This is a genomic window from Gordonia amicalis (genome assembly GCF_022059885.1).
Classification (GTDB): Bacteria; Actinomycetota; Actinomycetes; order Mycobacteriales; family Mycobacteriaceae; genus Gordonia; species Gordonia amicalis.
Genome location: NZ_CP091855.1, coordinates 4,657,979 through 4,773,321, shown reverse-complemented (window position 1 = coordinate 4,773,321; position 115,343 = coordinate 4,657,979). Strand labels below are relative to the sequence as shown.

Annotated in this window: 62 protein-coding genes and 4 pseudogenes (1 of these 66 cut by a window edge); 33 read left to right on the top strand and 33 right to left on the bottom strand. The window is 67.7% G+C overall.

All coding sequences use genetic code 11. From position 1 onward, the window contains the following. The 8 genes and pseudogenes from IHQ52_RS21880 to IHQ52_RS21845 all read left to right on the top strand — a co-directional run. Nucleotides 1–1,296 carry the end of an amino acid adenylation domain-containing protein gene (locus IHQ52_RS21880; RefSeq protein WP_006434664.1) on the top strand. It extends 6,747 nt beyond the left edge of the window, so 1,296 of the gene's 8,043 nt are visible here — the last part of the coding sequence; its start codon lies off the left edge, out of view; it ends in the stop codon at nt 1,294–1,296. Continuing rightward, nucleotides 1,293–11,216 (top strand): non-ribosomal peptide synthetase, encoded by a 9,924-nt coding sequence (locus tag IHQ52_RS21875; protein WP_238063958.1) that lies wholly within the window; start codon nt 1,293–1,295, stop codon nt 11,214–11,216. The genes IHQ52_RS21880 and IHQ52_RS21875 overlap by 4 nt, the downstream gene beginning before the upstream one ends. A gap of 61 nt (nt 11,217–11,277) precedes the next feature. Next, on the top strand, nt 11,278–14,490 hold the full coding sequence (locus tag IHQ52_RS21870) for a non-ribosomal peptide synthetase (protein WP_167325086.1): 3,213 nt from the start codon (nt 11,278–11,280) through the stop codon (nt 14,488–14,490). Further along, a complete protein-coding gene (locus IHQ52_RS21865) occupies nt 14,483–37,612 on the top strand; it encodes a non-ribosomal peptide synthase/polyketide synthase (protein WP_238063950.1) in 23,130 nt (7,709 codons plus the stop codon). Before IHQ52_RS21870 ends, IHQ52_RS21865 begins: the two co-directional genes overlap by 8 nt. A gap of 55 nt (nt 37,613–37,667) precedes the next feature. Then, nucleotides 37,668–37,901 (top strand): MbtH family protein, encoded by a 234-nt coding sequence (locus tag IHQ52_RS21860; protein ID WP_006434660.1) that lies wholly within the window; start codon nt 37,668–37,670, stop codon nt 37,899–37,901. Nucleotides 37,902–37,985: 84 nt separating this feature from the next. Then, nucleotides 37,986–38,848 (top strand): annotated as a pseudogene (locus tag IHQ52_RS21855) (glycosyltransferase family 2 protein). A 146-nt stretch (nt 38,849–38,994) separates the two neighbouring features. After that, nucleotides 38,995–39,222, top strand: coding sequence for an MbtH family protein (locus tag IHQ52_RS21850; RefSeq protein WP_006434658.1), 228 nt, complete (start codon nt 38,995–38,997; stop codon nt 39,220–39,222). Between the two features lie 286 nt (nt 39,223–39,508). Further along, nucleotides 39,509–39,823 carry a hypothetical protein gene (locus IHQ52_RS21845; protein WP_006434657.1) on the top strand — a complete coding sequence of 105 codons (315 nt, stop codon included), beginning with the start codon at nt 39,509–39,511 and terminating at the stop codon, nt 39,821–39,823. Nucleotides 39,824–39,990: 167 nt separating this feature from the next. On the opposite strand, the gene IHQ52_RS21840 is transcribed toward IHQ52_RS21845, so the two are convergent. Together IHQ52_RS21840 and IHQ52_RS21835 are read right to left on the bottom strand one after the other, a co-directional pair. Then, nucleotides 39,991–40,593, bottom strand: coding sequence for a DUF4190 domain-containing protein (locus tag IHQ52_RS21840; RefSeq protein WP_238063941.1), 603 nt, complete (start codon nt 40,591–40,593; stop codon nt 39,991–39,993). 79 nt (nt 40,594–40,672) lie between these two features. Then, nucleotides 40,673–41,191 (bottom strand): MTB12 C-terminal domain-containing protein, encoded by a 519-nt coding sequence (locus IHQ52_RS21835; protein WP_006434655.1) that lies wholly within the window; start codon nt 41,189–41,191, stop codon nt 40,673–40,675. A 156-nt stretch (nt 41,192–41,347) separates the two neighbouring features. Here IHQ52_RS21835 and IHQ52_RS21830 point away from each other — a divergent pair, with 156 nt between their 5' ends. Further along, entirely contained in the window at nt 41,348–42,454 is a 1,107-nt protein-coding gene (locus IHQ52_RS21830) for an LLM class flavin-dependent oxidoreductase (RefSeq protein ID WP_238063939.1), read from the top strand. Next, a complete protein-coding gene (locus IHQ52_RS21825) occupies nt 42,451–43,137 on the top strand; it encodes an FMN reductase (RefSeq protein WP_006434653.1) in 687 nt (228 codons plus the stop codon). The genes IHQ52_RS21830 and IHQ52_RS21825 overlap by 4 nt, the downstream gene beginning before the upstream one ends. Before the next feature lie 42 nt (nt 43,138–43,179). Here the strand turns inward: IHQ52_RS21825 and IHQ52_RS21820 are convergent, their stop codons facing one another. Further along, nucleotides 43,180–44,187, bottom strand: a complete 1,008-nt coding sequence (locus tag IHQ52_RS21820) for a pirin family protein (RefSeq protein WP_006434651.1) — start codon at nt 44,185–44,187, stop codon at nt 43,180–43,182. A 50-nt stretch (nt 44,188–44,237) separates the two neighbouring features. Continuing rightward, complete coding sequence (locus IHQ52_RS21815) at nt 44,238–44,993, bottom strand: acetoacetate decarboxylase family protein (protein WP_238063937.1); 756 nt, start codon at nt 44,991–44,993, stop codon at nt 44,238–44,240. A 370-nt stretch (nt 44,994–45,363) separates the two neighbouring features. Here IHQ52_RS21815 and IHQ52_RS21810 point away from each other — a divergent pair, with 370 nt between their 5' ends. Together IHQ52_RS21810 and IHQ52_RS21805 are read left to right on the top strand one after the other, a co-directional pair. Next, the gene (locus IHQ52_RS21810) at nt 45,364–46,056 is read left to right on the top strand and encodes a DNA-binding response regulator (protein ID WP_040004496.1); all 693 of its coding nucleotides are present in this window, start codon (nt 45,364–45,366) and stop codon (nt 46,054–46,056) included. Between the two features lie 242 nt (nt 46,057–46,298). Beyond that, the gene (locus IHQ52_RS21805; RefSeq protein WP_006434648.1) at nt 46,299–46,676 is read left to right on the top strand and encodes a LuxR C-terminal-related transcriptional regulator; all 378 of its coding nucleotides are present in this window, start codon (nt 46,299–46,301) and stop codon (nt 46,674–46,676) included. Between the two features lie 42 nt (nt 46,677–46,718). Here the strand turns inward: IHQ52_RS21805 and IHQ52_RS21800 are convergent, their stop codons facing one another. From IHQ52_RS21800 to IHQ52_RS21770, 7 genes and pseudogenes are all read right to left on the bottom strand, one after another. Next, the gene (locus IHQ52_RS21800; protein WP_182156176.1) at nt 46,719–47,744 is read right to left on the bottom strand and encodes an alpha/beta hydrolase; all 1,026 of its coding nucleotides are present in this window, start codon (nt 47,742–47,744) and stop codon (nt 46,719–46,721) included. A 102-nt stretch (nt 47,745–47,846) separates the two neighbouring features. Continuing rightward, entirely contained in the window at nt 47,847–48,683 is an 837-nt protein-coding gene (locus IHQ52_RS21795) for an anti-sigma factor (protein WP_006434646.1), read from the bottom strand. Continuing rightward, nucleotides 48,676–49,284 (bottom strand): ECF RNA polymerase sigma factor SigK, encoded by a 609-nt coding sequence (gene sigK, locus IHQ52_RS21790; protein WP_035760248.1) that lies wholly within the window; start codon nt 49,282–49,284, stop codon nt 48,676–48,678. Before sigK ends, IHQ52_RS21795 begins: the two co-directional genes overlap by 8 nt. A 47-nt stretch (nt 49,285–49,331) precedes the next feature. Further along, entirely contained in the window at nt 49,332–50,114 is a 783-nt protein-coding gene (locus tag IHQ52_RS21785; protein WP_238063935.1) for an ABC transporter permease, read from the bottom strand. Then, on the bottom strand, nt 50,104–51,357 hold the full coding sequence (locus IHQ52_RS21780; protein WP_006434643.1) for an ABC transporter ATP-binding protein: 1,254 nt from the start codon (nt 51,355–51,357) through the stop codon (nt 50,104–50,106). The genes IHQ52_RS21785 and IHQ52_RS21780 overlap by 11 nt, the downstream gene beginning before the upstream one ends. Beyond that, a pseudogene (locus IHQ52_RS23635) lies at nt 51,335–51,592 on the bottom strand (MbtH family protein). Before IHQ52_RS23635 ends, IHQ52_RS21780 begins: the two are co-directional and overlap by 23 nt. Continuing rightward, a complete protein-coding gene (locus tag IHQ52_RS21770; protein WP_238063933.1) occupies nt 51,592–65,403 on the bottom strand; it encodes a non-ribosomal peptide synthetase in 13,812 nt (4,603 codons plus the stop codon). Before IHQ52_RS21770 ends, IHQ52_RS23635 begins: the two are co-directional and overlap by 1 nt. 600 nt (nt 65,404–66,003) lie before the next feature. Between IHQ52_RS21770 and rplN the strand changes: the two genes are divergently transcribed. From rplN to IHQ52_RS21750, 4 genes are read left to right on the top strand one after another with little or no spacing between them, the layout of a single operon-like run. Then, nucleotides 66,004–66,372 (top strand): 50S ribosomal protein L14, encoded by a 369-nt coding sequence (gene rplN, locus IHQ52_RS21765; RefSeq protein WP_006434640.1) that lies wholly within the window; start codon nt 66,004–66,006, stop codon nt 66,370–66,372. A gap of 1 nt (nt 66,373) precedes the next feature. Next, nucleotides 66,374–66,691 carry a 50S ribosomal protein L24 gene (gene rplX / locus IHQ52_RS21760; RefSeq protein ID WP_005197643.1) on the top strand — a complete coding sequence of 106 codons (318 nt, stop codon included), beginning with the start codon at nt 66,374–66,376 and terminating at the stop codon, nt 66,689–66,691. A gap of 1 nt (nt 66,692) precedes the next feature. Beyond that, nucleotides 66,693–67,271 carry a 50S ribosomal protein L5 gene (gene rplE, locus IHQ52_RS21755; protein ID WP_096274515.1) on the top strand — a complete coding sequence of 193 codons (579 nt, stop codon included), beginning with the start codon at nt 66,693–66,695 and terminating at the stop codon, nt 67,269–67,271. A 1-nt stretch (nt 67,272) separates the two neighbouring features. Then, nucleotides 67,273–67,458: a type Z 30S ribosomal protein S14 gene (locus tag IHQ52_RS21750; protein ID WP_005197641.1), complete on the top strand. Its 186-nt coding sequence runs from the start codon at nt 67,273–67,275 to the stop codon at nt 67,456–67,458. 320 nt (nt 67,459–67,778) lie between these two features. Here IHQ52_RS21750 and IHQ52_RS21745 read toward each other — a convergent pair whose 3' ends face one another. Beyond that, on the bottom strand, nt 67,779–71,120 hold the full coding sequence (locus IHQ52_RS21745) for a hypothetical protein (RefSeq protein ID WP_096275002.1): 3,342 nt from the start codon (nt 71,118–71,120) through the stop codon (nt 67,779–67,781). Nucleotides 71,121–71,498: 378 nt separating this feature from the next. Continuing rightward, complete coding sequence (locus IHQ52_RS21740) at nt 71,499–71,954, bottom strand: SRPBCC family protein (protein WP_096274513.1); 456 nt, start codon at nt 71,952–71,954, stop codon at nt 71,499–71,501. 205 nt (nt 71,955–72,159) lie between these two features. On the opposite strand from IHQ52_RS21740, the gene IHQ52_RS21735 reads away from it, so the two are divergent. The 5 genes from IHQ52_RS21735 to IHQ52_RS21715 are packed head-to-tail and all read left to right on the top strand — an operon-like array spanning nt 72,160 to nt 79,932. After that, nucleotides 72,160–74,193 carry a hypothetical protein gene (locus IHQ52_RS21735; RefSeq protein ID WP_096275001.1) on the top strand — a complete coding sequence of 678 codons (2,034 nt, stop codon included), beginning with the start codon at nt 72,160–72,162 and terminating at the stop codon, nt 74,191–74,193. After that, the gene (locus IHQ52_RS21730; protein WP_096275000.1) at nt 74,190–75,635 is read left to right on the top strand and encodes an ATP-binding protein; all 1,446 of its coding nucleotides are present in this window, start codon (nt 74,190–74,192) and stop codon (nt 75,633–75,635) included. The genes IHQ52_RS21735 and IHQ52_RS21730 overlap by 4 nt, the downstream gene beginning before the upstream one ends. Beyond that, nucleotides 75,632–78,562 (top strand): Z1 domain-containing protein, encoded by a 2,931-nt coding sequence (locus IHQ52_RS21725; protein ID WP_096274511.1) that lies wholly within the window; start codon nt 75,632–75,634, stop codon nt 78,560–78,562. Before IHQ52_RS21730 ends, IHQ52_RS21725 begins: the two co-directional genes overlap by 4 nt. 24 nt (nt 78,563–78,586) lie before the next feature. Then, nucleotides 78,587–79,444, top strand: a complete 858-nt coding sequence (locus tag IHQ52_RS21720; RefSeq protein WP_096274508.1) for a ParA family protein — start codon at nt 78,587–78,589, stop codon at nt 79,442–79,444. Next, nucleotides 79,441–79,932 (top strand): hypothetical protein, encoded by a 492-nt coding sequence (locus IHQ52_RS21715; RefSeq protein WP_096274506.1) that lies wholly within the window; start codon nt 79,441–79,443, stop codon nt 79,930–79,932. The genes IHQ52_RS21720 and IHQ52_RS21715 overlap by 4 nt, the downstream gene beginning before the upstream one ends. A gap of 15 nt (nt 79,933–79,947) precedes the next feature. On the opposite strand, the gene IHQ52_RS21710 is transcribed toward IHQ52_RS21715, so the two are convergent. Continuing rightward, nucleotides 79,948–81,345, bottom strand: coding sequence for an AIM24 family protein (locus IHQ52_RS21710; protein ID WP_096274504.1), 1,398 nt, complete (start codon nt 81,343–81,345; stop codon nt 79,948–79,950). Nucleotides 81,346–81,469: 124 nt separating this feature from the next. Between IHQ52_RS21710 and IHQ52_RS21705 the strand changes: the two are divergent. Then, nucleotides 81,470–82,301: pseudogene (locus IHQ52_RS21705) on the top strand (HNH endonuclease). 257 nt (nt 82,302–82,558) lie between these two features. After that, entirely contained in the window at nt 82,559–82,699 is a 141-nt protein-coding gene (locus IHQ52_RS21700) for a hypothetical protein (RefSeq protein ID WP_191834497.1), read from the top strand. Between the two features lie 17 nt (nt 82,700–82,716). Here the strand turns inward: IHQ52_RS21700 and IHQ52_RS21695 are convergent, their stop codons facing one another. From IHQ52_RS21695 to IHQ52_RS21605, 19 genes are all read right to left on the bottom strand, one after another. Further along, nucleotides 82,717–84,198 (bottom strand): sugar transferase, encoded by a 1,482-nt coding sequence (locus tag IHQ52_RS21695; RefSeq protein ID WP_024497716.1) that lies wholly within the window; start codon nt 84,196–84,198, stop codon nt 82,717–82,719. A gap of 98 nt (nt 84,199–84,296) precedes the next feature. Next, complete coding sequence (locus tag IHQ52_RS21690) at nt 84,297–84,932, bottom strand: GAF domain-containing protein (protein ID WP_035760271.1); 636 nt, start codon at nt 84,930–84,932, stop codon at nt 84,297–84,299. Between the two features lie 55 nt (nt 84,933–84,987). Continuing rightward, the gene (locus tag IHQ52_RS21685) at nt 84,988–86,181 is read right to left on the bottom strand and encodes a lipase family protein (protein ID WP_232513011.1); all 1,194 of its coding nucleotides are present in this window, start codon (nt 86,179–86,181) and stop codon (nt 84,988–84,990) included. An 83-nt stretch (nt 86,182–86,264) separates the two neighbouring features. Next, nucleotides 86,265–87,518: a hypothetical protein gene (locus IHQ52_RS21680; RefSeq protein ID WP_096274502.1), complete on the bottom strand. Its 1,254-nt coding sequence runs from the start codon at nt 87,516–87,518 to the stop codon at nt 86,265–86,267. Continuing rightward, the gene (locus tag IHQ52_RS21675) at nt 87,505–88,611 is read right to left on the bottom strand and encodes a glycosyltransferase (protein WP_006434627.1); all 1,107 of its coding nucleotides are present in this window, start codon (nt 88,609–88,611) and stop codon (nt 87,505–87,507) included. The genes IHQ52_RS21680 and IHQ52_RS21675 overlap by 14 nt, the downstream gene beginning before the upstream one ends. Continuing rightward, nucleotides 88,601–90,076: a YveK family protein gene (locus IHQ52_RS21670; RefSeq protein WP_024497721.1), complete on the bottom strand. Its 1,476-nt coding sequence runs from the start codon at nt 90,074–90,076 to the stop codon at nt 88,601–88,603. The genes IHQ52_RS21675 and IHQ52_RS21670 overlap by 11 nt, the downstream gene beginning before the upstream one ends. A gap of 114 nt (nt 90,077–90,190) precedes the next feature. Then, nucleotides 90,191–91,288, bottom strand: a complete 1,098-nt coding sequence (locus IHQ52_RS21665; RefSeq protein ID WP_024497722.1) for a cellulase family glycosylhydrolase — start codon at nt 91,286–91,288, stop codon at nt 90,191–90,193. A 50-nt stretch (nt 91,289–91,338) separates the two neighbouring features. Continuing rightward, nucleotides 91,339–92,433: a glycosyltransferase family 4 protein gene (locus IHQ52_RS21660; protein WP_024497723.1), complete on the bottom strand. Its 1,095-nt coding sequence runs from the start codon at nt 92,431–92,433 to the stop codon at nt 91,339–91,341. Further along, nucleotides 92,430–93,950 carry a flippase gene (locus tag IHQ52_RS21655; RefSeq protein ID WP_024497724.1) on the bottom strand — a complete coding sequence of 507 codons (1,521 nt, stop codon included), beginning with the start codon at nt 93,948–93,950 and terminating at the stop codon, nt 92,430–92,432. The genes IHQ52_RS21660 and IHQ52_RS21655 overlap by 4 nt, the downstream gene beginning before the upstream one ends. After that, nucleotides 93,947–94,912 carry a glycosyltransferase family 4 protein gene (locus IHQ52_RS21650; RefSeq protein WP_024497725.1) on the bottom strand — a complete coding sequence of 322 codons (966 nt, stop codon included), beginning with the start codon at nt 94,910–94,912 and terminating at the stop codon, nt 93,947–93,949. Before IHQ52_RS21650 ends, IHQ52_RS21655 begins: the two co-directional genes overlap by 4 nt. A 32-nt stretch (nt 94,913–94,944) precedes the next feature. Beyond that, on the bottom strand, nt 94,945–96,345 hold the full coding sequence (locus IHQ52_RS21645; protein WP_024497726.1) for an O-antigen ligase family protein: 1,401 nt from the start codon (nt 96,343–96,345) through the stop codon (nt 94,945–94,947). Nucleotides 96,346–96,469: 124 nt separating this feature from the next. Further along, nucleotides 96,470–97,069, bottom strand: a complete 600-nt coding sequence (locus IHQ52_RS21640) for a DUF4262 domain-containing protein (protein WP_024497727.1) — start codon at nt 97,067–97,069, stop codon at nt 96,470–96,472. Nucleotides 97,070–97,161: 92 nt separating this feature from the next. Next, complete coding sequence (locus IHQ52_RS21635) at nt 97,162–98,370, bottom strand: MFS transporter (RefSeq protein WP_024497728.1); 1,209 nt, start codon at nt 98,368–98,370, stop codon at nt 97,162–97,164. Then, nucleotides 98,367–99,116, bottom strand: a complete 750-nt coding sequence (narI, locus tag IHQ52_RS21630; protein ID WP_024497729.1) for a respiratory nitrate reductase subunit gamma — start codon at nt 99,114–99,116, stop codon at nt 98,367–98,369. Before narI ends, IHQ52_RS21635 begins: the two co-directional genes overlap by 4 nt. A 3-nt stretch (nt 99,117–99,119) precedes the next feature. After that, complete coding sequence (gene narJ / locus IHQ52_RS21625) at nt 99,120–99,815, bottom strand: nitrate reductase molybdenum cofactor assembly chaperone (RefSeq protein WP_024497730.1); 696 nt, start codon at nt 99,813–99,815, stop codon at nt 99,120–99,122. Then, on the bottom strand, nt 99,812–101,503 hold the full coding sequence (narH, locus tag IHQ52_RS21620; RefSeq protein WP_024497731.1) for a nitrate reductase subunit beta: 1,692 nt from the start codon (nt 101,501–101,503) through the stop codon (nt 99,812–99,814). Before narH ends, narJ begins: the two co-directional genes overlap by 4 nt. Beyond that, complete coding sequence (locus tag IHQ52_RS21615; protein WP_024497732.1) at nt 101,503–105,288, bottom strand: nitrate reductase subunit alpha; 3,786 nt, start codon at nt 105,286–105,288, stop codon at nt 101,503–101,505. Before IHQ52_RS21615 ends, narH begins: the two co-directional genes overlap by 1 nt. Before the next feature lie 183 nt (nt 105,289–105,471). Next, nucleotides 105,472–105,801, bottom strand: coding sequence for a cupin domain-containing protein (locus IHQ52_RS21610; RefSeq protein ID WP_006360202.1), 330 nt, complete (start codon nt 105,799–105,801; stop codon nt 105,472–105,474). Nucleotides 105,802–106,129: 328 nt separating this feature from the next. Beyond that, nucleotides 106,130–107,218 (bottom strand): PQQ-dependent sugar dehydrogenase, encoded by a 1,089-nt coding sequence (locus IHQ52_RS21605; protein WP_024497733.1) that lies wholly within the window; start codon nt 107,216–107,218, stop codon nt 106,130–106,132. A 266-nt stretch (nt 107,219–107,484) separates the two neighbouring features. Here IHQ52_RS21605 and rpsH point away from each other — a divergent pair, with 266 nt between their 5' ends. The 10 genes and pseudogenes from rpsH to IHQ52_RS21555 all read left to right on the top strand — a co-directional run bounded on the left by rpsH (nt 107,485) and on the right by IHQ52_RS21555 (nt 115,196). Further along, nucleotides 107,485–107,883: a 30S ribosomal protein S8 gene (gene rpsH, locus IHQ52_RS21600; RefSeq protein ID WP_005197628.1), complete on the top strand. Its 399-nt coding sequence runs from the start codon at nt 107,485–107,487 to the stop codon at nt 107,881–107,883. A 13-nt stretch (nt 107,884–107,896) separates the two neighbouring features. Then, nucleotides 107,897–108,433 (top strand): 50S ribosomal protein L6, encoded by a 537-nt coding sequence (rplF, locus tag IHQ52_RS21595; RefSeq protein WP_006434616.1) that lies wholly within the window; start codon nt 107,897–107,899, stop codon nt 108,431–108,433. A gap of 3 nt (nt 108,434–108,436) precedes the next feature. Then, on the top strand, nt 108,437–108,841 hold the full coding sequence (rplR, locus tag IHQ52_RS21590; protein WP_024497734.1) for a 50S ribosomal protein L18: 405 nt from the start codon (nt 108,437–108,439) through the stop codon (nt 108,839–108,841). Nucleotides 108,842–108,887: 46 nt separating this feature from the next. Then, a complete protein-coding gene (gene rpsE, locus IHQ52_RS21585) occupies nt 108,888–109,535 on the top strand; it encodes a 30S ribosomal protein S5 (protein WP_006434614.1) in 648 nt (215 codons plus the stop codon). 2 nt (nt 109,536–109,537) lie between these two features. Further along, nucleotides 109,538–109,717, top strand: coding sequence for a 50S ribosomal protein L30 (rpmD, locus tag IHQ52_RS21580; protein WP_005197622.1), 180 nt, complete (start codon nt 109,538–109,540; stop codon nt 109,715–109,717). 3 nt (nt 109,718–109,720) lie between these two features. Then, nucleotides 109,721–110,161 (top strand): 50S ribosomal protein L15, encoded by a 441-nt coding sequence (rplO, locus tag IHQ52_RS21575; RefSeq protein ID WP_004023566.1) that lies wholly within the window; start codon nt 109,721–109,723, stop codon nt 110,159–110,161. Between the two features lie 202 nt (nt 110,162–110,363). Then, complete coding sequence (secY, locus tag IHQ52_RS21570) at nt 110,364–111,692, top strand: preprotein translocase subunit SecY (RefSeq protein ID WP_006434613.1); 1,329 nt, start codon at nt 110,364–110,366, stop codon at nt 111,690–111,692. Further along, on the top strand, nt 111,689–112,243 hold the full coding sequence (locus IHQ52_RS21565) for an adenylate kinase (RefSeq protein WP_006434612.1): 555 nt from the start codon (nt 111,689–111,691) through the stop codon (nt 112,241–112,243). Before secY ends, IHQ52_RS21565 begins: the two co-directional genes overlap by 4 nt. Before the next feature lie 24 nt (nt 112,244–112,267). Beyond that, complete coding sequence (map, locus tag IHQ52_RS21560; protein ID WP_006434611.1) at nt 112,268–113,062, top strand: type I methionyl aminopeptidase; 795 nt, start codon at nt 112,268–112,270, stop codon at nt 113,060–113,062. A 261-nt stretch (nt 113,063–113,323) separates the two neighbouring features. Beyond that, a pseudogene (locus IHQ52_RS21555) lies at nt 113,324–115,196 on the top strand (bifunctional lysylphosphatidylglycerol flippase/synthetase MprF). The last annotated feature ends 147 nt before the right edge of the window (nt 115,197–115,343 follow it).

Below are 115,343 nucleotides of genomic sequence, written 5' to 3'. Positions count from 1 at the left end.
ATCAGTGCCGACGGTGCCTCGATGGCACCGCTCGCCCGCGACCTGATGATGGCCTACGCCGCGCGCCACGACGGTCGGCCGCCGACCTGGGCGCCCCTGCCCGTCCAGTACGCCGACTTCACTCTGTGGCAGGCCGAACGGCTGGCCACCACCGACGAGGCCGGCGTCACCGAGGCGCGGCGTCAGCTCGACTACTGGATCGATCGGTTGTCGGGAGCGCCCGAGACCATCGACCTGCCGACCGATCGGCCGCGACCCAAGACGCCGTCGTACGTCGGTGACCAGGTCGAGTTCGAGATCCCGGAGGATCTGGTGCGGTCCCTGGAGTCGGTCGCCCGTGCGAACAACACCACGCTGTTCATGGTCACCCATGCGGCCTACGCCGTGCTGCTGTCGCGCCTGAGCGGACGTAATGACCTGGTGATCGGAACGCCGTACGCCGGACGGGGTGAACAGGCCCTCGACGATGTGGTCGGCATGTTCGTCAACAGCCTCGCATTGCGGACCGGTGTCGACCACGGGGAGAAGTTCACCGACCTGCTGTCGCGGGTGCGGCGTGACGACCTCGCCGACATGGCCAACACGGATGTGGCTTTCGAAACAATTGTCGCGAATGTCCTGAATGCGCCGATGACGTCGCACAATCCGTTGTTCCAGGTGATGTTCGCTTTCCAGAACATCGATTTCCCATCGCTCGAACTCGGGGACGTGATCGTTTCTCCGGTGGCCGAGGGAATCATTCCGGCAAAGGTGGATCTGCAGCTCAACCTCTACCCGAATGACCCTGCAGCAGCGGGACACAACTCGGGTACCGGTGCGATGAAGGCGCAGCTCGTCTACGCCACCGACCTGTTCGACGATTCGACGGTCGAATCGATGGCCCAGCGTTACCTCGCGATTCTCGAGGCCGTCGCGGCGGACGCCGAGTGTATCGTCGGGGACATCGTCATCTTCACTGCCGATGAGCAGGCCGAAACCGTCGATCCGCTGCCCGCCGACATCCGTCTCGCCGACCTCGTCTCCGTCGCGAGCGACACCGATCCCCGGGCTGTTGCCGTGGACCATGACGGCGTGAGCGTCCAGTTCGGCCAGTTGTCGGAGATGGTGAGAGCGATGGCGGCGGCATTGCCGGGCTCGGACTCCGACGCCACCCTCACGATGGCACTGATGAGTGTGGTGCCCGGCCTGGCGACGGGAGGCCCCGCCGCGCTCGACGAGGTGTTGAGCGACCTGCGCGCCAACGCCGTCGCACTCATCGACCTGTCCACCGCTTCAGAAGGAAACAACAGGACGTGACCGTCGACTCTGACGCCGCTGACATCTCGCGTGGTTGGGGCGCTCGGCCGTCCACCCTGCAACTGATCGCCCACGCCGCCTCGGTGGCTCCTGCGCAGACCGCCTTCGAGGGCAAGGCCGGACCTGTCGCGTTCGCCACCCTGAACGCCACGGTCTCGATGACCGCGGGAGTGCTGGCCGCGCAGGGGATCGACACCGAAGCGGCTGTCGGAGCCGCCGTCACCGGGCAGCTGGCGCTCGTGGGCCTGGCGCCGGACGAGATCGCGACCGCCACACGCCGCGCGGTCGACGACATCCGTACGGCGGCCTGGGCGCTGGCCGGTACCAGCGACTGGGAGTCACTGCCGGGACTGTTCCGGTCCGCCGCGCACAGGTTCGCCGATCGGGTCGCGGTGTCGGCGTCGGGCCGGTCGCTGTCCTATGCCGAGCTCGATGCTCGCTCCGACGCAGTGGCTGCCGGGCTGATCGCTCGTGGTGTGGCCGCAGGCGACCTGGTGGGCATCGCCACGGCGCGGACGGTGGACCTGATGTCCTCGATTCTGGGCGTGGTGAAGGCCGGCGCCGGCTACCTGCCGCTGGATCTCGGAAATCCAGTGGAACGGCTGTCGTTCATCGTGGCCGATGCCGAGGTGTCGGTGGTGATCGGCGATGCGTCCTCGGCCGATCATGCCCTGTGGGATCACCTGCCCGATGGGGCCCTGGTCGTGGACGTTGAGGAGCTCGCGGCGGAACCCGCCGCGCCCGCGGCCCCGGTTCGGGTGCCGGCGAACAGCCGGGCGTACGTCATCTACACCTCGGGCTCGACGGGCCGGCCGAAGGGTGTCGAGATCACCCACAGTGACGTGGTGACCCTGCTCGATGCGGCCGACGACGATTTCGAGTTCTCGGCGTCCGACGTCTGGACGATGTTCCACTCGTATGCCTTCGACTTCTCGGTCTGGGAGATGTGGGGGCCGCTGCTGTCCGGGGCGCGCCTGGTCGTCATCGACCGTGACCTGGCACGGGATCCGCGAGCGTTCCTGGACGTGCTGGTGACCGAACAGGTGACGGTGCTGAGTCAGACGCCGTCGGCGTTCTACCAGCTGATCGACGCGCGTCGGGGCGATCGCCGCGAACTCGCGTTGCGGTACGTGGTGTTCGGTGGCGAGGCGCTCAGTTTCGATCAGGTCCGCCGCTGGTACGACGAGAACCCGTCCGACACCGCGCAACTGGTGAACATGTACGGCATCACCGAGACCACCGTCCATGTGAGTTTCCGTGCGCTGGAACGAGATTCGATCGCCGGGACCGAGGCGTCACTGATCGGCCGCCCGTTGACGTCGCTGGGGATCCACATCCTCGACGAGCGGTTGAACCCGGTGCCTCAGGGCGTGCCGGGCGAGATCTACGTGACCGGTGGGCAGCTGGCATCCGGCTATCTGAGGCGACCGGGTCTGTCGGCGTCGCGGTTCGTCGCGAATCCGTTCGCCGAGGACGGATCCCGGATGTACCGGACCGGTGACCGTGCACGCCGGGTGGGTACGGACATCGAGTATCTGGGCCGTAACGACGCACAGGTCCAGCTGCGCGGCTTCCGTATCGAGTTCGGCGAGATCGAGGCCGCGTTGCTGGCCGCGGTGCCGGCGGCGGCAGCGGCAGCCGCGCGGGTGATCGCGGATCCGGTTCGTGGAGACCAGTTGGTCGGCTACCTGGTGGTCGGCCCCGGCGAGGACGTGGACCCGGCCGCGGTGCGGTCGGCGATGGCCGAGCACGTGCCCGGCTACATGGTGCCCGACGCCGTGGTCGGTGTGGAGCGGCTACCGCTCACCGCCAACGGAAAACTCGACCGAAAAGCGTTGCCCAAGCCGGTATTCGAGTCGAGCGCAGAGTACGAGCCGCCTGCCGACGAGACCGAGCGCGTACTCGTCGAGGTGTTCACCGCCGTACTCGGGCTCGAGGACATCAGCGTCACCGAGTCCGTGTTCGACGTGGGTGGCAACTCGCTGGTCGCAGCCCAGATCGTCGGCCGCGCCTGCGAGGTCCTCGACGTCGACCTCAACATGCGTGATCTCTTCGAGGCGCCCACCGTGCGTGGCCTCGCGGCCCGGGTCAAGGATGCGGCGCCCGGACTCGCACCGATCACCGCCGCCGATCCGCGCCCGGACGTCATCCCGCTGTCGTTCTCCCAGCAGCGGATGTGGTTCATCAACCAGTTCGACCCGACGCTGCCGACGTACAACATCCCGGTACTGCTGCGGGTCACCGGCAACCTCGATGTCGATGCCCTGCGCGCCGCCGTCGTCGACCTGATCGGCCGCCAGGACGTCCTGCGGACCGTGTTCCCGGCAGATGACGGACGGCCGAACCAGGTGGTCATGCCGCTCGCCGAGGCCGAGTCGGTTCTCGACTGGCTGGTCACCGACTCGTCGGAGGTCTTCGAGTCCGCGGTCTCGGCGGGCTTCGACGTCACCAAGCAGACCCCGATCCGGGTTGCCGTGCTGCACAACGGCACCGGCGAAACGATTCTCGGTGTGGTAGTGCACCACATCGCGGCCGACGGCGAGTCGATGCGGCCCCTGGTCGCCGACCTCCTCACCGCCTACACCGCGCGGGTGGAGTCCCGCTCACCCGAATTCGCGCCGCTGGAGGTGCAATTCGCCGACTATGCGCTCTGGCAGCACCGCGTTCTCGGCGACACCGCCGACCCGACCTCGTTGGTGGCCGGGCAACTCCGCTTCTGGACCGACCGGCTGGCCGATCTGCCCGACGTCCTCGACCTGCCCACCGACCGCGAGCGGCCCCGGGTCGCGACGAATCGCGGCGACCGGATCGCCTTCGACGTGCCCTCCGAGGTGGTCGAACGCGTCGAGGAGATCGCCCGGATCAGCGGTGCCACACCGTTCATGGTGGCTCACGCCGCACTCGCCGTGCTGCTGTCGCGCCTGGCGGCCACCGATGACGTGGCCATCGCCACCCCGATCGCGGGTCGCACGCACGCGGTCGTCGAGCCGCTCATCGGTATGTTCGTCAACACGCTGGTGCTCCGCACCGGCGTCGACCCCGCCACGTCCTTCCTCGACTTCCTGGACGAGGTACGTGCTGCCGATCTGGACGCCTTCGCCAACGGCGATGTCCCGTTCGAGACGCTCGTCGAGACCCTCGCCCCGGTACGCAGCGAGGCATTCGCGCCGCTCGCGCAGGTGATGCTGTCCTTCGATCCCGCGCGATCGGCCCACAAGCTCGACGCGACGATCGCCGGGCTGCAGTTCACCGAGATCGAGCCGCCGGTCATCCCGGCCCAGTACGACCTCACGGTCGGACTGAACTCGCTCGACGACGGACGCTGGTCCGGCTTCGTCACCTTCGCCACCGATCTCTTCGATCCGGCCACGGCCGAGCTCATCGCACGACGTTTCGTCCGGGTGCTCGACGGACTCACCTCGGCGCCGCGGATGTCGGTCGGCGACGCACCGCTGTTCGCCGACGACGAGGCGACGGCAGTCGCAGCACTCGAGAACGGCTCGCCGACAACAGGTTCGGCCGGGATCGCCGGCTTGACGTCCCTTGCGGACGGGCTGTCGCGCGCCGTCGCCGAGTACGGCGCGCAACCCGCATTGATCCACAACGGCCGCACTGTCACCTTCGCCGAGTTCGGTGCTCGGGTGTGGGGGTTGGCGCGTGAGTTGATTTCGGTGGGTGTGGGGCCGGATGTTGCGGTGGCTGTGGTGGTTCCGCGGTCGGTGGAGTTGTTGGTCGCGGTTCATGCGGTGGTTGCTGCGGGTGGGTTGTATGTGCCGGTGGATCCGGATGCGCCTGCTGATCGGGTTGGTTACATGCTGGAGACGTCGGGTGCGTCTGTGGTGTTGGTGGCGGCGGGTGTGTCGGTGCCGTCGGTGGTTGCCGGTGTTGATGGTGTGTCGGTGTTGTCGGTGGATGCGTCGGGTTCGTTTGATGCTGGGGTTTCTCCGGTGACCGATGCTGATCGTGTTGGGTCGTTGGGTGCCGATGATGCGGTGTACACGTTGTTCACGTCGGGGTCGACGGGGCGGCCGAAGGGTGTGACGGTGTCGCATCGGTCGGTGCTGAATCGGTTGGCGTGGATGGATGCGTGGTATCCGGTGTCGGGGTCGGATCGGATGTTGCAGAAGACGCCGGTGACGTTTGATGTGTCGGTGTGGGAGTCGTTCTGGCCGTTGATGGTTGGTGTTCCGTTGGTGATTGCGGAGCCGGGGCGTCATGGTGATCCGGAGTATTTGCGTGAGGTGATCGTTCGCGAGTCGGTGTCGGTGGTGCATTTTGTGCCGTCGATGTTGTCGGCGTTTGTGGATGTGTTGGGTGATCGGTTGGCGGAGTTGGCGTCGTTGAGGCATGTGTTTGCTTCGGGTGAGGCGTTGGCGCCGTCGGTGGCTGATGGGTTGTTGTCGCGGTTGCCGGGTGTGGGTCTGCACAATTTGTATGGGCCGACCGAGGCTGCGGTGGATGTGACGGCGTATTCGGTGCGGGCCGGTGATGTGGTGGTGCCGATTGGTTCGCCGGTGCCCAATACGGTGACGCGGGTGTTGGATTCGCGGTTGGCGCGGGTTCCTGTTGGGGTGCCGGGTGAGTTGTATCTGGGTGGTGTGCAGGTGGCGCGGGGGTATGCGGCGCGGCCTGATCTGACGGCGGAGCGTTTTGTTGCTGATCCGTTCGGTGGGTCGGGGGAGCGGTTGTATCGGACTGGTGATCTGGTGCGGTGGAATGCTTCGGGTGAGTTGGAGTATTTGGGTCGTACTGATTTCCAGGTGAAGTTGCGTGGTCAGCGGCTCGAGCTCGGTGAGGTCGAGGCTGCGGTGGCGGCGGCGCCGGGTGTGGTGCATGCGGCGGCGGTGGTGGCCGAGTCGGCGGCGGGGCAGCAGTTGGTGGCGTATGTGGCGCCGGCTGATGTGGATGTGGATGTGGTTGCCGGGTCGGTGGCGTCGGTGTTGCCGGGGTATATGCGTCCGTCGGTGTGGGTGCGGTTGGATGTGATGCCGTTGACCTCGTCGGGCAAGGTGGATCGTAAGGCGTTGCCTGCGCCGGTGTTCGAGGCTGCCGAGTATGTGGCTCCGGCTTCGGATGCTGAGGAGCGGGTTGCGGCGGTGTTTGCGACTTTGCTTGATGTGCAGCGTGTTTCGGTGACCGAGTCGTTCTTCGATTTGGGTGGGAACTCGTTGTCGGCGATGCTTTTGGTGGCGCGGGTGTCGGATGCGTTGGGTGTGCAGGTCGGTATTCGGGATGTGTTCGATGCGCCGTCGGTGCGGGATCTGGTTGCTGCGGTGGCCGATCGTGCTGCGGCGTTGCCGCCGGTGACCCGTGTCGAGTCCAGGCCGGATCGGATTCCGTTGTCGTTCGCCCAGCAGCGCATGTGGTTCATCAACCAGATGGAACCGGAGTTGGCAACATACAACATCCCGGCCGTGTTCACCCTGTCCGGCGAGATCGACGTCGATCTCTTGCGGACGGCGACCGCTGATGTCGTCGCCCGACACGAAATCCTCAGGACGACCTTCCCGGCCGTCGACGGGGAGCCGTACCAGCAGATCGCCGCGCCCGCAGATGCTGCCGAACGCCTGGACTGGCGGGTCGTGGCGAGCGCCGACGAACTCGCGACCGACATGCGTCGCGGGTTCGATGTCGCGCACGAGTGGCCCCTACGTGCCCGTGTACTGCTCAGCGGTGACGGGCAGGCGACCTTCGCTCTCGTCGCCCATCACATTGCTTTCGACGGTCAGTCCTTCGGGCCTCTCGCTACCGATCTCTTCGCCGCTTACGAAGCCCGAAGCCGCGGCGCGGCACCGGATTTCACGCCTCTCGACATCCAGTACGCCGACTACGCCCTCTGGCAGCGCGAGGTGCTCGGCGAGCCCGAGGATTCGGATTCGGTGCTCGGCGGACAACTCGCCTACTGGCGAGACCGACTCGCGGGACTGCCGGATGTCCTCGAACTGCCCGCCGACCGGCCCCGGCCGCTCGTCGCCAGCCACCGGGGCGATGTGCTCCCCTTCGACATCCCCGCTGACATCGGCCGCCGTGTCGATGCCACCGCCACCCGGCACGGCGCGACGCGGTTCATGGTGTTGCATGCGGCGTTCGCGGTCCTGCTCGCCCGTCTGACGGGCACCCACGACATCGCGGTCGGTACGCCGATCGGTGGTCGCGGGCAGAGCGAGCTGGACGCCATGGTCGGCATGTTCGTCAACACCCTCGTGCTGCGCACCGAGATCGACTCCGCCAGTGGGTTCGACGCTGTTCTCGACCGTGTCCGCGCCGACGACCTCGATGCCTTCGCGCACGCCGAGGTGCCGTTCGAGTCTGTGGTCGATGCGGTCAACCCCGTTCGCTCCGAAGCCTTTTCACCTCTGGTTCAGGTCATCCTGTCTGTCGATCCGATCGGCGCCGACGTCACCGGCACCGCCACGGTCAACGGTCTGACGGTCGCCCCGCTGGATATCACCGAGGCCCCTGCGCAGGTCGACCTCAATCTGACCGTCTCCACCGGTTCCGCCGACGAGGACTGGTCGGCAATACTGACCTACGCCACCGATCTGTTCGACCGAGGAACCGTCGAGGAGATGTCGCGATGGTTCCTCCGCCTACTCGACGGGATGCTCGCATCCGAGCACACCGCCGTCGGCGACATCCGGCTCCTCGCAGCCGAACAGGATCGGGCACTCCTCGCCGGATCCGTCGGTCCGGCGGCGTTCGCCGCGGATGAGACGATCGCCGAGCTCGTCGGTGCCCGCGTGGCCGACTCCGCGCAGTCCCTCGCGCTCGTCACGGGGGAGCGCACGCTGACCTACGGCGAGTTCGGACTCCGCGTCGCCACGGTCGCACGGACGTTGATCGCCGAGGGCGTCGGTCCGAACACAGCCGTCGGCGTCGTCATGCGCCGGTCTGCCGGCACCGTCATCGCGGTGCACGCCATCATGGCAGCGGGTGGCCAGTACGTCCCCATCGATCCCGACACCCCGGCCGACCGCGCGCGGTACATGGTCGAGACCGCCGGTATCGGACCGGTCCTCGTGGAGAAGGGACACCGGCCCGTCGAGGTTCTCGATGTGCTCGACGGACGGTCGCCGATCATCGAACTCGACGCCGATGCACCGCTTTCCGCCGACGCGACCCCGCTGTCGGCTTCCGAACGACTCGCCACACTGCATCTCGATGACGCCGCCTACACGCTGTTCACCTCCGGTTCGACCGGCAGGCCGAAGGGCGTCACCGTCTCGCATCGGGCGGTCGCCAACTTCGTCGCCTGGTTCGATTCGCTCATTCCTGCCGGGCCCCATCGTCTGGTGTTCAAGACCCCGCACACATTCGACGCGTCGGTCCTGGAGCTGTTCTGGCCGTTGACGGCTGGGCAGACGATGGTGGTCGCGGATGCCGAGGGCCACCGCGACCCGAACTACCTCGCCGACCTCATGGCCGAAACGGGCGTGACCGTCGCCCAGTTCGTGCCGTCGCTGCTCTCGGTGTTCCTCGACGTGGTCGATCGACCGGATCTGCTGACCGGACTACAGGTGTTGTTCAGCGGCGGCGAGGCGCTTCCTCCGGCGGTGCTCCGACGATTCACCGAGCGCGTGCCCCACGCCCGGGTGGTCAACCTGTTCGGTCCAACCGAGGCCGCCGTCTACACGATGTCCTCGGCACTCGACGAACCCGTCGACGTCGTGCCGATCGGTCGGCCCATGCCGAACACCACCGCCTACGTGCTCGATGATCGGCTGCACCCGGTGCCCGACGGGGTGGCCGGCGAACTGTATCTGGGTGGCGTCCAGTCGGCGCGCGGTTACGCGGCCCGGCCCGACCTGACCGCGGAACGCTTCGTCGCGGATCCCTTCGGGGCCCCCGGAGCGCGGCTCTACCGAACCGGTGATCTGGTCCGGCGGCGCCGTACCGGTGAACTGGACTACCTGGGCCGCACCGACTTCCAGGTGAAGCTGCGCGGTCAGCGACTGGAGCTCGGGGAGGTCGAGTCCGCGATCGCCGACGCGCCCGGTGTCGTCCACGCTGCAGCTCGCGTGGTCGCCGGACCGGGTGGGGACCAGCTCGTCGGCTATGTCGCTCCCGCGACCGTCGATCTCGATGCCGTGCGCGCATCGCTCGCGGACGCACTCGCCGAGTACATGCGACCGACCGCGTGGGTGCTCCTCGAGGAGATGCCGCTGAACTCGGCCGGCAAGGTCGACCGGCGTTCGCTGCCCGAGCCGGAACTGGAAGCCGCCGAATACGTCGCCCCCGCTACGGAAGCCGAGGAGGCGATCGCCGGCGTGTTCGCCGGGCTGCTGGGAGTGGAGCAGGTGAGTGTCACGCAGTCGTTCTTCGACCTGGGCGGCAACTCGCTGTCTGCCATGCGTCTGACGTCTCGCGTGTCGGATGCCCTGGGCGTCGAGGTGACGATCCGCGATGTGTTCGATGCCCCGACAGTGCGGGAGCTCGCCGACGCCGTCCGGGGGCGCCGTGCCTCGCTGGCCCCGGTGGCCCGACCGGAGTCGCGCCCGGAACACGTACCGCTGTCCTTCGCACAGCAGCGGATGTGGTTCATCAACAAGTTCAACCCGTCGAGCGGGATGTACAACGTCCCGCTGGTCCTACGGGTCGGCGGTGACCTCGATGTGGCGGCGTTGCGGGCGGCGATCGACGATGTGGTGGCGCGGCACGAGTCGCTCCGCACGACCTTCCCGGACGTCGACGGTGAGCCCTTCCAGCTGGTGCACGATGTCTCGGAGATCGCCGAGCGGTTGGACTGGCAGGAGGCGCACTCTGCCTCCGACATCGAGGCCGCCGTTGCAGCTGGTTTCCAACTCGGCCGCGAATGGCCTGTGCGGGCGCGTGTCTGGGAGTCCGCGCCGGGCGAGCACGTGGTTGCGGTGGTGATGCATCACATCGCCTCCGACCGGGAGTCGTTCGCACCACTCGTTTCCGATCTGGTCACCGCTTATTCGGCTCGCACGAATGGCCGGTCCCCGGCCTTTGCGCCCCTTGATGTGCAGTACGCCGACTTCGCACTGTGGCAGCGTGACGTTCTGGGATCGCCGGAAGATCCGGACTCGGTGGTCGGCCGCCAGTTGGCTTACTGGGCACGGCAGTTGGCCGGGGTGCCAGATGTCCTGGAGTTGCCCGCCGACCGTCCCCGCCCGACGGTGGCCTCGCACCGGGGCGCGGTGGTCTCGGTGCCGCTGCCCGCAGAGGTGAGTCTCGGCATCGAGGAACTCGCGCGCCGACGTGGCGTGACTCCCTTCATGGTTGTGCATGCGGCCCTGGCGGTGTTGTTGTCACGGTTGTCGGCGACCGACGACATCGCGGTGGCCACCCCGATAGCCGGCCGGGGCCAGCAAGCTCTCGAACCGTTGATCGGCATGTTTGTCAACACCCTGGTGTTGCGGACAAAGGTGACGTCGCGGGGACGTTTCGCCGATCTGCTCGACCAGGTACGTTCGGTCGACCTGGAGGCCTTCGAACACGCCGACGTGCCTTTCGAATCCGTCGTCGAGCGACTGCAGCCCGTGCGCTCCCAGGCGTTCGCGCCCCTGGCGCAGGTCGTGCTCTCGGTCATCGACCGGTCGGTTGACCTCGGTGCCGGAGTCGTCGACGCGGTCCGGAACGACTTGTCGCTCACTCCGGTCGAACCGCCGGTCATCCCGGCCCAGAACGACCTGTCCATATCAGTGGGCATTAATCGCGCCGGAGACGGCGAGGTCCGGGTGACCTATGCGACCGATCTCTTCGACGAGCATTCGGTGGGCCGGTTCGCTGGGCGATTCGTCAGGATTCTCGCAGAGGTGACGACGAATCCCGAGATGACGATCGGTGGGACTCGGTTCCTCACGGACCTCGAACGGAACCAGATACTGGAGTGGTCCCGAGGACGTCGGAGCGTGATCGGGTCCCCTACGCTCGTGCATCTGACGAGCCCTGCATGAGCCCGGTGGTCAACTGATGAGTAAGCGTACTGACAGTGAGGAATCGCGAAAGGTGTCGAAGGTGACTGATCCGGGCAACAGGTCAAGCCGTCCGGCAATCGTCCACGGCAATCGCGAGGTCAGTCGCCGCGAGTTCGAATCGCGAGTGGCGACGTTGGCACGTGAGCTCATCGCGCTCGGTGTCCGTTCGGAGGTCGCCGTCGGGATCCAGATGGAGCGCTCGATCGGGCAGGTCATCGCGATCCATGCAGTGATCACCGCCGGTGGCCACTTCGTTCCGCTGGATGCGCAACTCCCTGTTGACCGTTCCCGGTACATGGTGGCCACGGCAGGGGTCCGGTTGGTCGTCGTGACGGGCAGCGGCCGAGCCGCGGCGATGGAACGGTTCGGCGACCTCGCCGATGTCCACGCCTTCGACGGGACGGGTCCCGCCGGCGACGAACCACCGATCACCGACGCCGATCGTGCCTTGCCGGTGAGGCCGGACAATGCTGCTTTCACTTTGTTCACGTCCGGCTCGACAGGCCGCCCCAAAGCAGTGGTCATCACGCACGAGGGCGTCGCCAATCGACTCGAGGCGGATGCCGAACAGTACGACCTGTGTGACGAGGACGTCTTTCTGTACAAGGCGCCTATCAATTTCGACGTAGCGGTTCGCGAGGTGTTCCTGCCGGTGACGGTCGGGGCGACCATGGTGATCGCTGAACACGGCAGGCACGGCGATCCCGCCCACCTGGCGGATCTGATCCGTCGTCACGGCGTCACGGTCGTGCATTTCGTTCCGGCCATGCTCGCAGCGTTCACCGAGGTCCTCGGGGCTCGAGTCGGGGCGCTTGGCTCTCTGCGGCTGGTCATGACCGGAGGCGAAGCCCTCACGCCACCGGTCGCGCGAGACCTGATGGAGTACCTGCCGCAGACGCGGGTGCAGAATCAGTACGGTCCGGCCGAGGCATCTATCGACGCCACCGTCCACCGAGTGACGCCGGACAGCCGGACGGTGCCGATCGGAACCCCCACGAGGTGGGTGGAAGCCTACGTTCTCGACGACTCGCTGGACATCGCGCCGGCAGGCGTGCCGGGCGAGTTGTATCTGGGTGGAAAACAGCTCGCCCGCGGATATGCCGGCCGAGCCGACCTGACCGCGGAGCGCTTCGTCGCCGATCCGTTCGGGGAGCCGGGAGCCCGCCTCTACCGGACCGGGGACCGGGCGCGTTGGAACACCGAGGGCCAGCTGGAATACCTCGGACGCAACGACTTCCAGGTCAAGCTACGCGGACAGCGCCTCGAACTCGGGGAGGTCGAAGCGGCGCTCGCCGCGGCTCCCGGCGTCATGCACGCGGCCGCGACAGTGGTGGACGCACCCGGCGGGCAGCAACTGGTCGGCTATCTGGCCCCGGCCGATGTCGACGTGGACGCCGTGGCGACCAGCGTGGCCGCACGCCTACCGGAGTACATGCGCCCGACCACCTGGGTGCACTTGGAATCCATGCCTCTGAACACATCTGGCAAGGTGGACCGCCGTTCGTTGCCGGCGCCGGAATTCGGTGCCGTCGAGTTCGTGGCTCCGGAAACATCTGAGGAAGCGGCCGTCGCCGCACTTTTCGCCGACCTGCTCGGCCTCGAACAGGTGAGTGTCACGGAATCTTTCTTCGATCTCGGCGGAAGCTCCCTCTCGGCTGCCCGTATCGCGGCACGCGTCTCGGACGAACTGGGCGTCGAGGTGACGGTCCGGGACGTGTTCGACGCCCCGAGCGTGCGGGAATTGTTGAGCGCCACCAGCGGCCGCGGCGCCGCGCTGGCGCCGGTCACCGCGGTTTATCCGCGTCCGGATCGTGTTCCGTTGTCGTTTGCGCAGCAGCGGATCTGGTTCATCAATGAGTTGGAGCCGGAGGCTCCGACGTACAACATCTCGGTTGGGGTTCGGCTGGCTGGGCGTTTGGACGTGGCTGCTCTCGAGTTGGCGGTGCGTGATGTGGTGGCTCGTCATGAGGTGTTGCGGACGACGTTCCCGGCGGTTGACGGGGAGCCGTTCCAGTTGGTTCATGCTGTGGGTTCGTCTGTGGCTGAGCCGGATTGGGCTGTGGTCTCGGGTGAGGAGGAGTTGGTGGCCGCGGCGGGTTCGGGTTTTGATGTGGCTGCGGCGCCGCCGTTCCGGGTGCGTTTGTTACCGGTGGGTGAGGATGAGTACATCCTGTTGGCGGTGTTGCACCATCTCGTCGGTGACGGTGAGTCGATGCGGCCGTTGATTGGTGACATCGTGACGGCGTATCTGGCTCGGACGGCGGGGGAGGTTCCGGGGTTCGCGCCGCTGGGTGTGCAGTTTGCTGATTTTGCGTTGTGGCAGCGTCGTGTTCTGGGGTCGCCGGATGATCCGTCGTCGGTGGTTGGTCGGCAGTTGGAGTACTGGGCGAAGCAGTTGGCGGGTACGCCGGATGTGTTGGAGTTGCCGGCGGATCGTCCGCGGCCGCGGGTCGCTTCGCACCGTGGTGCAGTCGTGTCGGTGCCGTTGCCCGCCGAAACGGGTGCCCGGGTCGATGAACTCGCCCGTGAGCGTGGGGTGACCTCGTTCATGGTGGTGCATGCGGCGTTGGTGGTGTTGTTGTCGCGGTTGTCGGCAACCGACGACGTTGCGGTTGCCACACCGATCGCCGGTCGGGGGCAGCAGGCGCTCGATCCGTTGGTCGGGATGTTCGTCAACACTCTGGTGTTGCGGACGTCGTTTGTGCCACGGGACAGTTTCGTTGATTTGCTCGACCAGGTGCGCTCGGTTGATCTGGAGGCGTTCGCGCATGCTGATGTGCCTTTCGAGGCCATTGTCGAACGTGTGCAGCCGGTGCGTTCGCAAGCGTTCGCCGCGCTGGCGCAGGTGACGGTCTCTGTTCTCGATCAGAAAGCGGCCGAACAGGAGCGGGCCGAAATCGGGGTGGCTGACCTGGCGATCTCGCCTGTGGCTCCTCCAGTGATTCCGGCACACAACGATCTGTCGATCACAGTCGTGACCGAGCGCGGCGGTGGCGGGGAGGTTCGAATGGTCTATGCGACGGACCTCTTCGACAGTTTCACCGTGCGGACCTTTGCCGATCGATTCGTCAGGATTCTGACCTCCGCCGTCGAAGATCCCTCGATCGCACTTATCGACATCCCGTTGACGACTGATGACGAGCGTGCCCAGCTGCAAGAGTGGGCCCGCGGGCTTGATGACGCGGATGCCCCGGAAACGCTCAGAGACCTGATCGCATACGCACGCGTCGCGACGGAGCGGACCGGTGGGTGAAGTGGTTAACAAGAGGACTGACAGCGAGAGATTACGGACCATGACTGCCCTGGACGCTTCCCTTGACCGTCCGGCCATCATCCATGGTGATCGGACCGTGAGCCGTCCAGAGTTCGACCGCAGAGTGGCGAGGCTGGCCCGGGAGCTCACCGCGCTGGGTGTCGGGGCAGAAGTCGCAGTCGGTATCCAGATCGACCGTTCCGTCGAACAGGTCGTCGCCATCCATGCGGTCGCGATGGCAGGCGGGCACTTCGTACCCCTCGACGAGCAGTTGCCGGTCGACCGTGCTCGTTACATGGTGCGGACTGCCGGAGTTCGGCTCGTCGTGGTGACCAGCGATGGGGAAGCCGAAGCGCGATCGCGTTTCGACGACGTCGTCGATGTGCATGTCCTGGACATCTCGACTCCGGGTTACGCGGGTCTGGACGAGGAAGAGTTCGCGGGTCCGACCAGACCTGCCAACGCCGCCTTCACCCTGTTCACGTCGGGGTCGACGGGGCGTCCGAAAGCAGTTGTCATCGCCCACCGGGGTATCGCCAACCGGCTGGCAGCCGACATCGGACAGTACGACCTGACCGCGCGAGACGTGTTTCTCTACAAGGCGCCAATCACGTTCGATGTGTCGGTCCGAGAGATCTTTCTGCCGATCGCGATCGGTGCCACGCTGGTCATCGCGGAGCCGGGCAGGCACGGCGATCCGGTCCACCTGGCGGATCTGATCCGCCGCCACGGGGTCACGGTCATCCACTTCGTCCCGGCGATGCTGGCTGCGTTCAACGAGGTTCTCGGGGCCGGGGTCGGCGAGTTGACCTCGCTGCGTCTCATCCAGACCGGCGGGGAGGCCCTGACACCACCGGTCGCTCGCGACCTGATGGCGCAGTTGCCCGGGACGCGGCTCCAGAATCAATATGGGCCGGCCGAGGCCTCGATCGTCGTGACGATTCATCGGGTGACACAGGACGACCGGGTGATCCCGATCGGAACCCCGACTCGTCGGGTGTCGGCGCGCGTTCTCGACGCGGCATTGCGCGAAGTCCCCATCGGTGTCCCGGGCGAGTTGTACCTGGGCGGTGTCCAGTTGGCCCGTGGCTATGCCGGGCGGCCGGATCTGACTGCAGAGCGATTCGTCGCAGACCCCTTCGGCGAGCCCGGTGCGCGGTTGTACCGCACCGGCGACCGGGCTCGGTGGAATCGTGACGGGGAAATAGAGTACTTGGGGCGCACCGACTTTCAGGTCAAGTTGCGAGGCCAGCGCCTCGAGTTCGGCGAGGTCGAGGCCGCTCTCGCCGCGGCTCCCGGGGTGCTCCACGCGGCGGCGGCGGTGGTCGACGGGCCCGGCGGCCAGCAATTGGTCGGTTACCTCGCCCCGGCCGACGTGGATGTCGACACCGTCGCTGCAACTACCGCAGAACTGTTGCCCGAGTACATGCGACCCAGCGCCTGGGTACGGCTCGACGCCATGCCGTTGAATCGCTCGGGGAAGGTCGATCGGCGTCTGCTGCCCGAACCGGTGATCGCGCCGACTCTGTACGTGCCGCCAGGTAATGCAGACGAGGAAACCGTCGCCGGTCTGTTCGCCGAGCTTCTCGACGTCGAACGTGTCGGCGTCACCGACTCGTTCTTCGACATCGGCGGCAGTTCGTTGTCGGCTGCGCGCATCGCAGCCCGGGTCTCGAAGGAACTCGGCGTCGACGTGTCGGTTCGTGACGTCTTCGAGTCGCCCAGCGTCCGCGGCCTCGTCCACGCTGTCAGTGGTCGCGGGTCCGCCTTGCCGTCGGTGAAGCGCATCGAGCCGAGGCCCGAACGACTGCCGCTCTCCCGGGCCCAGCGTCGGATGTGGTTCCTCAACCAGTTCGACACCGCGTCCGGCGCATACAACATCCCGGCCGCGCTCACGCTCGCGGGCGATGTCGACGAGACACTGCTCTTCGACTCGCTGTGCGACGTCGTCGAACGTCACGAGGTACTGCGTACCGTTTACCCGTCGGTCGGTGCCGCGCCGGTGCAGGACGTGTTGCCCGTCGCGGTCGCCCGCGAACAGCTCGACTGGCGCGAAGCCGACTCCGTCGAGACACTGGTCCGCTCGACCACGGAGGGCTTCGACGTCAGTACCCAGATGTCACTCCGGGGACGATTCCATCGCGACGGGGCAGGTCTGCACGTCGCCCTGACGATGCACCACATCGCGATGGACGGTCAGTCCATCCCGGTCCTCGCGCGAGATCTGATGTCTGCCTATGCGGCGCGGGCAGAGGGTCGCACCGGCGGCTTGCCGGTTCTGGATGTGCAGTACGCGGACTACGCGTTGTGGCAGCAGAGCGTCCTCGGCGACGCCGACGACGAGACAAGCGTTCTCGGCGAACAGTTGAGCCATTGGCGGCGTGTGCTCGCCGGTCTGCCCGCGGTGACGGATCTGCCGATGGACCGACCGAGACCCGCCGTGCTCGGCACCGCGGGAGCAACGGTGACCGTCGAGTTCGACGACGGTCTCGCCGACCGCGTCGATGTGCTCGCCCGCAGCAACACGATGACCGCGTTCATGGTCACCGAAGCGGCCTTCGCGGCGACCGTCGCCCGACTCTCCTCGAGTACCGACGTGGTGATCGGGACCCCGATCGCGGGCCGGAACGACGCCGCAGTCGAAGACCTCATCGGGATGTTCGTCAACACCCTGCTGCTGCGCACACAGGTCGATCCCGGCCGCAGCGTCGGCGACCTGCTCGGCAGCGTGCGCACCACTGTGCTCGACGCCTTCGCCAACGACCAGGTGCAGTTCGACGATCTGATCGAGACCTTGGCCCCGGAACGGTCGTCGTCGTACCAGCCGCTTGCGCAGATCGCGTTCACCTACACCGAGGCGATCGACGGTGAGGCCGCGGAGCTCGAGGCGGCGGGCATCGAGGCCGCGCCTGTCGCTCCGGGTGCCGTCAACGCCAAGTTCGACCTGACCGTCGCGATCCGCGCACGCAGCGCCGGCGCGCCGATGGCCGCGGACTTCATCTACGCCACCGATCTCTTCGACGAGTCCACCGTGGAGCGGTTCGCCGAGGTGTACCGGCGTGTGTTGACCGCTGTCGTAGAGAACCAGGACATCGCGGTCGGCGACATCGACATCGTCGGTGCAGAACGCGTGGAGTCGGCGCCCGCGGCGGCGGTCGCGGTTCGCACGCCCGGCGCGATGGTCGGCCGCGGCGGCGAGGTCGAGGCCGGGACACTCATCGACGTCCTCGCCCAGCGCGACCTCGACCCCGACCACCCGGCGCTCATCTGCGACGGCACGGAGATCGACTACGACGAGTTCGAGACGCGCACCAACGCAATCGCGCGAGCGTTGCTCGCCCGCGGCGTTTCCCCGGAAGACGTTGTCGCCGTGGGGATGGAGCGGTCGATCGGCTCGGTCCTCGCGACGTGGGGCGTCATCAAGAGCGGTGCCGCCTACGTGCCCGTCGACCCGGCGTATCCCGCAGACCGCATCGCCTACATGCTCGACGACTCGGGTGCGACCGTCGGCATCACCGATGCCGGAACCCGTGCTCGCCTCGGCGAATCCGTCTGTGAATGGGTCGATCTCGCCGATCTCGAGGCCGAAGCCGAATCCGGCGACGACATCACCGACGCCGAGCGCAACGGATCCGTGCGGCTGACCAACCTCGCCTACCTGATCTACACATCCGGTTCGACCGGCCGACCCAAGGCCGTCGGCGTCTCGCACACCGGCATCGTCGACTTCGTCAACTCGCTCGCCAAGATCACCACCGGCACACCGGAAGACGAGCCCGACACCCGGATCCTGCATGTCGCGTCGCCGAGTTTCGACGCCTCGATGTTCGAGATGGCCTGGGCCATCCCCGCGGGCCACACCCTGGTGATCGCACCGCACACCGACTTCGCCGGCGATGCGCTCGCCGAAGTGCTGGACCGCGACGAGGTCACCGACATGATCATCACGCCGTCGGTGCTGGCGACCGTCGACCCGGAACGCGCACAGTATGTGCGGAACCTGGCGACCGGTGGTGAGGCGTGTCCGCCGGAACTCGTCGAGCGATGGTCCGAGCGCGGCCGCCGCATCTTCAACTGCTACGGACCCACCGAGGCCACGGTGTGGGCCACCCGGTCGCGTCTGACGGCCGGCAAGCCGGTGACGATCGGGAAGCCGGTGGACGGCTTCACCGTTCGCGTCCTCGACGGACGGTTGCACGAGGTGCCCCAGGGCGTGGTGGGCGAACTCTATCTGTCCACCGCAGGCCTGGCACGCGGCTACCTCGGCCGTCCCGGCCAGACGTCGACCAGTTTCGTCGCCGATCCGTTCGGCGAGCCGGGCACACGGATGTACGCCACCGGCGACCTCGTGCGGGTGGCCAAGGGCGGCAACCTCGAGTTCGCCGGCCGCGCCGACCACCAGGTCAAGATCAACGGCCAGCGTGTGGAACTCGGTGAGATCGAGGTCGTGCTCGACGCGCAGCCGGGTGTCGCGCAGTCGGTCGTCGTCGGCGTCGAGTCGACCCGCGGGGGACGCAAGCACACCGAGGTCGTGGCCTACCTGGTCGCGAAACCGGGCGCGACCATCGACAGCGCCGCGGTCCTCGACGAGGCGGCCCGACATCTGGCCGCGCACATGGTGCCGGCCCAGGCGATCGTCATCGACGAGATCCCGCTGACGCCCGCGGGCAAACTCGATCGCACCGCGCTGCCCGAACCGCATGCCGCTGAGCCGGCCGAATTCGTCGCGCCGGCCGACCCCGCCGAAGAGAACCTGGCACGTATCGTCGCAGGCCTTCTGGGGGAAGAGCGGGTCAGCGTCACCGAGTCGTTCTTCGCCCTCGGCGGTGACTCGATCATGTCGATCCAGCTGTCGTCGGCGGCGAAGGCGGCGGGCATACACCTGTCTCCGCGAGAGATCTTCGAGCTGAAGACGATTCGCGCCATGGCCGCCGCTGCGGCGGCCTCGGGCGGTCCGGCCGCACTGATCGAGGAGCTGCCGGGCGGCGGCTCCGGCGACATGCCTCTCCCGCCGGTCACGTCCTGGATGATCGAGCACTCCGAACATCCGTCCGACTTCGCCGACTTCTCGCAGTCGCTCGTGTTCAACGTGCCGAGGGCCGCCGCGATCGCCGACCTGCAGACCGTCGTCGAAGCGGTCGCGGCAGCCCATCCGATGCTGACCGCGGTCCTCACGCGGACCGGGGACGCCTGGACCATGACGGCCGGGGCGGGCACGGTTCCGGCCGTCCGCGAGATCGACGCGGCGGGCCCGCTGGACCCGGCCCTCGTCGACGCCCACCGGGAGCTGCTCGGCGCGCTGGACCCGGAAACCGGCTCCCTCTTCGGAACCGCAGTGGTCAACGGCGAGGGCCGCCGCCGCCTCGTGATCGCCATCCACCACCTCGGTGTGGATGCCGTCTCGTGGCCCGTCCTCGTCGAGGACCTCGTCACGGCCTGGGCGCAACTCACGTCCGGGCGGCCGATCGAACTCCGACCCGAGGGGACTTCCGCCCGACGGATCGCACACCTCCTGGCCGATCAGGTCGACGCACGCGCTGCCGAGGTCGACTACTGGCTCGAGCAGCTACCGGTGAGGCCGACATCGTTCGGCGACACCGCAGATCAGGCACTACACCGTTGGCGTGACGAGTCCTCGCTGACGTATGTGGTCGACGATGTCGCCGGGCCGATCCTGACCACGGTTCCCCAGGCGTTCGGAAGCAGCGTCGACGACGTACTCCTCGGCGCACTCGCGCGGGCCGTGCGCGCCTGGCAGCTCGACAACGGCATCGCCGACGACGGGCCGGTCACGGTCTCGACCGAGGGGCACGGCCGGGACGAGAGCATCGCCGGCGACCACGGCGCCATCGATCTGTCCCGCACCGTCGGGTGGTTCACGAGCATCACCCCGCTCGCGGTCACCGCGTCGAGCGACGTCGTGCACGCGGTCAAATCGGCCAAGGACGCGCGACTCTCGCGTCCGGCAGGCGGCGTGGGATTCGGCATCCTCCGCTACAACTCGGACGGCGAGATCGCCGACCGACCGCTCCCGACGATCATGTACAACTTCTTCGGCGGCGGCACGGCACCGTCCGCGGACACCGCGCCCGACGACTTCCTGCCGGTGTCCGACCGCCCGAACATGCCGAGCACCATCACGGGTGCGATGCGGTCACCGAGCGTCTTCGGGATCAACATCAGCACGGCCGGCCGGGACGAGAAACGGCTGGAAGCGAAGGTCACCTACGCCACGGACGTGCTCGACGAGACCGCGGCGTCCGACATCGCCCGCCGCTGGCACGAGGAGCTGCGCGCGGTCGCCGCGCTCGTCGACGGTGGTGCCGACATCGGGCTCAGTCGCGCCGACGTGCCTGGTGTCGAGGTCACCCAGGATGATCTCGACCTCATCGCCGAGCAGTACCCCGGCGCCGACGTCTGGCCGATGACGCCGCTGCAGCAGGGCCTCTTCTTCCAGGCCGACCTGGCGAGCACCGTCGCCGATCACGATGCCATCGACGTCTACGTCACGCAGACCGTCCTGTCGCTGACCGGTGACGTGGACCCCGAGCGTCTGAGGGCCGCGCTGGGCGAACTTCTCGCACGCCAGCGGGTCCTGCGATCGGGCTTCGTCCGGTTGCCGAGCGGTGCGGCGGTCACGGTCGTGCCCGCCGAGGTGACCGTGCCGTGGAGCGTGATCGACCTACGCGCGGAGGACGCCGCCTCTCACGAGAGTCGCGTCGACGCCGTGCTGGCGGCCGAGCGGGCCACGCCGTTCGACATGGCGGAGCCCCCGCTGATCCGCGTGGTGCTCGTCGAGCATCGCGACGGCGCCGAACTCGTGGTCACCAACCATCACCTGCTGATCGACGGATGGTCGAGCCCACTCGTCCTCGCCGACCTCCTGTCGCTCTATGCGACCGGAGAGACCTTCACCGGGTCGCTGCCGGATGCCTCGGGACGTGATTTCGCCGATCATGCGCGCGCGGTCGCGACCACCGACATCGCCGCCGGGCTCACCGCCTGGCGTGAGGTGCTCGCACCGGTGAGCGAGCCGACGCTGGTCGCGCCGGGCCACGAGCCGTCCGCCGACGCGCCGCCCCGAGACCACGAGTTCGCCCTCGACGTAGAGGTCACCGAGCGTCTCGAGGCCCTGGCACGGGACAACTCGACCACGATGTCGACGGTCGTCCAGTTCGCCTGGGCGGTCTTCCTCTCCCGGCTGACCGGCACCAGGACGGTGACCTTCGCGGAGACCGTGTCCGGTCGATCACCCGAGATCGAGGGCATCGAGTCGATGGTCGGCATGTTCATCAACACGATCCCGGCAGTCGTCGACGTCGACCCCGACGCCACTGTCGTCGACGTGCTGACCGCCGTCCAGAACGACAAGGTGAAGGTCCTCGACCATCAGCAGATCGGTCTGCCGATGCTCGCCGCACAGACCGGGCTACCCGCGCTGTTCGACACACTCGCGGTCTACGAGTCGTTCCCGGTGAACGTCGACTCGGTGGCCGGTATCGATGCGTCATCGGCCGGTGGCCTGAAGCTGATCGGCGCCAAGACTTCGGACGCCACGCACTATCCGCTCAATCTGTCGGCGTCCCGTCGCGGTGCCGAACTCGCACTGAAGATCAAGTACCTGCCGACCGCGTTCGCTCCCGAACAGGTGGCGGTCTTCGCCGACGTCCTGTCCGAGCTGCTCGGAGCCATCGCCGACGGTCCTGACGCGACATGTGCCGAGCTCCCGCTTCTCTCCGGCGAAGCAGGTGTCGCGCTCACACCGGTGACCGGCGGTCCCGCCGCGGACCCGGTCACGCTGACCGATCTGTTCCGGGCTGCGGTGCGCCGCGCGCCCGACGACGTGGCCCTCGTCGACGGCTCCGGAGCACGACTGACATACCGGGAACTCGATGAGGCGTCGGATCGACTGGCCCGCTGGCTGATCGGTCGCGGCGTCGGACCCGAACGTGCGGTCGCCCTCGCGATCGGTCGTTCGGCACAACTGCTGACCGCGATCTGGGCGGTCGCGAAGACCGGTGGAGCCTATGTGCCGATCGACCCCGACTACCCGGCCGAGCGCGTCGCGTCCATGATCGAGGATTCCGGGGCGGTACTGGGACTGTCGGTGACGGAGTCCGGTGACCTGCCGGCCCGGGACTTCGAGTGGGTGCGGCTCGACGACGACTCGGCGGCCGCCGAGATCGCCGCGCAGCCGACCGGGCCGATCACCGACGCCGAACGGCTCGGACCGGTCACCGCGGCCAACCTGGCCTACGTCATCTACACGTCCGGATCGACGGGCCGTCCCAAGGGCGTGGCCGTCTCCCATTCGGGCCTCGCGAACTTCGCACGACAGGAAGCCGAACGCCTCGATGCCGGCGAGAAGCCGGTGGTCCTCGGGTTCGCCTCACCGAGCTTCGACGCCTCGGTGCTGGAGTACCTGCTGGCCACGGTCACCTCGGGAACCGTGGCGTATCGGCCGTCGGAGGCGGTCGGCGGGCCTGCGCTGGCCCGTTTCATCGCCGAACACGGTGCGACACATACGTTCCTGACCCCGTCGGTGCTCTCGACGCTGGATCCGGCCGAGGTGCCGAGTCTCCGGGTGATCGCGGCCGGCGGCGAAGCCGTGCCGCAGACGATCGTCGACCGCTGGTCGGGGGCGACCGAGCTGCACAACCTGTACGGCCCCACCGAGACGACGATCGGCATCACGATCTCGCCGGCGATGGAGCCGGGCGCCCCGGTGCGCCTCGGTGGCCCGATCGGCGGAGTGGACCTGCTGGTCCTCGACGAGCGGCTGCGACCGGTGCCCGTCGGGATGCCGGGCGAACTGTACGTGGCCGGAGTCGCGCTCTCCCGCGGCTACCTCGATCGGTCCGGCCTCACCGCCGAACGGTTCACCGCCAACCCGTACGGCCGAGCCGGGCAACGGATGTACCGCACCGGTGACGTGGTCCGGTGGACTCCCGAGCCGGCCACCGGCGGCCTCGCCCTCGAGTACACCGGCCGTTCCGACGATCAGGTGAAGCTGCGCGGTCTGCGCATCGAGCTGGGGGAGATCGAGGCCGTGCTCGCCGAGCACGACGCCGTCGAATCCGCCGTGGTCCTCGGCGTCGGCGGTTCCGTGGCGACGGCGCTGGCCGCGTACATCGTCCCGGTCGACGGCACCGTCGAGGTGTCCGAGCTGAAGGCCTTTGCGGGCCGGCGCCTGCCGGGCTTCATGGTGCCCTCGTCGTTCACCGTGATCGACGAGTTGCCCCTGACGCCGGTCGGCAAGCTCGACAAGCGGGCGCTGCCGGAGCCGGTTCTGGAGGCCGGGGAGTACGTGGCCCCGGCCGCCGGCACCGAGAGCACGATCGCCGACGTGGTCGCCGCGGTCCTGGGCATCGACGCCGGTCTCGTCTCGGCGACGTCGAGCTTCTTCGAGCTCGGCGGCGACTCCCTCTCCGCGGCACGGCTCGCGGCCAGGTTGTCCGATCAACTGGGTGTGGCGGTCTCGGTTCGGGACGTCTTCGAAGCCGGTTCCGTCCGGGCCCTCGCCGAGGCCGTCGGCGGCATGGACGCCGCCGTGTTGCCCCCGGTGGGTCGCGTGGATGCGCGTCCGGGTCGTATTCCGTTGTCGTTTGCGCAGCAGCGGATGTGGTTTATCAACAAGCTCGATCCGTCAAGCGGGATGTACAACATTCCGGCGTTGTTGCGTGTCTCGGGTTCGCTCGATGTGGATGCGTTGCGCGTGGCGTTGGGTGATGTGGTGGCGCGGCATGAGGTGTTGCGGACGACGTTCCCGAGTGCTGATGGGGAGCCGTTCCAGGTCGTCCACGGTGTAGACGAGATTGCTGAACGCCTGGACTGGCGGCAGGTGGGCGCGATTTCCGACGTGGAGGCGGCGCTCTCGGGTGGGTTCGCGCTGGAGCGTGAGTGGCCTGTGCGGGCACGTGTCTTGGAATCCGGACCGGGGGAGCATGTCGTCGCGGTGGTGATGCACCACATCGCATCGGACGGTGAATCGCTGGCGCCGTTGGTGACTGATCTGGTCGCTGCGTACCTCTCGCGATCGAGTGGCGAGTCGCCGGTATTTGGGCCGTTGGATGTACAGTACGCCGATTACGCGATCTGGCAGCGCAACGTGCTCGGGTCGCCGGATGATGCGGAGTCGGTGGTCGGCCGGCAATTGGCGTATTGGACTGAGCAGTTGGCTGGGTTGCCGGATGTGTTGGAGTTGCCAGCGGATCGGGCGCGGCCGCAGGCGGCGTCCGGGCGTGGTGTACGGACGGTTTTCGAGGTTCCGTCGGCGGTCGCTGAGCGTGTGCGAAAGGTCGCTGAGGCACGTGGCATGACACCGTTTATGGTGTTGCATGCCGCTTTGGCGGTGACGTTGTCGCGGTTGAGTGCGACCGATGACATCGCGATCGGTACGCCTATTGCGGGGCGTGGGCAGGAAGCGCTCGACCCGCTGGTGGGGATGTTCGTCAACACCCTCGTGCTGCGTACCGTGGTCGATCCGGGTACTTCCTTCTCCTTGTTCCTGCAGCAGGTTCACAAGGCCGATGTGGACGCGTTTGCGAATGCGGATGTGCCGTTTGAGGCGGTCGTCGACGCGGTAGATCCGGTGCGGTCGGAGGCCTTTACGCCGTTGGCGCAGGTGATGCTGGTTGCGGCTCCGAAGACCGGCGATGTTCCGCAGGAGATGGATTTCGGCGATCTGAGGTTCGCGCCGGTGGTCATCGAGGAGGTGCCTGCGCAGCGGGATCTGACGCTGTATGTCGAGATCGGTGCTGAGGGCGTTTGGTCGGGTTCGGTGGTTGCCGCGACTGATTTGTTCGACGCGTCGACGGCGCAGCGGATGTCGGATTGGTTTGTGCGGGTGCTCGATGTGTTGTCGGCGGATCCGTCGGTGGCGGTCGGTGACGTGGACTTGTTGTCGGCTGGTGAGCGTGTTGCGTTGGCGCAGTTGCCCTCTCCTGTGACACAGACGAAGAACGCTGGCCGTACGTTGGTGGATCTGTTCACTGATTCGGTTGTGGCCCATGGTGATCGTGTTGCGGTGTCGGCGTCGGGTCGGTCGCTGTCGTATGCGGAGCTCGATGCGCGGTCGGATGCGGTGGCTGCTGGTTTGGCTGCTCGGGGTGTGGCTGCTGGTGATCTGGTGGGTATTGCGACTGCGCGTTCGGTGGATCTGATGGCGTCGATTCTGGGTGTTTTGAAGGTGGGTGCGGGGTATCTGCCTTTGGATTTGGGCAATCCTGTGGAACGGTTGTCGTTCATCGTGTCCGATGCCGAGGTGTCGGTGGTGATCGGTGATGCGTCGTCGTCCGGTCATTCTCTGTGGCGGCGTCTGCCGGTTTCGGCGCAGGTTGTCGATGTGGAAGTGCTTGCTGGTGAACGGGTTTCGGGTTCATGGGCACAGGTCAGGGTGCCGGCGGATGCACGCGCTTATGTGATTTACACGTCGGGGTCGACGGGACGGCCGAAGGGTGTGGAGATCACTCATCGTGATGTGGTGACGTTGATGGACACCGCTGCAACCGATTTCGAGTTCTTGGCGTCGGATGTGTGGACGATGTTCCACTCGTATGCATTCGACTTCTCGGTGTGGGAGATGTGGGGCCCGCTGCTGACCGGTGCGCGACTGCTGATTGTGGATCGGGAGTTGGCAAGGGATCCGCGGGCATTCGTGGATTTGTTGGCGGCTGAGCGGGTGACGGTGTTGAGTCAGACGCCGTCGGCGTTCTATCAGTTGATCGATGCCCGTCGCGAGGCCGATCGTGATCTGGCGTTGCGGTATGTGGTCTTCGGTGGTGAGGCGCTGAGTTTCGATCAGGTGCGTCGTTGGTTCGATGAGGATCCGTCGGATTCGGCGCGGTTGGTGAACATGTACGGCATCACCGAGACCACGGTGCATGTGAGTTTCCGTGCGCTGGACCGGGATCTGGTGGCTGGTACCGATGCGTCGTTGATCGGTCGTCCGTTGGCGTCGTTGGGGATTCACATCCTCGATGACCGGCTGCATCCGGTGCCTGAGGGTGTGCCGGGGGAGATGTATGTGACCGGTGGGCAGCTGGCCGCCGGTTACTTGAAGCGTCCGGGGTTGTCGGCGACCCGGTTCGTGGCTGATCCGTTTGCTGGTGATGGGTCGCGGATGTATCGGACCGGTGACCGTGCGCGGCGGATCGGTGACGATATCGAGTACCTCGGTCGTGGTGACGCGCAGGTGCAGTTGCGTGGTTTCCGGATTGAGTTCGGTGAGATCGAGGCGGCGCTGCTAGCGGCGTTACCGACGGCGGCTGCGGCTGCGGCGCGGGTGATTACCGACGCGGTGCGCGGAGATCAGCTGGTCGGTTACCTCGTCGTGGGAGCCGGTGAGGACCTAGACACGGCTGCGGTGCGGTCGGCGATGGCCGAGCACGTGCCCGGTTACATGGTTCCTGATGCGGTGGTCGCGGTGGAGCGGTTGCCGCTGAACCACAACGGAAAACTGGATCGTAAAGCGTTGCCTGAACCGGAGTTCGTCGAGGCGGAGTATGTGGCTCCGGCATCCCCGGCCGAAGAGACAGTGGCCGCGGTCTACGTCGAACTGTTGGGCCTCGAGCGGGTCGGTGTGACCGAGTCGTTCTTCGATCTGGGCGGTAACTCGCTGTTGGCGGCACGTCTGGCTGCGCGGGTGTCGGCGGCGTTGGGTGTCGAGGTATCGGTGCGGGATGTCTTCGACGCCTCCAGTGTGCGCGAACTCGTCACTAAGACCGCTGGTGCGGCCCCGGCGTTGCCGCCGGTCGTTCGCGTTAGGCCCCGCCCCGAACTCATCCCGCTGTCGTATGCGCAGCAGCGGATGTGGTTCATCAACAAGCTCGACCCGGCCAGCGGCATGTACAACATCCCGGTGGTCCTGCGGGTCAGCGGCGATCTCGACGTCGCGGCGCTGCGCACCGCGATGGGCGACGTCGTGTCCCGGCACGAGACGCTCCGGACGACGTTCCCGGACGCCGACGGCACGCCGTTCCAGCTGGTGCACGAGGTCTCCGAGATCGCCGAGCATCTGGACGTGCGGCACGTCGGCTCGGTCGCCGACATCGAGGCGGCGGTGTCGAGCGGATTCGTGCTGGCGCGCGAATGGCCTGTGCGAGTCCGTATCTGGGAGGCCGCCCCGAGGGAGCACGTGGTCGCGGTGGTGATGCACCACATCGCCTCCGACGGTGAGTCCTTTGCGCCGCTGGTCTCCGATCTGGTCACCGCCTACCTCGCGCGATCGACCGGCGAGTCGCCGGTCTTCGCACCGCTCGAGGTGTCCTACGCCGACTTCGCGCTGTGGCAGCGCGAGGTACTCGGTTCGCCGGACGATCCGGCGTCGGTGGTCGGCCGGCAGCTCGCGTACTGGACCGAGCAGCTCGCGGGTCTGCCGGACGTGCTGGAGTTGCCGACAGATCGGCCGCGCCCGCAGACCGCCACCGGTCGCGGCGCGCAGGCCGACTTCGCCATCCCCGCCGAGATCGCCGACGGCATCACGAAACTCGCCGCGCAGCGGGGCGTCACCCCGTACATGGTCGTGCACGCCGCCCTGGCGGTCGTACTCGCTCGTCTGTCGGGCAGCGACGATCTCGCCATCGGGTCGCCGTTCGCCGGACGCGGCCAGCGCGAACTCGAGCCGCTCATCGGCATGTTCGTCAACACCCTCGTCCTGCGTTCGCGGGTCGACGGCTCCGCGACCTTCACCGAACTGCTCGCCGACATCCGCGACACGGACCTGGCCGCCTTCGCACACGCCGACGTCGCCTTCGAATCGGTCGTCGAAGCGGTCGACCCCGTCCGCAGTGCGGCATTCGCGCCGCTGACGCAGGTGTGGTTGAGCGTCGAACAGGGCGCGGGCCGGCGGTCCGCAGAACTGCCGAACGGACTGGTCGTCTCCCCGTTCGACGGCGGCCCCACCCTCGCCAAGGTCGACCTCGGCTTCGGTGTCCACACCGCGCCCGCCGGAGATCCCTGGTCGGGTTCGGTCACCTACGCGACCGATCTCTTCGACGAGTCGACGGTCCGCGCGACCGCCGATCGACTGATCCGGGTGCTGTCCGCGGTCGTGACCGCACCGGAGGCCCTGATCGGCGACATCGAACTCCTCGATGCCGACGAACGCTCCCGCATCGAGGAGTGGTCGGGATCGACGACGTCTCGCGAACAGGGACTCGGGACGGGAACCCTCGCCGACCTGGTGGAAAGGGTCGAGCCGTCGTTCCTGCACTCCACCGCGGTCATCGACGGTGACCGCTCCGTCGACTACGAAGAACTGACCGACCGGACCAATGCGCTTGCGCGCCGGTTGATCGGCCTCGGCGTCGGCCCCGACGTGCCGGTCGCGATCTCGCTGCCGAGGTCGATCGAGATGGTGATCGCCTCGCACGCGGTCATCGCCGCCGGCGGACATTTCGTGCCCGTGGGCCTCGACGCACCGGCGGAGCGGGTCCGCTACATCCTCGACGCCACCGGTGCGGACGTGCTCGTGGTCTCGGCGCACGCGCGTGAGGCCGCCGACCGCGTCGCGCCGGAGACCGTGAGGGTCGTCGAGGTGGACGCATCGGCGCCCCTGGCGGGCGACACGTCGACCATCACCGATGCCGACCGCACCTCCCCGCTGCACGTCGACCACGCGATGTACACCATCTTCACCTCGGGTTCGACGGGTAAGCCGAAGGGCGTCACCGTGTCTCACCGTGCGGCGATGGCGACGCTGCACGCCGATCACCTCGACCACGAATTCACCTCGGCCGACGTGGTTCTGGCCGTCCTCGACTTCACCTTCGATCCGTCGGTGCTCGACCTGTTCCGACCGGTCATCAGCCAGGGCACACTCGTCATCGTCGGACAGGGTCAGCAACGTGACCCATGGGCGTTGCGGGACTACGTGATCCGGCATCGGGTCACCTCGATCATGATGGTGCCGTCGATGCTCTCGCTGATGCTCGGCGAACTGTCCGACGAGGATTTCGCGGCGATGCGATCGGTGCGGACCGTGCAGCTCGGCGGCGAGGCGCTCGCACCCGCGCTGGCCGACGCCATGCACCGGGTCTGGCCGCAGGCCGCCCTCCACAACCAGTACGGGCCGACCGAGACCGTCATCTACTCGACCATCGCCGAAGTGGGTTCGGGACTGTCGACGGTGCCCATCGGTGTCCCGACCCCGCACGGCACCGCCCAGATCCTCGACGCGCGACTGCATCCGGTACCGGTCGGCGTGCCCGGCGAGCTCTACCTCGGCGGCATCCAGATCGCCCGCGGCTACATCGGCCGCCCGGGCCTGACCGCCGAGCGGTTCGTCGCCGATCCGAGCGGACCCGCCGGTTCGCGGATGTACCGGACCGGCGACACCGTGCGCTGGCGTGCCGACGGTCAGATCGAATATCTCGGGCGCATCGACTTCCAGGTCAAGCTGCGCGGCCAGCGCATCGAACTCGGCGAGATCGAGTCGGTGATCGCGTCCGCGCCAGGTGTCCGCGAGGTCGTCGTCACGGTCCTCGAGACCCCCACCGGCGCGCAGAGTCTCGTCGCCTACGTCACCGCCGACACCGACGTCACGGTGACCGCACTGCGCGGCCACGCCGCCGACCATCTGCTCCCCTTCATGCGTCCTGCGGTGTGGACGCTGCTCGACGACATGCCGGTCAATGCGGCGGGCAAGGTCGACCGGGAGCGTTTGCCCGCACCGGATCTCAGCGGTGTCGAGTACGTCGCTCCGGTCGGACCGGAGGAGGAAGCGGTCGCGGCGGTCTTCGCCGACATCCTCGGCGTCGAGAAGGTCAGCGTCACCGAGTCCTTCTTCGACCTCGGCGGTACGTCGCTCAACGCGGCCAGGCTGGCCGCGCGGGTGTCGGCCGCCCTGGATGCCGAGGTCCGTGTCCGCGACGTGTTCGACGCGCCCTCGGTCCGTGAACTCGTCGAGGCGGTCGCGGGACGGAGTCCGGCGCTACCGCCGATCACCGCCGTCGCGCCGCGCCCCGATCGTGTTCCGCTGTCGTTCGCGCAGCAGCGGATGTGGTTCATCAACCGGTTCGAACCGGACAGCGCCACCTACAACCTCCCGAACGTGCTGCGGCTCTCCGGACCCCTGGACGTCGCCGCGCTACGTGCCGCCTTCGTCGACCTCGCGATGCGGCATGAGGTGCTGCGCACCAGGTTCCCCGCGGTCGACGGCGTTCCGTACCAGGAAGTGGCCGACGCGTCGGAGGTCGAAGGCCGCTTCGACTGGGATGTCGCCGGATCGATGGCCGACATCCAGGCCGCGGTCACGACCGAGTTCGACCTGGCCGTCGACTGGCCGATCCGGGTTCGGCTGTGGCCGGTGGGCACCGACGAACACGTGCTCGCGATCGTCATCCATCACATCGCCGCCGACGGCGAGTCCCTGCGTCCGCTGATCGCCGACGTGGTGGCCGCCTACAGTGCACGACACGAGGGGTTCGCGCCCGAATTCGCACCGCTCGGTGTGCAATTCGCCGATTTCGCGATCTGGCAGCACGAGGTCCTCGGTTCGCCGGAGGACGCCGGCTCCGTCATCGGCAAGCAGCTCGGATACTGGCGCGAGGCGCTGGCCGGCATGCCCGATCTGCTGGAACTGCCCTACGACCGGCCGCGGCCGCGCGTCGCGACCGGTCGTGGCGGGGTCGCGGAGTTCGCCATCCCGGAGATCGTGGCCCGGCGGATCGGTGAGGTGGCCACGCGGACCGGGGCCACCCCGTTCATGGTGCTCGACGCCGCGCTGGCGACGCTGCTCGCGCGGATGTCGGCAACCGACGACATCGCCATCGCCACCCCGATCGCCGGACGAGGTCGCCCCGAACTCGACCCGCTGATCGGCATGTTCGTCAACACGTTGGTGCTGCGGTCGAAGGTCGATCTCGGCGCGTCCTTCGTCGACCTGGTCGCACGTACCCGGACCGCCGCGCTGGGCGCCTTCGAGAACGCCGACGTGCCCTTCGAGACCGTGGTGGACGCGGTCAACCCGGTGCGCAGCGAGGCTTTTGCGCCGCTGGCACAGGTGATGCTCACCCTGGACCCGGGGGGCGCGGCACGTTCTGCCGAGTTCCCGGTCGGAGACCTGGTGTTCTCCGGCGTCGAGGTCGACGAGCCACCGGCCCAGGTGGATCTGACGTTCATGGTGAACTCGGCGCCCACCGGGGACTGGGGTGGCGCGGTCGTCTTCGCTGCGGACCTGTTCGACGAATCGACGGTGAGCACGCTCGCCGAACGGTTTGTCGCGCTGCTCGACGGATTGACCTTCGACGTACACGCGGCGGTCGGCGATGTGCCGATCCTCGGTTCCGAGGAAGCGGCGGCACTCACCGCCGAGCAGCGAGGACTCGACAGGTCACTGCCGACCGAGGGCCTCGCGTCCGCACTCGCTGCCAGTGTCGCGGAGTACCCCGATCGCGAGGCCCTCGTGTTCGGCGACCGGAGCGTCACCTACGGCGAACTCGGGGCGCGGGTCAACACCCTGGCCCGGCAGCTGATCGCGGCCGGGATCGGTCCGGATGTCGCGGTGGCCGTGTGCATCCCGCGGTCGGTGGAGCTCATGGTCGCGATCCACGCGATCGTCACCGCCGGTGGGCAGTACGTCCCCATCGACACCGGCGCACCGGTCGACCGCGCCGAGTACATGGTCGAGACCTCCGGCGCGACAGTCGCGCTCGTGCACGCCGGACAATCGACCCCCGAGCCGATCGCCGGCCTCGGCGACGCCGTCGAGGTGATCGGGGTCGACACCTCGACCCCGATCGAGGGGAACACCGCGCCGGTCACCGACGCCGATCGCCGTGGCCGGCTGCGTCCCCAGCATGCCGCGTACACGATCTTCACGTCCGGTTCGACGGGCCGGCCGAAGGGTGTGACGCTGCCGCACGACGCCGTGGTCAACCGATTGCGCTGGGGCCTCGACGAACTGCCCATCGGTGCCGACGACATGGTGGTCCTCAAGACCCCCTACACCTTCGACTGTTCGGTCGCGGAGTTGTTCGGTCCCCTCATGCAGGGTTCGCGGTTGCTCATCGCCGAGCCCGACGGCCACCTCGACCCGCCGTACCTGGCCGACCTGATCGCGGACACCGGCGCGACGATGGTGCACTTCGTGCCGTCGATGCTGTCGGTGTTCCTCGAACTCGCGGGCCCCGAACGGCTCGCCCGACTCGATCGTCTGCGGATCCTCTCCACAACGGGCGAGGCGCTGCCACCCGCGGTGGCCGCCGAGGCCCGCGCGGCCATGCCCGACGCGGTGCTGTACAACCTGTACGGGCCGACCGAGGCCGCCGTCGAGATCACGTATCAGCAGCTCGACGAGATCGGTGACACCGTGCCGATCGGTGTGCCGGTGTGGAATTCGACGGCGTACGTCCTCGACGGGCGTCTGCACCAGGTGCCGTCCGGGGTGCCCGGCGAGCTGTACGTCGGCGGCGCCCAGTTGGCGCGCGGCTACGCGGCCCGGCCCGACCTGACCGCGGACCGGTTCCTCGCGGATCCGTTCGGCGAGCCCGGGTCCCGGATGTACCGCACCGGTGACCTGGTGCGGCGCAATGCTTCCGGCGAGCTCGAGTACCTGGGTCGGACGGACTTCCAGGTGAAACTCCGGGGCCAGCGGATCGAGCTCGGTGAGATCGAGGCCGCGATCGCGCAGGCGCCCGGCGTCGTGCACACCGCGGTGACCGTTGCCCAGGCCCCCGACGGCGGCGAACACCTCGTCGCCTACGTGTCCGGAGCACCCGGCGAGACGGTCGACCTGGACGCGGTCAAGGCGGCCATCGCGACGCCGCTGCCCGAGTACATGCGGCCCACGGTGTGGATGCCGCTCGACGAGTTCCCGCTCAACACTGCGGGCAAGCTCGACCGAAAGTCGTTGCCCGCGCCCGAATTCACCTCCGGCGAGTACGTCGCACCGGCCACCGACGAGGAGGCCCGGGTCGCCGAGGTCTTCGCCGAGGTGCTCGGCGTCGACCGGATCGGTGTCACCGACAGCTTCTTCGACATGGGTGGCAACTCGCTGTCCGCGATGCGGCTGGCCTCCCGCGCGGGTGCCGCTCTGGGCGTCGACGTGTCCGTGCGGGATGTGTTCGGCGCGCCCAGTGTTCGTGAACTGGTCGCGGCGGCCGCGGCGGGAACCCGCGGTCTGCCGCCGATCGTCGCGGTCGAGCCGCGGCCGGATGCCGTTCCGGTGTCGTTCGCGCAGCAGCGGATGTGGTTCATCAACCAGTTCGACTGGGAGTCGCCCACATACAACATCCCGGCGGTCCTGCGACTGACCGGACCGATCGACCTGACGGCGTTGCGTGCCGCCCTGGCCGACGTCGTCGTGCGCCACGAGTCGTTGCGCACCACCTTCCCGGCGGTCGACGGCCTGCCACTCCAACGCATCCACCCGGCCTCAGAGGTCGCGGATCGCCTGGACTGGACGCAGGTCACCGATCAGGCCGCTCTGGAGCGGGACGTGATGACCGGCTTCGACGTCAGCCGGCAGTGGCCGATCCGTGCGCGGGTGCTGCGGATCTCCGACGACGAGCATGTTTTCGCGCTGGTCGTGCACCACATCGCCGCCGACGGTGAGTCGGTTGCCCCGCTGGTCGCCGACCTGGTGGCCGCCTACGTCGCCCGGACCACGGGTGCGGTACCCGAATTCGCGCCGTTGCCGGTGCAATACGCCGACTACGCGCTCTGGCAGCACGAGGTGCTTGGTGCACCCGATGATCCGACCACCGTTCTCGGATCGCAGCTGGCCTACTGGCGCGAGAAGCTCGCCGGTCTGCCGGATGTCATCGACCTGCCCACCGATCGGCCCCGGCCCACGGCGGCGTCGGGCGCAGGCGCGAGGGTCGACGTGCAGATCCCGGCCGGTGTCGCGGACCGGATCGCCGCGGTGGCCCACGACCATGGGGTCACGAACTTCATGGTGGTCCACGCCGCCCTCGCGACGTTGCTCTCGCGGCTGTCCGGAACCGACGACATCGCGATCGGCACGCCGATCGCCGGTCGCGGTCAGGAAGAGCTGGATCGGGTCGTCGGCATGTTCGTCAACACGCTCGTCCTCCGGACGCCGATCTCGCCGGCCGAGTCGTTCGGCGAGGTGCTCTCGCGGGTGAAGTCCGTCGACGTGGAGGCGTTCGCGCACGCCGACGTCCCGTTCGAGACCGTGGTCGACGCGCTCAAGCCGGCGCGGTCGGGCGCCTTCGCGCCCCTCAGCCAGGTCTGGCTCACGTTCGACCAGGCTGCCGGCGGTCTGCCCGGCGCCGATGACCTGCCGTCCGGATCGGTCGGCGATCTCGCGATCGCACCGTTGCCGCTCGCGGCCACGCCGGCCAAGGTCGACCTCCTGGTGAGCGTCGCGGCGGCACCGGAACCTGGCGCGCCGTGGCGGACCACGCTGACCTACGCCACCGACCTGTTCGACGAGTCGTCCGCCCAGCGGATCGGTGGCTGGCTGGTGGAGTTGCTGGACACGCTGACGTCCCGGGCCGACGCGGCGGTCGGCGACGCACTGTTCCTCGACGACACGACCAGCGGTCGACTCACCCCGGTCTCGGGCGGACGAGGCGCACAGCCGGAACTGCTCGCGGAGACCTTCGAGCGGGCCGCTCGCTCCTGGCCGCAGGCGGTGGCCGTCGTCGATGCCACCGGCAAGTCCCTCACCTACGAAGAGCTCGACGCCCGGTCGAATCGGTTGGCGCGCTGGCTCATCGGACGCGGCATCGGACCGGAGTCCCTGGTGGCCCTGGCGATCGGGCGATCGGTGGAATTGCTCACCGCGATCTGGGCCGTCGCCAAGACCGGCGGCGGCTACGTGCCGATCGATCCCGACTACCCGGCCGAGCGGGTCGCGAACATGGTCGAGGATTCCGGTGCCGTCCTGGGTCTCACGACGGATGCCGTCGGACCGCTGCCCGACGAGGGCTTCGAGTGGTATCGCCTGGGCGGTCTCGATCTCACGGGCTCCGCGGCGACGCCGGTGTCCGAGTCCGAGCGGCTCGCTCCCGCCCGGATCGACAACACCGCCTACGTCATCTACACCTCGGGTTCGACCGGCCGGCCCAAGGGCGTGTCGGTCAGTCACTCCGGCCTCGCCAACTTCGCGCGCGAGGAGATGCGGCGCGGATCGGTGTCCGGCCCGGCACGGGTGCTGGGATTCGCGTCGCCCAGCTTCGACGCATCGGTCCTCGAGTATCTGCTCGCCACCGCGTCCGGCGGACTCATCGCCTACCGTCCTGCCGACGCGGTCGGTGGGGCGGCGCTCGAGGAGTTCATGGTCGAGCACCGTGTCACGCACACGTTCCTCACGCCGACCGTTCTGTCGACGCTCGATCCGGAGGCACTCGATTCCCTCGAGCTGGTCTACGTCGGCGGCGAAGCGGTTCCGCAGGCGTTGAAGGACGCGTGGTCGTCCGTTCGACGCATCCAGAACCTGTACGGGCCCACCGAGACCACGATCGGCATCACCATCAGCGAGCCGATGGAACCGGGCGAACCGGTCCTGCTCGGCGGGCCGCTCGCCGGACTCGGTCTGCAGGTCCTCGACAGTCGTCTCCATCCGGTCCCGGTCGGTGTACCCGGTGAGCTGTACGTCACCGGCCTCCCGCTGTCACGCGGCTATCTGAACCGGCCCGGCTTGACGGCCGACCGTTTCGTCGCGGACCCGTTCGGGGACAAGGGTTCCCGGATGTACCGCACCGGCGACGTGGTGCGCTGGAATCGATCCGCAAACGGTGCGCTCGCGCTCTCGTACTCGGGACGTACCGACGATCAGGTCAAGCTCCGCGGTCTCCGGATCGAACTGGGCGAGATCGAATCGGCACTCGCGGCGCATCCCGCGGTCGACTCCGCGGTAGTCGTGGGCGTCGGCGGCGCGGTGGCCACGTCGCTCGCGGCCTATCTGGTGACCACCGGGGACGTGACCGACGAGGAGCTCCGCGAGTTCATCGGCCGACGACTCCCGTCCTTCATGGTCCCGGCGACACTCACGCGCCTCGACTCGCTCCCGATGACGCCGGTCGGCAAGCTCGACAAGGCGGCACTGCCGGAACCGGTCGTGGTGACCGTCGACCACGTCGAACCCGAGACGGACAACGAGCGCGCCATCGCCGAGGTCTTCGCCGAGGTGCTCGGCGTCGACCGTGTCTCGGCCACCGAGTCGTTCTTCGATCTCGGCGGTAACTCGCTCTCGGCGACCCAGGTCGTCTCGCGGGTTCACGACCGCGGGCTTCCGCTCGAACTGCGTTGGCTGTTCAGCGATCCCACCGTTCGCGAGCTGGCCCGTCGTATCGAGGAGGGCAGTACCCGCGGGAACGACGTGCTGATCACCCTGCGCGGCGACGGCTCGCGGCCGCCGCTGTTCTGTGTGCATCCGGCCGGTGGTCTCGCCTGGTTCTACGGTGGGTTCGCGCCGTACATCGCCGACCGGCCGATCTACGGGCTCCAGGACCCGCACGTCGTCAACGGCGAGGACAGCGCCACCGACGCGCACGAGCTCGCCGCGCGCTACGTCGAGGAGATCCGCCGGGTTCAGCCGGAGGGCCCGTACCACCTGCTCGGGTGGTCGATCGGCGGGATCATCGCCCACGCGATGGCGACGCGACTGCAGGCCGTCGGAGAACGGGTTGCCTACCTCGGCATCATGGACACCGCTCCACCGGGGGAGGGCGAGACCCCGGCTCCCGAGGTGGTCGCCGAGGAGGAGTCCGCGACGAACCCGGACCACACCGCCGACATCCTGGGCGGCTGGCGCGACCTGTTCGACCTCGACGACGCGGTGAAAGCCGAGAGCCCGGAAGAGGTCGCCGACATCGTGCGGACGCAGATCGCCGGAATGGGACTGCTCGCCGACGACGTCGTCGACCGCGTGATGGACAGCTTCGCGGTGTCCGCCGAGGTGTTGATGGACTATCGCCCACAGCGTTTCGACGGGTCGATCCAGGTCTTCACCGCGACGAACGACAAAACGAATCCCGCCGCGATCTCCGAGAGCTGGCAGCCGCACGTGTCCGGAACGATCGACAACACCGATGTCGCAACGCACCACCTCGGAATGACCGATGCGGCGTCGCTCGGAGTGATCGGTCCCCGGGTCGAACAGGCGCTCTCGGGTGTTCGTGAAGCGGATGCCGACTCACCTGGACATGCATGACGGGTTGTCGAAACACGGCAACCGGTCCGACGACAACAAGTAAGAGGAGACACGAATGACCAATCCTTTCGATGACGAGAACGGCCGTTTCTTCGTGCTGGTCAACGACGAGAACCAGCACTCGCTGTGGCCGACCTTCTCCGACATCCCCGCCGGCTGGACCAAGGTGTTCGGCGAGGATAGTCGGGAGGCCTGCCTGAAGTACGTCGAGGAGAACTGGACCGATCTGCGGCCCAAGAGCCTGATCGATGCGATGGAGGCGGACGAGGCCGGCAAGACGGCTGGCTGAGTTTCGACACACCGGGCCGGCTGGTTCCGGCACGAGTGACCGGGGACGCCGGTCTGCTTCGAGAGACCCTCAGAGGAGCGCGGCATGAAACTCAGCGTCGTCGTACCGGCCCACGACGAGGAGCGAGAGCTGGCTGCCTGCTTGGATCATCTCCTCGCACAGTCGCTTCCGATCGACGAGATCATCGTCGTGGACAACGACTCGAATGATCGGACCGGCGAGGTGGCGGGTGAGTATGCGCGGCGGTTCCCACGGTTCGGCTCCTCACCGAGGAGCGGCGAGGGGTGGCGCGGGCCAGAGACCGGGGTTTCGATTCTGCGACCGGTGACGTCATCGGCCGGGTCGATGCGGACGCGAGGGCCCGCCGGGACTGGTCGAGCGTCGTCATGCGGTTCTTCACCGACGAGTCGAACGCACAGTGGGATGTGATCGGCGGTTTCCCCCTGATGACCGACGCTCCCGGCTGGCGTGAGCACGAGAAGAAGCTCCGGAAGTGGGCCGTCGACAGGGGCGGGCGGGAGACCGGTGCGGTCATCGGCCAGTGTTTCGCGATCCGCCGTACCTGCTGGGAGGCCATCCGCGGGGACCTGTTGTCGGACCGTCGCGACATCCACGAGGATCACGACATGTCCGCGGCGGTCCGTCAGGCCGGAGGTCGGCTGTGGCTGAGTTACCGCCTCGTCGTGGAAGGTTCTTCCCGCCGCTATCGGGTACCGCCGTGGCGCAATGTCGGCTACGCGCTGGGCGGGCCCCGGGCCGCCTGGGCGCGAGGTGACCGGAAGCTGTTCGCGAAGCAGGCGTTCGTGGTCCTCCCGCTCAGCTACGCCTATTTGTGGGTCATCTGGGTGAGGCTGCGGGGATGGGATCCCGAGACGGAACGATGGAGTCTGAGTCGATTTCGTGAGGGGTCCGGAGAAGGCATTCGGAATTCGCCCTTCGTCGACTAGATCCCGGACGTTCCCGATCGGATGAATTGACGGGATACCGGCGCGGACATGACCGTAGGTACCGTGATCCGGCAGTGGGTTGCCTACGATTGAGTCGTCCGTGTTCCGGGCCGGCCGCCGGCCGGCTCCCAACGATAGGTACGACGATGACGAATCCATTCGATGACGAGGACGGCCGTTTCTTCGTGCTGGTCAACGACGAGAATCAGCACTCGCTGTGGCCGACTTTCGCCGACATCCCGGCGGGCTGGACCAAGGTGTTCGGTGAGGACAGCCGTGCCGCGTGCCTCGAGTACGTCGAGCAGAACTGGACCGACCTCCGGCCGAAGAGTCTCATCGAGGCCATGGAAGCCGACAAGTCTGCCGGCGCCTGACCCGGTATGTCCGGTATCGACCTACCGGAATATCGGGACGATCCCGCGCAAATAACAACTTAAAGAAACCAGAGTGGCGCACTGCCGTAACTGGCGTCTCAGTAGTAACATGAAGTCACATTTCGTTCGCAGAACAGCTTGTGGAATGTGCCACAGATGCTGAAGCAAGAGTCCCCATATTCCGTGGGGTAGGGCACACTGTGTTGAAGGGCCGCAACGTACCAACGTCTGGGGAGGCGGGGACGCCGCGGTCACGCCATTATGGGCGGGGGGAAGGTAGTCACTCATGGACGATCTATTGCACGACATTCAGGATCGTGGCGCGATCACGCCGAAGCTGACCGCAGTTCGGTTGGGCGACAAGGCACTCACCTATGGTGAGCTCGCACGGCGCATCGACGAATACGATCATGTGTGTTCCGCGCATGGCATGTCTCAGGCTGCTGCCTTCTACGCCGCCCTGATGAACTGCCTGCCGACGCTGGCCGACATCCAGCCGCTGGAATCGCGGATGCAGGTCATCGGCGAGGTCGAAGCATGGTTGGGCCGCGGCCGCGGAGTCGCCGCGCCGGCGCGTACCCATCTTCGCGCGGTCAGCTAGACCCACACACATCACAACGAGACCCACCTGGTGCATCCGGGTGGGTCTCGTTGTTTGTGTGGGGCTTCACTTCTTGCCGATTCGGCGCGTCGTGGACATTCTGTGCCAACGGTTCTCGGCGTGGGCGACGCCGAAGCGTCTGACCTGTACCGGTATTGGCTGAGCCGTCAGAGGCCGAAGATCAATGCCAGGAACAACAGGATCGGACCGCCGACGACGACACTTCCGGTACCGCACACGATCCCGGTGACCGCGCGTCCGGTCCCCTTGCGCGTCGCAGGTGTCCGGTTGACCTGCTTGATCGCCACGATGCCGGAGATGATCGCGACCATCCCGAGAATCGCGCCGAGTCCGAGGACCAGGGTCATCGGAATCGCGATCACACCGGTTGTCAGTGCCAGCGATGCAGCGGGCGCAACCGTGCGACGCACCACCGGAGGTGAATACGGCAGTGGTTGGACAACCGGGCCCGGCCGAGGATTCGTGAACGTCACCGGCGGGGGAGCGGAGTTCTCCAGATCCCAGAAGTCGCCCACCGGCGGGAGGGCGGCATGCTCCTCCGGCGCCGGGCGGACTCGCGTCTCGACGCGCGTGACGGGCCGTGCCGGGGATACCGGCGCCGATTGTTCCGATCGTGGCGCGGACGGGGCGGGAGCGTCTGCCGGATCGGTGGGCAGCGAGTTGTCGTCGAGATCGTTGACCGCAGGCCATCGCTCATGACGCTCGGTGATCGCCGGTGAGAACGGCTGGGTGGGAATGTCGACGCGCACGGCACCTCCTCGCTCGCCGGCTCGCTGTACGGGCCGTACCCGGGCGAGTCTACCGGCGAGGAGGAGGTGGCGGCCGGTGTCAGTGGCTGGTCGCCATTCCGGCGAGCTGGGTGACGGCGTCGGCGCTGAGCTTCCACCCGCCGTCGACCTTGACGTAGGCGAGCTTGATGTCGACCGGGGCCGGGGCGTGCGGGCTGGCGACCGCGACCGTGGCGACGGCCTTGTTGTCGCCGTCCTTCGCGACGTCCTTCACGGTGTAGATCTCGGGCGTGTATCCGGCGGCAGACGAACCCTTCGCGAAGGCGATGACCGCGGCCTTGGTGGCGGGATCCGTGGTGTCGACGACCGAGTCGATCTCGTCGGCCGGGGTCGCCGGGTCGACGGCCTTGCGCAGGATGTCCTGGGCCTTCGAGTTGCTCAGGCCGGTGACCTCGTCGATTGCGTCGCCGGCGGCGGTGGAGACCTCGGACGCGGCCGACTCGACTGCGGTCGAGACCTTGCTGGTGGCCTCGTCGACGTCCTCGGACGAGCAGGCGGTCGCGACGAACAGCGCGGACCCGGCCAGGGCGATGGCGGCGACGGACTTCCGGATCTTCATGGATTCCCCTTCATGCGACGCCTCCGCGGATCTGTACCCGCAGAGTAGTAAGCCCACACTAACTCAGCCCCCACTCGGAATTAATCGGACCGCGGTCCGGTTATGGTGGACGAGGCTGCCACGGCAGCGCTATCGGCAGGCAACGGAAGGCGCGACATGCAGTTCGGAATCTTCAGCGTCAGCGACATCACGACGGACCCCACCACGGGCAGGACGCCCACCGAGAACGAGCGGATCAAGGCGAGCGTCGAGATCGCGAAGAAGGCCGAGGACATCGGGCTCGACGTGTTCGCGATCGGTGAGCACCACAACGAGCCGTTCTTCTCGTCCTCGCCGACGACGACCCTCGCCTACATCGCCGCGCAGACGCAACGTCTTCAGCTCAGTACTGCGACCACGCTCATCACGACGAACGATCCGGTGAAGATCGCCGAGGACTTCGCGATGCTCCAGCACCTCGCCGACGGCCGGGTCGACCTGATGCTCGGACGTGGGAACACCGGGCCCGTCTATCCGTGGTTCGGGCAGGACATCCGCCAGGGCATCCCGCTCGCCATCGAGAACTACCACCTGCTGCACCGGCTGTGGGCCGAGCACGTCGTCGACTGGGAGGGCCGGTTCCGTACGCCGCTCACGTCGTTCACCTCGACCCCGCGTCCGCTCGACGGGGTGGCCCCGTTCGTGTGGCACGGGTCGATCCGCAGTCCGGAGATCGCCGAGCAGGCCGCGTATTACGGCGATGGCTTCTTCGCCAACAACATCTTCTGGCCCAAGGAACACTTCCAGCGGCTCATCGCCTTCTACCGCGAGCGATTCGAACATTACGGCCACGGCAAGGCCCACCAGGCCATCGTCGGCCTGGGCGGCCAGTTCTTCATCCGGCCCTGCTCGCAGGACGCGGTGCGTGAGTTCCGTCCGTACTTCGACAACGCACCCGTGTACGGCCACGGTCCGTCGCTGGAGGACTTCACGTCGCAGACGCCGCTGACGGTGGGCAGTCCGGCCGAGTTCGTCGACAAGACACTGTCGTTCCGCGAGAGCTTCGGGGACTACCAGCGCCAGCTGTTCCTCGTCGATCACGCGGGATTGCCGCTGAAGGTCGTGCTCGAACAGCTCGATCTACTCGGCGAGGTCCTGCCCGAGCTGCGCGAGGGGTTCGCTCAGGGCAGGCCTGCCGACGTACCCGATGCGCCGACCCACGCGTCCCTGGTGGCCGGCCGCCAGGAGTCCGACGAGGCGGGGAAGGTCGAGGTGCGGTCATGAGCGAGCGCGTCCTGCGCGTGGTGGCGGTGAATGCCGGGCTGTCCGAGCCGTCGTCGACGCGGATGCTGATCGATCGGATGGCGACGGGGGTGACCGGCGTGCTGAGCGGTCGCGGGGTGGCCGCCGACGTCGAGGTGATCGACCTGCGGGATCTGGCCGTTGATCTCGGACGTTCGACGGCCGTCGGCTTCGCCTCCGGGGAGACCCGCGCCGCGCTCGACGCGGTCGAGTCCGCCGACGCGCTGGTCGTCGCGTCGCCGGTCTTCAACGCGTCCTACAGCGGTCTGTTCAAGATGTTCTTCGACCTGGTCGACGTGGACGCGATGGCCGGTAAGCCGGTGCTGATCGGCGCCACCGGTGGTAGCCCGCGGCACTCCATGATGCTCGATCACGCGCTGCGCCCGCTGTTCTCGTACCTCCGAACCGTCGTCGTGCCCACCGGGGTGTACGCGGCGTCGGAGGACTGGGCGGGCACCGAGAGGCCCGGGGACACCGGGCTGAACGACCGGATCTCCCGTGCGGCAGCCGAACTCGCGGGACTTATCGGGCCGCGTGCGTCGACTCCGCGTCCGGGAACCGAGGCCGCACCGGCCAGCGCGCGCATCGCGGGACCCGGCGCGCGACAGCAGGCGATCGAAGCGGCGGGGATCGCCAACTTCGCGAGGTTGTTGGGCCCTTCGTGACGGCCCTCCGCACGCTCCGGGCCTCCTCAGGGGGCGGTGGGATCAGGCGCTTCCCGGCGAGTTCTTCCGCGGGCGCAGCCGGGAGTGCGGCAGTGGCGGTGCGGGTAGGTGCTGGATCGGTCCCTCGTATCCCTGCACCTGCCCGAACCGTTCGCTGTGGGCCATCCACTCCTCACGGAACCCGACGATCTCGTCGTGCGTGCGACCGATGAAGTTCCACCACATCACGATGTCCTCGCCGAACGGGGTGCCACCGAGCAGGATCACCCGCGCGGCGTCGTCGGAGGTGTTGGTGAGCGTCAGTCGTGAGGCACCCACCCCGAGGTAGCCGAGTTCGGTGCGTTCGAGAGGTGCGGCGCCGGTGTCGGCGACCTCGATGGTCCCGACGTCGACGAGGATGCCGTGTTCGAAGGCGGGATCGACGTCGATGTCCACGGTGGCGGCGGGGGCGAAGTCGAGTTGGGCACCGAGCAGCGGGGTGAACGTGTGAACCGGTGAGCGGGTGCCGAACAGCTCGCCGAGGAACACCTTGGCCGTGACCCCTTCGCGCACCACGTCATCCGGACGATGATGGGCGAAATCCCTTGGGGTGTCGGCGTCGTCGGCGGGCAGCGCGGTCCACAACTGGACGCCGTGGAGGATGGTGGTCGGTGGGGTCGAGACCTCGGTGTGCGCGATGCCGTGTCCCGCGGTCATCAGGTTGATCTCGCCGGGCCGGACCATCGCGTGGTTGCCCATGGTGTCGCGATGCTCCACCTCGCCGGTGAACAGCCAGCTGACCGTCTGCAGGCCGGTGTGCGGATGCGGCGCCACATCCATCCCGCCGGTGCTCGCCACGTCGTCGGGTCCGTAGTGGTCGACGAAGCACCACGCGCCGATGAGGGACCTCGAGCGTTGCGGGAGCGTCCGGTGGACGGTCATCGCCCGCGGCCCGCCGAGGGGTACGTCGCGTGCGGTGAGAACCTCCATGTGGAGGTGTCCGGCGCGCGTCGCATTCTCGGCGTCGGTACGGCATTCGACCTCGGCCGGATGGGCCTCCAGATTGCTCATGGCGACCATTCTCCCCGGGGTGGGGGACCGGTGTGGCCAGAAGCGTGTCCTCAGACGAGTGTCGGGTTCTCGAACAGCATCGTGATCTTCTCCACCGAGCTGGTCATCAGCGCGCGCCGCCCGAGTCGGAGCGACCGGAGTTCGGCGGCGATCGGGTGGTCGCCGAGCTCGAGATCCGCCCCGCCGAGACGGGTGCGGGTGCCGGTCACCGATGTCAGCCGCCAGGGGGTGAGCCTGGTGACGCCGTCGAGTTGCGAGTAGGCGTGCAGGACGGTGTCGGCGGTCGTGTCCGGGACCTTGATGCCGGGCTTGATCCGCAGGTCCGCGATCAGCGCGCCGTCGGCCTCGAGGCGGCCGTGCCGCACCGATGAGCCGTGATCGACGTCGAACTCGGCCAGCGTCTTCGGGAAACCCCAGATCCCACGGCCGGCGGCCAGGGTGAAGTCGCCGTCCACCGGTAGCCGGTGGACGAGGGCCCGCGCGTCGCCCTTGGCAAGAGCGCGGAGCGCTCGGACAGGTGAGGCCGGGGGTCGGGAGGGGTCGTCGACGAGGAAGCAGACACCGAACTCGTTGTACGGCCCGAGGTCGCCGTCGATGTAGTCGACGAAGACGAGCATGCACATCGCACGTCCTGGCCGGATTCGCAGCGGACGCAGTGTGCCGGGCCGTCCGGACTCGCTGTCGATCGCACGCTGGACAGCCGCGGCGTCGGCGGTGAAGCCGGCGACGAAGCACCGCGCCTGCCGGATCTCCACGGGCATGGTCACCGTGGTGCCGAGGATGTCGTGGGATGAAGGTGCTGTCACCGGTACTTCCTTCTTCTGGTCGGATGCGGGTGTTCGGCCGCATCCGACGAACACTAGAACGTGTTCTAGTCTGGCATGACCGGGGTGCGGAGAGGTCGAAGAAGGCGGATGTCCCCCATCCTGTGGACATCGACGGTGACAAAACGTGACGGGTTGTCGCAGGTCCAGGCGATCCAACGGTCGATGTCCGACTTGTCGTATACGGTTCGCCCAGTGTGTGGCCCCGGAGCGCTGTGTAATTGCTGAAGGCGCGTGAAGGCTGCACGGTGAGCCGACGAAAGGGGGCACCGTCGATGCCCGAGGGGAACGTCGCGTCGCCACACCGGAGGAGTGCGGCACCGGGCCGGGTGCCGATGGCGAGGTGCGCGCGATGACGGCAGACGAGGCTCCGGTGGATCGCGTCATCCGGGTCGGGATGGTCGACGATCACCGCTCACCGATCTGGGGGATCGAGCGGGTCCTGGATCCGGTCGACGACATCTCGCTGGTCTGTTCGGCGTCCACGGTCACAAGTGTGCTCGCGGGGATGCCCCTCGACGTCGTCCTGCTCGATCTGCGCCTCGACGACGGGACCACGCCCAGGGAGAACGTCAACGCGCTCTCCGCTGCCGGTGTCGCCACGGTCGTGTACACATCCGGTGAACACACTGCGCTGCTGCGTTCGGCGGCTCGGGCAGGCGCGCTCGGCGTCGTGCTCAAGTCGGCGGATGAATCGGTCATCATCGACGCGATCCGAGCGGCTGCCGAGGGCCGGGCGGTGCTCACGACAGAGTGGGCCGCGGCCATCGACGGCGACCCCGAACTGGCCGCAGTCGATCTGTCGCCACAGCTGCAGAAGGTTCTGGCCCTGTACGCGTCGGGGGAGACGTCGGCTCGGGTGGGAGCTGCTCTGGGTGTGTCCGCGGAGACCGTGAACGAGTACCTCAAGCGGATCCGGCAGAAGTACGCCGACGCCGGCAGGCCGACCCGGACCAAGGTCGACCTGTTCAAGCGTGCGGTGGAGGACGGGTGGCTGCCGGTGCCCCAGCGCAACCGGAGTCGCGGCGCCGATCCCGGTCGGTGAAAGTCACTGATAATAGGGAACTTCGGCCCTAGCACAGGACGACTCAGGTGCGGAATCAGTAGGCAGAAAAGGGGAATGGTGGGGAATCGGCAGTCGATCGGCGTCAGAACAGTAGAAGTCCCCAATTCTGGGTCTACCGGGTCGTCGACAGCAGCACTACTTTCAGAATCATAGGGAATGATGCGCGGAGCGTACGGCGTCGGGGGACGTGAGCGTTGCGCCAGAAATTAGGGGATGGACCAGTGACGGCCACTTCAGAGTTCTATCGAACCGCACAGTCCCGGGGGGCCGTGGACCAGCGTCGCGTCGGCTCGCCGGAAACGATGCCACACAACGGAATCGCCCGGCTTTCCGACTACCGCACGGCCGGTGACCGCGCACCGTCGGCGCTGCCGCGGCCGAGCCTGTCCGACCGTGAGGTCGAGGTTCTGCTCGCCTGGCTCGCCGCCGAGTCGAAAGAAGAGGCGGCAGCCCGACTCTTCATCTCGGCGTCGACGGTGAGCACCCACCTCGCACGAATCCGTGCGAAGTACACCGCGGTGGGCCGTCCGGCCCCGACCAAGACACATCTCTTCGCGCGCGCCCTCCAGGACGGGTACACCAGCCTCGATCGCTGGTGATCGTCTCCACGCGTGGTCTGCGGTGATCCTCGGAGAAGGGGGTCAGCGCAGGTCGCGCGCCAGTTTGGGCCAGGTCGCGTACAGGTCGTCCTGCCAGTAGCCCCATGAGTGGGTGCCGGTCGGCCGGAGATTCACCTGAACGGGCAGTCCGAGGGACCGCATCCGCTGGACCATCTGGCGGGTGCACATGTCGATGGCGACCTCGATGCCGCCGCCCACGATGGCCTGATTGGCCAGGTCGAAGGCATTGCCCTCGATGCCCGGGTCCCCGAGTTGCTCATGCACACCGGGCGCGCCGGTCCCGCTGGTCATGTACACCTTGGTCCCGCGCAGTTTCTCGGCGTTCAGATAGGGGTCGTTCGCACGCCAGCCGGGACCGTTGAGCGGACCCCACATGTTCACGATGTTCCCGCCGCCACGATCCTCGACGACCATCCGGATGTACTGCTGGCCGGCCGGGTCGCTCGTCCGTGCACATCCGCTGAATGCCGCGACGGACCGGTAGAGGCCGGGTGCGGCGATGGCCAGATTGAGCACCGAGGTGCCCGCCATCGAGATTCCGGCGATGGCGTTCGCGCCCGTCGTCGGGAACGTGGCGTCGATGATGGGCGGGAGTTCCCTGGTCAGGAACGTCTGCCACTTGTTGCGGCCGAGTACCGGGTCGTCGCGCTGCCAGTCGGTGTAGTAGGAGAAGGCGCCGCCGATCGGCGTGACGACATAGGCGTTCTTGTCGGCGAAGTACCGCTTGTAGGTGGTCCGCGCATCCCAGGTCGCCGAGTCCTCGCCGCCGCCGGCACCGTTGAGCAGGTACAGCACCGGGGCCGGACGCGACCGGTCGCGTGGGGTCAGTACGGTCACCGCGACCGTGCGATTCATCGCCGCCGAGTGCACGAGCAGTGTCGTCTGCTGGGGATCGTCGACGTACCTGTCGACGACTCGTGACCCCGGCGCCGCGTCGGCGGCCGACGCGGGTCCCACGACGAGCGCACCCACAACCGCCATCGTCGCCAGCAGGGCCGACCAGAACCATCTACCTCCGTGCACGCACACCACGTCCCCGCCTGTCATCCTCGATCCGTCCCACGATGTGTTGCGACGCAGAACGCCGCGGTCGTCCCGCGGAGTACCCCCGTCGTCAGTGTAGGCGTGCGTCTGCCCGGTGCCGTGGTCTCAGAGCGGGGCCTGTACCAGGATCGGCGTCGTCGGCTGCGCGGAGCCGCTCGCGGGTTCGATGGTCACCGCCAGGACCTTCGCGTCGCCGAGTCCGTCGACGACGACCGGTTCGGTGTCACCTCCCGGGATCAGGCCGGCCGGTACCGGGTTCTCCGCTCCGCCCACCAGCCAGAGCTGGAACGCGCTGTCCGGCGAGATCGGACGGCCCTGGTTCCGGATGAGTGTCACCGCGCGGCCGGCCGTCTCGGAGGCGATGACCGTGATCGTCCCGTGGCCGTCCGCCAGGGTTTCGGCGGTGACGGTCGCGTCACCGGCCGCGAGGACCCCGAGGACTTCCTGCTGCTCCCCGCCGACCGCCGTCGCGGACGGCGAGGGTTCCGGTGCCGTCGTACGGCCGATCAGGACGCCGGCGCCGAGTGCCACGGCGACGGTCGCCGCGGCCGCGGCGAGCACGGCCGTCTTCCGCCGTGTCCCCTGCGTGGTCCTCTGACGGTGTCGATCCATGGGCTCGGGTGTCGCTGTCTGTGCCGATGGCGACGAGCTGAACCGCGTGGTGCCGTCGAAGATGTGCGACAGCACGCGGTGTCGGAGATCGGACGGCGCCTCCAGGGCGTATGTGCTGGCGAATCCGGCCATGGCGGTGTGGATCTCGACGATGCGTGCCTCGTAGGACGATCGTTCCGCCGCGGGAAGCGCGGCGAGTTCCCGTTCCGCGCGGAGGGTCTCCTCGGGAGTCAGAGCGGATACGGCGTACAACTCGATGTGGTCATCGAGCCAGGCGGACATGCCGTCGTCGGGGTCCGCGTCGGTTCTTGTCATGGTCAGTTCAGACATCCTCCTGCGTCCCCAAGCACTTTTTCAGGCGGCGTAAGCCATCTCTGATCCGGGACTTGATGGTGGGCAAGGGGGTCTCGGTCTGTGATGCCACCTCCGGGTAGGTCAGGCCGCCGAAGTAGGACATCTCGATACAGCTCCGTTGCAAGTCCGTGAGCTCGCCGAGACATGTTCGTAGCGTACGCGCCTCGTCGGCGTGGACAACCACCTCGAGCGGAATGTTGCGCGGAGTTTCGACGGACGCGGCGCCGTAATCGGACATCCGCTCCTGCTGGAGCTGTTCGGTGCGCACGCGATCGACGGCGCGACGGTGAGCGATGGTCATCATCCAGGTGATGACCGAACCGCGTGCGGGGTGGTATTCGCTCGCCTTCTGCCAGTACTGCAGATACGCCTCCTGCACGATCTCCTCGGCGTACTCGCGGTCGCGGATGACACGGAACGCGAGTCCGTAGATGCGCGAGCTGGTCAGGTCGTACAGACGCGTGAACGCGGCTCGGTCCCCGGTGGAGGCCGATTCGAGAAGATCGCGCAACAAACGAGATTCGTGTCCACGTCCGTGGTCCGCATCGGGGGTCGCGCTGCCGTCGTCCGATGTCACTGGTCCACGGTAACCAAAAGAGTCGGGAGTTCTCCGGCGATCTGCAATCACCGATTTGCTGAGCTTCGGTAAAGAACAAGGGAGACAGGGATGCACACCGCGAGGATGGCCAGAGACGAGCCCACCGCATACCCCACGGCATGGTCGGCGACCCACCCGGTGGCGGCCGGGAAATTCGGTGGCGCCTCGTTGGCGAAGAGTTGCCGGCATGCGGTCGCCACGGCGGTCACCGGGTTCCACTCCGCGATGGCGCGCAGCGGGCCGGGAAGACTCTGTGCGGAGATGAACGCACTCGACAGGAACGTCAGGGGGAACATCCAGAGAAAGCCGATACTTTGTGCCGCTTCGACATTCGGGGCTCCGAGGCCGGTCACGGCGCCCACCCAGGCCATCGCGACAGCGAAGAGTCCGATGATGCCGAAGGCGATCGCGGCGTCGGCGGCGCTGCCCTGAACCCGCCATCCGATGGCAAGCCCGCAGGCGACCATCACCACCAGCCCGACGGCGCACAGGAGCATGTCGGAGAAGACCCGGCCGCTGATGACGCCCAGTCGCGACATTGGTAGCGAGCGGAGGCGGTCGATGATTCCGTCGGAGGTGTCGTTCGCCAGGCCGACAGTGGTGAAGGCGGCGTTGAACACGACGGTCTGCGTGAAGATCCCGGCCATCAGGAACTCGCGGTATGAGCCGCCGCCGAACGTCGCGCCGAAGACATAGGCGAAGAGGAAGACGAACATCAGCGGCTGGATCGTCGCACTGATGAGAAGCGTCGGTATGCGTTTGACGGTCAGCAGGTTTCGCTCGACCAGTACCGCGGTGTCAGTGAACACGAGCTCGCTCCGTTCGGTTGGGCAGATTGTCCGGTACGTCCGCGTCGGAGTCACCTGTTCCGATGACAGCGTGATCGATCGACCCCGCAAAACCGTTGACCGCCTTACCATTCATGCCTGACTGAGTGACCGTGATGTCCGAATCGCTTGATATGTCGGCGATCTCGACATCAACAGTCGTATCCGGATCGGTGGTGCCGGCTCGCTCGGTGAGCGTCAGGAAGACGTCGTCGAGGGTCGGTGTCGTGACGGACGCGTCGACGACCTCGATCCCGGCCGACGACAGCGCCCGGACCGCGGCGACCGCACTGCGGGTCCCGTCGTCGACGGGGACCGACCAGCGCACGGATTCGGTATCGGCCCCGCCCCTCTCGCCGCCCGATTCGAGACGTTCGGGTCGCCCGACACCGATCTCGGTCAGGGAGGCCGAGATCTGCTCGTCGTGGGTGTCGTCCGTGTGGGGGACGGCGAGTTCGACGGTGAGGATCGATCCGCCCGTCGAGGCCTTCAGATCGGCCGGGCTTCCCTGGGCCCGGATCGTGCCGTGGTCGATGACCGTGATCTCGTCGGCCAGCGCGTCGGCTTCCTCGAGGTACTGCGTCGTCAGCAGAACCGTCGCACCGGAGCCGACCTGTTCGGCGATGACCTCCCACATCTGGCGTCGCCCGCGAGGGTCGAGTCCGGTCGTCGGCTCGTCGAGGATCACCAGCGACGGGCGGTTGATGAGTGCCCCGGCGAGGTCCAGCCGACGACGCATCCCGCCCGAGTAGGTCCGCATCGGTCGATCCGCGGCGTCCTCGAGGTTCAGTTCCGCGATCAGTTCACGCGCGCGTTCCGATGCAACGGCCCGTGGTTGCCCGTACAACTGACCGACCATGCGCAGGTTCTCGAAGCCGGTCAGGTTGCCGTCCACGGCCGCGTACTGGCCCGACACCCCGACGATCTTCCGGACGGCGCCGGGATCGGCGATGGCGTCGACCCCGTCGACGAGCACCGAGCCCTCGTCGGGGGTCATCAGGGTCGCGACGGCGCGCACCGCGGTCGTCTTCCCGGCACCGTTGGGGCCGAGGAGCGCGTGCACCGTTCCGGTGGGGACCGTCAGGTCCAGTCCGCTGAGAGCGTGAACACGTGGCCCGCGGCCGAACAGTCCGGTGCGGAAGGTCTTGTGCAACCCGCGGAGTTCCAGTGCGTAACGTGCGGCCTCCTCGGTCGGTGCGTCGTCAGCGATGCTGTGCCGCCCCACGGGTGACCTCGCTTTCGTCGTCCCGCGAACTCTCCATCGTCCGGATCAGGCTGGCCGGCCGCATGTCCCGCCAGTTCTCCTCCACCTACTCGAGGCATTCGTCGTGTCCCGACGGGCCGAAGACCGTACGCCAGCCATCGGGCACCGGTGCGAAGTCCGGCCACAGCGAATGCTGGTTCTCGTGGTTGACGAGCACCCGGAAGGTTCCGTCGGTGTCGTCGAAGGGGTTGGTCATCACTTCTCCTCTCGTATGGCGGCCGCCGGTGGCCCCGGCGGTGCATCGATGGCGTGTACCCAGTCGGATACGTGCTCGGGCAGCATCATTCGTGCATGAGTGCTGTGCGCACCGATGTCGACGACCCGCCCGGTCACCTTCGAATGCCAGGCCTCGACGGCTGGTGCGCCGGGCTCGGGGTCGACGGTCGCGGTGACGAAGGTCAGGTCGCCGTCGTAGACACGCGGCCGCCACCCGCGCGCCAGCGGTGAGGCGTGGCGGAACACCTCGTGGACCGTGCCCAGCGTCTCCCGGGTGAGGCCGGCAAGTGCGCCACCGGTCGAGGAGATGATGCGGTGTGCATCGTCGACGGTGAGTTCTCCTGCACCGGAGATTGTTTCGTTGTCGACCTCGAGTCCGAACTCACGCATCAGCTCGGTGATCGAGGCTTCGGTGTCCAGGTCGGGGCGCTCGGCGATGACGTAGCTGTCGAGCAGGACGAGCCGCGCGACCTCATCCCCGGCCTCCCGCAGCTGCACGGCCATCTCGTGCGCGATCAGACCGCCGAGCGACCAGCCGAGGAGGTGATACGGGCCGTCCGGCGCGACGGTGCGGATCTGTGCGACGTACTCCGCGGCGAGATCGCCGATCGAGCGCGGACATGTCCGCCCGGACAGAGCCGGGTGCTGGAGTCCGTACAGGGCACGGCCGGAGGGCAGATGGGGCAGCAGCGAGGTGAAGCTCCAGGACAGCCCGATCGCCGGATGGACGACGAACAGCGGTGGCCCGTCGGGGTTCTCGGCGGCTGCCCCGCGCCCGCGACGCAGCGGGAGGAGCACGTCCAACCCCGACGTGCCGGACCGCCCTGACGGGTCCGTCGGAGGCGCCCCGTCCATGCCCAGTGCCGCGGCGAGTTCCGCCGGGGTCGGTGCGCCGAAGAGCGCCTGTGCGGACACGTGGCGACCGATGAGTTCGGTCAGCCGCGACGTCACGGCGGTGGCCAGCAGGGAATTGCCGCCCAGATCGAAGAAGCCGTCGTCGGCGCCGATCGTGTCCGGAGTGATCTCCAGGACCTCGGCGAAGACCTGTGCGACCGCCGTTTCTCCACCCGCAGCCGGTACGCGACGTGCGGCGTCGCCATCGGTGGGGACCGGCAAGGCCTTGCGGTCGAGCTTGCCGGTGGGGGTGAGGGGGATGGCGTCGAGCAGGGTCACCGAGGTCGGCACCATGTGCCGTGGGAGCCGGCGGCTCACCCGCCGTCGTAGATCCGCGGGCTCCGGAGCGGATCCGTCGGCCGCGGTGACGTAGCTGCGGATCGTCGCCGTCGCGCCGGTGCCGACGACGAGGGTGACCGCGAAGTCGACATCCGGTTCGGTCGTGAGGGCGTCGTCGATCTCGCCCAGTTCGATGCGGAAACCGCGAACCTGTATCTGGGTGTCGCCGCGGCCGATGTAGACGAGTCGGCCGTCCTCGGTCCAGCGGACCAGGTCGCCGGTGCGGTACATGCGACGACCGGCGAAGCGTGGACCGGCGACCATCGGCGCCGGCAGGAAACGGGTGGCGGTGAGACCCGGACGGCGGTGGTATCCGCGGGTGATCTGCGGTCCCATGAGATAGAGCTCGCCCACGACTCCGGCCGGGACCGGGTGCAGGCGCTCGTCGAGAACGAGTGCGCCCACACCGTTGTTCGGCGTGCCGATGGTCAATCGCCGGTTGGGCGTGAGGGGTTCACTACCGGTGATGATGATCGTGGTCTCGGTTGGTCCGTACACGTTGACGAGGGTGCGTCCGGCCGCCCAACGGCGTACCAGGTCTGCGCCGTAATCCTCACCGCCGACGGCGAGCGCCCGCAGCGAGGGAACTGCGGAGGGCGACATGCTGGCAACGGCCGCCGGCGTGATGAACGCGTGGGTGACCTGCGCGGAGTCGATGACGTCGCTGAGCGCTTCGCCCCCGTAGACCTGCGGCCCGACGATGACCAGCGTCGCCGATCCGGCCAGTGCGAACAGCATTTCCAGGACCGATGCGTCGAAACTCGGCGAGGCGAAATGCAGCACTCGCGACATCGGTCCCGGCGCCATCCGGTGAGCCAGTTCGTCGTGCACCGGACGCAGTCCGGAATGCGGCACCAGAACACCCTTCGGGCGACCCGTCGAACCGGAGGTGTAGATGATGTACGCGAGCTGATCGGGCCGGATCGTCGCGCCGCGCTCTTCGTCCGCGATCGGTGCCGGTGACGAGTGCTGCATGCGGGTGGCGGTCGCCGCGTCGTCGAGGACGAGCACCGGTATCGGGTCCTCGGCCATCCCCGCGGAGATGGACTCCCGTGCGGCCGAGGTGGTCACGACGAGTCGTGCGCCACTGTCGCCGAGCATGTGCGCGATCCGGTCGGCGGGATAGGTCGGGTCGATCGGCACGTACGCGGCTCCGGTCTTCACGATCGCCCAGATCGCCACGAGGGACTCGATCGAACGCTGCACCGCCATCGCCACCACGTGTTCGGCGTCCGGGGCGCCGACGCCCCGACCCAACAAGACGCGCGCCAGCCGGTTCGAACGGGAATCGAGCTCAGCGTAGGTGATGGTCTCGGGAGCCTCCGGCGATCCCGCCATCGCGGCCACGCCATCGGGGTTCCGCTGCACCGCCTGCGCGAACAGTCGGTCGAGCGTGGTGGGCATCTGGGCCGGAGGGCCGAGCGCTGGTGTGCGCTCGACGATCTCGAGCGGGTCGGTGACCCGGATGTCGCCGACCGACCGGCCCGGGTCACCCAGCATGCCGCGCACGACTCGCATCAGGCGGGTGGCGAGGAGTTCGGCGTCCTGGTGACGGTAGCGGGCGGTGTCGTAGGTGACCTGGAGGGCGGCGTCGCCGTCGCGCATCCCGGTGACGGTGAACTGGAGATCGAATTTGGCGGCCGGGGATTCGAATTCGGTGATCGAAGCGTGCAGTCCGGGACCCATCTCGAAGGTGGTCTCGGGCAGGCCGCCGGTTGGCTGCGAAGTGGTCCCGGCCGCGAAGTCGTGAACCGACAGCGCCACCTGGAACAGCGGATGACGCCCGGGTGTGCGCGGGGGGTTCAGCGACGAGACGATGTCGTCGAAGGGCAGACCCCGATGGTCGAGCGCATCGATGTCGGCGTCACGAACCCGGCGGACGAGCCCCGCCACCGTGTCGGCGGCGTCGAGTCGGGTCCGCAGGGGCACGACGTTGACGAACATACCCACGACACCGCTGTAGTCGCGGCCCGCAGCGGAACCGTCGCGGTTGGCGACCGGGCTGCCGACGACGAGATCGTGGCCGATACCGAGGCGGTGCAACAGGATCGCCAGCGCCGTGTGCAGAACCGAGAACGGCGTGGTCGACTGTTCGCGAGCGAAGGAGAGCAGGCCCGCCCGGGTGTGCGCGGGGAGCGCGAGACTCACCGAGCGCGCGCCGGCCGCGGACGCCGGTCGATCGATCGCCGGCGATGCGACGGTGGTCTCGGCCGGGGCGTCGGCGAGGGTCTCCTCCCAATAGCGCAGGTCTGCGGCCAGACGAGCCACATCGTCGCTCTCGAGCGCATGGTCGCGGTAGTCGACGGCGGCCGGGGCCCAGTTCCCGGTACGACCACGCCGCCGCTCGTCGTAGGCGCGCGCCAGGTCGGCCACCAGGATCGGCAGCGAGGCCCCGTCGGCCGCGATGTGATGCAGAACGAGCACCAGGAGGTGTTCGGTCTCCGGACCCGGGGTCGGACGGTCCACGACGAGCGTCGCGGTGATCGGTGCCTGGCGGCTGATATCGACGGGGCGCGTTGCGCACCGGGCGATCTCGGCGTGGACGTCGTCGGTCCGCCGGACCCGGAGGTCGCCGATCACCACATCCGGGTCGTCGAGAACGCGGCCCACCGGGCCGTTCGCGCCGGGTTCGAAGACCGTGCGCAGACTGGTGTGCCGGGCGACGATGTCGACGAGCGCGCCGCGTAGGGCCGGCACATCGAGTTCTCCCCGCAGGCGCAGCACGAACGGCATCAGGTAGTCGGTGGACTCCGGATTCGCCGTGGCCATCGAGTGGAGCCGTCGCTGGATCGGTGCCAGTGGGAACTGGGCGGGACGATCCGAGATGTGTTCGGCGCCCGGATGTTCGGACGCCGCCTCGGCCGAGTCGGCTTCGTTCTCGTCCAGAGCCGTGACGTCCCAGCCCGCCGGAAGGGTGAGAAGCGGCGCAAGCGATTCGGGCGTCGGGTGGTCGAAGACATTCCGGACCAGGAGTCGTTCGCCGACGTGGACCCGGTTGATTCGGCTGACGAGCGTGGTCGCCTGCAGCGACGTGCCGCCGAGGAGGAAGAAGTCGTCGGTGGCGCCGACGTCGTCGGGGCGGAGGTCGAGAACGTCGGCGAGGATCCGCGTCAGCGCAGACTCGGCGACGGTACGCGGAGCTCGGCCGGTCGACGGCTGCGCGGTCGTCGCGGGATCAGGCAGCGCGCGATGGTCGAGTTTTCCGTTGCGGGTCAACGGGATCGAGTCGAGTACGACAACCGCGGACGGGACCATGTGGCGCGGCAGCCGTTGCCGGGCGGCGTCGAGGATGGCCGCGGAATCCGGTGCGTCGGTCGGTCCGGTGAGGGTGACGTAACCGACGAGTACCGCGTCGGCGCCCTCGCCGCGGACGACGGTCGTGGCGAAGTCGACTCCCCCGGCGGCGGTGAGCGCCGCGGTGACCTCGTCGAGTTCGATGCGGAAACCGCGGACCTTGACCTGGTTGTCGCTGCGGCCGTGGTAGATCAGCGCGCCGTCCGCGTCGCGCCGGACGATGTCGCCGGTGCGGTACATGACCTCACCGGACCCATCGGGCCGGGCGACGAATCGCGCGGCGGTGGGTCCACGACGATCGAGATAGCCGCGGGCGACGCCCGGACCGCTGAGGTACAGCTCACCGGGGACATGGTCGGGGACCGGGAGCAGGCGATGGTCGAGGACCAGTGCGGTGCAGTCGGTGACCGGTGTCCCGATGGTGATCGGCATACCCGGCCGGAGCGGCGACGACATGACGGCGACGATCGTGGTCTCGGTCGGTCCGTAGGAGTTGACGTACCTGCGGTCGGAGCCCCAGCGCGCCACCAGGTCCGGCGTGGAGGCCTCCCCGCCGACACCGAGCGTGCGCAGATGGGGAAGGGGATGCGGCGCGGCGGTGGCCAGCGCGGCCGGGGTGATGAATGCGTGGGTCACCGCGTGCAGGTCGAGGAAGTCGACGAGTTCGTCGCCGCCGTAGATCGCCGGCGGGACGATCACCATCGTCGCGCCGACCTCGAATGCGAGCAGGAACTCGAGCATGGCGGCGTCGAAGGACGGCGACGCGAAGTGCAGTGTGCGGTCGCCGGCAGACACCCGGTAGCGGTCGCGTTGCGTCGTCGCGAACGCTGCGAGCCCGCGGTGGGTCACGCTGACGCCCTTGGGCTTTCCGGTGGACCCGGAGGTGTAGACGATGTAGGCGAGCGAGTCGGTGTGGCGGGGACTCGTTCGCTCCTCCGGGGCTCGGCTCTCCCCGGGGGTGCCCAGCGTGCCGGGGGTCACCCACCGGACGTCCTGGGGCACGTCGGCGAACCGATCCGCGGTCGTGATGCCCAGCGACGCCCCGGAATCGGCGATCATGTGAGCGATCCGGTCAGCGGGGTAACGGGTGTCGACGGGGAGGATCGCGGCGCCGCTCTTGGCGACCGCCCAGGTCGCGATCACCGACTCGAGGCTGCGGTCGAGGGCGACGGCGACGACGTCGTCGCTGCCGACCTCGAGGGCTCGCAGGTTGTGCGCCCAGACCGTCGAGATCTCGTCGATCTCGCCGTAGGTCAGCCGGCGGTCGCCGTCCTCGACGGCCACCTGATCCGTATGCCGGCGCGCGGTCGCGGTGATGATGTCGGCGAGGTGGCGCGGGGTGATCGTGGGTTCATCCGCCGGTTGCCGGGAGTGGATCGTCGACGTGGCCAGCGGGAGATCGTCCACCGGGACCTCGGGGTGTGCCGTCACGGTCTCGGCGAGGTCGGCGAACATCCGGGCCAGGGACTCGACGCGGTCGCGGGAGTGCACGTCGGTGGCGTAGGTGAACAGCGCGCGGCCGTCCCGGATGCGCAGCTCGAGATCGAAACGGGCTGCGCCGGTGTCGATCGCCTCCGCCTCGATGCGGAGATCCTCGAGGTCGGCAGGGTCGAGGAGCCCGGATGTCCCGGACGCGGACGTCCCCGAAGCGGAGGCATCGGATGTCTGGGCGTCGAAGACGAGAGCGATCTGGAAGATCGGATGCCGGCCGTTGCGAGGCGGGTTGACCATCGAGACGATCCGCTCGAACGGCATGTCGGACTGAGAGAGCGCTTCGAGGTCGCGATGGCGGACGGAGTCGAGGAGCTCGGTGAAGCTCGCCCGACCGTCCACCGGGGTCCGCAAGACCACCGAGTTCACGAACATCCCGACGACGTCGGCGAGTCGCGGGTCGTTTCGCCCGGCCACCGGGGTGCCGATGACGATGTCGGAGGCGGCACCCGCGACGTGGGTGCCGGGATCGGCGTGCAGACGGTGGAGGAGTGCGGCGAACAGTGCGTGAACGCTCATGAATTCGGTTGCGCGCCCGGCGGAGACAGCCGTCAGACGGCGTCGTACGTCGGTGCTGAACTCCACCTCGACGACCTCGGCGCGTCGTGTCCGGCCGGCCGGGGCGTCGGGGATCAGGATGGGACCGGTGTCGACTCCGTCGAGCTCGTGTCGCCACCAACGGCCGAGCTCGTCGTCGTCGGCGAGGTTCCCGGCCTGCCACCGCAGGTAGTCGAGGTAGTCGATCGCGGTGCCGGGCTCGTCGGCACCCGCTTCCGCGTTCGTCGCAGCTCCACTCCGGAGTTCGCCATAGGCGAGGATGATGTCGCGATGCAGCGGGATCATCGACCACCCGTCGGCGGCGATGTGATGGATGACGACCGACAGCCGATGGTGCATCGGATCTCCGTCGAATCGGTGCAGCGCGGTCCGCAGGGGCAGGTCGGTGGTCAGATCGAACGGTCGGGCGGCCAGAGCGCGGGCAAGCTCCGGCCACCGCGCCGCCGTGGTGTCGGTGACCTCCAGGTCGAGAGCGACCTCCTCGGCCGGGCGCACATCCAGAACGGGCCTGCCGTCGACGTCGGGATAGACGGTTCGCAGCATCACATGGCGCTCGACGGCTCGGCGGATCGCGGAACCGAGCGCGTCGACGTCGAGTCGACCGCGGAGGTCGAGCGCGAATGCGATCGCGTAACCCGCGGTCGCCGAGTGGTTTTCCTCGGCGACCGCGCCGAGGGCGAGTTGGTTGAGGAACCAGAGTTGCTGCTGGGCGGCACCGGGCTCCGCAGGTGCGTCGGGGTCGTGGGTGAGTCGGGGGACACGAGCCTCGTCCGCACCCGGGCGGGCGAGGCCGCCACCGTCCGCGAGCCGGGCGATGTCGGCGACGGTTGAATGATCGAAGATCTCACGTACCGGTACCCGGCGACCGGTCAGGTGCTCGAGAGCCCCGACGATCTGGGTCGCCAGCAGGGAGTTCCCGCCGAGGTCGAAGAAGTCGTGGTGCCGGCCGACCGTGCCGGGTGAGAGGTCGAGGCGTTCGGCGATGAGGTCGGCAACAGTCTGTTCGATCGGCGTGATCGGTGCGACGAACACGGTGCCGTTGTCGTTCGGCAGGGTGTCCGGAGCGGGCAGCGCCCGTAGGTCGATCTTCCCGATCGGCGTGGTCGGGATCTCGTCGAGTTCGACGATCATCGACGGGATCATGTGTCGGGGAAGACGATAGGCCAGTCGTTCGCGGACGTCGGAGACCGCGTCGGAGGTGTCGTACCCCATCGTCACGTACGAGACGAGGTGGGCGCGGTCGCCTTCGCCGTGAGTGGTGGTCACCGCCCCGCGGACAGCGGCGTCGGCGACCAGAACGGCATCGATCTCACCGAGTTCGATGCGGTGGCCCCGGATCTTGGTCTGGTGGTCGGCACGTCCGCGGAACTCGAGTTCGTGATCGGTCGTCCATCGCACCAGATCGCCGGTGCGGTACATCCGCTCGCCCGGATCGCCGAACGGGTTGGCGATGAACCGCTTCGAGGTCAGCGGCCGCACCCCGTGATACCCGCGGGCGAGATGCTCACCGGCGATGTACAGTTCGCCGATCGCGCCGGGAGCGACCGGCTGCAGGCGTTCGTCGAGTACGAGTGCGGAGACGCCGCGGATGGGTCGGCCGATGGTGAGCGTCGTGTAATCGGGTTCGATGGGTGCCGACACCGCCGCGACGACCGTCGTCTCGGTGGGCCCGTAGGCGTTGAACAGTTTCGGCCCGGTCGACCACGTACGCACCACTTCCGGATTCGGATGCTCGCCGCCGATGACGAGGGCCTCGAGGTCCGGGACATCGTCGGGCGCCAGGGTGGTCAGGACGGAGGGAGTCAGGAATGCGTGGGTGATGCGACCCTCCCGCATCAGCCGCGCCAGTTCGGCTCCACCCACGACGCCGGGCGGGATGATGTGCATGGTCGAACCGGCCGCGACAGCCATCAATATCTCGAGCACGGAGGCGTCGAAGCTGGGCGACGCCATGTGCATGGTCTGGCTGTCGGCCGTGATCCCGTACTGCGTGACCTGTTGTGCACCGAAATCCGCGAGGCCGCGATGGCTCACGACCACGCCCTTGGGCCTGCCGGTGGTGCCGGACGTGTAGATCAGGTAGGCGGGCTGGTCGACATCCAGTGGGCCGGGCCGTTCCGACGGCGACACCGGTGCGGCGGGCTTCCGGGCGATCAATTCGACGACCGCGTGATCGTCGAGGACGACGGTCCGCGGGACCACTGCGGCGGATTCGTCGACCAGCGCCGCCCGAGGATCCGACGACTCGTCGGTGAGCAGAAGGCAGGAACCGGAGTCGGTCAGCATATGCGCGATGCGCGCCGCCGGGTAGGCCGGGTCCACGGGCACCCACGCAGCGCCTGATCGGGCGACCGCCCACATCGCGATCATCCAGTCCACTCCGCGGGGAAGTGCCACCGCGACATGGCGTTCGGGTCCGGCGCCGCGGTCGATCAGCAGACGCGCGAGCCGGTTCGACGCCTCGTCGAGTTCCCGGTACGTCAGCGAGCGATTGCCGTCGGTGATGGCGATTCGATGCGGAGAGGACTCGGCCGCCGTGGACAACAGCGTCGTCAGATGTTCGACCGGACGGCTGCCCTCGCCGACCGCAGGGACGAGATCGAGCCGTTCGTGGAGATCGAGAACCGGGAGATCCCCGACCGCCGAATCCGGGGCAGCGGTGGCGGCCCGGAGCACCCGGTCGAGACGTGAGGCCAGCGCGCTCACCGTGGACCGGTCGAAGAGGGCGATGGCATAACCGATTTCGAGAGCGAGCCCGGCCGGCTCGCCGTCGGTGTCGTGCAGCTCGGTGAAGGTGAGTTGGAGGTCGAAGGTGGTGTACCCGGTGTCGACCCGCGACGCGGTGGCGCTCAGTCCGGCGAAGTCGAGTCGGATGGCCGAACGGTCCTCCAGGGCGAGGGACACCTGGAAGAACGGGTGCACGTGGGACGACCGGTCCGGATTGAGTTCGGTGACCACCCGGTCGAAGGGCAGGTCGGCGTTGTCGAAGGCGCTGAGATCGGTGTCACGCACGTGCGCCAGCAGGTCGACGAACCCGGCATCCTTGTCGACGGACGTGCGCAGTGCCAGCGTGTTGACGAACATGCCGACGACGCCGTCGAGGTCGGCGTCCCCACGTCCGGAGACCGGGGTCCCGACGACGATGTCCGATGACCGGGACAGCGAGCGCAGGAGTGCGGCCACCGCGGCGTGCAACACCATGAACACGGTCGTGCCGGTCGCGCCCGCCAGTTCTCGGATGGCACGGTGGGTGTCTGGTGAGAGCGTGCGGGTCACTGCGGCGCCCGTGGCGTCTTGGCGACCGGTGCGCGGACGGTCGAGGGGCAGATCGGTCTCTTTCGGGGCGCCGGCGAGAGTGTCGCGCCAGTGGTCGAGTTCGGCGGTCGCGTCGGCGCTCTCGGAGAGCCAGGTGTGGCGTTCGGCGCTGACCTGTGAATAGGTGACCGGCAGTGCCGCCCAGTCGGGTTCGGAGCCCTCCAGCCGGGCGCGGTAGGCCGTCGCGAGATCGGCGGCGAGCGGTGCCAGTGACCATCCGTCGGCGGCGATGTGATTGACCACCAAAGTAAGCCGGTGATCGTCGGCGGAGGTGCGGACGAGGCGCGCACGGATGGGCAGTTCGGTATCGAGATCGAATGTGCGCGAGGCGAAGTCGCGATCGGAGGTCAGGTTCGGATCCTGGGAGTCCAGGACGGGTAGGTCGATGTCGACCCGGTCCGCCGGGCGCGGTGACATGCACGCGACACCGTCCTGCTCGACGACCACGCTTCGCAGTGGTTCATGCCGGGCGATGACATCGACGAGCGCCTGCCGGAGACCATCGGTGTCGAGTGCGCCGACCAGGCGGACCGTGAACGGCATGTTGTAGGTGGCGGCGGCGGCCGGATCGAGCCGCCCCGCGAGCCACAGCCGGTGCTGTGCGGGGGAAAGCGGGACCGCGGAGTCGACAGGGGAGGCCGTGCGGACCTCCGCGTCCGGGTGGGCCGGGGTGGACCGGCCCGCCTCGTCGCGGTCGACGCCCATCTCGGCCAGCGCGTCGACGATACCGCCGATGTCGTCGGCATCGAAGATCGTCCGGATCCCGATGCGCTTGCCGGTGGCCCTGGACAGACGGGACGCGACGCGTGTCGCGGACAGGGATGTCCCCCCGACGTCGAAGAAGCGGTCGCGCATGGAGATGGAGGATGGGTCGGCATCAGAGCCCGGACCCAAGGCGTCGTCCGCGAGCTCGTCGGCGCCCAGGACGTCGGCGACGGTGCGGACGACGAGCCGGTCCAACGCGGTTGCCGGCCCGACGAATTCGCGGTCGTTGCGAAGTTCGGGGCGGGGGAGGGCACGGCGGTCGAGCTTGCCGTTCACTGTCGTCGGCAGTGCGTCGAGCGCCATGACCACCACCGGGATCATGTGCTCCGGCAGGGCCGTCCGGAGTTCGGCGCGGAGGTCGCGATCGTCGAGGCCGTCGCCGGTGACGTAGCCGGCTATCGCGGGTTCGTCGCCGGCGAGGTCGTTGCGGACGGTCGCTGCCACCGACGTGACCCCGTCGAGGCGGGAGAGGGCGGATTCGATCTCACCGAGTTCGACTCGCTGACCGCGGATCTTGACCTGCGAATCGGTTCGACCCAGGTATTCCAGTTCACCGTCGGGGAGGATGCGCGCGAGATCGCCGGTGCGGTAGAGCCGTTCACCATCTCCGTCCGGAGACGCGACGAAACGCGCTGCGGTGAGGTCGGGGCGGGAACGGTATCCGCGAGCGAGTTGTACACCGCTGAGGTAGAGCTCGCCGACCGCGCCGACCGGTTGGGACCGTAGGCGATGATCCAGTACGTGGACGCCGGTGTTCCAGACCGGTGATCCGATGGGGGTGAGTGCCGCATCGGGACGGCAGGAGTCGTGATGGGTCACGTCGATCGCGGCCTCGGTGGGACCGTACAGATTGTGGATCGGCGCGGAGGTGAGCCGTGCGGTCGCGCCGACGGTCGAGGTTGTCAGGGCCTCGCCGCTGGTGAAGATCCGACGAAGAGATGTCAGCCGGGAAGCGTCCGCCGAATCGAGCGCGGCGGTGAACGCAGCCAGCATCGATGGGACGAAATGGACAGTGGTGACACCGTTCTCGGCGATCACGTCCCGCAGGTACCACGGATCGCGGTGTCCGTCGGCGCTCGGGACGACGAGGCCGGCACCGGCGATGAACGGCCAGAAGAACTCCCACACCGAGACATCGAAGGTCGACGGTGTCTTCTGCAGCACCCGGTCTTCGGTGGTGAGCTGATAACGCGACTGCATCCACGCGAGCCGGTTGACGATGGCGCGATGGCTGATCACGACACCCTTGGGCTTGCCCGTCGAGCCGGAGGTGAACAGCACGTAGGCCGCCTGGTCGGCGGAGGGGACCGCGTCCGGCGCAGGGCGGCCGGCGATGTCGTCGCCTGCTGCGTGCAACTCGTCGAGGACTGCGTCGGTGATGATCAGGTCGGGTTCGGCGATCTCGAGGATGTGCGCGAGGCGGTCGGCGGGTTCGGCGGGGTCGATCGGCAGGAACGCCGCACCCGCGCGGACGACACCGTGCAGGGCCAGCACCTGGTCGACGCTGCGCGCGAGCTGCACTGCGACGACACTCTCCGGGCCGACGCCACGATCGGCGAGAGCTGCTGCAATGGAGCGTGTTCGGGCCGCGACCTCGTGATGGGTCAGCGATTGTGCGCCGTCTGCGTCGACGACGGCGGTGGCATCGGCGTGTGCGGCCGCTGCCTGGTCGAGCAGATCGACCAGGGTCGTCTGACCGAGGTCGACCTGCTCGCCGGTGGTGTGTTCGGCGAGGGCTGTGCGCTCGTCGTCGGTCAGGATGCGCAGCTGGGAGATCGGGGTGCTCACCGGGGCGGTGACCAGCGCGGACACGAAGTCGACGAGACGGCGGTGGTGCCTGGTGATCTCGTCGGGGGAGTAGATGTTGGGGTTGGCCTCGAGATCGAGGCTCATACCGCCGTTGAAGCTGTCGTAGACGTTCACCGACACGTCTTCGGTGGGGCCGGTGGACAGGACGTTCAGCTCGCCGTGGAGCGGACCGAAGTCGATGTGTTCGAAGAACAACATGACATTGACCAGGGGCCCGAAGAAGCCGCGCCGTGCGCCGGCGGCACCGAGAATCTCCGAGACGATGTCCTCGTGCCGGAACTTCTGGTGACGCACGGCGGATTTGATCTCGCAGTTCACGGTCTTCAGCAGTTCGGCGATGGTGGCCGAATCGTCGAGCGGGATGCGTAGGGGCACGACGTTCGAGATGAGTCCCGCCGACGTGCGCAGGATGTCGCGATCACGTGCGGCGACCGGGAGGCTGAGCGTTGCCTCGTCCCGGTCGGTGAAACGGGCCACGTAGGCGGCGACCGCCGCGGCGATGATCGACGCCGGACGCACGCGAAAGTCGTGGCCCAGGGTGCGGATTCGCGCCACCAGGTCGTCGTCGAGCACTGCCGACCGCACATCCGACAACGGAGACGCCGGGCCGGAGAGGCTCGTCAGGGTGGTGATCTCGGGGAGATCGGCGAGGTGCCGGGTCCAGTGCTCACGGTCGGCGGCGAACTTCTCCGAGGAGCGGTATGCCCGGTCGAGTTCGGCGATGTCGGCCATGGTGGCGGTGTCTGCCAGCGGCGGCTCGGTGCCGTTGGCGATCGCGGTGTAGTGCGAGGCGACCCGCAACATCAGGTACATGGCGGCATATCCGTCATAACCGATGTGATGCCCACGGCAGTACCAGATCGAGTGCCCCGGGCCGACTTTCAGCAGATGGGTCTCGAGTAGGGGATCGGCGAACAGGTCGGTCGCCTGCGACCGGCGGTGATCGATCCAGGCGAGCGCGGCCGCGCGCGGATCGGTCTCGTCGGAGAAGTCCTGCCGGCCCAGCACGACCAACCGCGAATGGTCGATCGTCATCAACGGCTCGCCGTCCTCGGTGGGGACGAGGCGCAGCATGGACGCCTCGGTCTCCATCTCCGTGAGTGTGGCAGCACGCTGCATGATCTCCGGGTCGACGTCGACCAGCGGGTTGTCTCCGTCCGCACCGCCGTCACGCGCAGTGTCCCCACGGAACTCGATGAAGGCATCGATGGTCATCGGCACGTCTGGTTCGAGCTGCTGCGCATAGAAGACACCGCGTTGTGCGGCTGTCATCTGAATCGCGAGATCGGTGTCGGTGATGTGCCGGATCGCGTCGTCTGTGGTCACACATGCCTCCCCTGACTGCGGTGCGCCCCGTACTCGGCATCGACGAACACGGGGCATTGCCCCACGTCGAGTGCTTTGCTTGCTGCGGTCGGGTTGCGCTGAGCGAACTGACCTTCTTCAGCTCCGGGAGGACGTAGTGATCGTTCGGCCCGCAAAGGGGCTGCTCTCCCCCGACACGTCACGTCCCCGCTGGTGAACCGCCGGATCATTGCTTGATCCGGAACAGGCTCACCAGCTGATAGGTCTTGTCCCACGGGTGCTTCGTGTGGCGAGGGGCACCAGATGGGTCTGTCTCCGAAAAACTTTCCCCCGAGCGGGATACCTGAAACCGTTCAGAAGCATCATCGGCGATTCTTCCGGCGCCCCGGTCAGAGTCGCCGGACCGCGGATTTGGCCTCGACCAGGGCGTTCCCCTACACTTGTGGGGTTGCCTGCGGCACTGCTGTGTCGCGAATCGGCTCACGAACCCACTGGGCGATCCGTCCAGGTGTCACAGCCTGGTGGAAAACCCCAGGCAGGCGTGTGTTCGGTGGCAGCGGACCGTGTGCGTCGGGTCGGAAATCCGCCGTACATAAGAAGCCAGGTCAAGGAGACTAACGAGTGATTCAGCAGGAATCTCGCCTGCGGGTCGCCGACAACACCGGTGCCAAGGAAATCTTGTGCATCCGCGTGCTCGGCGGTTCCTCGCGGCGCTACGCCGGCATTGGTGACGTGATCGTCGCCACTGTCAAGGACGCCATCCCCGGCGGCAACATCAAGAAGGGTGAGGTCGTCAAGGCCGTCATCGTGCGCACCACCAAGGAGCGCCGTCGTGCGGATGGCAGCTACATCCGCTTCGACGAGAATGCCGCCGTCATCCTCAAGGGTGAGAGCGACCCCCGCGGTACCCGCATCTTCGGCCCGGTCGGCCGCGAGCTGCGAGAGAAGAAGTTCATGAAGATCGTGTCGCTGGCACCGGAGGTGATCTGACATGAAGGTGCACAAGGGTGACACCGTGATCGTCATCTCGGGCAAGGACAAGGGAGCCAAGGGCAAGGTCATCCAGGCCTTCCCGAAGACCCAGCGTGTCCTCGTCGAGGGCGTCAACCGAATCAAGAAGCACACCGCCGCATCGGCCAACGAGCGCGGTGCCTCCTCCGGCGGCATCGTGACCCAGGAAGCCTCGATCCACGTCTCGAACGTGATGGTCGTCGATTCCGACGGCAACCCGACCCGCGTCGGCTACCGCGTCGACGAAGAGACCGGCAAGAAGGTCCGGATCTCGCGCAAGAGCGGGAAGGACATCTGAGATGACCACTACTGAGAAGATCCAGCCGCGCTTGAAGACTCGCTACCGCGAGGAGATCAAGGATGCGCTGAACAAAGAGTTCGAATACTCCAACGTGATGCTGATCCCCGGCGTCGTGAAGGTCGTCGTGAACATGGGCGTCGGCGACGCCGCCCGTGACGCGAAGCTGATCAACGGCGCTGTCGAGGACCTGGCCAAGATCACCGGTCAGCGTCCGGAGATCCGCCGCGCTCGCAAGTCCATCGCGCAGTTCAAGCTGCGTGAGGGCATGCCGATCGGTGCCCGCGCGACCCTGCGCGGCGACCGCATGTGGGAGTTCCTGGACCGCCTCGTGTCCATCGCCCTCCCGCGTATCCGCGACTTCCGCGGTCTGTCGGACCAGCAGTTCGACGGCAACGGCAACTACACGTTCGGTCTGAACGAGCAGTCGATGTTCCACGAGATCAACATCGACAACATCGACCGCCCGCGGGGTATGGACATCACCGTCGTGACGTCTGCCCGCACGGACGAGGAAGGCCGCGCACTGCTTCGTGCCCTGGGCTTCCCGTTCAAGGACAACAACGTTAAGGACAACTGACATGGCAAAGAAGGCTCTGGTCAACAAGGCCAACAAGAAGCCCAAGTTCGCCGTGCGGGGCTACACCCGGTGCAACAAGTGCGGCCGTCCGCACTCGGTGTTCCGCAAGTTCGGCCTGTGCCGAATCTGCCTGCGCGAGATGGCGCACGCGGGCGAGCTCCCGGGCGTGCAGAAGTCCAGCTGGTGACTTTTCCCCGAGGCTGACGCTTTGACGAACGGCCCCGATCTCCGTCTGGCGGAGATCGGGGCCGTTTCGTGCCTGTGGTCAACCTTTCCGGGCCAGCCACTCCTCGATGAGATCAGGGACGCTCTCGATCGATGCGGTGAGTGGGCGCTGCTAGATGCGCATGACGATCGGGTCGGCCATCTTGCCGAAGACACCGCCGAAACCGTTGGACTCGACGTGATTGGTCATACGGACGCCGTCGGAGGTCTCCTCCAGATTCGAGTGCGTCTTGTGGATGTGTGCTCATCCGTTTCGGTGCGTCGAAGTCGTTGCCGCGCAGTCTAATCGAGTGGATCGAGGGTGGTCGCAGGCATGATCGGGACGCTCACCGAGATCACCGTGGATGACCCCGACGCATCGGAGACCAGAACGGCGAAATCGTGTGAGGCCGACCCCGTGGTCCAGTGGCGCTGCGCTGAGGTAGGCGTGAAAACGAATGTGCCGCTGCCGGAATCGAGTATCACCTGGGAGTCGGTGGTCAGATAACGGAGAGCGCAGGTCTGGCCGGTCGTCTCGGCCACCGAACCCGACACGGCGCCCGTTTTCGGGTTGATGGCCGAGATGGTAGGTCTGAGTTCGAAAACCAAGGCGGGGGCCGGGTTCTCGACGCTGTGACTGTTGTGGGCGGTCGTCCTGATCGGACGGATCGTCGTGGTACCGGCGTCGTGCGTGAGAAGGATGACGTCGCCATCGGGTGAGATGACCGGGCCGTGCGTCGAATGGCCGTGGAACTCCCCGGCCTCGACGACCGAACCGTCGGTGTGGAAAACGACCAGAGTCGTTGTCGGTCGCCGGGTTTGGGGACAGAAGCGGGTCAGCGGCAGATATGTCCGGCCGTCGTGGGCGATCGCCGGGGTGCCGGCCGGCTCCCCGAAGACCGGTGGGGACACCACGGTCGTGGCGTCCGGACGTATCACCGCGAGGGAGATGAGCGGGGCCCCGCTGACCGGGTCGGTGGCGAGCATCGGGATATGCGCGGCGCCGGTCCGGTCGAAGTGGACCGAGACCGGGGTCCCGTGGACGACGTACCCGTCGTCCACGATGCCGTCACCGCGGATGAGGGTGACCGTCGTGGTGTCCTCGCCCGCCGGCGTGGTGGTCGTCGCCGTCAGCAAGACTGCGCCGGACTCGCCTGCCCGGACGGACGCCTGCCCGATTCCCGATGCGACCATCTTCGCGACGCCGTCCGGTGAGATCCCGACGACGGTGCTCATCCCGGTTGAGGGGTCCGTCAGCGCGAGGAAGAGGTGGTCGCCGGGTCCGGCAACGGCGCCGCCGTCGTCGGTGCCGGCGAGATCGACCGTCGAGATCTGACCCTCGGAACGGACTGCGGTGACATGAACCGATTCGGGAGACCGTGAGACCACATACACGGCGGCATCGGTCGGCACCACGGAGGACACGAGCCCGGGGATCTCCCAGACGGTGGTCATCGAACCCCCGAGGTCGCGGATCGCGAGGGTGGCGACCGGCCGGCCGACGTGATCGCCGTGATGGCGCACGAAGTACAGCGTGTCCCCGCGCCGCGCCCAGATGTCGCCGCCCTCGCCGTCGAACACCGGCCCGATGGGCGAGAGTCCAGCAAGGCCGGCCTCGTAGAGACTGGTTCCATCGGCATCCGACGTCGAGACGAACACCTTTCCCGACGAGGACAGGAAGAGGCGGCTGCCGGCGCCGGGGATACGCGGGAACGTAAAGGCGGTGCCGTCGTGGTCCAGGGCGGTCAGGTAAGTGTAGGCCCGGCCGTCGTCGTCGGACCACGTGGTCAGCAGGTAGCCCACGCCGGCGCCGTCGAACAGTAGGTGATCTGCGGGTTGGCCGAGGATCGGTCGGGTGGTCGACGCGGCGCCGGACGGATCCACTCGAGTGACGCGCACCGATGTTCTGAGGGTCTCGTCGGCGATCTCCGCGAGTTCTGTGAGCTGATGGGCGCGGCCGTCGGGGCCGAGGACGACGCCACGGTTCGGCTCCACCGGCGACCCCGCGATGGGGACCGTTGCCACCGTCATGGTCTTCGGCCGGACCACGGAGACCTGGGTGCAACCGTCGCCGCGTCGGGTGGTCACGAACGCGGCGTCGTCGTGGCCGATGACCACGTCGTCGATCTGGCAGCCGGGTACCGTCACCTGCCCGAGGGTGTACGGACTCGTGATCGGCAGGGCGACGGTGATCGGTGTCGTACCGCCCCGGCCGTCGGCCGCCGTGATCACCACGGAGTCGAAGCGAGCGGATTCCGGGGCATCCGGTGCGGCTGCTGCAACGCGGGCCGGCAGGCCGGGCGTGTAGGTGTACGTGCCGGTCGACGCGTCGTAGGCGAGCACGCTGCCGCTCGCGGTGAGGAAGGTCTGGTCGCTCGTCCGTGTCACGCCGTGCAGCGTCGTCGGGATCGGGTTTCCGTCCGGATCGGTGAACCGCAAGGAACCGTGCAGGACGCCGGAGGGAGCGGGTGCTGCCACCGTCTTTGCATGAGTGTGGCGTGGTACCGGGATCGTCGACGCAGGGTCGTTCGCCGTGACCGTCACCGCGGCCGCCATGCGCTTTCTGGTGAGGAGCGCGGAACCGAAGACGAGACCGCCGACGAGCGCGGACTGTGGGACGGGACTGTTCGTTCCCGACCCCTCGGCCGAGCCGAGGAACTGGTCGGGATCGGTTGTCACCAGGCCGGTTGTGTAGGGGGTGAGGGGAGATTCGGCGGTGGCGACCGGGCCGGGGGTGCCGAAACGCCGTATCCACCACAGGAGGGTCCACGGTGCCGGGCTGACTGCGCCGGTGCTTCCTCCTCCGAGGATGTGGATCCCCAGGAACGTCAGGAGCCCGAAGGCGCCGGTCTTGTACGGCTGCGGGGCCACGGCGACCGGCGGGGTGGAGGTCTTGAGCATGGGGGCCCACGGAGGCGGGTCGCCGGAGGGCGACACGCGACGATCGAACTGTGATCCGGTGGCCCCGGCCGATCGTGCGGCAAGCGGAGAGTCCCCGGGCCGGCGTTCGGCTCCGGGCGGCGGAGTGCCGTCGGCGCCGTCGCGGTCGGCGTCGTCGGGTTGGTCCGGCACCGGATTTCGGTGGATGTCGACGTCGACGTCCGCGACTGCGGTGTTCGGGGCGGGGTCGGAGGAGGGTTCCGGGTCGGGCTCGGTCACCTCGACGGCAGGTGGCGCGCTGGGCTCGCCCGCGCTGGACCCCTCGGTCTCGGATGGTGGGGTGGGGTCCACCGGGACGACGTCGTTCTCCGAGAGGGAGCTCGAGGGTTCCGCTGGGGAATCGCCGGCATCGGAATCCGTGCTCGACCCGGGGTCGGGTGTGCTGTCGGCGGAGCCACCGCCGGAGTCGCCGCTGCTGGAGTCGCCGCCGGATCTGGTGCCGCCCGAACCGCTGCCGGTGGAGTCTCCACCGCCCCCCGCGCCGCTACCGCCGGAGGCGCTGCCGGCCGAGTCACCACTGCCCGACTCGCCACCGCTGCTCGAGTCCCCTCCGGAACCAGGGGCGTCCACGCTGTGCGAGCCGCCGCCGGAGTCGCTCGGTTCGGCCGTCGCGGGTGCCTGCCCGCCGAAGCAGAGCGCCAGACCCACGGCAGCTGCGACCGCGAGCACCCGGACGCGGCGGGGTCGCGCAGTGGTCATGGTCATCTTCGGGAGACCTTCGATACGAAGCAGCACATATCGCTGTGAACGACGATGGGTGAACAGATCACCACCGCGGACCCAGCCGACGTCTCTGACGGTAGTCGTTCGCGGCGGCGGTCACGAACAGTTCCGCGAACGATTCACCTGGTCGGAGTCCCGCGTGTGATGGACCCGCCGCCGGGCTCGCGGCGTCCCCCGAACGGGGGCCATCCGGGTTGTGCTGTGGTGCAGTGCTTCCGGTGCTCGGCGGGGCCACGGCTCAGTTCGACGACCGGCGACGTGACCGTTGATGCGACCTCCGATCGCTCCGGCGTGCGACACGAAAACCGTCCGAGCGGACGACACCCGAATCGTGTCGTCCGGATGGTCTCGCGACAGAGATCAGCGTCTTGCCGCCCAGTTGTCGACGAGGCGCGGCAGCTCTCGGGCGCTGGCCGACAACGAGCGCTGAAAAGCACGGATGGCGAGCGCGTCGGCGACCCGGCCGATGGCTCCGCCGCCGACACCATCGTTGTGGACACGGTAGGTGAGTCGGACTCCGTCCAGCGCGTCATCGAAGGTGGCGGAGATGGTGAACCCGACGGGCGACTCCGTGGAGGTGAACTCGGTCGCCTCAGCGGGGTCGACGCGGATGAACTCGCCGACCCAGCCGACCGTGCGCCCCAGCGCTTTCATCTGGCCCTTCCACGTGGTGCCGACACGGATGGGCCCGTCCGACACCGGCACGATGCCGACGACACCCGGAGTGAGTGCCGCGACGTGCTCGGGGACCAGGCAATACTCCCAGACGGTCTCGACCGACTGCTTGATCACGACGGAGGCGGAGGCAACGGGCATGGGCGCGACGTTACCCGTGACCCCGGAATCCGTAGCGAAAGTTGGGATATGGCGCGCATTTTCGCGACGGATACCGCAGCGAGGATGGTGGGAATCGGGACAGCTCCACACCCGCTCGTCGTGCGTGATCGCGGGCATTGGATATGCTCCGACGACGGGATCATCACCGCAGTGTGTGGTGGCGGAATGTTGGAGCTCGAAGGTGATGTTCGCGTTTTCGGAGATCGGCGCGGCCGCGTTGCGCGGAACCACCTGGGTCGACCTGTTTCCGTGGCTCGACACCTACGAGTCATCGGACGCTGCGCACCTCGAAGCCCTCGTGCCGAACGTCCCTGACTGGTGGATCGCCGATTCCCCGCGCGAGACCGCGGCGGACACCTCACTCGACGAACTGGTCGCCGGCCTGGCACGTCTGGCCGTCCGTCGGCACCGAACCGCGACCTTCGGCGAACTCGCGCCGGGGATCGACCCGTCGGCGAGCCTCGTCGCACTGCGTCTGGGTCCGCGAGCCGAGACCGTCGTGCGGAGACTCACCGACCGGGACCGGGTGGAGGGCTTGTTGTCGACGACCGTCGGGTCGTTGTTCGACCTCAGGGGCACGAGTCCAGAGACCGTGCAGGACGTCGCCACCGGCGTCCTGGGTGCCTCGATCCTGGTCGACCCCGAGGACGGTCTGCCCGAGGACGAGAACACCGTCGATCCCGTCGTCACCCAACTCGTCGACGACCTGCGGGTACTGGCGCGATGGCGTGGGCTCCGCGGTGCGCAGGACGCACCCCTGATCCGCATCGACATCGAGGACGAGACGCCCGAGCAGGTGCAGGAGGTCGCTGCGCGTATCTCGGCGATCACCGGGCGGGACTTCGCGCGCACGGTTGAGTCGAATCCGGTCGACGAACTCGAGAACCTGATCGAGCAACTCGACGAGCGCGAGACCCTTGCCCTCACCGCCTTCGTGATGGCCACCGACCCGATCACGATCGGCGAGCTGAGCGTACGGCTGCACGTGAGCAAGAGTCGTGCTTCGGGGATCGTGGCGAAGCTCAGGCAGGACCTGGCCTCGGCCTGTGAGTACGAGACCACGGCCGGCGGTCTGTTGGCGAGCATGCGAGGGCAGATCCGGCCGGTGACCCCGTTGATCAGGCTGCTCGAGATGCAGCCCGTGCTCCGGACCGAGGTCCCGTCACTGGGCGTGCCGTTGTGGCTGGCGCTCGATCGGCTCGACGACGGATTCGAGGTCACCGGGCCGTGGGCGATCGCACCGGACCTCCGTTCGGCCACCGGGCGCACGATCGTCATGCTCGAGCAGTTCGAATCCGGCAACGGGGTCGTCCCTGTCGACGATGCCGCCGAAACGCTGCAGCTGACGCCCGACGAGACACGACAGTGGTTGGAGTACTGCGGGATCCCGGTCCTCGACGACCATGTGCTGCTGTCCACCCGACGCCTCGTCGACCATGCCGCAGCAGTCCTGGAGGTGGTCGGCGGACCCGTCGACATCCGCACACTGGTCGACCTGGTCGACACCGATCGTTCCGAACAGTACGTCGCCCGCCGGCTCTCCGACGACGAACGGTTCGAGACCACCGCTTCCGGGCTGTGGCGTCTGGCCGGACGGGAAATCGCTGCCGGCGGCGTGGGGTCCGTGCCCAGGCGGCCCGCCCTCCTCGACGTCGCAGGTGAACCCGGTGCTGTCGACGGAGTCGCCGGCATGGACTCCGTCCGTCCCACGCGACGCCTCTACCGAATCGGCGACACCTGGTGCTTCCGGATGCGGGTCACCACCGAGCACCTGCGCGGATCGGGCTTCACGATTCCGGTTGGCGTGGCACAGGCATTCGGCTGCAACAGGGGTGAGACGCGTGAGCTGCGAAGTCCGCTCGGTCCACAGATGATCCGGTGGACCGGAATCAACCCGACGTGCGGGACCATCCGGCGGTTTCTGGTGGAGGAACAGGTCGCGCCCACGGACTACGTGTTCCTCACTTACTCGGCCACCGGTGGATTCGGGGTTGTTCCCTGCGTCGCGACGCTCGAAGACCCCGTCCGGGGTGCGCTGGCACTCGTCGGTGTCGCGCAGCCGGACACCGTGTCCGACAACGAGGCGGTTCCGTTGCTCGCGAGCGCGATCGGGATGGAGGCCTCCGCCAAACCCCGCCGAATCCTCAGTCGCTACCAGGCACGGGACGACGCGGTCGCCACTCTGCTGGAGTCTGCGTGGACGGTGGCCGTTCGATGACCGCAGAATCGGCGGAAACCCCGACCATCCGCGCGCTCGGGCTGCACCACACCCTGCTCACGGCAGTGGCCGATCTGATCGACAACAGCGTGGATGCCGGGGCGCAGCATGTGCTGGTGCGGTTCCTGCAGTCCGGACAACGGGTCAGCGGACTGCGGATCGTCGACGACGGACTCGGCATGGATCCGGTCACCATCGACGCCGCCATGCGGTACGGCACCCAGCGTGCCTACCGCGGGGACGAACAAGGCCACTTCGGAGTCGGTCTGAAAGCCGCATCCCTCAGCCAGGCGGACCAGGTCACGGTGTATTCGCATGCCGTACAGGGTGATCCGGTCGGCCGGCGGCTCACCGTCGAGGCTCGCCACGATGCGCCCCGGCTCGATGTCGTCGACGATGCCGACGCGGCCAGGGTGATCGACACGGCCGCACCGCGGTTCCCGTTCCGGTCGGGAACCATCGTCGAATGGCGCGGGATTCGGACCTTTCCCAACGGCGTCGCCACCGAGGAACAGGGTGCCTGGCTGGAGGTCACGGTCGCCGATCTGCAGGCGTGGCTAGGCCTGGTGTTCCACCGTCTGATCGCCGACGGCCTCACCATCACCGTCGATGTCGCCGACGAGTTGGCCGGGCGGGCCGGTGTACCAAGGTCGGTGCGGCCGGTCGACCCGTTCGGTTATCGCACCAGTGGCGGCACGGGCTATCCGAAGTCCGTGTCCGTTCTCGGCAGCGACGTGGTGACCGCACACATCTGGCCCGCACGCAGTACCTCGCCCGACTACAAACTCGATGGGCGACCCGGCCGGGATTCCCAGGGGTTCTTCGTGTATCGCAATGGCCGACTGTTACAGGCCGGTGGATGGCTGGGCGTGTTGCGTCCACGACCCGAGTGGGCGCTGGCGCGGGTTGCGATAGACATCGACCCCCTTCTGGCCGAACACATCACGATCAATCCGGAGAAGGCCGGGGTGACGCTCGACGCCACACTCGCCACGGCGCTTCACGACGCATTGGGCAACTACCTCGACGACGCGGCGGCGACCGCCGTCGCCGCGCGGCGGGTTCAGCGTCGTCCGATCACCGTGGTCGAACCGGGGACCGGGCTGCCCGATGAGGTGGCAGACGAGTTCGCGGACACCTTCACCTTCGTGGAGACCGCAGAACCCGTCCAGATCGGATGGCGGGTACTGCCGCAGGATCGCTTCTTCGAAATCGATCTCGAATCCCGTGCACTGTGGCTGAATGCGCGTCTCCGCAGGAAGCTGGGCGGCCGCCGACGTTCGAACGGCGCTGACCTCCCGGTATTGCGGACCTTGGTGTTCCTGCTGGCACAGGACATGTTCGACGCGGTGCGGCACAGTGCCAGGCAGGTCGAGCAGATCGACGCCTGGCAACGGGTGCTGATCGCTGCACTGGCTGCAGAGGATGGGGGTGACGAGTGATCGACGTGGTGATCGACGCTCTGGTGCGCGAGTTCAAGACCGATCTCGCTCCGGCTCGCTTCCTCGGTGCCGTGGCCGGACGTGTCCTGGACGCCGGCGGAGGTCCGGTCACGATGGAAGCCCTGATCGACATCATCGTCGACGACCGGGCTTCGGCGGTGCGGTCGGCCGTCCGATCGTCGCTCACACGCTGGGACGCGGAAGGAGCCGCGGAGTGGACTGCGGCAACCGCACCGCAGACCGACGGGCGTCGGACGCTGATCTACACACTCCTGGGCATTCCCGAAGTCGCTTTCGAAGCGCTCACCGCCGCGTTCCCGATCGCGGTCGGCCCCACTGTGATCGCCGCCCCGCAGCCATGGGAACCCTGGTATGTGCCCGAACGTCGTGTGGCACAGAACTTCTACTGGTCGGCCTATCGACGCGTGCTCGCCGTTAAGGGCTGGGAACCCGAGGTCATCACCGGTCTCGACGTCGCGACCACCGCCGTCGTCCAGCGTCTCGCCGATCCGACCCGTGACGAGCCCTACCAGTCCAAAGGACTTGTGGTGGGTCACGTCCAGAGCGGGAAGACCGCGAATTTCACCGGGGTGATCGCAAAGGCGATCGACGCCGGCTACCGGCTGGTCATCGTGCTGACCGGCACGATCGAGTTGTTGCGCAGTCAGACTCAGCGCCGACTCGACATGGAACTCATCGGCATGCAGAACATCGACGACGCCGAGTACGAAAATGACGAAGACTGGCATGCCGGTCGGTTCCTCGATCATGTGCTGGACCCGAACCACTCCAACGAAGCCCCGGCGATCCGCAGGTTGACCGGCCGCGTCGACGATTACCAGGCTCTGGCCAAGGGGATCGGCACCCTGCACTACGAATTCGCTGATCATTCACGGCCGCTCTTCGATCCGGTCAACCTGTACTCGAGCAACGTCCGGGTGGCGGTGGTCAAGAAGAACGCTGCCGTGCTGCGCAAACTCGTCGCCGACGTCGGGAGAATCCCGACGCCTCTGGAACAGATCCCGACCCTCATCATCGACGACGAGGCCGACCAGGCGTCGGTGAACACCCAGAATCCGAAGAACTTCGCCGCCGGCCGGATCGAACGGACCGCCATCAACGAGCAGATCTCGCGTCTACTCGACACCCTCAAACGCAGCCAGTACATCGGATACACGGCAACGCCGTTCGCGAATGTCTTCGTCGATCCCGACGACTCGGTGAACATCTTCCCGAACGACTTCATCGTGAGTCTCGACCGGCCCGAGAAGTACATGGGCGGAGCCGATTTCCACGACGCCGATCAACTCGACGACGGGGTCGAGAAAACGCCCGCGAATTCCAACGAGAAGGCGTTCGTCCGGGATCTACGTGCGCAGAGCGATGAGGATCGCACCGCCGAGATGCGGCGTGCGCTGGACTCGTTCGTCCTGGCCGGCGCGATCAAACTGTACCGGCAAAGTCGAGGTGTACCAGGGGATTTCCACCACCACACCATGCTGGTCCACGAGTCGGTGAAGCAGGCCGAGCACAAGGCGCTGGCCGACGACTTCGAAATGGTGTGGAAGAGAGCCGGGTACAGCCAGCCGCACGGATTGGCGCGGCTGGAGAACCTGTGGGACGACGACTTCCGTCGGGTGTCCGCGGTGCGAGCCGACCCGTCGACGGCAAGTCCGGCGTCATTCGGTGAGCTCGAGGTGTTCATCGGCGCGGCGTGTGACCGGATCGGTTCGGGCGTCAGCCCGGTCATCGTGGTGAACGGAGCGGCCGACAAGGACTACATCCAGGAGCCGCTGGACTTCCAGGAGCATCCCGTGTGGAAGATCTTGGTCGGCGGAACCAAGCTGAGCCGCGGGTTCACGGTGGAGGGGCTCACGACGACCTACTACACCCGGCGAACCGCGCAGGCCGACACGCTGATGCAGATGGGACGCTGGTTCGGCTTCCGCCCCGGCTACCGAGATCTGGTGCGGCTGTTCATCGGCCGGGAGGTGCCGGGACCGGGCGGCCGGATCGTGGACATGTACGAGGCGTTCGAGGCCGTCGTCGCCGACGAGGAGGAGTTCCGCGACGAACTCCGTCGGTTCAAAGGCGTGAATGAGGCCGGTGAGCCGATGATCACCCCGCGCGATGTACCACCGATGGTGTTCCAGCGGTTGCCGTGGCTGCGGCCGACCGCGACCAACAAGATGTACAACGCCGAACTGAGCTATCGCAGCGTCGGCGGCCAGAGTTTCAGCTTCACCATGCAGGCACCCCGCGGCGACGGCTCGTACAACGCCACCCATTTCGCGGCGGTGCGGCCACTGCTCGATGCCCTTGACGAGTCGGGCGAGTTCTCGTTCATCGACAAGGATTCCACGTCACGGATGTTCCATGCGCGGTACGGGATTGTCGACGCCGAGGTCGTTCTGGAGACGATCACCCGGTTCGTGTGGGATGCCAACTGGGACTTCGAACCGCATCGTCGGGCCTTCGAATCGGCGATGAAACGCGGGGCGCTGGAGGACATGGCGATCCTGCTGCCGATCCCCAAGACGAAGAAGCCTGCGACGATCGGCGACTACCCGACGGAACTTCCGCTCGTCAACCGCAAACGCGAAGAGGCTGACTATCGCACGGGTTTCACCGGAACCGCGGTGCGCGAACGCGACGCGATCGAACACATCGCGGGCAACCCGAGCAAGCTCGTCGGCGGCCGGTTGGCCGACGCGCTCCGGTCGCCCACCCGCGGAGCGATGATCCTCCTGTTCGCCAGCGATCCGCCCAAGGGGAGTCGCCACTTCAAGTCGCACAGGCGAGGCAGGGCCGATCCGCGTGACGTGGCGACCCTGTTCTCGTATGCGCTTCCGTATCTTGCTGATCCCTCCCCGAAGGTCGGGTTCACGGTACGCAAGGAAGGGGCGGGGGCAATCGTCGATGCATGACCGTATGGAAGGTAGGAATTCTCGATGGCGAAGGTGATCGCGACGATCAGCCTGAAAGGCGGTGTCGGCAAGACGACCGTGACCGCCGGGCTGGCCGAGTTCATGGCGGCGGAGTTCGGGCAGCGGGTCTTGCTCATCGATCTCGACTCGCAGATCAATCTGACCACCATGATGATCAGCGAGGAGCGATGGTTCGAGCTGAACACGAATGGCCGCACGCTGGCCACGTTGTTCTCCGACGCGATCAACGGTACCCAGTACTTCCGGCTGAACGACGCGATCGAACGGGGTGTCTCCCCGGTGAAGAAGGTGAATACCGTCGACCTGCTGGCGTCGTCCCTGGATCTCATCGAGGTCCAGGAGGAACTGAGTGCGCTGCGGGTGGAGGGGCGCGCTCGAGGCAACGGAACCCAGTTCCTGCGTGAAGCAATCGCACCGGTGGTCGACTTCTACGACTACGTGCTGATCGACTGCCCGCCGAACATCGGACCCGTCACGCTGAACGGTCTGGCCGCCGCGGATGCCTACATCATCCCGACGATCCCGGATGTGTTGTCCACGTACGGTATTCCCCAGATCCAGACCCGCGTGCGCAAGATCGGTGACGAGATCGGCCGGACGATCGTCGAACTCGGCGTGGTGATCACCAAGTACAAGGCGAACTCGGCCGTGCACCGGTCGACGGCCCTGCGTCTGCGTCGTGATCCCACCATCCAGCATGTGCTGCCCAGCTACATCAATGAGGCGAATTCCGTTGCGGCAGCTGCTGAGTTCACGCCCTACGGGACGCTCCGGGTCAAGTACGGCAATCAAGGACAGTTCGATCAGTTCCGTGGGCTGGCCATGGACGTGATGACCGAGGCGCAGGAGAAGATCCGATGAGTTCCGACGACACCCGCCGTCGAATGGAGTACCAGGCCGTCGGCGGGGCGCTCGCGCAGCTGGACGCCAAGAATCCGCAAGCCGCACAGCTCATCGCCGGACTGACCACGGTGATCATCGCGGAAGCCGAGCGGTCCTCCCGCTTCGCCGCCGCGCTGACCGGAGTCGTCGACGCATTGCGTCCGGCCGATGGTGTGCTCGGCGCAGCACCGGTGCCGGCGCCGCGGAAGCGTGCCGCGGCGCCGAAGAAGCGGGTGACGCGTCAACCGGGTGCGTTCGACCCGTTCGTCGTCTACCGCGAGAGCGGCGGGCAGGACCTGGCGGCGCGGCTTGGCGAGCTGACCATCGAGCAGCTCCGGGACATCATCGCCGAACAGGAACTCGACACCCGTAAGGAAACCGGCCGCAAGCGGAAGGCCGAGGTGCTGGTTGCCTGGATCGTCGAACGGGTCGAGGCGTCGGAGAACAAGGGGAGCGTCTTCCGGTAGGAGCCGCCGCCGGGCTCAGCGCCCGAGGATGCCGCCCAGCATCCCGCCGGCGCCGGAGCCCGCGGCCCCGCCGCCGCCCGTGCCGCCGATGAAGCCGCCCGGCGGCAGCTCCGACGGCTGCACGACGACGAAGCCCTGGCCGGAGAAGGCGAGGGTGAAACGTTCGCCGGTGCTGCGTCCCATCAGGGTGCCGAGGTTGAACGAGTCGTTGGACTTCACCGAGGTACGGAGACTCGACGACCAGGCGACCGCGGCCTGTGGGTCGGCGTAGGTCGCGGCGTCGACGTTGAGCACCACCGGGGTGCCGTCGGTGGTGATGGCGATGCGTCCGCGACCGGTGAACACGCAGTTGTACAGGCCCGCGTTGCTCATCGCGCCCGCCCCCTGGACGCGCTGGATGTCGTAGCGCAGGGTCGAGTCGAACGCCAGGACGTTCGCGCCGTTGATGGTCAGGCCGTCGGTGCCGTCGAGGTCGATGAGATGGACGTCCGACGCGGCGTTGGCGAGGAACAGGTCGCCGCGTCCGGTGACCTTCATCAGCGGGACACCCTCGCCGGTCATGGCCTGGCGCATCATCCGGCCCAGCCCGCCGGAGCCGAGGGCCTCGAAGTTGAGGTCACCCTGGTAGGCGACCATCGACCCGGTGCGGGCCATCACCTCACCCGAGAGACCGATACGGCACATCTTGCTGCCCTGCTTCTGGATTCCCTGGCCGCTGACCTCGGCGTGGGACGGGGCGAACAGATCGCTGTGCATGGGGACTCCCGTGGGTTGGGTGGTGGCCGGAGCCGGGGGCGGAGTGACGGGTGACGGCGCGGCCGCGGGTGGTGACTGTGGTTGCGAGGCGGGCGGCCACGGCTGGGGATCGGTCACCCGCGGTGGCCGGCCGGGCTCGGGTGGTGGTGCCGGGTCGTCCTCGACCTCGATGCCGAACGCCGAGACGAGACCCGCGAGCCCGGCGTCGTAGCCCTGACCGACGGCGCGGACCTTCCAGGTGTCGTTGCGGCGGTAGATCTCCAGGCAGACGACGGCGGCCTCGCTGGTGAGGCCCGTGGGCGCGAACGTGAGTTCCTCGCCGCCGCCGCTCAGCGTCGCGGTCAGCGCACCGGCGGTCGCGAAGGTGGACGGCCCGCTGCCGTCCAGGCTCGCGGCCACGACGACGGTCGTGATGTCGCGGGGTAGCGCGGCGGTGTCGACGGTGACGATGTCGACCGCCCCGGCGGACCGGTAGCCGACGCCCGGACCGGCCGGCTGGTTGTAGAAGATCAGGTCGGCGTCGGAGCGGACGCGACCGGCATCGGTGAGCAGGATCGCCGAGGTGTTGACCGGCGATGCCGAACGCACCGAGACCGTCACAGCCGACGACGGCAACGGGCGGTTCTCTCCGGCGGACAGGGTGAGCACGTCGTCCATTGTGCCAAGTCGGACGCGCGAGGGAACTGCCTGTATACCGACTGACGTCACCTGTGGGCCGTCCCGCGGCGTTCCAGGACCCACGGCACCGTGAGTTACGCGGTGTGCGTCAGTGAAGGGGCCAGTGAGTCGCGAGCTCCCGCGGATCGACACCACTTCACTCAACGTGGTCCTTGACCAACTCGTCGAGATCACCCTGCCCGCCGACGATCCCACCGGCCGTCTGACGTACGAGCAGCTGGAGTATTGGCGGTTGATCCGCAACGTGGCCGATCGCCAGATCGCCACGCACGCAGCATACCTCGACGACCTTGGCGTCGCGGAAAAGGCGGGTTCGACCACCAAGAAGCTGCTGATCGAGATGGGGTTCCCGCCCGCAGCGGCTACTCGCACCACTCGGATCGCCGACGCTCTCGGCACGCTGAGCAAGGTCGAGGCCTGCGCTGCCGATGGTCGTCTCTCGGGTGAAGTCGTCGATGCCATCGTCCGGGGCATCGCGGTGATCGAGAGACGTTCATCTGCAGCGCTTTCCGACGGCGACCGGACGATCTACGAAATCGAACTCCTCACCCAAGCCTTGTCGGGTGCCACGCCCACCGAGATTCACAGACGGCGAGACCGTGCCCTTGGCCATGGGCCGCGAACGACGACTGTTCCCGGCACGCCTGCGCAAGGCGATCATCCTGCGCGACGAGACCTGCATCAAATGCGGTGCGCCGCCGTCACATACGCAGGTCCATCACATCCAGCACTGGTCCGACGACGGTGATACCGACCTCGACAACGGGTGCCTGCTCTGTCAACGCTGCCACACCCAGGTCCACCACAACGGCTGGGACATCATGCTGGGCTTCCTCCGCCACCCGTGGCTCATCCCGCCCGCCGACGTCGATCCGCAACGGCGCGCCCTACCCGCCTACAAGCGGCGCACCATGCGACTCGACGACGCCGCCTGACTTTCGCGCAGCCGGCTTCGATACGGCTCGTCGCAAGCTCCTCGCGTACTCAACCAGCAGCGGGGTCCGCCACATGTCGGGACCGCATCTGTTCCTTGACAACTCCACAGTGTGAAGGCGCCGGAAAATCAGTGGCGCTCGTGGGCGGTGACGCCGCACCATGTTCACCGACAGTGCGTCCACGGCGATGTCCGTGGTGATTCGACGCTGCCGCAACGCAGTTCGCGTCTGTGGTGGCCGGCGGTGAGGAGGTCGTCATGACCGTGGTTCTACTGGCGATCGTGGGCGGCCTCATCCTGCTCGCGATCATCATCCGCACGGTTCTCGTCGTCGCCGGCGACGGTCGTCGGCGGGTGAGGTACCAGGACGCGTACGACACCCGGCGTCCGAGCCTCTGAGTATCAGCTGCCGGCCATCATTCGGCGCGCTTGAGTACTGCGAGGACCGTCAGCAGCAGGATCTTGACGTCGAGCCACAGCGACCAGTTCTCGATGTAGTAGTTGTCCCATTCGGCGCGGTCGGCGATCGAGGTCTGACCGCGGAGACCGTGCACCTGGGCCCAGCCGGTCACGCCGGCCTTGACCCGGTGCCGTTCGCCGTAGCGGCGGATCTGCACCTCGAACAGGGACACGAACTCGGGGCGTTCCGGGCGGGGCCCGACAAGACTCATCTCTCCGCGCACGACGTTGAGCAGCTGTGGCAACTCGTCCATCGACGTCGAACGCATGATCTTGCCGATCCTGGTGCGCCGGTCGACGCCCTCGACGCCGCCGGGGGCGTTGCCGGCCGCGGGCCGGAACTTCTCGGCCGTCGGGTCCTCGGGTCGCATCGAACGGAACTTGAGACAGTCGAAGACCCGGCCGTCGCGGCCCACACGCGGCTGGGCGAAGAAGATCGGGCCGGGGGAACTCAGGCGCACCAGCAACATGAGTGTCAGGAACACGGGCGAGATCGCGGCGAGGATCAGCGCTGCAACCACACGGTCGCCGATGTGCTTCGTCCGGAACTGCCATCCCTGCGGATTGGTGTGAGGAACCGACATCAACGGGAGGCCACCGATGTGGTCGACGCGGCTGCGTCGGCCGATGACGTCGAACATGCGGGGAACGATCCACACCTTGACCCCGTGCCGGTGTGCGATGCGGACCGACGCGGTCAATCGCTCGACGTTCGTGACCGCGAAGGCGACCACGAGGATTTCGGCATTCGTCGCCCGGATCGCCTGGTCGAGGTCGTCGACACCCCCGAGCTGAGGAACCCGGGACGCGCGTTCGTCCCGGTCACGCGGCGGTGCCCCGGCGGCCAGGACACCGACCGGCTTGAGGCCGTGCTCCGGCGCTGCGACCATGCGCCCGACCACCTGCTCGGTGACCGGTCCATCGCCGATGATCAGGGTCGGTGCCATCAGGTGTCCGTGGCGGCGGAGGTTGCGCTGAACGAGATCCCGGACCAGCCGCCCGAACGGGACCCAGAACAACGCGGAGATCCAGAGCTTCGTCGTGGCCGCGCCCGGACGTTCGTCGAGGCCGGCCAGGAGCATCAGCGACAGCAGGACCATCGCCGCGACGGTGCAACCGGTCATGACCTTGCCGACCTCGTCCAGGAATCGGCGATTGAGTCCGCGCCGGTAGATCTTTCGTAACCCGAAGACGCCCACGAGGGCGACCGGGTACAGCGCAATGGTCCAGAGTGGGGGATAGTCGGACTGGCGAAGGACGATCCACCAGATGGCGACAGCTGTGGCGATCGCCGAGGTCACGACGTCGATGGAAACCGTGATGGCGGTACTGAGCGGATCATCGCGCACCAGGTCGCCGAGTGAGCGCCGAGAATCAGGGGAGTCGGCAGGCCTGCCCGACCTGGGCAGCGCCTCGACCTCCGAGGTATGGGTAGCCAAGTCCACTCCATCGATGAACGGCCCCCCGGTCACCGCCAATTGTAAAGGTGGCTAACGGAAACATGCGACTCGGCCTCACATTTGCCGGCGAGTCGCGCTCAGTCGCGGAACACGGCTTCCCTCACCACCACCGACAGATCGGTGAGCAGGGCGATGTCGGTCGACGACCAGTGGTGCGGTTCGGTATCCCAGACGCAGAAGGTACCGATGACGTGTCCGTCGCCCGCGTGCAGCGGAATGCCGAGGTAGGAGGCCACCTCGCCGTTGCGTGCGGTCGAGTGCTCGGACAGGACCGGATGGTCGGCGATGTCGTCGATCACCAGCATTGCGTCACTCACAACGGGGTAGACGCACAGAGAGTCCAGCAGCGGCCGCGTACCCTTGTGCCCCGGCTTTCCGGACTGCCAGGCGATCGACGCGTTGGTCTGTCCTTCGGCGGTGACCACGTTGAGTGCCGCGTAGGCGACGCCAAGCGCATTGATCGTCAGGCTGATCGCGTCATCGACGGCCGGATGTGGCTGACCGGAGAGAAGCCCCGATTCCTCGATGGCTCGCACGCGGGCCGGGTCGGACAGCAGTTCGCGTAATGCCGCCGCGGTCTTCTCATCTGCCCCTCGAACCGCGTCGAAGATGGCCGACATGGTCGAGTCGCCCGGGACGCCCAGTACCGACGACAGTCGATCTGCGGACGCGTCCGCTTCGCGGTCGTCCGCCTCGTTCGGGTTGGTGTTCATGAGAGGTCTCCACTTCGCGAGCCACACCGCGCTTGCCCCGACGGCGGGTGGTGGGTCATCGACAGTCGTTCCGGACGGGATCCCCGTTCGACACGGCCTTCACCCAGTCTGCTGTTTTCGAGCCGACGTCGAGTATGCCGTGCGATTGCCCCCTGACGATCACCGTGTTGATCACATCACCTCGAGCGCAGGCCTGCTCTATCGCGCCCGCGGTCCACGACGGACGGATCACCTTGTCCTCGGAGCTGTAGGAGATCAGCATCGGAGCGCTCGCCCGACCCTGCGGCAGACTCGCCTCACCCAGCCACCCCCGCAGTCGTTCGGTGGCAGCGGCGTCGATCGGACGGTAGTCGGGGGGTTCCGTGATCTCGACGATGTCCTGTTTCTGCACCCGCGCGGCGTCGTTGCATTCGAGGAAGACCCGGAACGTGTCGCGGATGGGACCGCGGAGGTAGTCGTCGATGTTCAGTTCCGGGTGGACCGTCTTCAGTCCCGTCAGGATGACCGGAAGGAACGCGATCTGATCCGGTGTCAGCGTGCCGGCCGCCATGGAGTCGGCGAGGGGCCGGATGTCGAGTGCCGGACTCATGCTGACCGTCCCCATCAGGTTCAGTCCGTCGCCATAGGAATCGGCGATCTCGTTCGCCCGGAACACCGCGTGCGCACCTTGGGACACACCGAATCCCCACCAGTCGTCGGTGGTGTCGTGGACGATCGAGCGCACTGCGCGCACCGAGTCGATGATGTTGCGTGCGGCAACCGTGGGTTCGAGGTAGGCGTGATCACCCGGGGTGCCCAGACCCTGGTAGTCGGTCTGCACGACCACGAATCCCTGCTCGAGGAGGGTGGCGACGAGATCGACGGTGCCGAGCAGGTTGCCGTAGAACGACGGTGCGCAGTTGTTCGCGACGCCGGTCGTCGGGTGACCGAGCGCGATGACGGGCCAGCCGCCGGCGGGGGCCGTTCCACGGGGCACGAATGCGGCCGCCGACACAGGCACCAATTCGCCGGTGACGGGATGCTCCGAGCGATACCGGAAACGCAGCGCGCGCTCGGCGATCTTGGCCAGTGAGCGGTACTCGCTGGTGTCGGAGGCCGTGCCGATGACGTCGCCGGGCGATGCCCCCTCCGGCACCGTGCTCCCGGACGGGCCGGACTCGGAGGAGCCATCGGTGGCGCAGGACGTCCCGGTGAGGGCGACCAGCAGGGTCGTGAGGAACAGGACGGTCGAGATGATTCCCGAGCGCAACGGTGAGGATGTTCCCGAGCGCAGGGGTGAGGATCTTCCCGAGCGGAGCGATCGTGGGCCACGGAACCTGGGGCCGGGTGCACTCATGATCGGGTGAGGAGCCGTTCGAAAAGCGACACCGGATCGTCGCAGAGGTGCTGCTGGGCGGCTTCGATCAGGGCGGGGTCGATGAAGGCGCGGTAGAAGGTGGTGGTGAGAGAGCGGACCCCGCCGATCTCGCTGACGAAGGTGGTCGCCGCATCCGGACCGTCCGGTTCGAGGGAGGCATAGAGGTGGTGCGACGGCGCGGTCGGGTCCCAGTCGACGTCGTCGAACATGTCGATCCGCCCCATGTCGCTGACCGAGAGACGCAGTCGGTCGGGCACCTGGACGTCGTCGGATGCCTCCGGCTCGATCCCGGCCCCCGACTTGGGCAGCAGGCCGCGGAGTTCCGCCGAGGCCAGGATGGCGGCCGGCCACCCGGAACCGGCGACCGCGCGAATGCGGTCGCCGACCTCGGGCGGCGTCGCCCCGTCAGGGAAGCGGATCGGGATGCCGACGGCGAGGTTGCCGTGATCCGCGGCGTGCGTGGGGTCGAGGTAGCGCCGGCAGTCGAACAGCACTTGCGTGCGATCGTCGATCGAGACGCCCTGCGCGGTGACGGCCGCACGCCACAGTGCAACGGTCACGGCGGCCGAGGACGCCTTCATCCCGCTGTCGGCGACCGCGGCGCGTAGTGCGCGTGCCCGGTCGGCGGGCATCGAGGTGGCCACGACGTGGCGCGTGGTGCGCCAGTCCGACAGCGAACGGGTGGGGCCCGCCGGAGCGCCGGCCGCGTTCGCCGCGCGCAGGCGGGCGATCTCGCGCAGCCGTCCGGGGTTGCGCAACAGGTGCCTGCGGGCGGCGTGCCACGCCGAGTTCGCCGGCAGTGACCGTTCCAGGTTGGCTGCCATCGCGGCCTCGTCGCGGCCGGCCAGCCCGGCGAACTGCTCCAGACCGACCCGGCCGTCGCCGATCCCGTGGCTGTGTTCGAGAACGAGCCAACTCCCGCACAGCAGATACTCGGGGCGTCCCGCCGGTACCGGAGCGTTCCGCAGCCGTGTCAGGATCTCGCCGGGGGACAGCTCGGCCAGATCGGGCCGCACCGAGATGGGGATCGGCGAGACGTCGTGGGCCCACGTCTTCGACGCCGGGTCGGGGACGACGGTGAGGCGCGAGGTCGGGGTCAGCGCGGGTGCGAGGCGCTCGCGGATGCGGTCGGCGTCGAGTGAGGCCAGTGGACCGGTCATCGCGATCGTGCGAGACGTCGCGAGGGCGCGATCGAGGACCGTCGAACGCGTCGTGTCAGATTGCGGCACCGACGACCTCCCGCATCTCGGCGCGGAAGCGTTCCCGGCGGAATCGTTCGGCCCACGCCCGTATCTCGGTGCGGTCGTAATCGGCGACGGCGAAGTCGCGCATGGCTGCGGCGAACCGGTCGACGATGTCGTCGTCGGAGCCGGGTTCGACGAGGAGTCCGGTCGACCCGGGGACGACGGTGTCCAGCGCCCCGCCCTCGCCGAGAGCGATGACCGGCGTGCCCGTGGCCATGGCCTCGACCGGCACGATCCCGAAATCCTCGATGCCGGGCATCAGGACGGCACGCGCGCTGCGGTGCAGGTTCAGGAGCGTCTCGTGGGGAACCCGCCCGAGGAAGGTGGTCTTCGGGCCGGCCAGTTCACGGCACTGCTGCATGGCGCGGCCGTCTCCGGCGACCACCAGCCGGACATCGGCTTTCGCGGCAGCGGCGATGGCGAGGTCGGGACGTTTGTAGGGCACCAGGCGCCCGGCGAGGAGGTAGAAGTCCTCGCGTTCCACTGCCGGATCGGGGGTGAATCCATCGAGGTCGACGGGTGGGTGGACGACGATCGCGTCGCGGTCCCAGTGTTCGCGGATACGTGCCGCCACGGCCGTGGAATTCGCGACCACGGTGTGGAGTTCCGGTGCGGCTGCGACCTCACATCGGCGCGCGACGACCGACAGGGCCGACAGTATCGCGGCACCGGCAGCTCCGCCGCCTTCGCCTGCGCGCAGCGACGGGTCCCAGGCCCACCGGGCGGGACTGTGAACGTAGGCGATGACGGGTGCGTCGGTGGCGAACACCGACTGTGTCGCGAACGCGTGGTGGCTGGCCACGATCGCCGATGCGTCCCGGAGATGCATGTGGCGGAAAGCCCACGGCATCAGGGGAAGCAACGGGGCGTAACTGCGTTCGTGGAGCAACCGGTAGGCGCGGTTGAGTGGCGTGGTGATCGGGGGATCGGTCAGACCCGCCGGGATCCCTTCGGCGCGGGCGATGGGTGCGTGGACCTCGACCTCGCGCCACGTCGCGGCGAGCTGCTCGACGACGTGTTCGGATCCGGCGATCTCGGTGAGCCGTTCGTGGACGACGGCGATGCGATCACCGGGCATGGTCACCCATGTCCCACGTGGTGCCGTTCCGGTTCGGGGAGAACGGCTCCTGAGGACGAGGGTCCCGCGGGGACGCGTCCAGCGGGGACACGCGGAACCGGTCGGAGTCGAACGGCCGACCGTGCGAGTGCCGGTGGGCCGGTGTGCGTGGCGGCTGGGACGGCACCGCGGTCGTGGCCACGTCGCCGCTGGGGAAGGGGTCGACGTGGGCTCGCGGTGCGTGGACATCGACACCGGGACCCGGTGGCGGAGCGTCGTCGGACGGAGTGTCGTCGGCACCGACGGGAGGACGTCGCAGTACGACGAGGTGACGGTTGATGCCGATCTCGGCGAACTGGGCGAGCGCCCGCGCGGCGAGTGACCGGTCGGTGCCGGCGGTCGAGATGGCGACCACTGCGAGCGCGAGGTCACCCGGATCGACACGCTGCCACCACGGTTCGGTGAGCGGGAGCCGTTCGAGGCGCATCGGATGTCCAGCGGCGTCGTCGGCGGGCGGGGCGGTCCGGTCGACGAGGCCGTCCGCATCCACACCGGAACCGGTCAGGATGAGCGCGACCTGTGCGCGTCGGTGTCGTTGGGCGAGCGCGGGCAGCACGGTGTCCGGCAGTCCCGGGCCGGCGGTGGCGTCGTCGTAGGAGAGCTGCGCCCCGTACTTGTGGGCGATTCTCCTCGCCCAGATGGGATTCGGTGTCCGCCCGGCTCTGCCCCGGATCAGTACGAGCAGTTCGGCGGCGAGGATGGTTGCGGCGATGGCGGCCACGGCACCTTCCTGCGTCGGATTCGGGGCGATCGGCTTCGCGCCCGCCGAGGGGGCGGCGAGGATCGCGAGGCTGTCGGTCGAGGAGTTCTGCAGGCGGGTCAGTTGTGAGTTGAGGTCCGCCAAGGTGGCGTTGGACTCCGCCTTGGAGTCGCCCCGATCGGGCAGCGCGCGGTTGCGTGCCCGCTCGGCGGTGATCTGGGCGCGAAGCTGGTCGACGACCCGGCTGATGTCGCGGGCGTGGTTGGAGACCGCGGCCGCCGAGATCGCGGTCACCATGGCGCGTGCCACGTTCTCGGCCTGATCGGATGAGGGTGCCGTCGCGGTGAACAGCAGCAGCGAGGGCGTCGTACCCGGTCCGGTGGTGACGTGCTCGCGGAGTTCGGTGGTGTCCCAACCGGTGTCGACCTGGGTCAGGACCTGCTGGAGCACGTTCTCGTCGGTCGAGAGCGCGATGAACGGGGCACGCATCTGTTCGATGTAGGCGTCTCCCGGGATGATGTCGCCGGACGGGGTGATCTCGGCGACCACGGTCGCCGAGTACTCCTTGGGTACGAGCGCGGTGCGCAGACCGAACACGCACGCGCCGACGAGCAGACCGATCAGAATGGCGGGCAGGGCGACACGGGCGAGATCGCGGAAATGCCCGAAGAGATCGACCGACGGTGGCGCGTCGCGGCGTCCGGCGGAGTCCAGACTGGAGGTCACACATCTCTCCTGTGGTGTTGGGTGCCCCCCGGCGGCCGCCGCCCGATGATCTTGCCGTCGGTCGACTTTCGGTTCACTTTAGCTAACGACCTGCCCTCATGTGTGACGTGACGTCTAGCGCGAGTCCAGAAAGGTGTACGCCTGCTTGGGCGACCAGTCGCGGCGCACCAGGCCGAAGTTGTGTTCCAGGTTGTTCGGGTCGGTCCCCGCGTCGCGCAGGGAATAGATGAACAGCGGCCCAAGCCACGGCGCATCGTTCTGCGCGCCGATCGCGATTTGGATGCTCTGAGCCTGGATCTCCTCGGACACCGCGTTGGTCCCGCTGCCGGTGGGTGCGCCGAACTCGGTCATCCAGATCTTCTTGTCGCCGTCACCCGCCGCGACCATCACGTCGCGCATGTCCCACATCCGTGCGGCCGTGCTCCACGATGCCGCCGCCGGGTCATTGGGGAGCGCCGGATAGGTGTAGGGGTGCACACTCAGCGCGTCGAGGGATCGGTTGAATCCGCCCTGATAGAGGTTGCGGACGAAGGTCAGCGGTGCGATGTCGCGACCGTTGTCGGTCCCGGGGGCGAGGCCGCCCGAGATCACCGCCGCCTCGGGGACGGCCCGCTTGATGGCGGTGTAGGACGCCGCGAGGAGCTGCCCGTACTCGGTGGTGTTGGACCGGGGCAGCCAGTAGTTGGCGAGGTTGGGCTCGTTCCAGATCTCCCACACCGCGATCGACTGTGAGTAGCGCTGGGCGGCCGCCGCGGCGAAGGAAGCGAACAGATTGGGGTCGGCGGGCCGGTAGTGGGAGTTGCGCGGGAAGTCGAGCGGCCGTGCGGCCCAGAGCGGGGTGTAGGTGGCCAGACCGACCGGGCACATGCCGTGGGCGACGACGGCATTCACCACTCGGTCGATGGGCGCCCAGTTGCGCTGGCCGCGACGGGGTTCGACGACCGACCAGTCCACGTCGATCCGAACCGCCCACATGTCGAGATCCTCGGCGAGCGACAGTTCCCGGTTCAGGTCGGCGTCCGACGCGGCGAGTATCGAGGCTCCGGGCGAGGCCGCCACCTTGTGGCTGCCGCTCGACAACGCGCAGGTGACCGGCGCCGAGTGGGCGTCGCTGTGCACCCACACGATGCCGGCGAGGGTCGCGAGCAGGACGCAGGTGAACGCCAGCACCGACCGGGAGGTCTTCCGTCGGCGGGAGAGGGACTGGTTCATGGGCAGCCTATCTAGGAAGGAGTGCAGTGCGCGCCACCTCTGTGTCGTCGTCACGACGACAACTCGTGCAGCATAAGCGGCAGGGTGACTGATTTGTCGTGTTTGGTGCCGATCCGGTCACGGGCCTGCGCGGTCATTGCTCGCCGGAGGTCCGCATCGTCGAGAACTCGTGTGATGGCCGCGGCCAATGCGGGCGCATCAGATGGTGGCACGAGGATTCCGGCGCCTCCGCGGAGAAACTCGGTCGTGCCGCCGTGATCGGTGCCGATGACCGGCTTACCGTAGGCCATCGCCTCGAGCACCGAGAGCGGACCGGCCTCGGGGGTCACGCTGGCCGACACGACGACATCCCACCGCTCGAGCGCGTCCTCCGTATCGGTGTGACCGAGAAATCGCACGCGACCGGCGAGATCGGGTCGTCCGGCACGCTCGTGCAGGAATGCGACGTGGTCGGCGTCCCCGGGGAAGGACCCGCCGGCGAACTCCAGTTCGACTCCGGGGAGTGAGGCGACGGCCTCGAGCAGGACCGCGTGACCCTTCCACGGGGTGAGCAGCGCGAGGATTCCGACGACGGGCGGGTCGTGGACTTCGGTCGACAGTGCGGGTACCGGCCACCGGACCCCGTTGTGTGCCACCACCGTGGGCAGGCCCATCGCCGTCAGCGGCGCCGCGGTTGCCTCCGAGACCGCCACCGCACGTCGGATCGCCGGCGCGCTGAGACGCACCACCGCACGCTGACGCCCGGAGGACAACGTGTCGTGCACCAGCCACGACGCGCGGCCGGGAGGACTCGCGACCCGTGCCGCGGGCAAGGCGAACAGAGAGTTCACGATCGTCGTGGCGTTGTGCCGGGTGATGCGGCGGAGGATGCGTCCGGCGCGAACCCAGTCCACCAGGAGACGCGAGGCCCCGGCCAGACGGCGGAGCCCGCGTTCACCACTCAGCCCGAGCGGTGGGATCGGCACGTGCTGCACACCGTCCGGCAACCGGTCGGGCAGGGGGCCGTCGGGACACACGACGACCACCCGCCGTCCGCGCTCGAGCGCGACGTCGATGAGGTCGAGCATCACCTTCTCCGCCCCCGACACCTGCCCGGTGTGTGCGACGAAGACGAGTGTGCCGGTGGACATCACTGGTTCGGTCATCGCATCACCTTTGCGTGGCGGCCGGCAGGAACGATGGTCAGCCGTAGCAGGGCGGCCGCGGGCAGGGCGACGACAAGCGCGGCCATGACGGACACGACGGGCCACGGCACCGGGTCGACGGCCCAGACCCCGACGACGCAGACGGCGGCGGTGAGGAGCGCCAACGCGATGAGTGCGCCGAGGGGCAACAACTCGGCAACGGGCAGCGTCCGGGCCACGACGACCCACAGCGCCACGGCGCACACGCCGAAGGTGATCACGGTCGTGATCGCCGCGCCGGTGTAGGAGTACCGCGGGATCAGCACCACGTTGAGGGCCACGTTGAGAGCGAGGCCGGCGACCGCGATCCATGGATACCGTCTCGCGGATCCGGTGGCGGCGAGGAGGAAGATCCCCAGTACGACGAAGGCCATGATCGCGGCCCCCAGCACCAGGAACCGCGCGGCGTCGGCTCCGTCGACGAAGCGGCGGCCGTAGAGGAGTTCGATGATCTGTCCGGCGCTCGGCCAGAACGCCGCCACCGTGACGGCGCCGGCCGCGCCGAAAGCGATCGCTGCGGTTCGGCATTGCCGGCGGAGTTCGGCCGGACGGTGCGGCCAGGCCGCCACCAGCAGTGTGCTGATCGGCCCGACGGCAGCGAGGATCAGCGTGTCCATGATGTCGGAGAACTTGTAGCCGATGCTGTAGATGCCCACCGCGTCGAGCGAGTCGAGCAGGCTCAGCAACAGCACGTCGATCTTCTGCAGTGCGATGGTCAGCGCGAACCCGATCGCCAGTGGCAGGGCGTCGGCGAGCATCGGTTTCCACCGTGACCACTCGACGACCCGGGACGGCCGGAGCCCCGACGATCGGCGGGCGATCCCGGCCACCTTCACGACCAGCGCGAAGATCTCGTTGGCGACGGGCGCGAGGACGAACACCAGCAGCCATGGTGCGGCGAACGCCGCGGCGACGGTGATCGCGAGTTGCAGGACCTGGCCGAGGCTCTCGGCGATCGCGGTGAGCAGCAGCCGATGCCGGCTCTGGAAGATGACCGTCAGTGCCTGCCCCGGAGTGGAGAACACGACGACGAGTCCGGCGATCGCGGTCGCCCGGATGACCTCGCCCGGATACTGCAGCACGACGACGTAGAGAACGGCGAGCACGTACCCGACGAGTCCCAGGAGTATCCGCAACGCGATGAAGGCGGACGAGGTCCTGGCGACGTCTTCGGGGTCGTCGGAGATGAGCCGGGCCATCACCGCCCGGCCCACGCCGAGGTCGGTGACGATCGCGGTCAGCCCGAGGAGTGCGAAGACGAACGAGTAGCTGCCCCAGTCCTCCGGGGACAGCGTGCGCGCGATGATGACACTGCCGGTCCAGCCGAGGGCGGCGATCACGATGCGACTCAGCAACATCGCCGCGGTGGCGCGCGTCGCCGCCCGAGCGTCGGATGCCGGATGGGCGGGGGGCGGTGCAAGGACCTGCCGCTCGATCTCGAGGTCGGAGGGCAGCGGCCCGGTGACGTCCGGGCTCACGGCGATGTCCCCGGACGCGGGAGCGGGGCGGGCACGTCGATTCCGGCCGCGCGATACGCCTCGACCGTGCGCCGGGCCGTGGTGTCCCAGCTCAGCGATGCCCCGACACGGGTGCCCGCATCCACCAGTCCGCGGCGGGTCTCCGAGTCCCGGACGAGGGGTTCCAGGGCGCGGACCCAGGCGTCCTCGTCGTGTCGTTCCACGAGCACGGCACCGTCGCCGACGACCTGGGGAAGTGCGCCGACGGCGCTCGCGACGACGGCGCCGCCACATGCCATCGCCTCCACCGGCGGCAGCCCGTAGCCCTCGTAGAACGACGCATATGCGGTCACGGTGGCCGCGGCGTAGAGCCCGGGAAGATCGTCGACGTCGACGTATCCGAGACCGAGCGCGGACGACGGGGCGTCCGGACCGGTGGATCCGGCACCACCCAGAACACACGGGATGCCGAGTCGGTGGGCGGCGGACGCGACCAGCGCCACGTTCTTACGTGGCTCGACGGTGCCGATCTGCAGGACGAAACGTTCGGGCAGTTCGTATTTCGTGCGGACCCGCTCGATGTCCGCGGTGCCGGGCGGCCGTGCCCAGGCTGCCGGCGCGAGTTCGGTGACGTACGCATCGCGTCCGCAGACTTCGCGGATGCGTTCGGCGGTGAACTCGGAAACCGCGATCAGGACGTCGGCCCGCCGCAGCGTGGCGCGGACCAGTACGGACTCGCCCGCAGCGCGAAACCGGCTCGACGCCGACGGCATGTCCAGCACCGACAGATCGTGCACCGTGGCCACGGTCGTCGTCGGGCCGGCGACCGGGAGATCGACGTCCAAGCCGTGGAACACCCCGCCGCGTCGCGTGGGCAGTACCCCGTGGACGGCGCGTCGGACGCCGTCGGCCACCGGCCGGCGTAGCGGGGCGACCGACGGGGGCAGCTCTCCGGTGGCGTCGTCCTGGACGACCGCGGCCAGCGGGATGTCACCGAGATGCGCCGGCAGCGCGCTCAATAGTTCGCGGATGTAGGTCTGGACGCCGCTTCCCCCGGGTCGAAGTGCAAGCGCACCGTACGTGATTCGTGTTGTGCAGTCGCGCATCCCACAGCTCCCAACAGCATCCAGAAGTAGAAGTCGAGCGGAAAGATCTCGAAATAGGTGGCCACCAGACTGGCTGCCATCGCCGCGACGATCGAGGCGCTGACACCCAGGACGAACGCCCCGTCGGGGTCGGGGAGCCGGCGGGCGGACTGCACACACCAGATCACTGCCGTCACGATCATCGCAAGAAAGAGCCACAGCCCGAGCGGTCCGAGCTCCAGCAGGAGCTTCACGTAGTAGTTGTCCGGCTGATAGTTCGACGACATCCCCTGAACGGTTCCGCCTGCACCAGCGGTGACCGTCTGGGTGTCCTCCCCGCGGGCCGCCGACATCGCATCGGCCGCCGACCCGCTGGAACCGAGCCCACGACCCAGTGGGTGCACGCCGATGCTGGAGAAGATCTCGCTCCACCCGGTACCGCGCTGGCTCAGGCTGCTCGACGAGAAGAACACGCTCGTGATCGATGGCGGCAGGAACGGCAGGGACACCAGGGCTAGCGCGGCGATCGCGAGCATCGGCGCGACGAGGCGCCGGAATCGTAACGCCGCGAGCCAGATCACGCCGATGGCGAGGCCGAGAATGGCCGCGCGGACCACCGAGGTCGCCATCGTGATCGCCATGACCGGCCAGCAGGCGAGGAACAACTGATTGCGCCGACGGGTCATGTCGGACAGGGCCACCGCGCCGCCGACCAGCAGGGCCATCGTCACGAACAGCCCGAAACCGAACGGCTGGTTGAACGTGCTGAACGTACGGAACAGCGGTCCGCTCGAACGGACCTGTTCGCCGTAGGTGTAGCCGAGTTCGACGAGTTTCGCCGGGCCGATGATCTGCTGCGCGATGCCCACGACGGTGGTGATCACGCCGAGCGCCATGATGATCGACACGAGCCGGTCGCGGTCGCGGGCGTCGAACGGTGTCAGCCACAGTGCGAGAACGGCGAACAGATAGAAGAAGGTCACCTTGATGCCGTAGAGCCCGACAGGTCCGTAGACCCACGCCGCGGAGATCAACCCGAAGACCACGAGCCCGGTCGCCGCAGGCCACCACGGCATATGGAGTGGAGGTCCGGTCCGTGCGGACGGGCGGACACGGCGGTTTGCCGCGCAGATCAGGGTGAGCGCGAGGAGGCCTTCCTTCCAGGCCGCCGCTATCCCCGGCACGGGTGCGACGTCGAGCAGGCCGTCGAGAGGGGTCAGCGCCGCGAGCAGCAGGATTCCTCGCTGGGGCCGTTGATAGATGGCGGCGGTGACAACTCCGCCGGCGACGACGAGACACAGAACGGCGAGCACGACGGGGAGGTGCTGCACGCGCGTCCGCCTTCCTCGCACCCCCGTCGGTTGTTACCCCCGGTGAACAATGTTGGCACCTCGGCGCCGGATTGTCCGTGGCAACCCCCAGATAGGGCGTGTCGCCACGGACGACACCGGCGTGTCAGTGGCCGGAGATCCGGCGGCCCCGGCGGGGTCGGGTGCGGTCGGGGCCCGACTCGGTGGTGACCAGGTGAGCGGTCCGCCGTGCGTGTGCCGAGAGGTCCGGGAGGCCCTTCACGGGTTGATGCATCGGCAGCAGGATGTAACCCTCCTCCCAGGGGAACCGGCCGTACTCATCGGGCCAGACGACTTGCAGCGTCGGGTAATCCGGGAACAGCAGATTCGCGAGGACGAGCTCGTCCTTGTCGACCTGTTCGATCAGCCGCACCGACACCGCCACCGTCTGCAGACGGATGTCGGTCTGGGTCGCGACCAGATCGCGCCAGTCCTCGCGGTGGAGCAGGTCGCCGAGCTCGTTCAGGATGTGGTGCGCGGTGAGCGGATCGACACCGTAGATGGCCAGTTCGGGGATCGAGTGCAGCGAGAGGCCCGCGGTGTAGGAGAACCCGCAGTCGGCCTCGCGGCTGCCGGCCTCGGGGAACCCTTCGCCGACGGAGGTCACCTGCCAGCCGCAGCGGCGGATGGTCTCGAGGGTCGAGCGGATGACGGGATTGGGATGCCACCGGGGCAGACCTCGGATTGCGGCAGCGTGGTCTGACATGGATCGCTCCTTTGTTCGAAGGGTGCGACCATGACACCACGGGGGTCCGACAACTCTGCTCGTCGAAGCCCGAGTGCCGGTCGGGCGCGGGCTCAGTCGGCCGGCCTTCCGCGGATGCCGAAGATCGTGAACACCATCGCACCTGCGGCGAACACCGCGAGCAGGGCGAGGCCGGTGGTGTAACTGTGGGTGGCGGCGTCGTAGGTGGCCCCCATGACCAGTGGCGGGAAGAAGCCGCCGACCCCGCCCGCGGCTCCGACGATGCCGGTCACCGAGCCCACGCGTTCGGCCGGCGCGGCCTGTGCGACCCAGCTGAACACGGACCCCGATCCGAGGCCCATGCAGATCGCCATCAGCACGAAATCGATGCCTGCCGGGATCTCCACCGGGGGTGTGGTGATCATCCAGGCGGCGAGGACCACCGCGCCGCCGCACGAGATCACCGTGATGATCCGCGGTCCGAACCGGTCGGACAGGATGCCGCCGAGCGGTCGGGCGAGTACCGCCGCGATCGCGAAACCCGCGGTTCGGGTGCCGGCCGCCTGCAGGTCGAAGTCGTAGACGTCCTTGAGGTAGGTCGGCAGATAGGTGCTGAACGCGACGAAACCGCCGAACGTCGCGGCATAGAGGAAACCGAGTTGCCAGGTGATGGGTAACTTGGCGGCGGCGGCGAGCTTCGGCACCACGGAGTCGTGGGACGGAACCCAGCGCGGTGAGTCGCGCATGAACATCCAGCAGACCGCCGCGGTCGCCGCCAGCGCCACCGCGATGACGACGTGGGTGGCGACGTATCCGAACCACGACACGAATCGCGGGGTGAAGAACGCCGACAGCGCGGTGCCGCCCATTCCCGCGCCGAACACCCCGGTCGCGAAGCCACGACGTGACTTGTCGTACCAGGCGTTCACGAAGGGAATGCCCACCGCGAACGTCGTACCGGCGACGCCGAGGAGGAACCCGGCGACGAGCAGCAGCGGGTAACTCGCGAGGCGACCGGCCGCCGCCACCAGCAACACGAACGGGATCGTGACGACCAGAAGCACCGTGAACATGAGACGACCACCGAACCGGTCGGTCAGGGCTCCGGTCAGGATTCGGCCCAGCGACCCCACGAGAACGGGGATCGCGACGAGGATCGACTTCTGGCTTGCCGACAGGTCCAGCTGATCGGTGTACACCACTCCGAGGGGGCCGATGAGATTCCATGCCCAGAAGCTGATCGTGAAGGCCAGCGTCGCGAGCGTGAGGTTGATCGACTGCGACCCGGTGGTTGCCCGGGTGGCTGCGGTGTCGGTGGTCATCGATCACGGTCCTTCACTCCGACCGGGGCCCAGCCCGGCCGAGACGGCCGGCTACCCGGTGCCGGTCGACGGTCGCGGCTCCGGTAGACGATGTACGGCCGGAACAGATAGTGCACGGGTGCGGTGAAGATGTGTACCAACCGGGTGAATGGCACCATCGCGAACAGGAGCATCCCGATCAGAATGTGGACGTGAAAGCGGAACGGGGCCTGCACCATCGCCGAGACGTCCGGTTGGAGGACGAAGATCGATCGGAACCACGGGGACACGGTCTCCCGGTAGTTCACGCCGTGCGCGTGCGGGTCCGCCGCGCCGATGATCGTGATGTAGGTGCCCGCGATCAACGCCGTGGTGAGCACGAGATACATCGCCTTGTCGTTGCGGGTGGTGGCCATGAACACCGGGCCGACGGTGCGGCGGCGGTAGACGAGCATGCCCACTCCGACGAGCGTCGCGACCGCGGCCAGCAGCCCGAAGATCGCCGCGCCCCAGTGGTAGGTCGTCTCGCTGACACCGACCGCGTCGGTCCACGACTCCGGGATCAGCAGACCCATCGCATGTCCGATGATGACCACGAGTATCCCGTAGTGGAACAGCGGCGAGGCCACTCGTAACAGGCGGGACTCGTAGAGTTCCGAGGATCTCGTGGTCCAGCCGAATTTGTCATAGCGATATCGCCAGATCGTGCCGCCGATCAGCAGTCCGAGCGTCACGTACGGCAGTACGCCCCAGAGGAAGATGTCCACGCGTCACCTCACGGTCGGGTTCGGGATCGGGGGTCGTGATGACGTCGGATCGATGGGGAGAAGCCGGGGATCGTAGGGTTCCAGTCCCACGGTCTCGGTGGGGACCGGCCGGCATCGTGCCATCGCCGTCTCGCGGTCGGGCGGGGACGGACTGGGCAGGGTAGTACACACCGCGGCCACCGCGCCGGCGTACGGTGAGTCCGCCTCCAGCAACGAGAACTTGATGAGTTCGAGTGCCGCGCGGTGTTTTTCGAGGAGTTCGACGCCTCGTCCGGGATCGGCGCGCGCACTGAACTCGAGGACGATCGGCAGATGGTCGGGTAGCTCGCCGTGGAGGTCGACGAGGAATCCGCTGTCCCGGTAGACCTGTTTGAACTCGCCGAGCGAGGATCCGCGCCGGCGGGTGTCGCCGTCCGACCAATAGGACAGGTACAGCGTGGATCGCTTCGACAGGTCGAACAGATCGATGTAGTTGCGACGCAGGGTCATCGCGTCCTCGCCGGCGAGGTGGTCGACGGTGCGTCCGAGCAACTGCACCGCGGCGTCCCGGCGCTGTTCGTCGAGAGCGGTGCGCATGAGGTCGATGCGCGAGAGCACGTCGTCGTCGGGATAGCTGAGGCACCAGGAGCTGATCTGGTGGATCACCCGGACTCCGGTCGATGTTCTCGCGGCGCGGTCGAACCGGGGGAAGGCCCTCATCCGCGATCGCCCCGTTCATTCTCTCGCCCGTGCTCCGCGCGGTCGGGGAACATCCCCGCGGGAACACCGTTCCCGTCCCAGTTCAGCAGGTTGGTGCGTCCGGCCAGCGTGTGCGAGCCGGCCGCGGTGTCGGTGGTCTGTCGCTGCCGCAGCGCGTGGAAGGTCTCCACCGAGACCGGTGCCGGACGGCCACTCGCCTCACCGAACGCGGACGAGTCGAACATGCCCGGACCCTCGTCGTAGTCGAGCGCACAGGCCATTTCGTCGAGTTTCTCGGCCTGTTCGAGATGTGCGGTCGGGATCACGTACCGCTCATCGTATTTCGCGATGGCCATCAGCCGGTACATCTCGTAGATCTGTTCCTCGGTCATCCCCACCGCCGCGGGGATGGCACCGTCGGGTTCCCGGCCGAGCGTGACATCACGCATGTAGGCACGCATCGCCGCCAGGCGGCGCAACACCGCGTCGACCACCGTGGTGTCACCGGCGGTGAACAGTTCGGCGAGGTACTCGACCGGGATACGCAGCGCCTCGATGGCGCCGAAGAGGGTTCCCGGGCTCTCCGCGTCGTGTCCTTGCTCGGCCAGCAGGTCGACGATCGGGGACAGCGGCGGGACGTACCAGACCATCGGCATGGTGCGGTATTCCGGATGCAGCGGAAGTGCGACCCGATACTTCTTGGCCAGCGCGTACACCGGTGAGCGGCGCGCCGCCGCCAGCCAGTCGTCGGGGATCCCGTCGGCCCGAGCCGCCGCGAGGACCTCGGGGTCGTCGGGGTCCAGCATCAGATCGAGTTGGGCCCCGTAAAGATCCTGCTCATCCGGGGTGGACGCGGCCGCGGTGACGGCGTCGGCGTCGTACAGGAAGATCCCGAGGTAGCGCAGGCGTCCGACGCAGGTCTCCGAACACACGGTGGGTTGACCCACCTCGATGCGCGGATAGCACAGGGTGCACTTCTCGGCCTTACCGGACTTGTGGTTGAAATAGATCTTCTTGTACGGACATCCGGTGATGCACTGACGCCAGCCGCGGCACCGGTCCTGGTCCACGAGCACGATCCCGTCCTCGCTGCGCTTGTAGATCGCGCCGGACGGGCACGACGCCATGCACGAAGGATTGAGGCAGTGCTCGCAGATCCGCGGCAGATAGAACATGAAGGTCTGCTCGAACCCGAGTTTGACCGCGTCCTCGCTGTCGCGCCGGAGCTTCTCGACGATGGGGTCGTGCGGCACGTGTTCTGTTGCGCCACCGAGGTTGTCGTCCCAGTTCGCCGACCAGGTCACCTTGGTGTCCTCGCCGGTGAGCAGGGATTTGGGACGCGCGACGGGGAAGTCGTCACCGAGCGGGGCATCGATCAGCGTCTGGTAGTCGTAGGTCCACGGCTCGTAGTAGTCGTTGATCGTGGGCTGCACGGGACTGGCGAACAGGGTCAACAGCTTCTGGAGCCGTCCCCCGGTGCGCAACCGCAACTTCCCGTTGCGGTTGAGTCGCCATCCACCGCGCCACGTGTCCTGATCCTCATAACGCCGTGGATAACCCTGCCCGGGACGGGTTTCGACGTTGTTGAACCACACGTACTCGGTGCCCGACCGGTTGGTCCAGGCCTGCTTGCAGGTCACCGAGCAGGTGTGGCATCCGATGCACTTGTCGAGATTCATCACCATCCCGACCTGGGCCATGACTCGCATCAGTACGTCACCTCCTGGCTGCGCTTGCGGATCGTCGACACCATGTCGCGTTGATTGCCGGTGGGGCCGAGATAGTTGAAGGCGTAGGACAACTGGGCGTATCCACCGATGAGGTGAGTGGGTTTGACGAGAAGTCGGGTGGGGGAGTTGTGGATTCCGCCGCGGCGCCCGGTCGCCTCCGACTTGGGTACGTCGATGGTGCGCTCCTGCGCGTGATGTACGTAGCAGACGCCCTCGGGCATCCGGTGACTCACGATCGCGCGGCAGACGAACACCCCGTTGGCGTTAACGCATTCGATCCAGTCGTTGTCGGACACCTCGATCGACGCGGCGTCCTGCGGACTCAGCCAGGCGACCGGACCACCACGCGACAGCGACAGCATGAACAGGTTGTCCTGGTACTCGGAGTGGATCGACCACTTGCTGTGCGGCGTCAGGTAACGCACCGTGATCTCGCGCGCGCCGTCGGGACCGAGTCGCGGTTCGCCGAACAGGCGGTGCATGTCCAGTGGGGGTCGGTAGATCGGCAGCGACTCGCCCATGTCGATCATCCAGTCGTGATCGAGGTAGAAGTGCATGCGTCCGGTGAGTGTGTGAAAAGGCTTGAGCCGCTCGATGTTCACGGTGAACGGGGCGTACCGCCGACCGCCGGTCTCGGAGCCGGACCATTCCGGCGAGGTGATCACCGGAACGGGTGCCTTCTGGGTGTCGGCGAACCTGATCCGCTTCTCCTCCGAACCTCGTGCGAGGTCGTCGAGTTGCACACCCACGCGGGTCTGGAGCTGTTCGAAACCGGCCACCGCGAGTGCGCCGTTGGTGGTGCCGGACAGCGTGAGGATCGCCTCGGCGAGCTTCTCGTCGGTGTCGATCGCCGGGCGGCCTTCGCCGGCACCGCTCGGCATGACGCCGTTGGACTCGGCGAGCGTCCGCGTGTGTTCCTCGAGAGGGTAGGTCACGCTCTTGACGGTGAAGCCCAGAGTGTCGGCCAGCGGTCCGATCGTCGCGAGCTTGTCGGCGATCGCCGTGTAATCACGTTCGACGACACTGAAGTTCGGCATGTTCCGACCAGGTGTGCCACGCACGCCGGTGTCGCGCCAGTCGACGACCCGCCCGTGCGGTTGGGCGGTTTCCCCGGGGGTGTCGTGCTGCATCGGCGCACTCACGAGGTCGTGACGTGTCCCGAGGTGCGTCCGAGCGAGCTCCGACAACTTGCGGGCGAGCCGGTGGAACAGCTCGAAGTCCGACTTCGCCTCCCAGGGGGGAGCGATGGCCGGGGTGAACGCGTGGACGAAGGGGTGCATGTCGGTGGACGAGAGATCGTACTTCTCGTACCAGGTCGCCGCAGGCAGCACGATGTCGGACAACAGCGTCGTGGAGGTCATGCGGAAGTCGGCGGACAGCAGCAGGTCGAGTTTCCCCTCGGGAGGCCGGTCATGCCACCGGATCTCGCTCGGACGCGGTGCCTCGGGATCTTCGGTCCCCAGCACGTTGTGATGTGTGCCGAGCAGAGTCCGCAGGAAGTACTCGTTGCCCTTGGCCGACGAACCGAGCAGGTTCGACCGCCACAGGACGAGAGTTCGCGGCCAGTTCTCCGGCGCGTCGACATCGGAGATGGCGGGTGTCAGGTCGCCGGTGTGCAGACGGTCGGCGACGTAACCGGCCACGTCGTCGGCGTCTCCACGGTCGACCGCTGCGGTGGCCTCGTCGGCGACGTCGAGGGGATTCGCCGAGAACTGCGGGTAGAAGGGCATCCACCCGAGCCGCGCGGACTGTGCGATCGCGTCGGCGGTGTGCTCGTGGTTCATCGAGCCGCGCGCCAGCGGCGAGGCGAGTGACGCGGTGGAATATCCATCGTTGCGCCACTGCCCGGTGTGCATGTACCAGTACGACGTCCCGGTCATCGTCCGAGGCGGACGCGACCAGTCGAGCGCGTTCGCCAGCGACACCCAACCGGTGATCGGACGACACTTCTCCTGCCCGACGTAGTGTGCCCAGCCGCCCCCGTTCCGGCCCATACAGCCGGTGAGGATGAGCAGCGAGAGGATCGCGCGGTAGGTCGCGTCGCCGTGGAACCATTGGCAGATTCCGGCGCCCATGATGATCATCGAGCGGCCCTGCGACTCTTCGGCATTGGCAGCGAATTCGCGGGCGACGCGGATCGCGGCCTCGGCCGGGACGCCGGTGATCTCGGCCTGCCACGCCGGGGTGTATGGCGTGGTCGCGTCGTCGTAGCCGGTGGGCCACTCGCCGGGAAGCCCGTCCCGGGCGACGCCGTACTGCGCGAGCATCAGGTCGAAGACGGTCGTGACGAGGCGGCCGTTGATCCGCCGGGCCGGGACACCGCGGCGGACCACCGAGCCGCTGCCGTCCGGTGCGTCGAAGACCGGGAAGGACACCGAGACGAGCTCCGCGTCGGGACCCAGGAGAGTCAGGGCGGGCCGCACGCCCTCGAGGTCGAGATTCCACCGTCCCACGCCGGACTCGGCGTACCGGAACCCCACCGAACCGTTCGGCACCGCGGGACCGTCGCGGTCCTCGTCCCAGAACACGGTCTTCCAGACGTCCTCGGCGGTGTGACCGGAGCCGACTTCGTCGGCGGTGGGGCTGGAGCCGACTTCGTCGGCGGTGGGCCTGGAGCCGACTTCGTCGGCGGTGGGGCTGGAGCCGACTTCGTCGGCGGTGACGAACTTGCCCGCCACCAGCGTGTCCTGGTCGTCGTGCTCGTCGAGGCGGATGAGGAACGGGAGGTCGGTGTAGGTGCGGACGTAGGAGTCGAAGAAGTCGGTCGTGCGGTCGCGGAAGAACTCGGTCAGGATGACGTGGCCCATGGCCATCGCGAGAGCGGCGTCGGTGCCGGCCTGCGCCGGTAGCCACTCGTCGGCGAACTTGGTGTTGTCGGCGTAATCGGGACTGACGGCGACCACCTTGGTGCCGCGATAGCGAACCTCGGCCATCCAGTGTGCGTCCGGGGTACGGGTGACGGGCACGTTCGATCCCCACATCATCAGGTAGGTCGCGTCCCACCAGTCCCCGGATTCCGGGACGTCGGTTTGGTCGCCGAACACCTGCGGACTCGCCACGGGCAGGTCGGCGTACCAGTCGTAGAACGACGTCATGACGCCGCCGATGAGCTGGATGAAGCGCGTGCCGACGCAGTGGCTCACGATCGACATCGCGGGGATCGGCGAGAATCCCGCACACCGGTCGGGCCCGTAGGTCTTGATGGTGTGGACATGTGCCGCGGCCGCCATCTCGGTGGCTTCGTCCCAGCTCACCCGCACCAGGCCGCCTTTGCCCCGGGCCTGCTGGTACGAGCGGCGCCGGAGCGGATCGGACACGACATCGGCCCAGGCGAGGACGGGGTCACCGAGCCGGGCTCTCGCCTCGCGGTACATCTCGACGAGAACACCTCGCGCGTACGGGTGCCGAACACGCGTGGGGGAGTAGGTATACCAGGAGAATGCGGCGCCGCGCGGACATCCGCGTGGCTCGTACTCGGGTCGGTCGGGTCCCACCGACGGGTAGTCGGTTTCCTGGGTCTCCCAGGTGATGATCCCGTCCTTGACGTAGACCTTCCACGAGCACGAACCGGTGCAGTTCACCCCGTGCGTGGAACGGACGATCTTGTCGTGGCTCCACCGGTCTCGATAGAAGACGTCGCCGGCGCGCCCACCGTCACGGAATACTGCGCGACGGTCGTCGGTCTCGTCCCAACGGGTGAAGAACTTGCCGATGTTCAGAAGGGCAGTGGCTGCAGTGCCCTGAGTGTCGCCGGACCGGGCCATGCGCGCAACGATACGGATCTGTGTCAGGCGATATCTGCTATTTCCTCGATTCGACGCGAATGCGACAGACAATCTCAAGAATGGTGTGTCGGGAAATCAAATCCGCACACTCGAACAATTGCGGACCCCAGGGCAGGTTGCGCTCATCGATTGCGTAGGTCTGACGTGCTTCGGCGTCGTGGGTCAGTGCGTGGCGACTGTCAGCAGCACCGCGGAATCCTCGCGGGCGGTGAGTCCGTGACGCTCGGGAGGGATCGTGACGAGGTCGCCCTGCCGGCCATCCCAGTTGTGCTCGCCCGTCTTGAGGGAGACGTGGCCCCGGAGGACGTGAAGGGTTGCCTCGGTGGGGCTTTCGTGATCGGACAACGTGGCTCCGGCGACCAGCGCGATAACCGTCTGTCGCAGGTGCCGTGAGGAGTCGCCGTACAGTGTGTGCGCAGCGCGACGGCTCCTGGCCCCATGTGCGGTGGTCAGGAGCTCGTCGACGAGTTCGGGCAGCCGGGTCGAGTGCATGGCTCGACGATGGCATACGGCGCGCACGATGGTTGTGGTTCTGCCGATCGACGCCGATTTGTTGCCGACCGGAACACTGCCGGAGCTTTCGCCGGCTTACACATGTGCGGCCTGGTGAATAGTGCGCTGCTCTGGGCGGAACTCGCGCTGAATACGCGATGTCGTCATGGTGCCTGCGGAAATCGGTGGTCTCTTCACGGGGCTGGTCGGATGATGATCGTGGCCGCGTCGGCTCGACGGGTCAGACACGCGAAGAGCGCCGATCGAGTGAGCCCCAGTCGAGAGAGCCGCCGTCGGGTGACCCGGATCTGCTGTCGACAGCGTCGTGTCATCCGGCAATCACGCGCAGTATGCGGTCGTCGTCATCGGTGGGCTGTCCGCGGCCGTCGGTGTTGCTCGTGCTCACCCAGAGCGAACCGTCGGGTGCTGCGGCCACCGCGCGGATCCGTCCGTAGTCGTCGGTGAGGTGACTCGCCGGTTGACCGGTCGACTCGCCGTCGAGGGGCACCTCCCACAGCCTCCGGCCGCGCAACGCGGCGACGTACGCGCGATCACCGACGATCGCGAGGCCGGCCGGCGAGGCCTCCTGCGGGGTCCAGGTGACCTTCGGGGCGATGAACCGAGGATCGTCGGATTCGCCTTCGAACTCGGGCCAGCCATAGTTGCCGCCGCGCCGGATGAGGTTGAGTTCGTCGCGCTTGTTCTGGCCGAACTCGGTTGCCCACAGGCGGCCCGCGCCGTCGAATGCCAACCCTTCCACGTTGCGATGGCCGTAGGAGTAGACCTCGTTGCCGAACGGGTTGCCGGGCCATGGGCGACCCTCGGTGTCCACACGTAGGATCTTGCCGTTGAGGGACCGTATGTCTTGTGCGACAGCGGGTTCGGCTGCATCGCCGACCGCGACGAAGAGGCTGCCGTCGGCATCGAAGACGAGCGCACCGCCGTGGTGGTTGTAGGCGGCGTCGAGGCCGCGCAGGAGTGTGCGCGGACCGGTGAGTCGCCGGCCGTCGAAGTCCAGCCGGACGAGCCGGTTGTCGGAGTCGGTGGTGTAGTAGACGAACACCGCGTCCTCGGCGCCCGGGGCGATCGCGATGCCCTGCAGCCCACCCTCGCCGCGAGGCGCGGCGTCGCCGATCTCGCCGACGGTCCGGACCTCACCCGACCCGGACACCCGCACGATCGTGGCGTCGTCGCGTTGGGTGACCAACGCATCGCCGCCGCGGAGGAATCCCATTGCCCACGGCACGTTAAGTCCCGAGGCGATCACCTCGACGGCTGTCCTCCCCGTGTCCTCGGTGTCTCTCTGCCCGTCGCGCGACGGTGAGGGGCGGACGCCGCCGGCGCCCGAGCAGCCGGAGGTGAGTACGGCGCCGGTGAACCCGAGCAGCCCGGCGGTGAGAAGCTGGCGGCGATCCATACCCTCGATGGTGCCCGATCTCGGTGGCGCTCCCGGGCCCGATTTGGGTCTGGCCAGCAGATTCCCTACACTAGACCGGTTGCCTGTGCACCTCAGGTGCCCGGGACACAACTGAATAGTCTCCGGTGCCGGCGAAAAGCCAAGGGCACCGGCGGCGAGAACCTTCAGAAACTATCCACTTCGTGGAAGGCCCACCGCAGGTCAGAGGGATTTCCCTCTCATCGGCGCTGTATGGGAACCGCCACGAGAAAGGTTGACGGTCACCCATGACCATGACTGACCCGATCGCAGACTTCTTGACACGTCTGCGCAACGCCAACTCGGCGTACCACGACGAGGTGAAACTCCCGTCGTCGAAGATCAAGGTGAACATCGCCGAGATCCTCAAGCGTGAGGGCTACATCACCGACTACCGCATCGAGGATGCGGAGGTCGGCAAGAGCCTCATCGTCTCCCTGAAGTACGGCCCCAGCCGTGAGCGCTCCATCGCAGGTCTGCGCCGCGTCTCGAAGCCGGGTCTCCGGGTTTATGCAAAGTCCACCAACCTGCCCAAGGTGCTGGGCGGCCTCGGCGTGGCCATCATCTCCACGTCGTCGGGTCTGCTCACCGATCGCCAGGCAGCCAACCAGGGCGTGGGCGGCGAAGTCCTCGCCTACGTCTGGTAGGGGAGGAAACGACATGTCGCGTATCGGTAAGAACCCCATCGAGATCCCCGCGGGCGTCGACGTCACCGTCGACGGACAGCGCGTCTCCGTCAAGGGCCCGAAGGGTGAGCTCTCGCTCACCGTCTCCGAGCCCATCGAGGTCGCCAAGGAGGACAACTCCGTCGTCGTGACCCGCCCCAACGACGAGCGTCGCAGCCGCGCGCTGCACGGCCTGAGCCGTTCGCTGATCAACAACCTGGTCATCGGCGTCACGCAGGGCTACACCACGAAGATGGAGATCTTCGGTGTCGGCTACCGCGTCCAGGCGAAGGGCAAGGACCTCGAGTTCGCCCTCGGTTACAGCCATCCCGTACCGATCGAGGCCCCCGAAGGCATCACCTTCGCCGTGGAGTCCCCGACCAAGTTCTCGGTCTCGGGTATCGACAAGCAGAAAGTCGGCCAGATCTCGGCGAACATCCGCCGCCTGCGTCGTCCGGACCCCTACAAGGGCAAGGGCATTCGCTACGAGGGTGAGCAGATCCGTCGCAAGGTCGGAAAGACGGGTAAGTAAGCCATGAGTGACACAGCTACCAAGACCAGCCGTAAGCCCCTCGGCAAGGACGTGTCGACGCGTCGTCGCACCGCGACCGCCAACCGGCACTTCCGTCTCCGCAAGAAGGTCAGCGGAACCCCGGAGCGTCCGCGTCTCGCCGTCAAGCGCAGCTCGCGCCACATCCACGTGCAGCTCATCGACGACCTGGCCGGCAAGACGCTGGCAGCCGCGTCGTCGATCGAGTCCGACGTGCGTGCGGCCGGCGGCGACAAGTCGGCGCAGGCCCGCAAGGTCGGCGAGCTCATCGCCGCTCGTGCCAAGGCCGCCGGCGTCGACGCCGTCGTGTTCGACCGTGGTGGCAAGGACTACCACGGCCGTATCGCCGCGCTCGCGGATGCCGCCCGTGAGGGAGGCCTGAGCTTCTGATGACCATCTTCACCAGCTACACCCACATGACCGGAGGGAACCTCTGATGCCCGGACGTCAGCGTGACGGCGGAAACGGACCCGCCGGTAACGACAGCAACCAGAACACCGCAGGTGGCGGCAACGACCGTCGCGGCGGTGGCCGCGGAGATCGCCGCGATCGCGGCGGCCGCGACCAGGACCGCAACCAGCTCGAGCGCGTGGTGACCATCAACCGCGTCTCGAAGGTGGTCAAGGGTGGACGTCGTTTCTCGTTCACCGCTCTCGTGGTGGTCGGCGACGGCCAGGGCATGGTCGGCGTCGGCTACGGCAAGGCCAAGGAAGTCCCGGCCGCGATCCAGAAGGGCGTCGAAGAGGCTCGCAAGAACTTCTTCCGCGTGCCGCTGATCGGTGGCACCGTCACCCACCCGGTTCAGGGTGAGGCCGCTGCCGGTGTCGTCATGCTGCGCCCGGCCAGCCCCGGTACCGGTGTGATCGCCGGTGGCGCGGTGCGTGCCGTGCTCGAGTGCGCGGGCGTCCACGACGTCCTCGCCAAGAGCCTCGGCTCCGACAACGCCATCAACGTCGTGCACGCAACGGTCGCCGCACTCAAGATGCTGCAGCGTCCCGAAGAGGTCGCGGCCCGTCGTGGTCTGCCGATCGAGGACGTCGCTCCGGCCGGTATGCTGCGCGCCCGTGCAGGACAGGGGGTCTGATCATGGCAGAGCTGAAGATCACTCAGGTCAAGGGCACCATCGGTACCAAGAAGAACCAGCGTGACAGCCTGCGGACCCTCGGACTGAAGGGCATCCGCCAGACCGTCACCCGCGAGGACACGCCGATCAACCGCGGCCTCATCAACGCGGTTCGTCACCTCGTGACAGTCGAAGAGGTTTAAGCAATGACCATCAAACTCCATCACCTTCGCCCCGCACCGGGGTCGAAGACCGACAAGACCCGTGTGGGTCGCGGTGAGGGGTCCAAGGGTAAGACCGCGGGCCGCGGCACCAAGGGCACCAAGGCGCGCAAGAACGTGCCGGCCGGTTTCGAGGGTGGCCAGATGCCGATCCACATGCGGCTGCCGAAGCTCAAGGGCTTCACCAACCGCAACCGGATCGAGTACCAGGTCGTCAACGTCGGCGACATCGCGCGCCTCTTCCCGCAGGGCGGCACCATCGGCGTCGACGAGCTCGTCGCAGCCGGCGCGGTGCGCAAGAACAAGTTGGTGAAGGTGCTCGGCGACGGTGACCTGTCGGTCAAGGTCGACATCACCGCCGACAAGTTCACCGCCTCCGCCAAGGAGAAGATCGCCGCTGCCGGAGGCAGCGTCACCGAACTCTGACGGAACAAACCCGCGGTCGGGCGGCAGCAGAGCTGCCGCCCGACCGGGGCGTTTCGGCGTCACTGTTAGAGTTTCAGACGTTGTCTGCCGCATCCGCACAGATCGCCGCATCCCGAACATTGTCGACTGCCGAGCACACGGGGGATCGGGTCGCCACCGACCCGGAACACAGACCTCGCGTGGTCGTTCCTAGGAGGAGTTAGTGCTTTCCCCCCTCTTCGCGGCCATACGGACGCCGGACCTGAGGAAGAAGATCCTCTTCGTTCTCGGCATCATCGTCCTGTATCGCCTCGGCGCGACCGTGCCGTCGCCCGGTGTGGACTACCAGGCCGTGCGGGCATGTCTGGACGAGGTCTCGGCCGGTGAGTCCAGCTCGGTCTACTCCCTGATCAACCTGTTCTCCGGCGGCGCGCTCCTGCAGCTGTCGGTGTTCGCGATCGGCATCATGCCGTACATCACGGCATCCATCATCGTCCAGCTGCTCACGGTGGTCATCCCACGGTTCGAGCAGCTGCGCAAGGAAGGCCAGGCCGGACAGGCCAAGATGACGCAGTACACGCGTTATCTCGCCGTGGCCCTGGCCCTCCTGCAATCGACCGGCATCGTCGCCCTCGCCGACCGCGGTCAGCTCCTCCCGCAGTCCTGTGCGACCAGCGGTGAGGTCCTCAACGACTCGAGCATCTTCGGTCTCGCGATCATCGTGCTCGTCATGACCGCCGGCGCCTGTGTCGTCATGTGGTTCGGCGAGCTCATCACCGAGCGTGGCATCGGCAACGGCATGTCGCTGCTGATCTTCGCCGGTATCGCCGCCCGTATCCCGGCCGAGGGTCGCACCATCCTGAACACCCGCGGCGGGCTCGTCTTCGCGCTGGTGTGTGTCGCCGCGCTGATCATCGTGGCCGGCGTCGTCTTCATCGAGCAGGGCCAGCGCCGCATCCCGGTGCAGTACGCCAAGCGCATGGTCGGCCGCAAGATGTACGGCGGGTCGTCGACCTACCTGCCGCTCAAGGTGAACCAGGCCGGCGTCATCCCGGTCATCTTCGCCTCGTCGCTGCTGTATCTGCCGCAGCTGATCGTCGAACTCACGCGCAGCACCGACGGCACACAGTCGACCTGGCAGGAATACGTCACCAAGTACCTGACCGATCCCAGCAACGGGGTCTACATCGCGGTCTACTTCCTGATGATCATCTTCTTCACGTACTTCTACGTGGCGGTGACGTTCAATCCGGAGGAACGCGCCGACGAGATGAAGAAGTACGGTGGCTTCATCCCAGGCATCCGGCCGGGCGCCCCGACCGCGGAGTACCTGGGCTACGTGCTCAGCCGCATCACTCTGCCGGGCTCGATCTACCTCGGTATCATCGCGGTGCTGCCGAACCTGTTCCTCGAGATCGGTAACAGCGGCAACGTCCAGAACCTGCCATTTGGGGGCACGGCCGTGTTGATCATGGTCGGTGTGGGTCTGGACACGATGAAACAGATCAACAGTCAATTGATGCAACGCAAGTACGAAGGATTCCTCAAGTGAGACTCGTTATTCTCGGCCCCCCCGGCGCAGGTAAAGGCACCCAGGCGGAATTGCTGAGCGAAGCCCTCGGCATCCCGCACATCTCCACCGGTGACCTGTTCCGCGCCAACATCTCCCAGGGCACCCCGGTCGGCATCGAGGCCAAGAAGTACCTCGACGCAGGCAACCTGGTCCCGTCCGAGATCACCGTCGACATGGTCCGTGCGCGCGTGAGCGAGCCGGATGCGACCAAGGGCTTCATCCTCGACGGGTTCCCGCGTTCGACCGAGCAGGCCGACGCGCTCAAGGAGATCCTGGCCGGCCTCGACGCCTCGCTCGACGCCGTGCTGTCCTTCGTCGTCGACACCGACGTCGTCGTGGAGCGCATGCTGGCCCGTGGTCGCGCCGACGACACCGAAGAGGTCATCCGCAACCGGATGGACGTCTACACCAAGGAGACCTCGCCCCTGCTCGCCTACTACGGCGATCAGGTCAAGACCATCGACGCGGTGGGCGACATCCAGGATGTCCACCAGCGTGTGCTGAGCGCCCTCGGCGCCGGCGTCTCCTGACATCGGTCACGACTGCGTCCGCTCATGGGCTTTCGTAAACGCAAACGCGTCCCGTTCCGCTCCGCCGGGGAACTCGACGCGATGGCGGCGGCGGGCGCGGTCGTCGGTGCGGCTCTGGTGGCCGTCCGCGCGGCGTCGAAGCCAGGGGTCACCACCCTCGACCTCGACGAGGTCGCCGAGTCCGTCATCCGCGAGGCCGGCGCCGTGCCGTCCTTCAAGGGCTACCACGGCTTCCCGGGATCGATCTGCAGTTCGGTGAACGAGGTCGTGGTCCACGGAATCCCGTCGGCCGATGTCGTTCTCGCCGACGGTGATCTGGTGTCCATCGACTGTGGTGCGGTCCTCGACGGCTGGCACGGTGACTCGGCCTGGACCTTCGGTGTCGGAGAGCTGTCGCAAGCCGATGCGGACCTGTCCGAGGCCACCCGGCTCTCGATGGAGGCCGGTATCGCCGCCATGGTCGACGGCGCGCGCCTGACCGACATCTCCCATGCGATCGAACTCGGTACCCGCGCCGCCGAGGAGAAGTTCAGCCGTCCCTTCGGCATCGTCGACGGGTACGGCGGTCACGGCATCGGCCGGGAGATGCACATGGACCCGTTCCTCGCGAACGAGGGCGCGCCGGGCAAGGGCCCGCTGCTGGTGATCGGGTCGACGCTCGCGATCGAGCCGATGCTGACTCTCGGCACCGTGGACACCACTGTCCTCGAGGACGACTGGACGGTCGTCACCGACGACGGATCCCGCGCCGCCCACTGGGAACACACGGTCGCGGTGACCGCCGACGGTCCGCGGATTCTGACGCCTCGCCCCGAATGAGGTTCTCGCCCTCTGGGTGTTGAACGCCGCCATCGGTCCGCCGCTGTCGGCGTCCCGCAGTGCTGACTGGCCGGGGTTCACGGCGTGGGCGGTTGCCCTCCGGCAGCAAACGCCATGGCTCGCCCAACGTCTCGGGCTCGGGCCGCCCGGACAGCCGACGCACGGTCCAGTTGTGCGCCGGAATCGCCCGGAGCGCATCGAATACGGGACATTGCCGAACAAGGAGGCACCGCGGGGCAGCGCGCCGTCGTACGGTTGACCATGCACTTCGACGTGTCGTGGTCCTCTGCTGTCCGCCGGTTGCCGTTCACCGCCGCGCTCGCCATCGCGCTTGCGGTCGTCGGGGTGGCGACCGGGTCGCTCTGGAGCCGGGCGAACGACAAGGCCTGGTATCACGAGGTGGCCTTCGGTCTGCCCGCTCTGCGTGAGGGCAAGTGGTGGACGCCGATCAGCTCCGCCTTCGTCGAACCCGGCCCGTGGCTGTACGTCCTCGCGTTCGTGGTCGTGATCGTCGGAATGGGTTGGGCCGAGTGGCAACTGGGCACCGTGAAGGCGATCCTGGTCGGCGTCGGCGGCCACCTCGTCGCCGGCTTCCTGACGGTCGGTCTGCTGTGGCTGTTGTCGACCGAGGTCACCTCCTGGCGGTGGGCCGAGGAGCTGGCCGATTCGCGGGGGACCGGTGTCGGCGCCCTGGTCGTGTCCGCGGTCGCGGTGGCCTCGGCGACCGTCCGGTCACCGTGGCGCCTGCGCGTGCGTGTGCTGATGGGTGCGGTCGTCGCCATCGCCTTCCTGTTCCAGGGGACGCTCGCCTCCGTCGAATACGTTCTCGCAGCGGTCATCATGCTGGTGATCGGGGCGGGGAAAGCGCTGGGCCTGGTGGGTCGCGGTCGTGATCGGCGCAGTGAACGTCGTCGCGACGGTGTTGACCGTCGTGCTCGTCATCTTCACCGACGTCTCCACCGAGGGTGCGGTGACACTGGGAACCACATTGCTGTGGGCGTTGTTGCTCGCCATCCTGATCCCCGGCCGGTTTGCGTTCGCCGTCCCGTGGCGGGTGCGGCATGTGGGCGCGGGAGATGACCCCGACGCCGACCCGGTCGACCGGGTCAAGGCGCTCCTGCGTGAACACGGCGGCGGCACGATGTCGTGGATGACGACCTGGCCTGGCAACTCCTATCAGTTCACCGGCAGTGCGGATGATTCCGCCGGGCAGTCGGTGGTCACCTACCAGAACCACGTCGGGACCCTTCTGGCACTGGCAGATCCGGTGTGCGCACCGGAGCGGGGCAAGGCGGCGGTCGACGCCTTCATCGAGCTCGCGGAGCGATCCGGTGCCACGCCGTGCTGGTTCTCCATCGGGTCGTCGACATCGGAGATCGTCACCGAACGCGGCTGGCTCAGCGTGCAGATCGCGGAGGACACGATCGTCGACCTGCCCGGCCTCGAGTTCAAGGGCAAGCCGTGGCAACACGTGCGGTCGGCGATGAACAAGGCCACCAAGCAGGACATCTCGATGAAGATGGTGACGCTCGCCGACGAGTCCTTCGCCGTGCGTACCCAGGTCCGCGCCATCTCCGAGGAATGGGTGGGGGACAAGGGCTTACCGGAGATGGGTTTCACGCTCGGCAGTGTGGAGGAGGCGATGGATCCCGCGGTGCGGGTCGCCCTCGCCGTCGATCCGGACGGCAACGTCCACGGTGTGCTGTCGTGGCTCCCGGTGTACGGGCCCGGCGGCGGGGTTGCGGGTTGGACCCTCGACATCATGCGGCGCCGGACCGACGGTTTCGGTCCCGTCGTCGAGTACCTCATCGCCTCCTCGGCTGTCGCGTTCAAAGACGAGGGCGCACAGTTCATCTCGCTGTCGGGTGCGCCGCTGGCCCGGACCGGGGATTTCGATCCCGAGCCGCTCGACAAACTGCTCGACGCGCTCGGCGCAGCGCTCGAACCCTACTACGGTTTCCGGTCGTTGCACACGTTCAAGAAGAAGTTCAATCCGCGCTACGAGCCCGTGTACCTGGCTGTTCGCGACGAAGGTGATCTTCCCCGCATCGGTCTCGCGATCTCGCGCGCCTATCTGCCCGACGCCACCGCCGGGCAGTTGCTCAAGCTCGCGGCGGCCGGCAAGGAGGCGTAGGCCGCCCGGCAACCGGTACGCTCGACCTGGACGACCGTACCGGTTGTGACACCCACCGGACACCCAGTTGTCACCGGATCGCCCCCGACTGGTTCGCGGGATGTCCGAATCGATCTGAATACTCCCCCGGATGCCCGCGGTCACCGA

What these genes read in the sequence shown, in the direction of transcription:
- IHQ52_RS21860 (WP_006434660.1), top strand. Translation starts at nt 37,668, where the DNA reads ATGACCAATCCTTTCGATGACGAGAACGGCCGTTTCTTCGTGCTGGTC.
- IHQ52_RS21850 (WP_006434658.1), top strand. Translation starts at nt 38,995, where the DNA reads ATGACGAATCCATTCGATGACGAGGACGGCCGTTTCTTCGTGCTGGTC.
- IHQ52_RS21845 (WP_006434657.1), top strand. Translation starts at nt 39,509, where the DNA reads ATGGACGATCTATTGCACGACATTCAGGATCGTGGCGCGATCACGCCG.
- IHQ52_RS21835 (WP_006434655.1), bottom strand. Translation starts at nt 41,191, where the DNA reads ATGAAGATCCGGAAGTCCGTCGCCGCCATCGCCCTGGCCGGGTCCGCG.
- IHQ52_RS21830 (WP_238063939.1), top strand. Translation starts at nt 41,348, where the DNA reads ATGCAGTTCGGAATCTTCAGCGTCAGCGACATCACGACGGACCCCACC.
- IHQ52_RS21825 (WP_006434653.1), top strand. Translation starts at nt 42,451, where the DNA reads ATGAGCGAGCGCGTCCTGCGCGTGGTGGCGGTGAATGCCGGGCTGTCC.
- IHQ52_RS21820 (WP_006434651.1), bottom strand. Translation starts at nt 44,187, where the DNA reads ATGAGCAATCTGGAGGCCCATCCGGCCGAGGTCGAATGCCGTACCGAC.
- IHQ52_RS21810 (WP_040004496.1), top strand. Translation starts at nt 45,364, where the DNA reads ATGACGGCAGACGAGGCTCCGGTGGATCGCGTCATCCGGGTCGGGATG.
- IHQ52_RS21800 (WP_182156176.1), bottom strand. Translation starts at nt 47,744, where the DNA reads ATGACAGGCGGGGACGTGGTGTGCGTGCACGGAGGTAGATGGTTCTGG.
- IHQ52_RS21795 (WP_006434646.1), bottom strand. Translation starts at nt 48,683, where the DNA reads ATGTCTGAACTGACCATGACAAGAACCGACGCGGACCCCGACGACGGC.
- rplX (WP_005197643.1), top strand. Translation starts at nt 66,374, where the DNA reads ATGAAGGTGCACAAGGGTGACACCGTGATCGTCATCTCGGGCAAGGAC.
- rplE (WP_096274515.1), top strand. Translation starts at nt 66,693, where the DNA reads ATGACCACTACTGAGAAGATCCAGCCGCGCTTGAAGACTCGCTACCGC.
- IHQ52_RS21750 (WP_005197641.1), top strand. Translation starts at nt 67,273, where the DNA reads ATGGCAAAGAAGGCTCTGGTCAACAAGGCCAACAAGAAGCCCAAGTTC.
- IHQ52_RS21745 (WP_096275002.1), bottom strand. Translation starts at nt 71,120, where the DNA reads ATGACCATGACCACTGCGCGACCCCGCCGCGTCCGGGTGCTCGCGGTC.
- IHQ52_RS21740 (WP_096274513.1), bottom strand. Translation starts at nt 71,954, where the DNA reads ATGCCCGTTGCCTCCGCCTCCGTCGTGATCAAGCAGTCGGTCGAGACC.
- IHQ52_RS21735 (WP_096275001.1), top strand. Translation starts at nt 72,160, where the DNA reads ATGTTCGCGTTTTCGGAGATCGGCGCGGCCGCGTTGCGCGGAACCACC.
- IHQ52_RS21730 (WP_096275000.1), top strand. Translation starts at nt 74,190, where the DNA reads ATGACCGCAGAATCGGCGGAAACCCCGACCATCCGCGCGCTCGGGCTG.
- IHQ52_RS21720 (WP_096274508.1), top strand. Translation starts at nt 78,587, where the DNA reads ATGGCGAAGGTGATCGCGACGATCAGCCTGAAAGGCGGTGTCGGCAAG.
- IHQ52_RS21715 (WP_096274506.1), top strand. Translation starts at nt 79,441, where the DNA reads ATGAGTTCCGACGACACCCGCCGTCGAATGGAGTACCAGGCCGTCGGC.
- IHQ52_RS21710 (WP_096274504.1), bottom strand. Translation starts at nt 81,345, where the DNA reads ATGGACGACGTGCTCACCCTGTCCGCCGGAGAGAACCGCCCGTTGCCG.
- IHQ52_RS21700 (WP_191834497.1), top strand. Translation starts at nt 82,559, where the DNA reads ATGACCGTGGTTCTACTGGCGATCGTGGGCGGCCTCATCCTGCTCGCG.
- IHQ52_RS21690 (WP_035760271.1), bottom strand. Translation starts at nt 84,932, where the DNA reads ATGAACACCAACCCGAACGAGGCGGACGACCGCGAAGCGGACGCGTCC.
- IHQ52_RS21675 (WP_006434627.1), bottom strand. Translation starts at nt 88,611, where the DNA reads ATGCCCGGTGATCGCATCGCCGTCGTCCACGAACGGCTCACCGAGATC.
- IHQ52_RS21665 (WP_024497722.1), bottom strand. Translation starts at nt 91,288, where the DNA reads ATGAACCAGTCCCTCTCCCGCCGACGGAAGACCTCCCGGTCGGTGCTG.
- IHQ52_RS21660 (WP_024497723.1), bottom strand. Translation starts at nt 92,433, where the DNA reads ATGACCGAACCAGTGATGTCCACCGGCACACTCGTCTTCGTCGCACAC.
- IHQ52_RS21640 (WP_024497727.1), bottom strand. Translation starts at nt 97,069, where the DNA reads ATGTCAGACCACGCTGCCGCAATCCGAGGTCTGCCCCGGTGGCATCCC.
- IHQ52_RS21635 (WP_024497728.1), bottom strand. Translation starts at nt 98,370, where the DNA reads ATGACCACCGACACCGCAGCCACCCGGGCAACCACCGGGTCGCAGTCG.
- narJ (WP_024497730.1), bottom strand. Translation starts at nt 99,815, where the DNA reads ATGAGGGCCTTCCCCCGGTTCGACCGCGCCGCGAGAACATCGACCGGA.
- narH (WP_024497731.1), bottom strand. Translation starts at nt 101,503, where the DNA reads ATGCGAGTCATGGCCCAGGTCGGGATGGTGATGAATCTCGACAAGTGC.
- IHQ52_RS21615 (WP_024497732.1), bottom strand. Translation starts at nt 105,288, where the DNA reads ATGGCCCGGTCCGGCGACACTCAGGGCACTGCAGCCACTGCCCTTCTG.
- IHQ52_RS21610 (WP_006360202.1), bottom strand. Translation starts at nt 105,801, where the DNA reads ATGCACTCGACCCGGCTGCCCGAACTCGTCGACGAGCTCCTGACCACC.
- IHQ52_RS21605 (WP_024497733.1), bottom strand. Translation starts at nt 107,218, where the DNA reads ATGGATCGCCGCCAGCTTCTCACCGCCGGGCTGCTCGGGTTCACCGGC.
- rpsH (WP_005197628.1), top strand. Translation starts at nt 107,485, where the DNA reads ATGACCATGACTGACCCGATCGCAGACTTCTTGACACGTCTGCGCAAC.
- rplF (WP_006434616.1), top strand. Translation starts at nt 107,897, where the DNA reads ATGTCGCGTATCGGTAAGAACCCCATCGAGATCCCCGCGGGCGTCGAC.
- rplR (WP_024497734.1), top strand. Translation starts at nt 108,437, where the DNA reads ATGAGTGACACAGCTACCAAGACCAGCCGTAAGCCCCTCGGCAAGGAC.
- rpsE (WP_006434614.1), top strand. Translation starts at nt 108,888, where the DNA reads ATGCCCGGACGTCAGCGTGACGGCGGAAACGGACCCGCCGGTAACGAC.
- rpmD (WP_005197622.1), top strand. Translation starts at nt 109,538, where the DNA reads ATGGCAGAGCTGAAGATCACTCAGGTCAAGGGCACCATCGGTACCAAG.
- rplO (WP_004023566.1), top strand. Translation starts at nt 109,721, where the DNA reads ATGACCATCAAACTCCATCACCTTCGCCCCGCACCGGGGTCGAAGACC.
- map (WP_006434611.1), top strand. Translation starts at nt 112,268, where the DNA reads ATGGGCTTTCGTAAACGCAAACGCGTCCCGTTCCGCTCCGCCGGGGAA.